Raw genomic sequence first — 88,755 nt, 5'->3', positions numbered from 1 at the left:
TAGTTATAGTGCCCTGCACATTGGTTCGTCTTGTTCAGTTTTCAAAGGTCTTTGTCGCTCTCGCGCGACAACTATATTAGTATATCACGCATCTTTTGGACTGTCAACACTTTTTTGAAATTTTTTTATTTTTTTGAAAGTTCCTTTCATCTTTTCTTATTAAATATACACAAAAAATGGGGATAGGTACATGCTCCTATTTTTATCCTATCCCCCTTTTTATTGTCACAGGTGATGATCTTTAAAATCCTTCAAATGAATTTGTAGTTTTCTTCTTAGTTCCGCTCTGCCTGAAAAACGTTCATTCATTAGTAAGCGTTCATAATTTTCTTTTTCTTGGCTAGTTAAATTTTTTCGAAATTCCTTTAAGGCTTCTCTAAGGACTACTAATTCATCTAGGAACAATTCTTTAGAGCGAAGTTTATGGCTGACTTCTCCAATCTCTGTATAAGGAACCTTGTTCAGTTTTCGCTTGTCGCTTTCCTGCTTTCGTACTTTGTCCTTTATATGATTTCGAAACTTCGTCTTGAAATATTTTAAAAGTTTTTCTTCATTTTCTTCTACCTCTGGGCAGTTTAGTTGTAGTTCATATAGAATCAATCTTCCTTCTTGTTCCCAATCTGCATGTTCCCAAAGATGAATATAAAATTCTTTTTCGCATTTCCACACAATCCATTTAACTTTTTCATACGTTTTTTTAAAGTTCATTGGACCTCCTTTCTATACGTATTATTTTAAAGGAGGGGCTTTCTTTATGTATGGATTGTTTTTATTCGTCGGATTTTACCATCTATTTGGTCTTTTTTTCTTTTTTAATTTCCAAATATATATTTTTTAAAACAAAAAAAAGTTGTTACCTAGTAACAACTTTTTATGATAGTCCGTACGGGATTCGAACCCGTGTTACCGCCGTGAAAAGGCGGTGTCTTAACCCCTTGACCAACGGACCATTTTTACAACGTAATCTATTATATCAGTTCTTTTTAATCTGTCAACACTTTTTAAAAAAAGAGCCAAAAATTTTTGGCTCTTGTTTAAATATTTGGAAGTTTAAAAAGTTAAACCTTATTTTTCTTCCATTTTTGATTTAATTTCATCGTAAGATAATGGTTTAGATTCTTTTTCTAATTCTAAATCAGCATCTTCTGGCATTTTACCTGTTTCATACAAAGACTTGATTTGAACGCTGTCCAAAGTTTCATATTTCAATAAGGCTTCTGCAATTAATTTATGAGTTTCACGATTGCCTTGGATAATTTCTGCTGCTTTATTGCGAGCTTCATTCAAGAGGCTTCGTACTTCTTCATCAATTTCATAAGCAGTTTGTTCCGAAATAAATTTTTGAGTCGTTTGGGCACCGAACATAGCATGGTTTCCCTCATACTGAACAGGTCCAAGCTTTTCACTCATTCCATATTCAGTTACCATTGCACGCGCCATTTGGGTCGCTTGCTCAAAGTCATTGGAAGCGCCTGTTGTTTGGACGTTGAAGATAATTTCTTCAGCAACACGTCCTCCCATCAAACCAGCTAATTGCTCTTTCATATCTTCTTTAGAGAGAAGCATTTGATCTTCTTTAGGAAGGGCAATCATATATCCACCTGCACGTCCTCGTGGAACAATCGTTACCTTGTGGACAACACGAGCATTGGATAAGACTAAACCAACAATGGTATGACCGGCCTCATGGTAAGCAACCAATTCGCGTTCTTTTTGAGAAACTGTCCGGTCTTTCTTAGAAGGACCAGCAATCACACGATCTTCCGCTTCATCAATATCAGCTGCATCAATGACTTTTTTATTGCGACGGGCCGCTACAAGGGCTGCTTCGTTCAAGACATTTTCTAAATCAGCTCCGACAAATCCTGGTGTCTGTTGGGCAACTAATTTCAAATCTACGTCTTTAGCCAATGGTTTATTTTTGGCATGGACGCGCAAAATAGCTTCACGCCCTTTCACATCTGGACGACCAACTAACACTTTCCGGTCAAAACGACCTGGACGGAGAAGGGCTGGATCCAAAACATCTGAACGGTTGGTCGCTGCGATCACGATGATTCCTTCATTTCCTTCAAATCCATCCATCTCAATCAAGAGTTGGTTGAGGGTTTGTTCTCGTTCATCATTTCCCCCACCAAGACCAACACCCCGTTGGCGCCCGACAGCATCGATCTCATCGATAAAGATAATGGCTGGCGCTGCCTTTTTGGCATCTTCAAATAGAGAGCGAACTCGGCTAGCACCAACTCCGACAAACATTTCTACAAAGTCTGAACCGGAAATACTGAAGAAAGGAACACCGGCTTCACCAGCGACTGCCTTGGCAAGTAAGGTTTTACCTGTTCCGGGAGGCCCTTCTAAGAGGACACCAGCTGGAATCCGAGCTCCTAACTTGGTGTAGCGTTTTGGATCTTTCAAGAATTCAACCACTTCGACTAATTCTTGTTTTTCCTCTTCAGCACCCGCTACATCTGAAAAACGAACCTTAATATCTTCTTTATTAGTAGCACGTGCTTTATTCCGACCAAAGTTCATCGCACCACGGGCACCCCCGCCGCCACCTTGGTTCATCATGGAGAAGAAGAAGAACATCACGATTACAAAAGGAACGATAGAGGTCAGAATGGTAATCCACATTCCACTCGAGCTTTCCCGTTTGATAGTAATTTCAGCCTTGTGTTCAGATGCTAATTTTTGTAGTTCATTAACAGTTAAATCTGATGGTAGAATGACACTGGTAAATCGCGTTACCTTACTTGGACTTGGGGTAAAAAATTGAATTCCTGTATCATCCTTAGTTGTTTTTGCCTTATTATAAGTTCCAGCAATTTCAATAACACTGCCATTTGGTTGGTAGCTAATATCCTTGACATTGTCTGCTTTAATTTCCTTGACTAATTCAGTGTAATTGATTTGCTGGCTTTGTCCAATACTATTTCCAGCGAAGAAATACTGGAAACCTGTGACAGCAGCCACAATAATTAATAGGTATAAAAAGGGATTTCGAACAAAACCATTGTTTTTATTATTTTTCATCTAGTTTCCTCTATTTTGAATACACTTCCTCTTTTAAAATTCCGATATAAGGGAGGTTTCGATAATTTTCGTCATAGTCTAATCCATAGCCTACGACGAATTCATTCGGGATGGTGAAACAAGTGTAGTCTGCTTCAATATCTACTAAACGACCTTCTGGTTTATCCAACAAGGTAGCAATTTTAACCGATGAAGGCTGACGACCTTCAAACAATTCTTTCAAACTCTTAAGGGTTTTTCCGGTATCAATAATATCTTCGACAAAGAGAATATCACGCCCCTTAATGTCTTGATCCATATCCTTAATAATATTGATGACACCTGAGCTAGACGTTCCCCCATGATAGCTAGAAACCAACATAAAATCAAGCTCAATATGAGTATCAATATGCTTGATTAATTCTGCCATAAAAGGCACAGAACCTTTTAAAATCCCTACTAAAATGGGATTTTTCCCTTGATAGTCAACTGTCAATTTTTGACCAAGTTCACGGGCTGCAACCACGATTTCATCGTGGGAAATCATAATTTTTTTAATGTCTTGTTCTAACATGTTTCTTACCTATCTTTTTTTTGGATATAAAGTTTACCCTTCATTATATCATTTTTTAAATCCTTACTCAAATCACTGATTGCAATTTCGGGAATAGCAAGAATTTCTTGATCTTGTTCAATAAGAACTGCAGATTTTCTTCGTTTCAAGGGTATTTTCTGGTTAATGAATAACCTGCTTATTTTTCGATGATGCCCGTTAACTAAGATACGATCTCCCGTTTTAGGTGACCTCAAACACACCGGATTGGTCGTTGGAAGATTAACTGACTCTATATAGGGTTCTTTCGGTTCTATTCCAAAAGAAAAACAATAAGAACCAACTATCTTCATAGTACCAAATTGTAACAAATCTTCGAAGGCCTGGTCATCCGCCTTCCGACTGATTTTCCGAATTTCAAAAAACTCATAGTCTTTATAGACTTCATAGCCATTTTTTAAAGCTTGTTGAGTATTCGCTTTCTTTGTTAAAATTGCATGTAATTGCTCAAATTGAGCCCGGTTCAATTGAAGATCTGGAAAGCTAGTTAAGTATTCTTCTAACAAATAGAATTGAACAGAGTTTGTTTGTTCTTGGTATTGAATGACATTTTGAGGGTCCAAATCTTTTGTTAACTCTTTTAAAGCCTGATGCCAATGATCAAGATCTTTTCCTAATCGAATGAGAGCTGTTGAAACTTGTGGATTTTCTTCTTCGAGCAGGGGAAGATAGCGGTGACGGACCCGATTGCGGAAATAAGAAAGAGAATGATTGCTTTCATCTTCATAATGAAAAGTATCTGGAAAATCCTTTTTTTGAAAAGGTAAGAGAGGACGAATCAAACTACCTGGTCCAAATGGCTGAACCAGTGGAATCCCTCTTAAATGACGGGGACGAGCTCCCCGAATCAAGCGCATCAAAACTGTTTCTGCCTGATCGTCCGCATGATGAGCCGTGACGAGAGCGCTACAGTTCTCTTCTTCCATCACTTTTTTGAAAAAGTCATAACGAAATTTTCTAGCCCGACTTTCAGAAAAAGGACCAGAGAAATGAGCCACTCGAAGGGGAATCTTCTTTTCTGTGGCCAATGCTCTAATCCCTGCTTCTTCTTGATCAGACTCTAGGCGTTGGTGATGATTGATGTGGACAAGTACTAGGTTGATGTCCAGCTGATCTCGGTAAGTATACAAGAGATCAACCAATGTCATGGAATCCAATCCTCCGGATAAAGCCAAAAGGACCTTCTGATGGGAATCAAACAGTCCCTGCTCCATACAGAATTGGAGAAATGTATCTTGTATCACTTTAAGACCTCATAAATATCTTTTGCAATTTCTGAGATAGTGTTGTAATCTGAATGATCTGTAAAAATAGACAAAATGAACGGTGAATCCGTATAAACAATAGCTACATCATGGCGGAAATCATAGGCATCCCCAATTTTATGCGCTACTTTAACAGGAATATCCTTGGGAATTCGTTGGTCATCGTAACGAGTTTGGGAGAGAGCTTCAATGATTCCACCGTTTTGTTGGTAAATAGCCTCCATGACATTACCAGCCATCTGAGCAGAAGCATTTTTTTCCTTCACGTCCCAAGTTTTTCCAGCAATGCGATTGCTCACTTTTTGGAAGTCCTGATCTGACTGATGGGCAACATAATAACCTAAGAGGTTATGCCCAACATTGTCAGATTCTTTGGCAACTTTATTGATTAAATCTCCCACAGTGTAATCTTTATCATCCGGAATTTTCGAAATACTGCCACTCCCGTCCGGATCATAAGATCCCGGAAAATTACCAACTTCTTTTGTATATTTTAAGGGGGTCTGTAAATCTATGTGATGGGCATCTATTTCTTTTTGAGCATAATACAAATACAAGAGCTTGGTTACACTCGCCGAGTACATTTCCTGATCTGCATGCACACCAGCTGTTTTACCTGTATCTAATTGCTTCACATAGATTCCAATGCCATCTTTATTATATTTCTGGTTCAAGAGTTCTTGGACTTTTTCCATCCGATTATCTGTTGTGGAAAATTCCTCTTTCGAAATCCATCCTTGGTCAGCAATTTCCAGATACGTTCCTTTTAAAGTTTTTGCAACTTTAGTAACTTCTACCTTACTGTAGGGAGTCAAACTTGTTTTTTTAACTTTTGCTCCATTCATCAGAGGTTTATCATAGACTGTGAAATCTCCAGTTAACCACAAGGTCTTCTTTTCTTCTGAAATTTCTAATACATTATCCTCAAAGATTTGATCCTGGTCAGCTACGACATACTGTTTATTGCCCAGTTTAAAAACAGACTGTCCTTGTTCGTTGACAAAGAGTTGTTCTACAGTAAAAGGAGTATCTGGTTTAATTTCTCCAGCTTTTTGACTCAATTCTGGGTCTGTATAGGTTACAATCGTCTGGTAGACATTTGGGTTAGAGGGAAGAGACACAAAATAATGTACATTTTCTCCATTCTGAACAGGATAGGAAGAATCTGAAACTAAGGGAGTGACAGGCGTTTTTTGATCTGACAAGGGTTTGGTCACCAAAAAACTAGGAAGAAGGAAGAAATAAATTAGTTTATGCATCCTCGCTCCTTTCTTTGCTGTTTTCTTGTAGTTTTAGTGATTGATTTTTTTTAGCTAATTCTTCTAATTTCGCATCAGAATGCTCTAAAAATTGTTGAACAGTTTTAATAATATTTTCCATTATTTTGGTAATAAATTAGGGATTGTATAGACATATTCGCCATCTTTAGAGAAGGAGTACTTGGCGCGTGCATATTTTGCAGCATACTCATCATCCTTTAGCTTGGCAGCAATATCTTTTTGGTACTCTTTTTCCTCAATGGTTTGCTGGTATTTTTCTTGCAATTGAACATATTGTTGTTTGCGTTCTTGCAAGGTCTGGTAACTCTGCGCTAGATTGTAAGTTGGTAAGATGAACAATAAAATAATCAAAATAAGAACCCAGCCCATGAAGCGATTCCGTTTTTTACGTTCTTCATCATGGTACTTGCGACGCTGGTGTTCATCCTGAATGTACTGATTGTTCATTTGAACTATATTTTTAGGCATTTTCTTCTATCCTTGTTTCACGAATGATTTCATACATTTTAGATGCATCTTCTTTTTTAGTGCTATCTAACATTTCCAAAACTTTCACCGTTAATAACTTATTCCCAAAGCGAACTTCAATTTCGTCATTTACCTTCAAGTCGGTTGAACTTTTCGCTAAAACGCCATTAACTTTGATGCGCCCCTTGTCAGCTACTTCTTTAGCTACAGGGCGTCTTTTGATAATGCGGGAAACTTTTAAATATTTATCTAATCTCATCGTATCACCTCTAATGTATTATTGTACCATTTTTTTAGAAAGAGCCTAGTAAAATCTTTCTTCCTAGTCTTGATTTTCCATTTTTTCCTGCTTGATGGCCAGTAATTTTTCCCCAAATTGTCGCAAGCCTGCTAAAATTTCGAAGTCTTTTTTATTTTTCACATCAAAGATTAATTCAATCAATCCTTGGCTTTCTGCAATACGAGCTTTTAATTTAGTTACTGATAAGGCAGCAAAATAATCTTGAGTCAAGAAAAGTTGCTTGGTAATTGGCTCAAATTTCACTGTTAGTTGCTGGTCTTTTCGATCGACTACTTTAACAAAGACCTGGTCCAGATAAGATTTGATAAACCCTATTTCTAGGAGATAAGCTACCACATCTGGGTATTCTCCGAATCGATCAATCAATTCGTCTTGCAAGAGCTCATAATCTTCTTGAACTTGAATTTCTCGAATGCGTTTGTAAATTTCAATTTTTTGACGTTCATCGGAGATATAATAACTTGGAATGTAGGCATCAATTTGGAGATTGAGCTCTGCATTTCCTTTTTGGCGTTTTTTCTCTTTTCCTTGTTTCTTCTCAATCGCAGCTTCGAGTAACTGTGAATACATTTCAAATCCGACAGAATCAATAAAGCCAGACTGAGAAGCTCCTAAAATATTTCCTGCACCTCGAATAGACAAATCTCGCATGGCAATCTTAAAACCAGACCCCAACTCAGTGAAACCTTTGATGGCTTCTAGGCGCTTTTCGGAAACTTCTGTCAAGGTTTTGTCCGGCCGGTACATCAAGTAGGCATAGGCAATGCGATTGCTTCGGCCGACACGACCTCTCAATTGGTAAAGGGTAGACAAGCCCATATGGTCGGCATTCTCAATGAAGAGGGTGTTGGCATTTGGGATATCCACCCCTGTTTCAATAATGGTTGTTGTGACTAAAATATCATACTCACCTTCAATGAAATCCATCAAGGTGTTTTCCAACCGCACTTCACTCATCTGTCCATGGACAAACCCAATAGAAGCTTCTGGAACTAATTCTTGTAGTTCTGAAACCTTTTGTTCAATGGTATCTACCTTGTTGTAAAGATAATAAACCTGACCTCCCCGATCCATCTCCCGACGAATGGCATCTCGGATAATGGTTGGATTGGTTTCTAAGACATAAGTTTGAACAGGATAACGATTAGTCGGCGGGGTTTCAATAACGGACAAATCCCGAATCCCCAACATAGACATGTGGAGGGTACGAGGAATGGGCGTTGCAGTCAAGGTTAAGACATCGACCTTTTTCTTTAATTCCTTGAGGGTTTCCTTGTGTTTGACACCGAACCGTTGCTCCTCATCAATCACGATGAGCCCAAGATCCGAAAATTCCACATCTTTAGACAAGAGACGGTGGGTTCCAATCAAAATATCGACCTGGCCTTTTTTAAGTTTTTCCAAAGTTTCTTTTTGCTCAGCACGACTCCGGAAACGACTCAAGACATCGACTTCTACTGGAAAGGCCTCGAAGCGTTCTTTAAAATTGGCATAGTGCTGTTGAGCTAGGACCGTTGTCGGAACTAATACAGCTACTTGTTTGTGGTCTTTGACAGCTTTAAAGGCTGCTCGCATGGCTACTTCTGTCTTCCCAAAGCCCACGTCACCGACCAAGAGGCGATCCATAGGACTTGAAGACTCCATATCCTTCTTAATTTCTTGGATAGAACGAATCTGATCATCTGTTTCAACATATGGAAAGGCCTGGTCAAAAGCTTCTTGGTCCTCATCGTCTGGAGTAAAGGCAAAGCCTTGTAATTGACTTCGCTCTGCATAGAGTTGAATCAGATCATCTGCAATATCCTCTACTTCTTGACGGACCTTTTGTTTGGCCTTTTGGAAGCGACCATCGTTGAGTTTGTTGATTTTAGGAGGCTTGCCATCACTCGCAACATATTTGGACAGCATCTGGATTTGATCCACAGGAATGGAAATCCGGTCCCCATTTTGATACTGGATGGAGACATAATCTCGGTGAACACCAGAAATTTCAATGGTTTCTAGTCCTAAATACTGACCGATTCCATGAACCTGGTGAACGACGTAGTCTCCCTTTTCCAACTCATTGTAGTTTTTTAACCGCTCCGCGTTGGAAATGGTTTGCCGACGGATCTTTCGTTTAACCTTTTTCTGGAAAATTTCTGTCTCTGTAATGAGGACAATCTTCTCATCCACAAAATGGAATCCACGCGCCAAACTACCGATGATCAACTGGCTCTGTCCTGGATGAAGTTGATCGGGTGCAAGATAATCCAGTTGGATTCCATAGTCTCTCAAGTGTTCTTGTAACTGTTGGAAGCCTTGTTTACTCGTCACCTGAAGGATAACTGTGTAATCTTGTTTACGGAAACGGTCAACCTCATCTTTTAAGAGAGTAAATTGACTGAAGAATTCCTGCATGGGGTATTGGTTAAAAGAATAGAGAGCATCGAATCGCAGATTTCCCAAGCCTTTTTGGAAATTTGAAAAATAAGAAGCTGGTTTATAAGTGCGTAAGAGCGCGCTATTGTCCGCAAAATACTGGGCTTCAGAAAAAGAGCGACTCTTTTGTAGGTCCTCTGTCAAAAGGTTAGCAACTTCTACATCAAACCGCGTTTCCTGATCCATGATTTTATGGTAATCATCCAAAAAAACAGGAGCATGTTTGGGCAGGTAATCAAAGAGAGTGTAGGTTTGCTGATAAAAAAGAGAGAGAAATTTTCGACTATCTGCATGGAGACGTTGGTGATGCACTTCTGTGAGAACCTCAGTCAAATAGGATTTGAACTCTGGATGAGGACTTTTTTGAATCAGATTTTCTAGGTTCTTCTGTCCTCTTAGAAAATCATCTTTAGTTAGTAACATGTCACTAACTGGATGAACCGTTATCGCATCTAGATTTTCTAGTGAACGTTGAGTCTCTGGAGAAAAAGTCCGAATGCCATCAATCTCATCTCCAAAAAATTCTAGGCGATAAGGGAAATCTTGACTGGCTTCAAAAAGATCTACAATATCCCCTCGAAGACTAAACTCTCCCTGTTGGCTTACCTGTGAAACCTTTTGATAGCCCATGGCCAGTAGGGTATCTTTCAATTCTGTCAGATTTCGTTCTGCTCCAACAGAGAAAGATTGAATCATAGAGCTGACAGTCTTTGGATTGGGTAAGAGCAAACGACTACCACTTACATTGGCAATAACGATTCCTTCTTTTTCTGGAGCTAGGAGAAAGTCCAGAGCTTCCAAACGAGAAAAGATCCGTTCCTGGGAAGCAAAGACAAATTCTGCCAAGGGATTGTCATCTCCAAGGAAAAGATAGACCTTTTCTTCGCCTAATAATCCCAATAGATCACTAGCGAGCCGTTCTGCTTCATTTTGAGAGGAGGTCAAGACCAATACCTTGTGTCCGTCTTCGACAACTGTCGCCATGGTAATAGCTTTCGTAGATGAAGACAGTCCTAGTAGTAGAGAGCGACTTCTTTTTTGCTGGTCCTGTTGCCATTTTCTGATATCTTTATTCTGTTGAAATAAATCAACCAGTGTCTTATATTTATCCATTGTATTGTTGCATTGTTTTTTCAAACTGACCTTCTTTTAAATAAAAGCGAAGGGCTTCTTCTGATTTGTCGATAGCAAGGAGGATGGTAGCATAATCATCCTGATCGAATTTCCCTAAGACATGGTGGACTACTGACATGCCATGCTTGGGTCTCCCGATTCCAATCTTGATGCGATTAAAGGTCTGAGTTCCAATATGGTTGATAATTGATTTGATTCCGTTGTGGCCTCCAGCTGATCCTTTGGCCCGAAGACGAATCTTGCCAACTTCCATATCCAAGTCGTCATAAATAACGACCAAATCTTCCACCTCTAAGCCATAATAGGTCAAAAGCGCGTGCACGGCCTTGCCACTCTCATTCATAAAAGTGGTTGGCTTGACCAAAAAGACCTTTTCTCCATCTATAAAGGTGGATGTCACATCTGCTTGAAAAATCTTATCATGTGAAAAGGTGAGGTTGAGAGACTTCGCCAGCTGATCCACTAACATAAACCCTACATTGTGTTTGGTTTCCACATATTTATCTCCCGGATTTCCCAATCCGACGATTAATTTTGTCATTTACTTTCCCTTTCAAAAGCCAAAAGGGCTGGAATTTTTTTCCAACCTTTTGGTTATTTACTTGTTTTCTTTATACATTGAAGCGGAATTCCATGATGTCCCCATCTTGGACAACGTATTCTTTTCCTTCTTCACGCAAGCGTCCAGCTTCTTTTACGGCCTTTTCAGATCCATATTTAATCAAATCATCATAAGACATAGTCACTGCACGAATAAATCCTTTTTCGAAGTCAGAGTGGATGATACCAGCAGCTTGAGGAGCTTTCATACCACGTTTGAAAGTCCACGCACGAACCTCTTTTTCACCAGCTGTGAAGTAGGTTCCAAGTCCGAGTAAATGGTAAGCTGCACGCGTCAACTTGTCCACACCTGATTCTGTCAAACCAATGGCTTCGAGAAACTCTTTTTTATCTTCATCGTCTAACTCAGAAATTTCTTCCTCCGCACGCGCAGAAATCACCACTACCTCTGCATTTTCTGTTTCTGCAAAGTCACGAATTTGCTTCACATATTCGATAGAGTCTGGGTCTCCAACAACATCCTCATCCACATTTGCTACATACAGAACTGGTTTAGTAGTCAAGAGGAAAAGACCTTTGACAACTTTTTGTTCTTCATCTGTAAATTCAATGGTACGTGCTGATTTACCGTCTTCAAGAACTGGTTTAATCTTTTGAAGAACATTAAACTCTGCAACTGATTCCTTGTCTTTTTGTGTACGTGCCATCTTTTCCACACGCGCATAGCGTTTATTAATAGATTCTAAATCAGCAAGAATTAATTCTAGATTAATGGTATCGATATCTGCTAATGGATCCACAAAGGCATCTTCACGCCCTTGTTCCCGCATGACATTTTCATCATCAAAAGCACGTACCACATGAACAATCGCATCTACTTCACGAATATTGGCCAAGAATTTATTACCAAGACCCTCTCCTTTAGAAGCCCCTTTTACAATCCCTGCAATATCTGTAAATTCAAAGGTTGTTGGAACTGTCTTCTTAGGAGTAATCATTTCCGTCAATTTTTGGAGGCGTTCATCTGGAACTTCTACCATCCCAACATTAGGGTCAATGGTCGCAAAGGGATAGTTTGCAGCCTCTGCTCCTGCTTTTGTAATTGCATTAAATAGGGTTGATTTACCAACGTTTGGCAAACCCACGATACCTGCTGTTAAAGCCATTTTTTCTTCTTCTCCGTTCCCATTTCAATCTTATCTATTATATCATAATTAAAAGAACAAAGGGATGAAAAATGGATTCTGAATTATTACTAAACTGTAACGTTTACTAAAGAAAAAATATGGTATAATCAAACCATTAATGATAAAGGAGTTTTTATTATGAAAAAACTAAATTGGAAATCAACTCTTCTGACTCTTCTAGCAGTCTTTTCTCTCTTTCTTCTAGGAGCTTGTGGACAAGCACCGAAGAAAGCATACTACCAAGCTATTAGCCAAGAAAAGAAGACCGATATTCATCTCACCTTAGAATTCAAAGGTGATAAAATGATGAGCAACAAATCTGAAAGCACTATTTATTATAAAGAAGCAGGAATTACTAAGGAACAATTTGAAAAGATTGTCAGCCAATATAAAGAACTCTATAAAGGGATGAAAGGGATCACTTATTCTGTAGATATGAAGGATGACTATGCTGTTGAAACATCTACTACAGACTATACAAAAGCTGACTTAGACGAATTGATTAAAAACAAAATCGTTACGGCACCAGCTAATCAAAAAGTGAGTTATATTAGCTACAAAGAAACTACTAAATTGTTGAAAGAAAATGGCTTCAAAGAAGTAAAAGATGGAAAATTTGAAGAATTAAAATAATACAAAAGGTTCAGTCATTCTCATGACTGAACCTTTTACAATACTTTTTTCATTTTTTGATCAAAGTCATGCCGACTCATCATCACGATATGATCACAGTTACTACAACGAATTTTAATATCTGCCCCCACGCGTTTGATTTCCCAATGATTAGCTTTTTTGCCTGTTGCTTTTATCACACAGGCATGGGGTTTTTTCATCTCAACAAAATCACCAACCTGATACATAAGAACTCCTTTCCTAAGAATAGAAGAGCAAAAGCTAGCCATATTTTATGCTAGCTTTTCCTGCTTAATTGGTCCGAACTGGTGTAATCAATTGAATAAAGCGCTCTGCTTCCTCAGCTGGCACTAAGGTGAATGGGCGAACTGCTGAAATAAAGCGAATCACTACTTTTTCACTCTCAATAGCCTTCAAAGCATCAATCAAATAGGTCGGATTAAAGCTGATGCTCAAATTTTCTCCTGAAACAGCCTCTGTATCAATTTCTTCATTAACACGGCCAACTTCTGGAGAGTTTACGTGAGCTGAAACAACTCCTCCTTCAATTTCCAATTTTACTGTTCCATTTTGTGTCGCATTGGATAAAAGACGGGCCCGTTCCATTGCTTGACGAAGATGAGCAACTTTAAAGGTTACTTCTGAACTGAAGTCTGTTGGAATGAGACGATCCGTATCGGGATAATTTCCTTCAAGCAGGCGTGTATAGAAACTGATATGTTCACTTCTAAATAAAATTTGGTTATTGGCAAAGAACACTTCAACCTGTTCAATATCATCTGAAAATACGGCAGTCAGTTCACGTAGAGAACGGCTTGGAATCACTACATCAAAATTATCTCCATTTTTCTCAAGAGTGATATTTTTTTGGCTCATTCGATGAGAGTCTGTTGCCACTGTTTTTAATTCTTTATGATCAGATAAAACAAAATGAACTCCTGTCAAAATAGGACGACTTTCTTGCGTACTTGCTGCAAAAGCTGTTTCTGAAATGATTTTTTTCAAGGTTTGGATTGGTAAAATCAAAGGATTGCTAGTTGCAATTTCTTGAATCCGAGGATATTGTTCCGCATCTTTTCCTTTTAAGGTAATTTCAGATTTCCCACTGACTAAAACAATTTGTTTTTGTTCAATCTCTTTAAAGTCCACCACAACATCTGGAAGACTAGAAACAACGTTAATAAAGAAAGCTGCTTCTAAGAGGATGGCTCCTGGAGTCGTTACTAGAAGTCCAGCATTTTCTTCTTTTACAGAAATAAAATGTTCAATTGAGATTTGCCCATTAGATCCAATGAGAGTAATTCCTTCTGTTGTGACATCAATTTTAATGGTAGATAAGATTGGAATAGCATTTTTAGAACTAATAGCTCTTTTGGTCGTATTTAAAGCTTGTAAGAAATAAGCTTTGTTAATTGAAAAATTGATCATGAGATCTCCTTTTATTCTTTAAGTATTAATAAGTTAATAGTAATAGTAGAGAGTGTGGATCCTGTGGAAAAGTCTGCTAAAGCTCCTCGAATCCTAGATAGATACTTGTTAAAAATATGTGGAAAAGTTGCCCTAGTTTCTCTGATTTTATCCACATCTTATTTTAATTTTTTTTTGATATTTTGGATTTCTAGTTGAAGATTGTCATCTGATTCAATCATTCCTTTGATTTTTTCATAGGCATGGATGACCGTTGTATGATCTTTTCCACCAAATTCACGTCCGATTCGAGGAAGACTGTTGTCTGTCATCTCTCTTGAGAGATACATAGCCACTTGACGTGCGAGTACAATGTTTTGAACCCTTCGAGATCCCTTCATTTCTTTGACACTAACCCCATAAAAATTCCCAACTTCTGTTTGGATTTTTTCTATTGGAATGACAGTCATTTGGGAAGCTTCATTTTTACGGGCTCGAATGGCTTCTGCAGCAACATCAATTGTGATGTCTTTTAGTTTTTTGACGCGAGCCATGAGGGAAATATCATTTAAAGCCCCTTCTAAATCTCGAACATTAGAGTCAAACTGACCAGCTAGGTATTCAATGGTGTCATCTGGAAAAGTAAAATCTAAATCTTCGATTTTATTTCTTAAAATGGCAATTCGAGTTTCAAAATCGGGAGGTGTGATGTTTTGAGTTAATCCCCACTTAAAGCGCGTGACCAGACGTTCCTCAAGGCTATCCAAATGGTCTGGACTACGATCACTGGTTAAAACAATCTGCTTATTATCATTGTGAAGAGCATTAAAGGTATTGAAAAATTCCTCTTGAGTCGTAACTTTTTTCCCTCCAAGAGACTGAATATCGTCAATTAGAAGGAGGTCTAAATTCCGATACGTTTTCTTAAAGGTGTCCATATCGTTGAGACGTAAGTGCTCTAGAAACTCATTAATAAAGGATTCCGCAGGAATATATTTGACGCGGGCATCTGGAAAATTTTCAATAATCTGATTCCCAATAGCATTGAGTAAGTGGGTTTTCCCAAGACCAGGTCCACCATAAATAAATAAAGGATTGTAGGTCGTAGCTAAATTCTCAGAAACAGCCAAGGCTGCAGCTAGGGCCCATTGATTTCCATCTCCTCGTACAAAATTATCAAAGGTATATTTCTTTTTTAATCCTGTTTGAATTGGAGGAAGAGTGATAATGGGAGAGATTTCATAGTTTCCTCGTGTCTCTGTTAGAGGGATAAAGAGTTTCTCCTCAACTTCCTCTTCTAGTGAAAATTGATAGACGGGTTTTAATTCGATGGCATAGATCTCAAAACCAGCAGTTAGGATGACGTCTGTCATATTTTCTTCCCAGAACATCTTTTTTACTTCGGCATCTAAATAGATTATCGCCTGTTGGTTTTCAACTCTGAGAAGTTTTGAAGCAAGGACAAAATAGTCAAAAATTTGCTCTTTAAATCTTTTCTTACTCAATTCGAGCACACGATTCCAAAATGTTTGTTCTTGTGACACGTATTCTCCTCCCATTAATTTTTCCTCGATATGTTTTTCTTATTTTATCATAAAAAACGGGAGTTTTCCACAAGTTATACTAAGGGGATAAAAACGATTTATCCACAAGTTGTGGATTATTTTCCACAATGTGTGCAAGACTTATCCACAACTTGTGGGAAAAAGAAGGAAAAACAAGCAAATCAAGGAAGTCTAAAGGCTTATCCAGTGGATAAATCTGTAGGTTGTTCTATTAAAAATAACAGCTTCATTTGAAGCTGTTAATAATTCGTTGGTATTCATCAAGATTCTTAAAAGAGATGTGAATAGTCCCTTTTTCTTCATTGATCATACGAAGTTCTACATCTGTTCCTAAGAGTTTTTTGAGTAGCTCTTCTTCTTGTGCTACAAATAGTTCTTTCTCTTTTTTACTAGGCGTCTTCTTTTTTTGACAGACCTTTTGTTCTAAGCTTCTAACACTGAGACCCTCCTTTAGGGTTCGTTCTAGCCAGTAAAGTTGTAGTTCTTCTTTTAAAGGAACTAAAATTCGGGCGTGTCCTTGAGATAGTTTTTCTTCTTTAATAGCCTCTTTTACAGCTGGAGAAAGATGCAATAAGCGCACTAGGTTACTGATATAAGGGCGAGATTTCCCCATAAAATTCGCAATTTCTTCATGGGTTGCACCTCTATCAATGAGATGTTGATAGGATTCTGCTTCTTCAATTGGATTGAGGTCTTCCCTTTGTAAATTTTCAATAATAGCCTGTTTCATCATGTCATCATCCGTTAGGTCCCGAATAATGGCAGGAATTTGTTCAAAACCAGCTAATTTTGCTGCCCGGTAACGCCTTTCTCCTGCAAGAAGTTCATAACCGAAGATTGGAGACTTTCGAACAATGATCGGCTGAATTAAGCCATTTTCTTTTATAGAGGCAGCTAGTTCTTCTAATTTTTCTTGTGAAAAGACTTGACGGGGTTGGAAGGGATTAGTTCGAATCTGATTAAGATGAATAATGTCAATTTTTTCCATGATGTATATAGCATAACACACCTTTACAATTTCGTAAAGGTGTGTTGACAGTTCTGTAAATAAGATTAATTTCCAAGATTCTCAGTAGATTTAGTTAGCTTTAAAGTAGCCGTTTTTTGTTTTCCATCTCTATAGAATGTGATGGTAATTTCATCGCCAATTTGATGAGAATAGAGAACAGACTGTAAATCTGCTGTTGATTCAATGTCCGTATCATCAATCTTTGTGATAATATCTAAACGTTGTAAGTGACCGGATGCTGGCATGCCATCTTGAACTGTCCGAATAAGCACTCCTCCTTTAAGTTTACTTGGTAGATTTAACTGATTGAGGTCGTAAGTAGACAGGTTAGAAAGATCCATCATCTGAATTCCAAGTGCTGGACGAATGACTTTGCCATTTTTTTCTAATTGTTCAATAATATTTTGAACATCATTGACAGGAATAGCGAATCCAATCCCTTCTACAGATGTTTGGCCGTTTGTAGAAATTTTACTTGAAGTGATTCCGATGACTTGTCCTTGAATATTGATTAAAGGACCACCAGAATTCCCCGGATTGATGGCTGCATCTGTCTGTAAAGCTTTGGTCGAGATATTTTGTCCATTTTCTGATTTTAATTTAACATCACGTCCTAGACTAGATACAATTCCTTGGGTTACGGAGTTGGCATATTTTGTTCCTAGGGGACTACCGATTGCAATGGCAGTTTCACCGACTGTTAATTTAGATGAATCACCAAATTCAGCAACTGCTGTGACTTTATCTGCACTTATTCTCACAACTGCTATATCTGAGAAGGTATCTGAGCCAACTACTTCTCCAGGAACCTTGTTTCCATCTGCTAAAAGAATATCAGCTTGTGTTGCGCCCATTAAAACGTGTGCGTTTGTTACTAAGTAAGCGTATTTCTCATCTTTTTTATAGATGACGCCTGAACCTTCACTAGCTACTTGTGGATCAGAATCAGTATCTTCAGTTAGAAATCCTTTTTCAGAGCTTTCAGCATAGGTAATTACTGATACAACAGCATTTTTTACCTTATCTACTGCCTCACTAGTTGAAGTAGTGTTTTTATAAGCACGACTCACAGTCGTCGATTTTACTTCTTGGCTAGAATTTGTCGAGTTTCCTTTATTTACCTGTAGAGCCGTCAGAGTCCCTAAAATTCCTCCAGCAAAGCCAATAACTAAAATGAGGACGAGTTGCACTAATTTTCTAAGAAAATTTGATGGTTGTTTCATATTTTCCTCCTAAAGTTCCAATTATGAAAAAAGTATAGGTCTTCTTCCTTAATTATAACTTAAATCAAACTAGTTATCCACAAATTGTGGATAACTGTGAATAAGTGTGAAAAAACAGGATTAGTCAGCAAAATAGGAAGAGAGAATTGAAGGATAAATTTGTGGATAACTTGTGAATAAAAACATTTGTGATAGAATAGAATTATGAAAATAAAGATTGTAACAGTTGGAAAACTTAAAGAAAAATATCTAAAAGATGGGATAGCTGAATATACCAAACGCTTGGGACGGTTTACTAAGGTAGAAATGATCGAATTACCTGATGAGAAAACGCCAGATCGGGCTAGTGACTTAGAAAATCAGCAAATCCTTGAAAAAGAAGGGAATCGTATTTTATCTAAAATTGGTGATCGTGATTTTGTCATTACCTTAGCGATTGAAGGACAACAATTCCCATCAGAAAGATTTAGTCAAGTTCTTGAAGAGGTTACAGTCAGGGGCTACTCAGATATTACCTTTGTCATTGGTGGTAGTCTTGGTTTGTCTCCTGCTGTCAAAAAACGATCTAATTTACTCATGAGTTTTGGAAAACTAACTCTTCCTCATCAGTTGATGAAGCTGGTTTTAATGGAACAAATTTATCGAGCTTTTATGATTCAACAGGGAAGTCCTTACCACAAATGAATCTTGACGCTCTTTCTATTTTTTGTTAGAATAAAAGAGCATATGGTCTCATAGCTCAGCTGGATAGAGCATTCGCCTTCTAAGCGAACGGTCGCAGGTTCGAATCCTGCTGGGATCAAAAGATGACGTGATTTTTTCATAAAATCACGTTTTTTTTTATTCAAAATATGAATTGATTATAAATGAAAAAAGGAAAGATAGGTTAACAAGTAGAAGATTCACTCCTTATTTTGAACCGAATAGCTGAAAAAATCGACCGAATAGCGGAATTTTCTTAAATAATTTTGATTTTATATTAAAATTTGTGTATATTAAATTTAATAATTTAATAGTCAAATAAATTATAAGGAGTTTTTTTCTATGAAAAACAATCAATCTACTACTTACACGCGCTACCAAATTCTTTCTGAAAAAGAATTGCAACAGATTAGCGGAGGAGATAAACATACGAGAGTTATTATTATTCGTGATATATTTAAAAGAGGTAAGAAGTAATGGCAAGTTACTATTTTCAACTAGTCATTATTGCTATTCCTTTAATTTTATCCTATCCGTTAATTGATATACAACTAAAACATAAGAATTCAAATTTTTACTATGTTTTATTTATTTCAAGTTTACTTTATACAGGATCTGTTATTCTTGGATATTATGAATTAGAGCTGTTATATGCATTATTGACTTTAATATATCCATTATTTTTCTATTTTTACTATTATCATTTTTCTAAGTTTAACAAACTAATTTCCATTTTCTATTCTCTATTTTTATATTTAGCATTTGAAACTACTGATACATTTTTATCAGTTATCTTATCATCCATAATTGGTGATAGTTTAGTTAATCAATTTTCTTTTCTATTTGTTTTAACTGTTTCGGTATTATCTATACTTATCATAATTAAGATAATATCTATTTTTGAAGTTGATCTTCTTTACTTTAAAGAGCGAATTTTTAAGAAATTTGTTCAACAGTTAATTGGGGTTTATCTTATTATAACTCTAACTTTGAATACTTCTCATTGGTTGAGTAATATTGCCCATTTCAATAGTTTTGGGAGTATGATAGCAACCATTTGTTTCTTGATTTTCCTTGGGACCTTGGTTCAAATGAAGACGGTTCGGGACCGGTATGAGAAAAAAATGGAACTGAAGCAGAAAAAATTTGAACAACGTCAGATGGAACAATATATGGATAAGATTCAAGATCTCTATGCAGAATTAAAGGGATTCCGTCACGATTTTGGAAATATCATAACCTCTTTGAATCTAGCGATTGAGGAAAGGGATTTAGAAGATATTAAACGGATAAAAAGAGATGTTCTTGAAGAATGTTATGGAGAACTTCAGAAGGAAGAATATACAGGATTTGACCTTGGTAATATTCGGGATTCTGCCTTACGAAGTATTCTAAGTAGGGGATGGATCTATGCTGAGAAATTAGGCGTTAAATTGACTTTTGAAACCGGAGAGGTTATTGAAAAACTTCCAATGAGATTGCTTGATTTGGTACGAACGGTTGGAATTTTGGTAAATAATGCTATTGAAGCTGCAAACTCTAGTGTAGAGAAGGAAGTCCATATTGCCGTTTTTAATATGCCAAACGGGGTTCATTTGATTGTTCAAAATTCTATTGCTGATCAACCAATTGATTGGAATAAATTATTTGATAAAGGATTTTCAACCAAGGGAGATCGGCGAGGCATGGGACTTGGTATTGTCAAAGATATTGTTGAAGGCTATTCTTCCGTGTTTTTGGAAACAGAATTAATCAATGGAAAATTTACACAAACCTTGGTTGTTGGAGAGAAAGGAAATTAAATGAATATTATATTATTAGAGGATGAAATTTCACAACAGGTTCGAGTTGAAAAACATGTGAAAGCGATAGCTGAGGATGAAGGTTTACGGCTAAATATCATTTCAACGAGTAAAATTTCGGAACTTAAGGAACATTTGACCAAGGGTGATTTTCATCAGCTATTCTTTCTTGATATTGATATTAAAGGAGATGAAAAAGCTGGTATTAAAGCTGCACAAATGATTCGTGAGGTTAATCCTTTTGCAATTATAGCCTTTATCACGACAAAGTCGGAGTTTGCTACGATTACCTATCGTTATAAGGTATCAGCTCTAGAATTTATTGAGAAGACCTTAAATGAGGATTTATTCAAGGAAAAAATTCGAGAATGTATCCTTTATTTAAAGAACAATGTTATTGAAAATAAAAATATTGTTGATTTCTTTGAATACAGCTTTAAAAATAGTGATATTCGAATTCCTTATAGAGATATTTTATACATTGAAACGACTGGAGTTTCTCATAAGTTACGAATCGTTGGAAAGAATTTTCAAAAGGAGTTTTCAGGTACTATAAAAGATATTCTGAAAAAAGATATTGGAAATCATTTCTATAGTCCCAATCAATCTTATCTAGTGAATCGAAAAATGATAGTGAGTTTTAATCGTCGTGAGAGACTCTTGATTTTAGAAGAGGAAACGACTTGTCCAGTTTCTCGAACTCAGGTTAAAAAGGTAGAAGAATTAATAAAAAAATTACAGAAAAAGGGTTGACATTTTTTTAATCGATGGTATAATGGGATATGTTCTGTTAATGAAATGGTCCGTTGGTCAAGGGGTTAAGACACCGCCTTTTCACGGCGGTAACACGGGTTCGAATCCCGTACGGACTATATCTCATTCCGCCATAGCTCAGTTGGTAGTAGCGCATGACTGTTAATCATGATGTCGTAGGTTCGAGTCCTACTGGCGGAGCTAAGTTAGCATCCTAAGGGATGCTTTTTTTGTGCAAAATAAGTAGCCCCTTCAATTGAAGGGGCTTTTATGATGAATCTTTACTATTTTTTTGAGGACTGAAATTTATTTCGAAAAGTATTGTAGCAAGCGAAGGAAAAAATCCCTAGTAAGAAAGCTATCATACCTTCTTTCAAACCATGTGGAATAAACCGTAGAACAACTTGCCCCTTCCCTTTAGGGACATCAACGGTCATAAAACCTTTTTGTGCTCTTCGAATAGGGATAGATTGATGATTCATTGTTGCTGTCCATCCTTTATCATAAGGAAGGGTGAAGAAGAGACTAGCTGCCTGCTCTGCCTGGTAATCAGCAATGACTGTATTTCCTTTGTTTTGGACTTTTACCTTTTGTTTTTTGATGCTATCAAAAGCTTCTTGATAGGATTGGAGATCTAAGGCAAAAAACTCGGGAGCTTGGAAAGTTACAGTAGAGTTTTCAGGGAAAGCAATGCGAATAGTGACAGTCTCTCCTGATTTGAAATTACCAACTGTAAAGAAGGGAAAAACATTGTCAGTTGAATAGCGGTTGACATGATCATTTACCATAATTTCAACCTCTTCGTGGTCTTCATTATCGAATTCGAGTGAAGGAAGATTAACATAGAGTTGAGCGTCTTTTGGAATAGATACTTGATACTCAACACTTGCATAGGATAAAAGACTGTCTGCTTCGATGTGAGCTTTCTGAGGACCTTGAGGACTATCCTGTGAACTCGCTGTTTGAGGATAGATCCGTTGGTAATACTTAAGATTTTTTCCAGTAATCCGATTGAGAAAATCTCTCTGATTGTCTAATGTTAGATTAGAGAATCTAAGATCTTTATAGGGTTCCTTTGTTAAAAATGCTAGAGAGAGGGCGTGATTATTTTGATACAGACTGAGAGTTTCGTCTGATTTGATGACATAAAATCCATATTTTTGAGGATTTTTTTCTGCTAGATTGTATTTGACAGCAAAGAGGCTGTCCATAAGTAAGGTATTATTTTGATAGCGAAGATTTAAGTTTGTTCCATCAGATTTAAAACCAAGTTTATCCAAAGTTGAACTAGTATCTGTATTTCGAACGGATGAAAACTGTGAAATTCCATGTAGGTTGTACTTCATCGTATCATTTCCTGTTTGAGGACGTAGGATTTCTGTTCGGTAAAATTCTTGATTGTCCTGTAAACCAGCTGTCAATTTTTCAATGGCTGGAATATTTCTTTGATAGGAAGATCGAGCCGCAAAGACCCATTCAGTTGCTATTCCATCCATCTGAAAATAACTGTTGATACTCAATTCAAATAGAGTAAAAAAGAGAATAAGTCCTGAAAAAATGGAGAGAGATATTTTACGAATTGTGAAGGCAAGTGCTACAAAGAAAAAAACGATAAAGAATTCTAATGTTAGAATGTAATGGCTAGTCGTTAAGAATTCGTAGTGCTTACGGAATAAAAAGGTTAGAATAAAACCGCTACTAGCAAGGATAAGACCAAGTGATAGGCGCATCCAATTTATTTCTTTCAAACGATTAAGGACTTCAGCCGCCATCAAGAGAATAATAAGAGAAAAAATCCAAGCATAGCGATGGAGAAACATATTTGGAGCGTGCATTCCTTGCCAGAATAGGTCTAAGGCTTGTAAATAAAAACTAGCCACTAGAAAAGTTAGTAGAGCTAGATAAGCTAGTTTCACTGGAATTCGAATCGATTTGACAAAGAAAAATAGAATAGCTAATAAAAACGGAAATAGTCCAACATAGATCATAGGAATTGCCCCATACTTTGTTGTATCGAAACTTCCTATAAAGTTTTTTGCAAAAACATCAAAATACCAACTATTTTCAGTAAAGGTTCTTGTAATCTTAGTAAAGTTTTCCCCATGAGTTCGTAAATCTAAAACAGTGGGGTAAATCATGATTAAGCTCGTAAACCCCGACAAAATTGACACAACTGTAAAATCTAAAAAGGAAGATATTCTTTTTTTAAAGTGCCAAGAAAGCTGTGTACAATACCATAAAGTTAAGAAAATAGCCATCATGAAGCCAAAATAATAATTTTGAATAAAGAGGATGGTCAAGCTTGTAAAGTAGAGAACTCGCTTTTTTTGAGTTATCAAACGGTGTAAACCTAACAGAATAAGAGGAGCTAAAATAAAGACATCGAGCCATGTTTTGATTTCAATCTGGCTGATAGAGAAACTCATTAAAGCGAATGAAGTTGACAGAGAGACGATCAAGAGTTTTTCTAATTGAGGATAGATTCCCTTAATAGAATGATACGTTGACAATCCTATCAAGCCTATTTTTATCAGTGTAAAGAGATAAACAGAATCAACCATAGATAAGCTATCAAAGAAGAAGACAAAGGGAGATAGAAAACTGCCCAAATAATAGCTAGAAAGAGCGTAAAAATTCAATCCGAGTCCACTTGTAAAGGTGTAAAGGAGGCTGTCTGTACCGTGTAAAATATTTCGAAGTGTAACATCGAAAATAACGTATTGATGAAAGCCATCTCCTAATAAAGGGGAGGTTTCACTACCCCAATAAATACCATGACTGAGGTAGACAAAAAATAGAATTGTAAAAGGCAGTAAAAATGCTACTAAGTAAAAGATAGCGGGATGTGATAAATATTTTTTAAATTTCATATGGTCTATTGAAAGACCCTGAAACAAAGGTTTCAGGGTTTTTAATTGTTTGGAGCGGTTTCTTAATCTTTCCAAAGTTCTTTGACTTTTGCTTGAACTTCTTGGTTTTCTAAGAATTCGTCATAGGTTTCATCGATCCGGTCAATGACACCATTTTTTGAAAGAACAATGATATGGTTGGCAAGAGTTTGAATAAACTCATGGTCGTGACTGGCAAAGATGATGGATTCTTTGAAGTTTTTCAATCCATCGTTCAAGCTTGAAATAGATTCCAAATCCAAGTGATTTGTAGGATCGTCAAGTACAAGGACGTTTGACTTCAAAAGCATGAGTTTTGAAAGCATCACGCGCACCTTTTCTCCCCCTGACAAGACGTTGACAGGCTTGTTAACCTCGTCTCCAGAAAAGAGCATTCGTCCGAGGAATCCACGAAGGAAAGTATTGTCGTCTTCTTCTTTACTTGCGAATTGACGGAGCCAGTCAAGAATAGTTTCACCTCCGGCAAAGTCAGCTGAGTTATCTTTTGGTAAGTAAGAGCGACTAGTTGTAACTCCCCACTTGACAGTTCCTTCATATTCGATTTCACCCATAATGGCGCGGATCAAGGCAGTTGTTTGGATGTCGTTTTGTCCGATAAGAGCTGTCTTGTCACCTGGACGCAAGATGAAGCTGATGTTGTCAAGAATAGTTTCACCATCAATCTTTACAGATAAGTTCTCTACTGTCAACAAATCATTCCCGATTTCTCGTTCCGCTTTAAAGCTGATAAATGGGTATTTTCGGCTAGATGGGACAATTTCTTCTAACTGAATCTTGTCAAGCATCTTTTTACGTGAAGTTGCCTGTTTAGATTTTGAAGCATTGGCAGAGAAACGAGCCACAAATTCTTGTAATTGTTTGATTTTTTCTTCTGCTTTGGCATTCCGATCTGCTAACAACTTGGCAGCCAGTTCAGATGATTCTTTCCAGAAATCGTAGTTACCGACATAGAGTTTGATTTTTCCAAAGTCTAGGTCGGCCATGTGAGTACAGACTTTATTCAAGAAATGACGGTCGTGGGATACGACGATAACGGTATTCTCAAAATCAATCAAGAAATCTTCTAACCAGGTAATGGATTGAATATCAAGACCGTTGGTCGGCTCGTCCAAAAGAAGGACGTCTGGTTTACCAAAAAGAGCTTTGGCTAGGAGGACTTTCACTTTATCTCCATTTGCTAGTTCACTCATATTTTGGTAGTGGAGCTCTTCGGGAATATTTAGATTTTGAAGGAGTTGTGAAGCTTCACTTTCTGCTTCCCAACCACCTAGTTCAGCGAATTCTCCTTCAAGCTCTGCTGCGCGGACTCCGTCTTCATCTGAAAAATCTTCCTTCATATAGATAGCATCTTTTTCCTTCATGATGCTATAAAGTTTTTCATTTCCCATGATAACGACGTCAATGGCACGCTCATCTTCGTAGTCAAAGTGATTTTGACGAAGAACAGAAAGACGTTCGTCTGGGCCAAGCGAAATATGCCCAGTTGTTGGTTCAATATCCCCTGCTAAGATTTTTAAAAAGGTTGATTTTCCAGCACCATTGGCCCCAATCAAACCATAGGTATTTCCTTCTGTAAATTTGATGTTGACATCATCAAAAAGTTTACGATCACTAAAACGTAGTGAGACGTCTGTAACTGTTAACACGTATATTTCTCCTCTTTTTCTGTCTATATAAGCCTATTTTACTAGAAAACGCTTGATTTTTCAATGAATACCCTTAAGCATTTGAGGGAGATGATAATGGATGATAAAAGAGGGAAGAACTTGACTTTCCCTTGATGTCATTATATAATGAAAAGCAATCAGAAGAGTAATTTGTATTCGTTTTTTAGAGAGCTTATGGTTGCTGAAAATAAGCAACGAAACAGAATGAAATGGACTGATGTTCAAATAGAATCTTAACCAATAGAGATTCGGCTAGCAGGCCTTATGTGCAGCTCATTTGTGATGAGTCAGAGGGAACAGCACATGTTGTTCTAAGTGAGGTGGCACCGTGTCTCAGACGCCCTCGCATAGTTTTTGCTATGCGTGGGCTTTTATTTTGTACTTCAGGGAGGAAGAAAAATGACCAAGCCGATTATTTTAACTGGAGATCGCCCGACAGGGAAACTCCATATTGGACACTATGTCGGTTCATTGAAGAATCGAGTTCTTATGCAAAACGAAGACAAGTATCAAATGTTTGTCTTTTTGGCTGACCAACAAGCCCTAACGGATCATGCTAAAGACCCACAAACTATTGTGGAATCCATCGGAAACGTTGCTCTAGACTATTTAGCAGCTGGATTAGATCCAAATAAATCAACCATTTTTATTCAGAGTCAAATCCCTGAGCTAGCGGAATTGACCATGTATTACATGAATTTGGTCTCTGTTTCACGTTTGGAACGCAACCCAACTGTTAAGACAGAAATTGCCCAAAAAGGGTTCGGTGAGTCTATTCCATCTGGTTTCTTGGTGTATCCTGTTTCTCAAGCTGCAGATATTACCGCCTTTAAAGCCAATCTGGTACCTGTTGGGACAGACCAAAAGCCCATGATTGAGCAAACACGTGAAATCGTCCGTTCTTTTAACCATGCTTATCATTGTGATGTCTTGGTTGAACCAGAGGGAATTTTCCCAGAAAATGAGGCAGCGGGTCGTTTGCCTGGTCTGGATGGGAATGCCAAAATGTCCAAATCTCTTGGCAATGGTATCTATTTAGCGGATGATATGGACACCTTGAAGAAAAAGGTGATGAGTATGTATACAGATCCTGAGCATATTCGTGTCGAAGATCCAGGAAAAATTGAAGGAAATATGGTTTTCCATTATTTGGATGTTTTTGGCAAAGAAGAAGATCAGGCGACCATTCAAGACATGAAAGACCATTACCAACGGGGTGGTTTAGGGGATGTTAAAACCAAACGCTATCTTTTAGAAATTCTTGAGAGAGAGTTGGGTCCTATTCGCGAACGGCGGATTGAATTTGCTAAAGATATGGGTCAAGTCTATGACATGCTTCAAAAAGGTAGTGAAGTAGCCCGTTCGGTTGCAGCAGAAACGCTTGATCAAGTCAAGTCTGCCATGGGATTAAACTATTTCAAGTAAGTTCTTGATATTGAGATGATTCAATAAAATAAATGATTCAAAAGAGGTACCAACACCTCTTTTTGAAATATTGTACAAATGATTGACAAATTATCTTAGAATGGTATGATATTATCAATCAAAAAAGACGAGCTTGGCTCAAAAAGAAAGAAAAGAGGAAAATGGGAATGTCAAATTGGGACACTAAATTTTTGAAAAAAGGTTATACCTTCGATGATGTATTGCTCATTCCAGCTGAAAGTCATGTATTACCAAACGATGCAGATCTTCGTACAAAATTGGCGGATAACCTTGTGTTGAATATCCCAATCATCACAGCTGCGATGGATACAGTCACTGAAAGCCAAATGGCTATTGCCATTGCCCGTGCTGGAGGACTTGGGGTTATTCACAAAAATATGTCCATTGCCCAACAAGCAGATGAAGTTCGTAAAGTAAAACGCTCTGAAAACGGCGTTATCATTGACCCATTTTTCTTAACACCTGAACATACCATTGCTGAAGCCGATGAACTCATGGGACGGTACCGTATCAGTGGTGTTCCTGTGGTTGAAACCTTGGAAAATCGTAAACTAGTTGGGATTTTGACCAACCGCGATTTACGTTTTATTTCTGATTATGATCAACCAATTTCAAATCATATGACTAGCGAGAATCTAGTAACTGCACCAGTCGGTACTGATTTAGAGACCGCTGAACGGATTCTCCAAGAACACCGCATTGAAAAATTGCCGTTGGTAGATGAGAATGGTCGTTTGTCAGGTTTGATTACCATTAAAGATATCGAAAAAGTTATTGAGTTTCCAAATGCAGCTAAAGACGAATTTGGTCGTCTTTTAGTAGCAGGTGCTGTCGGAGTTACATCTGACACTTTTGAGCGTGCGGAAGCATTATTTGAAGCTGGTGCGGATGCCATTGTCATCGATACAGCCCATGGTCATTCTGCAGGGGTTCTTCGTAAAATTGCTGAAATTCGTGCTCATTTCCCAGATCGCACCTTGATTGCAGGTAATATTGCTACAGCTGAGGGAGCGCGTGCTCTCTATGATGCAGGTGTTGATGTTGTTAAGGTTGGGATTGGGCCAGGTTCTATCTGTACGACTCGTGTGATTGCAGGTGTTGGGGTTCCACAAGTTACTGCGATTTATGATGCAGCTGCTGTTGCGCGTGAATATGGCAAAACCATTATAGCGGATGGTGGTATCAAATATTCAGGTGATATCGTGAAAGCTTTGGCTGCGGGTGGTCATGCAGTTATGCTTGGTTCCATGTTTGCCGGAACAGACGAAGCTCCAGGGGAAACTGAAATTTTCCAAGGTCGTAAATTTAAGACATACCGTGGTATGGGATCTATTGCAGCAATGAAGAAAGGTTCAAGTGACCGCTACTTCCAAGGTTCTGTCAATGAAGCTAACAAATTGGTTCCAGAAGGAATCGAAGGTCGGGTTGCTTATAAAGGATCAGCAGCTGATATCGTTTTCCAAATGATTGGTGGTATTCGTTCTGGTATGGGCTATGTTGGAGCTGCCAACCTTCAAGAATTGCATGAAAATGCGCAATTTGTTGAAATGTCCGGGGCAGGTTTGAAAGAAAGCCATCCACATGATGTTCAAATTACCAACGAAGCACCAAACTACTCCGTTCAATAAAAAAGAAATAGTGTGAAATCCTCTGATTTCACACTATTTTTGTGTCAAAAATATGTAAACTTAATTTTACAACTCTGTCAATTATTCGTCAATTTGACCTGAGTGAATATTAAAGACTTTTAAGTCTTCAGGCAAGTCTTTTAGGTGATCTAAGGTAGTAGTTGTGATAAATGTTTGGATGTCACGAGAGATAACTTCTAGTAAATGTAGTTGACGATTATTGTCAAGTTCACTCATTACATCGTCTAAGAGTAAAATCGGCTTTTCCTTCGTCAAGGATTCAATTAATGAAATCTCTGCAAGTTTTAACGAAAGAACAACACTGCGGTGCTGGCCTTGGCTTCCAAAGGTAGCATTCATTTCATTGATATAAAAATTGATATCATCTCGGTGAGGGCCGACACTGGTTGTTTTTTTGATGAGATCCTTTGTCCGATTTTCTCGAAGTAATTTGATAAAGGTTGGGCGAAGTGTCTGTTCATCTTGAAAAGGAACAGAGGAATTATACCGAATGGTGAGTTTTTCAGTTTGATTGGAAATTTCAAAATGTTTTTCCTGGCCAAAATCCTCTAATTTTTTAAGAAAATCTTTTCGATGGATGCAGACCCGGCTACCATAATCTGCCAATTGCTCATCTAAAACATCCAAAAAGGTGGGATCAACTGTATTCGCTGTTTTCAAGTAACTGTTGCGTTGCTTTAAAACGTGATGATAGGCTGTTAAATCGGATAGATAGACAGGTTTCATCTGTCCTAAATCAATATCGATAAACTTTCTACGAAGAGCGGGTGCACCTTTTACAAGTTGTAAATCCTCTGGTGCAAAGAGAACCACATTCATGTTGCCGACATATGTTGATAACTTACTTTGTTTTAAGTGGTTCACTTTAGTGATTCTTCCTTTTGAAGATAAGGAAATTTCTAAAGGTAGGGAACCAGTCTTTCTTTCTAAAATACCAGAAACGGTAAATTGCTCCTGTTGGAAATGAATTAAATCTTTATCAGAACGGGTACGATGGCTACGGGTCAAGGCTAAAAAGTAGATGGACTCAAGGAGATTGGTTTTGCCTTGAGCATTTTGGCCTAAGAAAATATTCAAACCGGAGTGGAATTGGAGATCTACTTCTTTATAATTTCGAAATTTTTGAATATGTATGGATTTAAGCCACATATTATGTTCCTGGGAAACGAATAGGCTTCCGCTTATTCTCTTCTTTTTTGGTTTTAGAATGTTTTTTTTGTTCTTGGTTTAATTTCTTCACCAATTGAGCAACACGTTCTTTTTCTAGTTTGTCCGCTTGGTGTTCTTTGATTTCTTCAGGACTAGGTTGAAGAATCGTTATAACATCTTCAGTACCAATGACTTTGATTTCATCTCCAACTCGTAATTTACGTCCTCTTCTTGCTTCAGGCTCATCATTTACAACTACTTGATTTTCAAGTAAAAAAGTCTTAATAGCTCCTCCACTATGGATGATTCCAAGTTCTTTAAATAGGGCTTGTAATGTGATAAATTCATCAAATAATTTATAATTCATAGTTCACCTCAATGATAGCTATTATATCATAAAACCCTCAAAAAATGGGATCGATGGGATAGACTGTAAACGTTTTTTAATCAGTCTAGGAAAGATTTTGGGGGGATTTCATGATATAATGAAGAGTAATATTAGTTAGAATGAGGATGATAATGGAATTAGTTACTGGTGTCAACATCCATTTTATTAAATCAGGAAAATTCAAGACCAACCAAATTAAAGTTCGTTTCTCTGCTCCACTGTCTGAGAAAACGATGGCTGGTCGTGTTTTAGCTTCGAGAATGATTGAAACAGCTAATCAACTATACCCCACTTCTCAACAATTTAGAGAACAATTGGCTAACTTATATGGAGCTAATTTTTCAACATCTGTTTCAAAACGGGGACAAATGCATTATATTGACATTCATCTGTCCTATGTTCGGGATGCCTTTTTAAGTAAGAAAAATGTGTTAACAGACCAAATGTTGGAGTTACTTAAGGTATCATTGAATGCCCCTCTTGCTGAAAATGATCGTTTTGACTCAGAGACCTTCTCGGTAGAGAAAAAAAATCTAATCACTGAACTAGAGGCTGAGATTGAAAATCACTTCTATTATGCCCATCAGCAATTGAATCATTTGTTTTATGATCAAGCAGATATGAAATTAAGTAAATATGCGAGTGTTGAGCATATAAAAGATGAGGATGAAGCAACAGCTTATCAAGCTTTACAAGATATGTTAAAGTCAGATCGAATTGATTTTTTCTTTATGGGTGATTTCAACGAACTAGCAGTGATTGAGAAATTAGAGAAACTTCATTTACAACCTCGTCAATTAGATGTCAATTTATTTTATCAACAGCCCTTTTCAAATGTTGTCAGAGAGGGGTTGGAACAAAGAGACATCCACCAATCAATTTTGGAATTAGGCTATCATTTTCCAGTTCGCTATGGAGAGAGGGAACATTTTGCTCTGATTGTTCTCAATGGATTACTTGGTGCTTTCTCTCACTCTAAATTGTTTACTACTATTCGAGAAAAAGAGGGATTGGCTTATACGATTTCGAGTCATTTTGATATTTTTTCAAATTTTTTGCGAATCTATGCGGGCATTGATCGAAAAAATCGAACTCGAACGATGACCTTAATGAGTAGACAAATTAACGATCTCAAAAGAGGTAAGTTTACAACTGAAGAAATAAACTTGACAAAGGAAATGATTATTAATGCTGCTAAGTTGTCCCAAGATCGACCAGGTACCTTACTTGAGAGAGCCTATTTACAAACTGTATTAGGGAAACAATTCTTGTCAATTGAGGACTGGATTCAAGCAATTGAAGAAGTGACAAAGGAAGAGATGACGACGGTTGCGAAATCCCTTAAGTTGCAGTCGGTATACTTTATGGAAGGAAGAGAATGAGTAGTACAAGATTAGAAAAAAAAGAATACCCTGCTGTAGGAGAATCTGTTTATCAAACAACTTTACAAAATGGGTTAAAACTTTATCTAATTCCAAAAGATGATTTCAATGAAACGTATGCAATGATTTCTACGAAATTTGGATCGGTTGACACCTGCTTTACAATCGGTCCTTCGAAAGATAAAAAGGAATACCCAGCTGGAATCGCTCATTTTTTGGAACACAAATTATTTGAGGATAAGGATGGGAAGGATTATTTACAGCACTTTGTTCGTTTAGGTTCGGAAAGTAATGCTTTTACTAGCTTTACACAGACGAGTTATCTATTTTCGACGACCTCGAATGTATCTGAAAATCTCAGATTATTGTTAGAAATGGTTCAAACCCTTCATCTTTCTGAAGGTTCACTTGAAAAGGAACGCTTGATAATTCAGCAAGAAATTGAGATGTACCAAGATAATCCTGATTATCAATTGTTTTTTAGAGCACTTGCTAACTTATACCCCAATACTCCTCTATCACAAGATATTGCTGGATCCGTTCCTTCTCTTTCCAAAATTGAAAAGTCCTCTTTACAGGAAAATTTTGATTTGTTTTACCAACCGTCAAATATGAATTTAGTAGTGGTTGGTAAATTTGATCTTGACGATATTGTCAAGGTTTTTAAAGGTTTTGAGAGTGTCACTTCCTCGAATTCTTTGCCAAATATTTCGCCTGTTATATTACATCCTGTGATTCAGAATGAAACGAGTCGGATGGAGGTTGCTTCTCCAAAATTGGCGATTGGAATTCGAGGTAGAAATTTAGTTCCTTCCCCTTTTCAATATCGTTATAAGATCATTATTAAATTACTCTTTGCTATGATGTTTGGCTGGACCTCTACACGGTTTCAATCTCTTTATGAAGTTGGAAAGATTGACAACTCCTTGACACTGGAAGTAGAAGTTGAATCTTCTTTCCACTTTGTCATGTTAACGATGGATACCATAGAACCAGTTAGTATTTCTCATCAATTTCGAACAGCTATTAAGAATTTCGAAAAGGATCCAGATGTGACACAAGAACATTTAGATACGATTAAAAGTGAAATGTTTGGAGACTTTCTCCATGGATTGAATTCTTTGGAATATATTGCGACCCAATTTAATCCACTTAAATCAGGTGAAAATCTCTTTGATCTACCAAAAATTTTACAGAGTATTTCTTTACAGGATGTTGTCAAAATTGGTAGAGAGTTTGTCAACTCCTGTGATATGACGGACTTCATCATTTTCCCTAAATGATTATATAACAGTTGTTTTGTTATTTTTTCGATTTAAATCAACAAAACTACTTGTCAAGTAGTTGTAACTTATATTGTAAACTAGTAAGGAGACTAGAATGAAAAAAGAAAATATTCCTAATGCTTTAACATTTATTCGTATTGTTTTTATTCCTATTTTTATTCTCATATTAATGTTTGGCAAAAGCTATGCTTGGCATGTGGTAGCAGCCATTGTTTTTGCTGTTGCCAGTATTACAGATTACTTAGATGGTTACCTGGCTCGTAAATGGCAAGTAGTCAGTAACTTTGGTAAATTTGCAGATCCTATGGCCGATAAGCTGTTAGTTATGTCTGCCTTTATCATGATGATTGAGTTAAAAATGGTGTCAGGATGGATTGCAACTGTCATTATTTGTCGTGAATTAGCTGTTACTGGTCTTCGTTTATTATTAGTGGAGACAGGGGGAGTTGTTTTACCAGCAGCTATGCCTGGAAAAATAAAAACTTTTTCTCAAATGTTTGCCATTATCTTCCTTCTCTTGCATTGGAATTTATTGGGACAACTAACACTATATGTAGCACTCATCTTTACAATCTATTCTGGATATGAATACTTCAAAGGTAGTGCCTACCTCTTTAAAGATACCTTTAGATAGATGAATAATATTATTGAAGTTCGAAACCTTTCTTTTAAATACCAAAAATCAGAAGATGTTTATCAGCTAAATGAGGCATCGTTTCACGTGAAACAAGGGGAATGGTTATCTATTATTGGACACAATGGAAGCGGAAAATCAACTGTGGTCCGCTTGATTGATGGTCTGTTAGAGCCAGAAGCTGGTGAAATCTATATATCAGGAGATTTGTTAACGTCTGACAATGTTTGGGATAAACGAAGCGAAATTGGAATGGTGTTTCAGAATCCTGATAACCAGTTTGTTGGGGCTACAGTAGAAGATGATGTAGCCTTTGGGTTGGAGAACCAAGGGATTCCTAGAGATCAAATGGTTCAACGAGTACACGATGCTCTAAAAATGGTCCACATGGAGGAGTTTAAAGATCGTGAACCCGCTAGATTATCCGGTGGACAAAAGCAACGGGTGGCGATTGCAGGAATTATTGCCTTACGACCCAAAATCATTATTTTAGATGAAGCGACTAGTATGTTGGATCCTGAAGGACGTTTGGAACTGATTCGAACGGTTCGAGAAGTCAAAGAACGATACGGATTAACGGTTATTTCTATTACGCATGATTTAGAAGAAGTATCCTTGAGTGACCGGGTTATCTTATTTGAAAAAGGGAAAGCAACCTTGGATGTTACTCCAAGAGAGCTCTTTTCCAGAGATGACTTAGAAAAAATTGGATTAGAAGAACCCTTTGCCAATCAATTACGAAGCATGTTACATCAAAAAGGTTTTCCAGTTGGAGAAACCTATCAGACTGAAGGAGAGCTAGAAAAACGATTATGGGAATTGCTTTAAAACAGCTTAGTTACACCTATCAAGAAGGCACTCCCTTTGAGGGGGCCGCTCTTTTTGATGTGAATATAGAAATACCGAGTGGTTCTTATACAGCTCTAATTGGACATACTGGAAGTGGAAAATCGACTATCCTCCAGTTATTAAATGGTCTTCTTTTACCCAGTCGCGGGGAAGTCCAAATGAATGATTTGTCCATTAGTTCAGAGTCTTCTCAAAAAGAGTTAAAAAATCTTCGAAAAAAGGTGGGCCTTGTTTTTCAATTTCCAGAAAGTCAACTCTTTGCTGAAACCGTGGTAAAAGATGTTGCATTTGGTCCACAAAATTTTGGAGTGGACCAAGAGTCTGCTGAGAGACTTGCTAAGGAGAAATTGCAACTAGTTGGACTCTCTGAAGATTTATTTGAACGGAGCCCTTTTGAATTATCTGGTGGTCAAATGAGACGGGTTGCTATTGCAGGTATTTTGGCGATGGAACCTGAAATTTTGGTACTGGATGAGCCAACGGCTGGATTAGATCCACTTGGGAGAAGGGAACTGATGAAGTTGTTTGCATCGCTTCATCGTGCTGGTATGACCATCATTCTTGTCAGTCATTCTATGGAAGATGTAGCGGAATATGCAAATTTTGTATATGTTTTGGAAAAAGGACGGATTGTGATGTCTGGACATCCAAAGGAAGTATTTCAGGATGTAGAAGGATTAGAACAAATTCAATTGGGTGTACCGAAAGTAACAAAATTTGCTTGGCGCTTGCGCAATAAAGGATTATCCTTTCCAACTTTACCGATTACATTGGAGGAATTTAAGGAGTTAATTGGACATGAATAGTATGATTTTAGGAAGATATGTTCCAGGGAACTCGGTTCTTCATCGTATGGATCCAAGAGCAAAATTATTGGGCCTCTTCTTGTTGATTTATATCCTTTTTTGGGCTAATAATGGTATGACCAATATTCTTTTATTCCTACTCGCATTCAGTTTGATTTTCATTGCTAAAATCCCCCTTCGTTTTTTTATTAATGGCTTTAAATCAATGGTTTTTATCATAGCTTTTACAACCTTTTTTCAGTTGTTTGCAAGCACTGACGGGACCCTCCTATTCCAATTTCATTTCTTTAAGATAACGGACCTAGGATTGGTTAGAGCAGGAGTAATTTTCTGTCGCTTTATTCTTATTGTTGTCTTTTCTACCATCTTAACCCTGACTACTACTCCATTAAGCTTAGCCGATGCGGTGGAAAAGCTCTTAACTCCCTTTAAACTGATAAAAGTTCCAGCTCATGAAATTGGTCTCATGCTTTCGATGAGTCTCCGTTTCGTTCCAACTTTAATGGATGATACGCAAAGAATAATGAATGCTCAGAGGGCTAGAGGAGTAGATTTTGGAGAAGGGAACCTACTACAGAAGATTCGATCCTTCATCCCTATTCTAATTCCACTATTTGCTTCTAGTCTTAAACGTGCGGATGCTCTTGCGATAGCTATGGAGGCAAGAGGGTACAAAGGTGGAGAAGGAAGAAGTCGTTATCGCCAATTAAAATGGAAGCTTGTAGATAGTCTAGCTATTTGTTTCTTGTTTTTAGTAGGATATCTTATTTTTATACTAAAAAGTTAGGATAGCACCACTATATAATGGGTCTTTTTAGTCAAAAATCATAAAAAAACGCTAGTTATAGCGTTTTTTGCATCAAAAATACATTCATTTGTAATCTTTGTAATATAAATTATAACTAACTGTAACAATTAATGTGTAAGATAGTATTATGTTCGAAAGGAGAATGTATTGATGAACACAAAAAAAGTCCAATGGACATTGACTTCTGTCGTATCAGCTCTATCACTTTTTGTTACAAGTTTCGTAGTGAATGCTGAAACATATGAAGTAAAAACTGGTGATACTTTATCACAGATTGCTATTGAAAATAACACAACCGTTCAAAAACTTGTTGAATTGAACCAATTGAGCAATAAAGACTTGATTCATGCTGGTCAAATTATTGAGCTTGGTGAACGTTCAAATTCACTTCTTAATACAGTGAAACCTGCTACTGCTAGTCAAGCACAAGCAACACAGGTGACACAAGCGACAACGGCACAAGTCCAAGCAGGAAATACAACATATAATGCAGCGCCAGCTGTTACTTCTAGTAATGGGATTGTTCTTGCTAATGGGAATACAGCAGGTGAAACAGGAGCATACGCAGCTGCTCGGATGGCAGAATTGACTGGCGTACCAGCCTCAACATGGGAAGCTATTATTGCTCGCGAATCGAACGGTCAAGTAAATGCAGCAAATGCTTCAGGTGCTAGTGGTCTTTTCCAAACTATGCCAGGTTGGGGATCAACAGCTACAGTGGATGATCAAATCCAATCAGCTTACAATGCCTATTCTAACCAAGGACTTTCAGCTTGGGGATATTAAAAACAAAAGAGGGATTCCCCTCTTTTTATTTTGTTTCTTACCTTGACAAGCATGGGAAAGACTTGTAAAGAAAAATAACTGTGTTCGTCAACCTTGCTGAAGCATGGCTACTCTTATCCATGCGTGATTTCATACGTAAAAAAGGTTTACAAATTTGTAAACCTTTTTTATTAACTTAAATGACTGAGTAAATCTAGGGGAGAGTCTATGATGATGTCAGGAGTCTCCTCTTTTAATTGATCTAGAGGTGCAAACCCCCAACTGACTGCGATCGTATGGATACCAATGTTTTTTCCACCAATAATATCAAACTTAGTATCCCCAATAATACAAGCCTCTGCTGGAGGGATCTGATAATCTGTCATGACCCGTTGGATGATATCTGCCTTGTGCATAGATCCTGGGATAGAACCATAAATCCCCTCAAAGTAATCACTAATTCCTAGTGAATGGGCTATTTCGTGACTCACTTCCTGATTCTTAGAGGTGGTAATGAATAAGTGATAACCCAATCCCTTCAATTGATGAAGGAGTTCTTTGATAGATGGGTAGAGATAGGTTTGTTGTTGGCCAGTTTCTTTGTAATAAGTACGATAGAGCTCGACAGCTTTTGACTGTAGCTCCTTTGGGACATGGTTTGCAAAAGTAACTTCCAGGGGTGGACCGATAAAGGTTCGAAGGGTTTCTTTGTCAGGAGCCGGAACTCCTAGTTGTTTAAAAGTATGTAGAAAGGTTGTTTCAATTCCTTCTGCGCTATCGACTAAGGTTCCATCCAAGTCGAAACATAGATACTTCATAGATTACTCTCCAAAAATTTCTTGTTGCAGTCGTTTTCCAGTCGGAGTAGCTGCTAGACCGCCTTCAGCAGTTTCTCTAAAGGCAGTTGGTAGGCTTGATCCGACCTGATACATAGCATCGATGACTTCATCAACAGGGATTTTGGATTCAATTCCTGCCAGAGCCATATCCGCTGCAATATAAGCATAGCTAGCTCCCATAGCATTTCGTTTCACACAAGGAACCTCCACCAGTCCTGCAACGGGATCACAAATCAATCCTAACATGTTTTTGATGACGAAACAAATGGCTTGACTAGCTTGGTAGGGACTTCCTCCCGCTGCTAGAGTTAAAGCTGCTGCGCTCATAGCAGATGCTGACCCAACCTCTGCTTGACAGCCTCCTTCGGCTCCAGAAATAGATGCATTATTGGCAATAACGAGACCAAAGGCCCCTGCGGCCAATAAGAACTCCAATTGTTGGTGTTCATCTAAATGTAGTTTCTCAATCGCTGAAGTAAGAACAGCAGGTAAGCAACCAGCTGATCCAGCAGTGGGAGTAGCACAGACCAAGCCCATTTTTGCATTGTGTTCGTTGACAGCAATAGCATTTTTGGCAGCGGTTAGGACAGTATAGTCAGAGAGGGCTTTTCCAGATCGAATATAGCGATCTAGTTTTGCAGCATCTCCTCCAGTCAAGCCACTTCGAGAAAGTTGGTCATTGAGTCCAAGATGAACGGATTCTTTCATGACTTCGAGGTTTCGAGTCATAAGGGTCAGAACTTCTTCACGCTCGCGACCAGTTAGTTCAAACTCAGTTGCAATCATTAATTCTGCGACATTTCCTTCATAGTGGAGGGTCGCTTGCTCAACTAGTTCGGTAATTGAATAAAACATGGGGTCTCCTTATTGAAAGAAATTCACATTGTGTAAATGAGGAATTTGACGGATTAACTCAATCGCTTCGTCACAATTTCGAGAATCTACTTCAATGATCATAATAGCCTTTTCTCCGGCTTTTTCGCGGGTAACGTTCATTTGAGCGATATTGATATCATAGCGAGAAAGGGCTTCTGTGACATGGGCGATCATCCCAGGAACGTCTTGGTGAACGATAATAATTGTTGGGGTATTCATGTTTAGAGAAATTGCAAAGCCATTTAACTCGGTAACTTGTATGTTTCCCCCACCAATGGAAATTCCTGTGACGGAGATGGTTTTGTGCTCATTTTTCACCGTTATGGTCGTTGTATTTGGATGAGGAGCATTGCTCTCCTTTTGAATGGACCAGACGATTCGAATTCCTCTTTCATGTGCAATTTCAAGACTATTTGGGATTCTTGGATCATCTGTATCCATGCCTAAAATTCCAGCTACAAGGGCCAAGTCTGTCCCGTGACCACGATAGGTTTTGGCAAAGGAATTAAACAACTGAAATTCAACTTCTGTTGGATCCTCTCCAAAAATTGAAGAGACAATTTTTCCAATACGAACAGCTCCAGCAGTATGGCTACTAGAAGGTCCAATCATAACCGGTCCAATAATATCAAATACAGATTGGAATTTAAGCGAATTCATCAGTCAGCTCCTTAGGGTTTCTTTTCTTTCATTATAACAAATCTAGGGCATGTTTTCTTCTATTTAAGAGGGAAATTTTGTTTTAAACTTAAAAGATACTTAAAACTAGTTTATTTGAGGTTTTTTATTCTTACTAACATATTGTTGAAATATTTGACGTGATTTCATAAAATTTCTGAAACATTTCTTCTGTAAGATAAAGAACATACAGAAAAGGAGTGTAAAACTATGAATATAAAAATGTCTGTAAAACGTGTTATCGGACTGAGCTTATTATCAGGAATGTTTATTCCCGTCCTCGCCAGTGCAGAATCTTACACTGTAAAGTCAGGTGATACCTTATCAGCTATTGCTAAAGAGAAGAATACAACGGTTGATGCGATTGCTAAGAAAAATAAGATTAGCAATGTAAATCTCATTACAGTTGGTCAGGTTTTAGAGATTGAAGATGAGAAGGCAACAACTAATACTACAGAGCAAGCTGCGACTAGTAAAGCTAACACTACACAAGCAACAACTACGGTATCTGCTTCAGATGGCTTGAGTTCCGAAGATGCAGCGGCTAAAGAATGGATTGCCCAGAAAGAATCAAGTGGCAGTTACACAGCGCAAAATGGCCAATATTATGGTCGTTATCAGTTATCCCTTTCTTATTTAAACGGTGATTTATCCGAAGCAAATCAGGAAAAAGTAGCCAATCAATATGTTGTCAACCGCTATGGTTCATGGTCGGCAGCTAAAAACTTCTGGCTGGCCAATGGTTGGTATTAAAGTAGATGAAAGAGTTCAGCAATTGGACTCTTTTTGATTTACATATTTGTAAACGTCTAGATACAATAGTCAATAAGTAGAATGGCATGATGCTTGTTTTCTACTATAAAGCGTGTTACAATTGATAATGCTCAAAACGACCTTCAATCGTTGAAGCAAACCACGACCTTCAATCGTGAGAAACGAAAAGATGGGAGAAACCTATGAGTGATAACTCGAAAACACGTGTTGTTGTTGGTATGAGTGGCGGTGTCGATTCATCTGTAACGGCTTTGTTGTTAAAACAACAGGGCTACGATGTCATTGGCATCTTCATGAAAAACTGGGACGACACAGACGAAAATGGCGTCTGTACAGCTACGGAAGATTACAAAGATGTAGCAGCAGTTGCAGACCAAATTGGCGTTCCTTACTATTCTGTCAACTTTGAGAAAGAATACTGGGATCGCGTCTTTGAATACTTCCTTGCAGAATACCGTGCAGGCCGCACACCAAATCCGGATGTCATGTGTAATAAAGAAATCAAATTTAAGGCCTTCTTAGATTATGCCATGACACTTGGTGCCGATTATGTAGCCACAGGACATTATGCACGCGTGGCGCGTGATGAGGATGGCATTGTCCATATGCTACGCGGCGTTGACAATGGAAAGGATCAAACTTATTTCCTAAGCCAGTTGTCACAAGAACAACTTCAAAAAACCATGTTCCCATTGGGACATTTGGAAAAGCCTGAGGTTCGTCGTTTAGCAGAAGAGGCAGGATTAGCAACAGCTAAAAAGAAAGATTCCACTGGAATCTGCTTTATCGGAGAAAAGAATTTCAAAGAGTTTCTAAGTAACTACCTCCCTGCCCAACCAGGTCGAATGATGACCGTAGATGGACGGGATATGGGCGAACATGCCGGTTTAATGTATTACACGATCGGTCAACGGGGTGGTCTTGGAATTGGTGGTCAACAAGGTGGAGACAATGCCCCTTGGTTTGTCGTTGGTAAAGATCTGAGTCAAAATATTTTGTATGTCGGTCAAGGTTTCTATCATGAAGCGCTGATGTCAACAAGTTTACAAGCTAGTCAAGTTCACTTTACACGAGAGATGCCAGAAGAGTTTACACTGGAGTGTACAGCTAAGTTCCGCTATCGCCAGCCAGATTCCAAGGTGACGGTTCATGTCAAGGGTGACAAGGCTGAGGTTATTTTTGCAGAACCTCAACGGGCCATTACGCCAGGTCAGGCTGTTGTCTTTTATGATGGTGAAGAGTGTCTCGGTGGTGGACTAATTGACAATGCTTACCGAGATGGTAAAGTTTGTCAGTATATTTAAATTGACAAATATTCTCAATTTGCTACAATAATAAAAGCAATAGAAGTGATGGTCAAAGCTCATGGATGTTGCAGGCTTTTTTGTCCTGCGCTTCTCAGAGTTTTGACTATTTTTGTGTCGTTTCGAAAGGATGTAAAATGCAAAAACGGGATTTTCGGACCAAGTTGAATCAGACAGTTTTTGGTGTGAGAGCGACTGCTTTGATTGTAAAAGACAATCGCTTGTTAGTCGTAGAAGATGAAGACGGTTTTTATACAATTGGAGGTGCCATTCAAGTGGATGAAGCTACTGAAGATGCCGTAGTTCGAGAAGTAAAAGAAGAACTGGGTGTCGCGTCTAGAGCTGTTCAGTTAGCTTTCATTGTTGAAAATCGCTTTGAACAAGCTGGAATCCACTACCATAACATTGAATTTCATTATTTGGTGGACTTGCTGGAAGATGCACCGTTAACCATGCAAGAAGATGCGAAGTCATTACCTTGTCGGTGGCTTGCTTTAGATGATCTACATACTGTTAATCTGAAGCCAGCATTTTTAAAAACGGCCTTACCAGATTGGGACGGACAATTACGACACATCCATCTTAAAGAATAGGAGAAAAAATGACTTATAATTTTATAGAAGAATACGATATTATTGTAATCGGAGCGGGGCATGCTGGGGTAGAAGCCTCCCTTGCTGCGAGCCGGATGGGTTGTAAAGTTTTACTTGCAACCATCAATATCGAAATGTTGGCATTTTTGCCATGTAATCCTTCGATTGGTGGTTCTGCAAAAGGGATTGTGGTACGTGAGGTAGATGCTCTCGGTGGAGAGATGGCCAAAAATATTGATAAATCCTATATTCAGATGAAGATGTTGAATACAGGAAAGGGACCAGCGGTTCGTGCGCTTCGCGCTCAAGCAGATAAAGAGCTCTACTCTAAGGAAATGCGTAAGACAGTTGAGAACCAAGAAAACTTGACCCTTCGCCAAACCATGATTGATGAAATTTTGGTAGAAGATGGGAAGGTTATTGGTGTTCGAACTGCGACCCACCAAGAATATGGGGCCAAGGCTGTTATTGTCACGACTGGAACAGCTTTACGTGGAGAAATCATCATTGGGGATCTCAAGTATTCATCTGGCCCAAACCATAGCCTTGCTTCTATTAATTTGGCTGACAATCTCAAAAATCTAGGACTTGAAATTGGTCGTTTCAAAACGGGTACGCCACCACGTGTAAAGGCATCGTCAATCAATTATGAAGAAACGGAAATTCAACCTGGTGATGAAAATCCAAATCACTTTTCTTACAATTCGCGTGACGAGGATTATTTAAAGGATCAAATCCCTTGTTGGCTAACCTATACCAATAGTCAAAGTCACGAGATCATCAACAGCAATTTACATCGGGCCCCTATGTTTACAGGTGTTGTAAAGGGTGTTGGCCCTCGTTATTGTCCATCTATTGAAGATAAGATTGTTCGCTTTGCTGACAAGGAACGTCATCAGCTTTTCCTTGAACCAGAAGGACGCAATACAGAAGAAGTCTATGTCCAAGGCTTATCAACCAGTTTACCAGAGGATGTGCAACGAGATCTTGTCCATTCTATTAAGGGATTGGAAAATGCTGAGATGATGCGAACGGGTTATGCGATTGAGTATGATATGGTTCTTCCACATCAATTGCGGGCAACTTTAGAAACCAAGAAAATTTCAGGTCTCTTTACAGCAGGCCAAACCAATGGAACATCTGGCTATGAGGAAGCAGCTGGCCAAGGAATTGTGGCAGGGATTAATGCTGCCCTAAAAATTCAAGGAAAACCAGAGCTCATCTTGAAACGTAGTGATGGTTATATTGGAGTCATGATTGATGACTTGGTAACCAAAGGGACAGTTGAGCCCTATCGTTTGTTAACAAGTCGTGCTGAATATCGTTTGATTCTTCGTCATGATAATGCAGATATGCGTTTGACAGAAATCGGTCGCGAGGTTGGTCTAGTTGACGACGAACGTTGGGCACGTTTTGAAACCAAGAAGTATCAGTTTGAAAATGAAATGAAGCGCCTTGACAGTATCAAGCTAAAACCTGTAAAGGAAACGAACGAGAAGGTTGCAGCGCTAGGCTTTAAACCATTGACAGATGCTGTCACAGCCAAAGAATTCTTGAGGAGACCAGAAGTATCTTATCAAGATGTTGTTAACTTTATCGGACCAGCTACTGAAGAGTTAGATGATAAGATTATCGAGCTGATTGAAACAGAAATTAAGTACGAGGGCTATATCTCAAAAGCTTTAGATCAGGTTGAAAAAATGAAACGAATGGAGGAAAAACGAATTCCTGCCAACATTGACTGGGATGACATTGACTCTATCGCAACCGAAGCTCGTCAAAAGTTTAAATTGATTAATCCAGAAACCATCGGTCAAGCTAGTCGGATTTCGGGTGTCAACCCAGCTGATATTTCTATCTTGATGGTCTATCTTGAAGGGAAGAGCCGGAGTATTTCGAAGAATCAAGAAAAAGAATCTTGATGACACTAGTACTAACAAACAAGTGATAAAAAGTGACACCTCCGTCACTTTTTATTCTATACAGGAGTATTTTTGAGAGAGAATGTTAGACTCTTCTTTATTGTTTACAGTTGTGTCAATATAGTTTACACAGTCGCAGTACAATATCGAGGTATAGTTGCAAAAAACCAGAAGTTTCAAGCGTGGAAGAAGCTTTGTTACCTCGCATTTTCTAGTATTTTGTGGTATAATGGCCCAATAGAGGTTTATAATGAAAAAATTTCGTATGACACCTATTCATTATTGGATGGTAGGTTTGTTAGCTTTTATTATTTTATCCATTACATCGAGACTATTTGGTGGAACACTAGCGAATTTAGTGGTCTTATTTTTAGTGCTTTCAGGGATAATCCTTCTTTTTCTTCATCAATTAGAACAAGTTGAGTTAGATGAGTTAGAGCAGATCCAGTATATCAACCACCAGGCTGAGAATGGACTTGCTTCCTTACTGGATAAAATGCCTGTTGGGGTTATTAAGATTAATAGTGAAACTAGTGAAGTAGAGTGGTTCAATCCATACGCAGAGTTAATCTTTTCGACAGAGGATGGTCAATTTGATGTGGAAGAGTTACAAAAAGTATTAGCAATCCCTTTTGAGAATAAGGGTCACTATGCAACAATTGGAAATAAAAAATACTCCGTCTATCTAGATTCTCAAGCCAGCGTTGTTTACTTTTTTGATGCATCTAGTGAATACGAGGCCAACGTTGGTCTGGTGACGACGAGACCAGTCATTGGAATTATGTCAGTAGATAATTATGATGATCTAGAAGATGTTGTTTCTGATTCAGATATCAGTAGTATTAACGGTTTTATTGCAAATTTTGTTGAAGAGTTTTCTGAAAAGTATCATATGTTTTACCGTAGGGTTGGTATGGATCGTTTCTATCTCTTTACAGATTACACCGTGCTTGAGCAATTGATGGGCTCCAAGTTTTCCTTGATTGATCAGTTTCGTGAAGAAGCTAAGAATCGTGAATTACCTATTACTGTAAGTATGGGCTTCTCCTATGGAGATGGGAATCATGATGAAATTGGGAAAGTTGCCTTGTCGAATTTGAACTTAGCAGAAGTTCGAGGAGGGGACCAGGCAGTCGTCAGAGAAAATGATGAAGGGAAGAATCCAGTTTTCTTTGGTGGAGGGACTGCTTCTGCAATTAAGCGTACTCGTACTCGTACACGTGCAATGATGACAGCTATATCTGAGAAGATTAAAGCAGTTGATCAAGTCTTCGTCGTGGGTCACAAAAAATTGGATATGGATGCCTTAGGCGCATCTGTAGGAATGCAATTGTTTGCAAGTAACATTAATGAACGCTCTTATGCTGTCTATGATGATGGGTCTATGGCACAGGATATTGAGCGAGCTGTTCAACGAATTGAAGCAGATGGATCGACAAAATTGATTACAATTTCGGACGCTTTGAGAATGGTGACGGATCGTTCACTCTTGATCATGGTCGACCATTCGAAAATTGCCTTGACCCTGTCTGAGGAATTCTATTCGAAATTCCACCAAGTAATTGTTATTGACCACCATCGACGGGATGAAGATTTTCCAGAGAACGCTATGATTACTTATATTGAGAGCGGTGCAAGTAGTGCTAGTGAGCTGGTCAGCGAATTAATTCAGTTCCAAAACTCTAAGAAAAATCGTTTAAATAGAATACAGGCCAGTGTTTTAATGGCTGGTATCATGTTAGACACCAAGAATTTTTCAGCTCGCGTTACGAGTCGTACCTTTGATGTAGCAAGTTACTTACGAAGTCGAGGAAGCGATAGTGTTGTCATTCAGGAAATTTCAGCGATCAACTTTGATGAATATCGCGAAGTCAATGAATTGATTTTGAGAGGGGAAGAGGTCTTCCCTCACCTAATCGTAGCAACTGGATCAAATGACGCATCGTACGGAACTGTTATAATTAGTAAAGCTGCAGATAGTATGCTCTCTATGTCTGAAATTGAAGCAAGCTTTGTGATTGCTCACAATCCACAAGGTAGCATCTCCATTTCAGCCCGTAGCCGAAGTAAGATCAATGTTCAAAAAATCATGGAGCAAATGGGAGGTGGAGGTCACTTTAATTCCGCTGCTTCTCAAGTAACAGACATGTCAATTGATCAAGTCCGTAGTCGTTTACTCGATTGTATCCAAGAAGAAGTTCAAAAGATTAAGGAGGAAGAAGAATGAAAGTTATCTTTTTAGCAGATGTTAAAGGAAAAGGAAAAAAAGGGGAAATTAAAGAAGTCCCAACAGGTTATGCTCAAAACTTTTTGATTAAGAAGAATTTAGCCAAAGAAGCAAATGCTCAAGCAATTGGTGAACTTCGAGGAAAACAAAAATCCGAAGAAAAAGCGCATGCAGAAATGGTAGCAGAAGCAAAGATGATCCAAGCTAAATTGGCAGAGGAAGGTACTATCGTGCAATTTACAGAAAAAATTGGCCCGGATGGTCGTACTTTTGGATCAATCACTAATAAGAAAATTGCTGAAGAATTGCAGAAACAATTTGGAATCAAGATTGATAAACGGCATATTCAAGTTGCTTCCCCAATTCGTGCGGTTGGCTTGATTGATGTTCCTGTTAAAATTTATCAAGATATCACTGGTATTATCCAAATTCGGGTAAACGAAGGCTAAGTAAATCGTTAGAAAGGAATGACTATGGCTGAGATCGAAGAATTAAGAGCCCAGCCCCAAGATATCCAAGCAGAGCAGTCTGTTTTAGGAGCCATCTTTATTGATGAGGGGAAACTAGTCTTTGTTCGTGAATTTATTGAGCCAGCAGATTTCTTTAAATATGCCCATCGCTTGATTTTCAAGGCGATGATTGATCTTGCAGACAGGGGAGATGCTATTGATGCAACCACTGTTCGCAACATTTTAGATAATCAGGGTGACTTACAAAACATTGGTGGTCTTTCTTATCTTGCAGAAGTGATTAGCTCAGTTCCTACATCTGCCAATGCAGAATACTATGCAAAAATTGTTTCTGAAAAGGCTGTACTGAGACGCTTGATTTCTCGCCTTACGGATAGCATCAATCTAGCCTATGATGGGTCCAGACCGTCAGATGAGATTATTGCAGGGGCGGAAAAAGCACTGATTGATGTCAGTGAACATGCTAATCGTAGTGGTTTTAAAAATATCAAGGATATTTTAAATATTAACTTCAGTAGTTTAGAAACTAGGTCATTGCAAACATCAGATATCACAGGGATTGCGACTGGCTATCGAGACTTGGATCATATGACGACAGGCCTTCATGAAGAAGAGTTAATTATTCTTGCAGCCCGTCCGGCAGTTGGGAAAACAGCTTTTGCCCTGAATATCGCTCAAAATATTGGAACTAAACTAGATAAAACTGTCGCTATTTTCTCCTTGGAAATGGGGGCAGAAAGTTTGGTTGACCGGATGTTGGCGGCTGAAGGGTTGATTGAGTCTCATTCTATTCGTACCGGTCAGTTAACAGATGATGAGTGGCGTAAGTATGCCATTGCTCAAGGAAACCTTGCCAATGCTAGTATCTATATTGATGATACGCCAGGAATCCGTATCACAGAAATTCGATCTCGATCTAGAAAACTTGCAAAAGAAACGGGCAACTTGGGACTCATCCTTATTGACTACCTGCAATTGATTACAGGAACTGGTCGGGAAAACCGTCAACAAGAGGTCTCAGAAATTTCTCGGCAATTAAAGATTTTGGCCAAAGAATTGAAAGTTCCGGTTATTGCCCTCAGTCAGCTATCTCGGGGTGTTGAGCAACGTCAAGATAAACGTCCTGTTCTGTCGGACATACGGGAATCAGGATCTATCGAGCAAGATGCAGATATCGTTGCCTTTCTATATCGTGATGATTATTATGAGCGGGCGGGTGAAGATGAGGAAGGCTTGCCAAATAACAAGGTTGAAGTCATTATCGAAAAGAACCGTTCGGGAGCGCGTGGTACAGTTGAGTTGATTTTCCAGAAGGAATACAATAAATTCTCAAGCATTTCAAAGAGAGAGGAAGTATAAAGAATGAGTGATGCATTTACAGATGTTGCTAAAATGAAAAAAATCAAAGAAGAAATCAAGGCTCACGAAGGACAAATCGTGGAAATGACATTGGAAAATGGACGCAAACGGCAAAAGAATAAGTTTGGACGTTTAATCGAAGTTTATCCATCCTTGTTTATTATTGAGTACACAAGCGAGAATAGACTGCCAGGTGAACCAGCAACGACCTATGTTGAATCTTACACCTATTCAGATATTTTGACAGAAAAAAATCTGATTCATTATTTGGACTAACCCAATTCTATAAATCAGATGAAGTATTTTGACTTAAGTTTAGACCGTTTCCAAGTTTGGGACGGTTTTTTTGTAGGTTTCTTGTCTAGAGTAGTTATTTCACCTTTCATTCATGTTGTAAAAATACTTTACAAAACTGTCACTAAATTAAGAACGGATGTCAAAAATATAAGATAAACTAGATTTCGAGAAGGACTCATTTTATTTGAATATATTGAGTTTTTGGGGGATATAAAGAGGGAGATGGTGTTTACAAGTTGTCAATTAGATGTAAAGGAAACTGTAAACACCCCTGAATTTGCACCTGAATGATCTTTTTCAACTGTATTTCGGAATAAACTAGAAAGTATAGTATGGTCAATTAGTAGAGGGAGTTTTTTTCTAGCTTAAGAGAGCTTTAAAAAGTAGTCAAAATAAGGAATAGAATATAAAAATAAGAATTCCCCTTTACATAGCCTCGTCCTCATGGTATAATGGACTTTGTGCGAAATGACAGCAGGACAAAATGAAGCTCGTCAACAGGAAGCCAGCTAGAAAAGTAACCTTTGCTGTTTGGGCGAAGGCTTTCTGAACGAATCAGGTTTGTCTAAAACGTTATTTCCTACAAAAAATTATTTTTATAGGAGGACATTTCATATGTCACGTTATACAGGACCATCTTGGAAACAATCTCGCCGTCTTGGCTTGTCACTTACAGGTACAGGTAAAGAATTGGCACGTCGCAACTATGTACCAGGACAACACGGACCAAACAACCGTTCAAAATTGTCAGAATACGGCTTGCAATTAGCTGAGAAACAAAAACTTCGTTTCTCTTACGGACTTGGTGAAAAACAATTCCGTAACTTGTTCGTACAAGCTACTAAAGTTAAAGAAGGAACTGTCGGTTTCAACTTTATGCTTCTTTTGGAACGTCGTTTGGACAACGTTGTTTACCGTCTTGGACTTGCGACTACTCGTCGTCAAGCTCGTCAATTCGTTAACCACGGTCACATCCTTGTTGACGGAAAACGAGTTGATATCCCTTCATACCGTGTAACTCCAGGTCAAGTGATCTCAGTTCGTGAAAAATCAGCTAAAGTTCCAGCAATCCTTGAAGCTGTTGAAGCTACTCTTGGACGTCCAGCATTCGTATCATTTGATGCTGAAAAATTGGAAGGTTCATTGACTCGCTTGCCAGAACGCGATGAAATCAACCCAGAAATCAACGAAGCACTTGTGGTTGAATTCTACAACAAAATGCTTTAATTTTACGATTATGTATACAAAGAGCCCATTTCGATGGGTTCTTTTTTGTTCCCTTTTTCCATAATGAAGCCCTGAAGACTCTTTCTAATGTGATGGCAAGGGCTGTTGGTAAATGAGGGTGCTCTTTGTTGATGTAACTAACTAGTGTGGAATTAGCGGCAAAGAACTTTTTAATAGCTTGATTAACTCGCCAAAATGTACGAATTAGTAACATAATAGAGTCTTTCTTTGAAGCCTCTATTTTCTCTTTCTTTTTACTTAGCCTTTCTAAATGGACATGGAGGAGGCTTTTTTCCTCCTGCTTATTGACCGAATAAGAAGGATAAACGACCGAATAGGCAAATTTCCTTCTCTCCATTTTTATTTTTTGCTATGATTGGTAAAAATAACTAGAAAGGAATTCTATGAGATTTAAGAAAAAACACTATAGGCAGCAAGTTGACATGAGAGACTGCGGTGCTGCAGCTTTAGCTATGGTTTTTGGCTATTATGGATCCTACTACTCTTTAGCTAGTTTACGAGAAAAAGCAAAAACGACTGCAGATGGAACGACAGCCTTGGGTTTGGTTAAGGTGGCAGAAGAGTTAGGTTTTGAAACACGCGCCTTTCGAGCAGACCGCACCCTTTTTGACTTGGAAGGAGTAACCTATCCCTTCATTGCCCATGTGATAAAGGATGGTCGTCTTCCTCACTATTATGTAGTTTATAAGAAAGATAAAAAGCATCTTTACATAGCAGATCCAGATCCAACTGTGAAGATGACCAAGCTGACAATAGAGGAGTTTGAAAAGGAATGGACAGGGATTATCATCGCTTTGGCCCCGACTCCAGCCTATCAACCGAGCAAAGAGAAGAAAAATGGGCTCCTAGATTTTGTCCCTCTTTTGTTTAAACAGCGACAATTGGTTCTGCATATTGTTCTTGCAACGTTATTGGTAACCCTCATCAATATTGTTGGTTCTTACTACCTACAATCGATTATTGATACCTATGTGCCTGATCAGATGAAGCAGACGCTGAGTGTGATTTCACTAGGTTTAATCGTGGTTTACATCTTACAGCAGGTCCTGACCTATGCGCAAGATTACTTGCTTCTTGTTTTAGGTCAACGTTTGTCTATTGATGTCATTCTGTCCTATATTAAGCATGTTTTTCAGTTGCCTATGAGTTTCTTTGCAACTCGACGGACAGGAGAAGTGGTGTCGCGGTTTACAGATGCCAACCGGATTATCGATGCTCTGGCTAGTACGCTACTTTCAATCTTTTTGGATCTGTCCATAGTCCTGATTTTATCAGTAGTCCTGTTTAGCCAAAATGCTCATCTCTTTTTCTTGACCATTCTCTTACTGCCGATTTATGCGGTCATTATTTTTGCCTTTATGAAGCCTTTTGAGCGCTTAAATAATGAAACCATGGAAGCCAATAGTGTCTTGTCTTCTTCTATTATCGAAGATATCAATGGGATTGAAACCATCAAGTCTCTTACCAGTGAACGCAGTCGGTATCAAAAGATTGACTCAGAATTTGTGGATTATCTGAAGAAGTCCTTTGCCATGAGCAAGGCGGAGAGTCTGCAAAAGGGGCTCAAACACTTGGCCCAGTTGATTTTGAATGTCTTGGTCTTGTGGTTGGGAGCTCATTTGGTCATGAAGCAAGAATTGAGCTTGGGCCAACTGATCACCTACAATACTCTCCTTGTTTATTTCACAGGGCCTCTAGAGAACTTGATCAACCTCCAAACTAAACTGCAAGCAGCCCGGGTGGCCAATACCCGTCTGAATGAAGTCTATTTGATAGACTCTGAGTTCGCAGAAGAGAAGCCCATTCAGGAGTTAGAGGCACTCGATGGTGATCTGGTTTTTGAGGGAGTAGACTACAAGTATGGTTTTGGGGCTAACGTTCTTACCGATATCAGTCTCACGATTAAAAAAGGGAGCAAGGTAAGTTTTGTCGGTATTTCAGGTTCTGGAAAAACCACGCTAGCAAAGATGATGGTGAATTTCTACCAACCCAATAAAGGGACGATTCGTCTGGGAGGAACGGACATCCAACAAGTGGACAAAACCTTGCTCCGCCAACAAGTCAATTATTTACCCCAGCAACCCTATGTCTTTAATGGCACAATCTTAGAAAATTTGTTACTGGGAGCGCGGGAAGGTACCAGTCAGGAAGATATTTTGCGCGCTATTGAAATCGCAGGAATTCGAGAAGACATTGAGCGCATGCCCCTCAATTACCAAACGGAATTGACTACGGATGGCATGGGAATTTCTGGTGGTCAACGGCAACGGATTGCTTTGGCGCGTGCCTTATTAACGGATGCTCCGATTTTGATTTTGGATGAAGCGACCAGCAGCCTGGACATCTTGACGGAGAAGAAAATTGTGGACCGCTTGATGGCCTTAGATAAAACCATTATCTTTATTGCCCACCGGTTAACGATTGCAGAGCGTTCTGAAAAAGTCTTCCTCCTGGACCAAGGTTGTCTTAAGGAGGAAGGAAGTCATGAAGAACTACTGAAAAAGAATGGCTATTACAGCCATTTGGTTACTTGTTAAGAGAGGACTAGGAGAAAAAAAGAGAGTATGATGAACGAAAAATATTTTGAAAGTGCAGAATTCTATCAGAAACGTTTCCATAATTTTGCTAGTTTGTGGGTAGTCCCTTGTTTTCTTTTACTACTGTTTATTGTGGGATTCTCTGTCTTTGCCAAGAAGGAAGTGACCTTGTCTAGTCGTGGGACGATTGAAGCTACGCGCGTGGTGGACCAAATCCAGTCAACCAGTAATTCTCCCATTCAAGTCAATCATTTGAAGGAAAATAAAGAAATTAAAAAGGGAGAAATCTTGGTAGAATATCAGCATGGGGGAGAGCAAGTGCAAGGAGATACTTTGGCGCACCAATTACAATTACTGAAGCGACAAGAAGAACAATTAAAGCTCCTAAAATGCAGTATTGAAAGTGGAAAGAGTCAGTTTACAAATGGAGAACACTTCGGTTATGACCAAGTTTTTAAGGATTATCAGGAGCAGAGAGCCACTTTACGATCTCAAATCCAGCAGCAGAATGCTACACTGGCTTCACAAAATGCAAGTGCCAGTATGACACGAGCTGAAATTGGGCAGGCCCTCCAAGAGCAGGCAACTAAATTATCGGATTACCAGAGTTTAAGAAGTGCCTTGGCAGAAGGGGCAAGCTTGGAGTCCAATCATCCCCTTTATTCTCTCTACCAAACCTATGCTCAGAAAGAAGCGGGAGAAGAAGCTTCTCATCCACCACATCAATACCTAAGCCAGATTGATCAGCAAATTGATCAACTGGAATCTACTTTATCTGGATATCGGATTCAATATGCTGGTGCTGGGAGCCAGCAAGCCCTCTCAACTAGTCTAGATAGTCAATTGGCTTCTCTGAAATCTCAACAGTTGAGTAAAATCGGGCAAGAGCTCTTACTTCTCGCACAACAAATTATAGAGTTGGAAGCCAAGGAGAAAGCTCAAATGGCTTTTCTACAAAAGTCTCGTATCAAAGCGACAGAAGATGGACTTCTTCATCTAAATGAAGAAACAAAGGGGAGCAAGATAGTTGCGGAAGGAACACCTCTAGCCCAAGTTTACCCCCTTATCCAGAAAGAAAAAGAGGTGAAAATTGTTACTTATATCGCTTCGAAGGACATCGCCACCATCCGTTTAGGAGATAAGATTCGCTTTAGTACGCAAGGAAGTAAACAGAAAACCATTCAGCTTGAATCACGCATTACCTCGATTGCCTCAAGTGCTACTAGGACGGAGCAAGGGAACTATTTTAAGGTCGAGAGTGTGACGCGGCTGAGGGATCAAGATGCACAGATGATTCGTTATGGTTTAGAAGGGAAATGTGTCATGATTACAGGAGAAAAGTCCTACTTTAGCTTTTTTGTGGATCAGTTTTTAGGAGTAGGTCACTAAATCGCCTTGATACAAAATAAAAAGAGACCAGGGTCTCTTTTTCATTACAGCATTTTTAATAGAAAGTCCGCCATTTGTTGGGGACTTTCTTTTTGTCCACGAGCCACCCACATCTGGCAGACCCCAAAGAAGGCATTAGTGAGGTAGACAGAACTATAATCTCGTTCGATTTCTGTCAAAGATCGATGGCCGTAGAGTTCTTGCAGACTGTCAACAAGCAAGACCTGTAGCTTGTGGCGCAAGAAGGTCTGGATTTCTCTCGTTCCATTTTCGGTCAGAAGGACAGCAAAGAGGGGTTCCCTGGTTAGAAACTCGAAAACTTCAGTAACAGCTTGGTGTTTATCATCTTGTTGTTTGTCAAAAATATATTCTACCTTGTGGAAAAATTCCTGCTGGTAGCGTTCAATCATATCATATTTATCCCGATAGTGGGTGTAGAAACTACTCCGACTAATCCCTGCTTCTTTGGCTAATTGGACAGTTGAGATGTCATCGAAGGATTCTGTTTGGAGGAGGCGGACCATAGCTTCTTGAATGATTCCTTTTGTCTTCAAGCGTTTATTACTTTCAGTAACCATTCTATTTCCTTTCATTTATAAACAAAATTGTACATAGTGTACAAAAAGTTAGTCTTTTGACTTGAACTTTAAAATAAGAACTGTATAATCTATTATATCAAAAATTTAGACAACGTGTATAAAAAGGAGACAAAAAATGTTTAAGGAATGGAAAGCTATTTTTAAAAAGCCTACATTTATCATTGTGATGATAGGTGTTGCCTTGATTCCAGCACTCTATAATGTTATCTTTCTATCCTCCATGTGGGATCCCTATGGGAAGGTTTCAAATCTTCCAGTAGCTGTCGTCAACCAGGACCAAGCAGCTAGCTATCAGGGAGAGGAAATGACAATTGGAAAGGACATGGTGTCCAATTTTGAAAAAAGTGACGCTCTGGATTTTCATATTGTAGAGGAAAAAGAAGCCAAAGAAGGGCTAGAAAAGGGGGATTATTATATGGTCATCACTCTTCCAAAGGACCTTTCGAAAAAGGCGGCTTCTATTTTGACCCATCATCCTGAGCAATTGATGATTGACTATCAGACTTCAAGTGGCCATAGCTTTATTGCCGGAAAGATGAGCGATACAGCTATGACCAAGATCCAGCAAACAGTTGCTGATAATGTAACTCGGACCTATACAAGTGCTCTTTTTGAAAAGATGGGGAGCTTGAAGACCGGAATGGGAACAGCGGTAGAAGGAAGTCAAAAGCTGGCTAATGGGACTCAACAGTTAAAAAATGGTAGTCAAACTTTAACAGATCATTTGACGACCTTGTCTCATTCTAGCTTGACTTTCTCAAATGGCGTTCGGACTCTTAGTTCAGGCCTATTGACCTATACAAATGGAGTTGGCCAAGTAGGAGATGGTCTCCATCAGATGGCAGAAAAAGTTCCGGCTTTAGTATCTGGGGTTAGCCATTTGAATGATGGTTTCACTACTTTTCATAGTGGTTTGACGGCCTATACATCTGGTGTAGTGGAATTAGGATCTGGATTGAATCAGATGGCGAGTCAAACGCCTCAGTTGGCCTCAGGAGTTGGTCAATTAATGGCTGGAATGGGGACACTCAATAACGGGCTTGGAAATTATACTAATGGTGTGGGCCAATTAAACTCAGGTTTGTCAAACTTATCAAGTGGTTTAGTGAGCTATACAAATGGGGTTGCTTCTTTATCAGAAGGAGTAGGTCAATTAAGTAGTCAATCTGAGACTCTTCGAAATGGGGTTTCTCAATTAGAATCCGGTATTCAAACTTTGTCAAGCCAACTACAAGCTTCGACCAGTCAAGCTGCTCAGATTGATCAATTGATGGCTGGTTTGAACCAATTAAATGCAGCGATTCAAAATGCTTCAGTAGACACCAGTCAACTCTCATCTGGCTTGACAAGTATTGCAAGTTCAGCCCAATCAATCCTTACTTCAGCTCAAGCAGATCGGGCCAATACCCTTACAAGTGTACAAGGAACTACAGCTTACCAAGCAATGACAGCTGATCAACAAGCGGAAATCAGTGCAGCAATCTCCTCTAGTCCAAGCTCCAGTGAGACCGCAGCTCAAGCTATCTTGACAACTATTCAAACGATACAAGGGAGTTTGAATACAGGAAATAGCTTGACACAACTGCAAACTGCAGCAAATCAAGTTTTACCAACAGCCTCTAAGGCCTTGACAGACTTGTCAAGTGGATTGTCTAATATGCAATCCGCAGTTACCGGACAACTACTCCCAGCGAGTCAAATCATCAATCAAGGGATTAGTACTTACACAGATGGTGTGGATAAAATCGCAAGTGGGGCCACGCAACTTCAGACCAATAGTAGTTCCTTAACTGTTGGTGCTCATCAGTTAGCGGTTGGAGTTGCCCAACTAGATAGCAAGTCCTCCGAACTGCTCGCAGGCAGTAATCAATTAGCTTCTGGTCTCGGTGAGTTAAATGGCAAAATGCCTGTCTTGACATTGGGTATGAATCAACTTGTTTCAGGCGCAACACAATTAACAGATAAGTCTGGTGAATTAGTTGCTGGGGCTGGGAAATTAGCAGACGGGGTTGGACAATTGAATAGTAAGACTCCTGAGTTGGCAGGTGGTGTCAATCAACTTGTCACAGGTGTCAATCAGCTGACTGAAAAATCAGGTCAATTAGTAGCTGGTGCTGACAAATTGGCAGACGGTGCAAATCAGATCTCAGATGGGTCTAGCAAATTAGCTACAGGGGGACAAACATTGACAACTGCTTTGGGTGAATTAGCAAGAGGAAGCCAAAACTTGAGTCAAGGATTGTCTGACGCTAAGGAACAATTGAAGGTTGCTACAACTGAAAAAGAAAATGCTAAGGTCTTATCAAGCCCTGTCACCTTGACTAAAACAGACCATGATCATGTACCTGTTAATGGAGTGGGCATGGCTCCTTATATGATTTCAGTCGCCCTCTTCGTCGCAGCTCTTTCTACCAATATGATTTTTGCGAAGTTGCCTTCAGGTCGTCATCCAGAAAGTCGTTGGGCCTGGCTAAAAGCTCGTATAGAGGTGAATGGGATTGTCGCTATTTCAGCAGGAATCCTGGTTTATGGAGCGGTTCATATGATTGGTCTATCGGCTAACTATGAAGGTTTGACCCTCTTCCTTTGTGTTCTTGCAAGTGTGACCTTTATGTCCGTGGTTACCGCCTTGACAACTTGGAATAACAAAATTGGAGCCTTCTTCTCACTCATTCTCTTGCTTCTCCAATTGGCTTCTAGTGCGGGGACTTATCCGTTGGCTTTAACCAATAGATTCTTCCAGGTGATTCATCCACTTCTTCCAATGAGCTATACAGTATCCGGTCTTCGGGAAACGATTTCTTTAACAGGTGCGATTGGTGGGCAAGTAGCCTTCCTTCTGACAGTTTTAGCTGCCTGCACTGGACTAGGAATGTTGGCTTATCGTCCACAGAAGTACGAGGATGATTAAGGCTTCCTTTGGTTTGTTTCACGTGAAACAAAATCCCCTTCTTTTGATAGAAGGGGATTTTTTCATAGTTTGAAATAAAGAACATCCGGATCTGGTGTGACATAGATGAGCTGATCTTCTTCAAATACTAGCTGAATTTTACCCTTTTTATAGGTGAAAATTGTATAAGTAGATCCGAAGTTTAGAGCTTGTGAGAGATCGACTGCACTCATGAAAAAGGCTTTGGCTTCTTCCTCGGTAATTTTTCCATCTTGGTAGAGGGCCTTTACATTTTCGAGTTCCCTTTCTTTGAATGTCTCTTGCAGGTATTTTATTGATTGTTGTTTTTGATCGGGTTTTCCAAGAATCTTCTGTACAATTTTCTTTGTATAGCCTTCGAAATAAGGGATTTGGGCAGAGATTGTATCCCCTTCCTTGTAGTAGAAAACGATTGAACCTCTAGTTGCATATATTTTATCCTGAGGGGCCTCACTGGCATGGAGTGGAAGTTTTTCCAGAGGTTTTGTCACTTGGCTAGAGCTAGGGATCGTTTCAGAGTGGCTCTCTTGCTCACTAGAGTGATCACTACTAGAGTTTCTTTTAGATGTTTCGCTTTCGCTAGTTTCTCCCTTGCGAACAGAAGAACTAGAGCTCGGGTGATCTTCTTTAAAGTCGAACTTGACATCTGGTATACAGGCAGTTAGGGACAAAAGGTTGAGTGTCAGTAGGCAGAGGAGGATTTTTTTTCTTTTGATCATGGCATCTTCCTTTCTAAAATATAAGTATCTTTCTTCTATTTTATACTAGAAAGAGTGGGACTGCACGAAAAAAGAGAGTGGGATAGAACGATTTTTATCCAATATTCGTTCATCATCCCACCCTCGTGAGTTTCCAATAATCTGGGAGAGTATTGGAGCTTGTAGCTGGAGGGAGCATCGTTTCCTATTGTAAATTAATGACCTCCGCCTTGAGGTCCACCACCAGGTCCACCGCCTTGAGGTCCGCCACCGCCTGGGGCCCCACCTCCTCCAGGCATGGAGTTGACAATTTCCGTTTGTTTTTCACCATTGATATAGATGTCTCCGCCAGTGTAGGTGGCCGTTCCATCAAAGTCGAAGCCGGATTGCCCCGTCAAATGGATGGTTCCTCCAGCCACAGTGACGTTGCCGTTAGAGTCGATTGGATCGGTATCGCCTTGGCCAACTTCAACGTTGATGGTTCCACCATTCATAGTGAAGAAAATTTCATCTTGGTTGGCATTGGCATTGGCCGCATTGACACCGTCATCGGTTGCGTAGATGGTGATATCCCCTCCGTTGATGGTGATCGATTTTCCTTCAAGCCCTTCGACAGACTCAGTCACCTTGTAGGTACCGCTATCGATGACCAGATCACCAGAAGCATGGATACCATCGTCCCCTGCTGAAATGGTCATGGTATTGTCAGACAGATACATGGTTCCGACAGATGTATCTTCATCGTTATCCACCTTGACCGCATCTTCATCTGCATCGATGGTCATCGTCGTACCGGTGATATTGAGCTCATCATTGACGTTGAAGGCATCTCCTACAGCCGTGATCTTATAGGTTCCACCTGTGATGTGGAGGGTATCATTGGCCTTGATCCCGTTGTTCTTCTTGGCATCAATGTTGAGCGTACCCGAACCATTGATGGTGAGGTCGCCTTTAGAGAAGACCACAGCATCGGCATCTTCATCATTGTTTGAACTTGAATCAGACAAGGTATTGGTCGTGCCATCTGCTAGAGTCAGGTAAACATGCCCTGCTTTCGTAGCAGAGATTGGTGCGTTGGTGTTGGTCATGGTAACCCCTTTTAAGACGATGTGAACATCATCTGAGTCACCTGCTTCGACCTTGATTTGAACCCCATCGGATTCACCAGAGATGACATAGGTTCCGGCCTTAGAGATGGTCACAGTGGATCCAGAAACAGTTACGCCGTCACCCGATACACTTGCAGAAGATCCAGACAGTTTGACAGTAGAGGCGGTACTTTCATCATAAGAAGTGTCCTTGTCCTTATCTGTAAAATAGTTGGAGCTATCGGTTTTACTATTTGAAGTAGAAGTAGCAGTTGTTTGGGAGGTATTGTTTGTTGTAGCTGATTGTGATGACGCTTGGGTACAAGCTGTCAGTAAGGTGAGGGTCGCAGCCCCCGTTAGTAAGAATTTCCATTTGTTTGATTTCATGAGCTTTTCCTCTCGTTCCATTGATATGCTCCTAGTCTAAAGTTGCTAGCTGAAAGTTTCCTGAAGTTTTTCTGAAAGGAATCTTAACTTTAGTTTTCTTTAAGTTTGGCTTAATGAAAGCTTAAGAAAAAGCCACTAAACTAAGGAACCAGTAAAGCGACTTGTGGCTTTGCAACAAAAAACGATAAAGAAAATGCCCAACTTTTTTTATAGAACAAAAGAAGAAAAACATGAAAAAAACGGTAGAAACAAGCTTCAAGCGGATTGAAACCAAATATGTGGTGAATAAAGAAGACTTGGATGACTTATTGAAAGATTTGAAGAAATATGTGGTTGAAGACGATTATCCCATCTCCACGATTTCGAATGTCTATTTTGATACCGAAGACTTCGATGTGATCCAAGATGCCCTTGCTAAACAGAACCGTCGTGAAAAGATCCGGATGCGGACCTATATAGAGCATCCAACAGTAGATAGTCCAGCTTTTCTAGAAGTAAAATCAAAGGATGCAGAAGGAATTGGTCACAAGTTCCGCCTGGTCTCGAACCTCTCCTCTATTACCCGCCTCATGACGGATGGACTAGTGGATCAGACCATTCAGGATCTGGACTTGGTGCAAAAAATCCAAGCTCTGCGTCAGCGCTATGATCACCGACTACAGCCTCAGATGTACATCTATTATGATCGTTTGTCCTTAAAAGAAAAGAAGAGCATCCAAAGCTATCCTTACAATAAGATTCGGGTCACCCTGGATCAAAACTTGGTCTATCGAGATCAGCAGGTCAGTCTCCTTCGTGGGAAAGCTGGAGAGCCTTTATTAGAAGAAAATACCATCATTATGGAAATCAAGGCCCCAGGTGAAGAACCTCAGTGGCTGAAGGACATTCTGGATAAGTACGGACTGGTCAAACAGAAATTTTCGAAATACAGTTGTGCCTACCATAAGTCACAAGGCTTAGATTATGCACCAACGCCAATTCAAGAAAGGACAGGTGCTGCCTATGTCTAATCTATTTAATTCTATTTTTAACAATGCTACGGCAACCGTAGATCCGGTGCGCCTGATGTTGGCCTTACTCGTCAGCCTGGTGCTCGGGATGGCCCTGTCCTGGACTTACAAATACCGTACCCTCTATACGCGTGAATTTATCGTCAGTCTCACCTTGCTTCCCTGCATGATGACCCTGGTGATTTTCCTGGTGAATGGGAGTCTGGGGACTTCGATTGCAGTAGCAGGGACCTTTAGCTTGATTCGATTTCGTTCCGCTACCAGCGGATCGAGAGAATTGATTGCGATTTTCCTAGCCATGATCATTGGTTTGGCGGCGGGATCGGGCTACCTCTTATTGGCAGTTTTGTTTACGGCCTTTCTGTTAGCTATCTGGCTCTTGCTGGAAACCAAGCAAAGTAAGACTGACCACCAACGGCGCCGTCACCTGACGATTCAAGTAGAAAATCAAGAACGGATTGCCGACAAGATCAGCCGTTTGCTGGATCGCAATTGTACAGAAGTCGACTTGATTTCGGTCAATACAAGCCAAAATGGGGAAAAGCTTACCTTGGATTATGAAGTAGATCTGAGACCAGAAGTTGACGATTTTGCCATGACGACCCTCCTAATAGAAGAAATTCATCATTGCGATGTATCCTTGACCAAGAAGGCTAAGAAAAGAAAGAATTTATAGATGAGAGTGGGACAGAAATCGGTAATTCGTTAGAATTCGATTTCGTCGTCCCACCTCCGCACAGTTGAGTAGGGCTGTAAAAGCTGATGAAATCAGCGTAGTAGAGCCCACTCAACCACTGCGTCTTGCTCGACAATCCAAAGACAATTGAGAGGCTAGGACCTTTGTCCCAGCCTCTTTTTAGGCTTTTAAGAACTTTTTAAGGAAAAGTGGTATACTGTTTCTAAAAAATTTAAGGTTATCTCGAAGCGAAATCGTTAAGAGAAAGAAAGAAATTTTCAAATCTGAGGACTGAATCATTTTCTTTATAAAAGATGGAATGGTCCGTCGACTCGACCAGGAATGCAAACAATCCAAGCTCAGCACTCAATCGTCTCTTATGGTAACGTTTTCTAGTATTTTTTCCTTGTGTTTGGATTGCTATGACTGAACAAAAAATGGTAAAATAGTCAGTGAAAATCAAAATGAAGAGTGAAAAAGATGAAACATAAAACACTTTATAAATTTATAGGGCAAACAATCTTGTATTTCGCTATTTTCTTAGCCCTACTTTATTTCTTTAGTTACCTTGGTCAAGGTCAGGGTGGCTTTATCTACAATGAATTCTAAAGGAGATCCCTACCGTGTCAAACCAACCAATTACTGATATGATCGAGGCGATTGAGCGCTTCGCCCAACTGCAACCAGACTATCCTGTCTACAATGTCCTTGGAGAAGAGCATACCTATGGCCAATTGAAGGCGGATTCAGATAGCTTAGCAGCCTATATTGACCAAATGGGACTTCCTGAAAAGTCACCTGTTGTGGTCTTTGGTGGCCAAGAATATGAAATGTTAGCAAGCTTTGTGGCCTTGACCAAATCTGGCCATGCTTATATCCCAATTGATAGCCACTCTGCCTTGGAGCGCGTGTCTGCCATTGTTGAAGTGGCTGAGCCAAGCTTAATCATTGCTATCAACGAGTTTCCTATTGAAAACCCAGCTGCTCCAATCTTGACCTTGGAACAAGTGCGTGGAGTTTACGCGGCTCAGCATGCCTATGATTTGCAACATCCGGTCAAAGGGGATGATAACTACTACATCATCTTTACTTCAGGGACAACTGGAAAACCAAAAGGGGTGCAAATTTCGCATGATAACTTGCTCAGCTTCACCAACTGGATGATTACAGACAAGGAATTTGCGACGCCAGAGCGCCCGCAAATGTTGGCGCAACCACCCTATTCCTTTGACTTATCTGTTATGTACTGGGCACCAACTTTGGCTCTTGGAGGAACGCTTTTTGCCCTTCCATCAGCCATCACTCAAGACTTTAAACAACTCTTTGCGACCATCTTTTCTCTCCCGATTGCTATCTGGACTTCGACACCATCTTTTGCAGATATGGCTATGCTGTCTGAAGATTTCAATGCTGAAAAGATGCCAGGTATTACCCATTTCTACTTTGATGGGGAAGAGTTGACCGTTAAAACGGCTCAAAAACTGCGCGAGCGTTTCCCAAATGCGCGCATCATTAATGCCTATGGGCCAACGGAAGCAACGGTTGCTTTGTCGGCGGTTGCTATCACAGATGAGATGTTGGCAACCCTGAAACGCTTGCCAATTGGTTATACCAAAGAAGATTCTCCAACCTTCATCATTGATGAGGAAGGAAACAAATTGCCAAATGGAGAGCAAGGAGAAATCATCGTGTCTGGACCGGCTGTTTCAAAAGGTTATATGAATAATCCAGAGAAAACAGCAGAAGCTTTCTTCGAATTTGAAGGACTTCCAGCCTACCATACGGGAGATGTCGGAACCATGACAGATGAAGGTCTTCTTCTCTATGGTGGTCGGATGGACTTCCAGATCAAGTTTAACGGCTACCGCATTGAGCTAGAAGATGTTTCTCAAAACTTGAACAAATCTCAGTACATTGACTCGGCTGTTGCAGTACCGCGCTACAACAAAGATCATAAGGTGCAAAATCTCTTGGCCTATGTCATCTTAAAAGATGGGGTCAAGGAACAATTTGAGCGCGAAATTGATATCACGAAAGCCATTAAGGAAGATTTGGAACACATCATGATGTCTTATATGATGCCTTCAAAATTCCTTTACCGTGATAGCTTGCCGCTAACTCCAAATGGGAAAATCGACATCAAAGGGTTGATTAGCGAGGTTAACAATCGATGATCGAGTTCTTGAAACAGCTCCCTCATTTAGAACCCTATGGCACCCCGGTCTACTTTATTTATCTGATTGGGGCCTTATTGCCTATCTTTGTTGGTCTCTTCTTTAAGAAGCGTTTCCCAGTCTATGAGGCCTTGGTTAGTCTAGCCTTTATTGTTTTGATGTTGACAGGGACGGATTTGAAACAAATCTATGCGGTTCTTTTCTACCTCTTTTGGCAAATCCTTTGGGTCTATTCTTATAAAATCTATCGAAGCCAGCGTGATAACAAGTGGGTCTTTTACCTTCACTCTTTCTTGGTCGTTTTGCCCTTGGTTTTTGTGAAGGTGCAACCAGCCATTGATGGGACCCAGTCTTGGATGGGCTTCCTTGGGATCTCCTATCTGACCTTCCGAGCGGTAGGGATGATTATCGAGATGCGAGATGGGACCCTCAAAGAATTTAGTCTCTGGGAATTCTTGCGTTTCTTGCTCTTTATGCCGACTTTTTCAAGTGGGCCGATCGACCGCTTCAAACGCTTCAATGAAGATTACCTAACGATTCCAGATCGGGATGAGCTCCTCGATATGCTGGAACAGAGCGTCAAGTATATCATGCTTGGCTTTCTCTATAAGTTTATTCTAGCTCATATCTTTGGTCATCTCTTGCTAGGTCATGTCAAGACTTATGCCCTTCTTCAAGGGGGCGTCTTTAACCTAGGAACCTTAGGTGTGATGTATGTCTTTGGTTTGGACCTCTTCTTTGACTTTGCAGGCTATTCCATGTTTGCCCTTGCGGCATCTAATTTGATGGGAATTAAGAGCCCAATCAACTTTAACCTTCCTTTCAAATCACGTGATTTGAAGGAATTTTGGAATCGTTGGCACATGAGCTTGTCCTTCTGGTTCCGTGACTTTGTCTTTATGCGTCTGGTCATGGTTTTGATGCGAAACAAGGTCTTTCAGAGTCGGATTACAACGTCAAACGTTGCCTATATCATCAACATGTTGGTCATGGGCTTCTGGCATGGAGTGACCTGGTATTATATAGCCTATGGGCTTTTCCACGGACTTGGTCTTGTGATCAATGATGCCTGGCTTCGGAAGAAAAAAACAATCAATAAAGAACGTAAAGCAAAAGGACTAGAGCCCCTACCAGACAATCGCTGGACACAGGCTCTTGGAATCTTTATTACCTTCAATACCGTTATGCTGTCCTTCCTGATCTTCTCAGGCTTCTTGGATCAGCAATGGTTTCCAAAAATAAAATAAGAAAAGGAAAAATGAAAAATGGATGTAAAATCACAAGTAATTGAAATTATTGACGAATTGTTTATGGAAGATGTCTCAGACATGATGGATGAGGATCTCTTTGATGCTGGTGTCCTTGATAGCATGGGAACCGTTGAGTTGATTGTGGAATTGGAAAACCGCTTCGATATTCGGGTTCCAGTATCTGAATTTGGTCGTGATGACTGGAATACAGCCAACAAAATCGTAGAAGGCGTCATGGAGCTTCAGAATGCTTAAACGATTGTGGCTGATTCTGGGTCCTGTCTTTTGCGCCATGGCTCTTGTCGCTACTCTTCTCTTTTTCTATCCGATTAACCACAAACACAATCTGACAGAAGAGAAGAAAGCAGCGGTCAGCTTGACAGCAGAAGGCTTTAAAAGTCGCGCCCGTAAGGAAGAAGCACTCGGGGATCCCAACTATCGTTTTGTACCCTTCTTTGGTTCCAGCGAATGGCTGCGATTTGACATCGTCCACCCAGCAGTACTAGCAGAGAAGTATGATCGCTCTTATCGTCCGTACTTTTTAGGACAACGAGGGGCGGCGTCCTTGAACCAATATTTTGGGATGCAGCAAATTCTTCCTCAACTAGAAGGGAAAACGGCTGTCTATGTGGTATCTCCCCAGTGGTTTACGAAGGACGGTTATGATTCATCGGCCTTCCAACAATACTTTAACAGCGATCAATTAACTAGTTTTTTGGCTAACCAAGAAGTTGGACCAGCAAGCCAGTATGCAGCAAGCCGTCTCTTGCAACAATATCCAAATGTTGCTATGCAGAGTGCGCTTGAAAAGCTATCAAATGGGAAACCTTTATCGGGTTTTGAAAAAGGGCTTAATCAGACCTTTATGCGGTTTGTTCGTCGAGAGGATGCCTTCTTTAGCACCTTTATGGCTATGAATAATAGCAACTATGAGAAAAAAGTTCTGTCCCGCCTAGATCGCCTACCGGATAGCTTCTCTTATGATGCCCTGAAAGAGATGGCGACAGCAGAAGCTAAGAAAAAAACTAGCAATAACAAGCTGGGAATCAGTAATAGTTTCTATAAAAGTCGAATTGCTAGAAAGTTAAAGAAACTGAAAGGATTTCAAAAGAAAGAATCTTATCTCCAATCGCCTGAATACAATGATTTGCAATTGGTCTTAGATCAGTTTGCTCAATCGCGGACCAATGTTCTTTTTGTCATACCCCCTGTTAACTCCAAATGGATGGCTTATACTGGGCTGAGCAGAGATATGTACCAAAAGACGGTTGAAAAGATTCGCTACCAACTAGAAAGCCAAGGTTTTACCAATATTGCTGACTTTTCTAAAGATGGAGATAAGCCCTACTTTATGCAAGATACCATCCATATCGGATGGAATGGTTGGTTGGCCTTTGATAAGGTTGTTGACCCCTTTGTTTCCAATCCTCAACCTGCTCCTGAATACAAGATTAATGAACGATTCCTGAGTAAGGATTGGGCTGTCTACAAAGGACAACCAGATCAATTTCAGTAAGTAAAAGTAAAGAGGTTGAGCAACTCTAAACTCAGCCTTTTTCCTATGATTTCCCAACTTATTGACAGATGTGGATAAGAAGGAATCTGGATTTTAGACGAAAATCATGGATTTTAAGCATTTTTAGTCTCCTTTTTCCCCATATTATTCAAGTTATCCACAATTCTGTGGACAACTTGAATAAAAATTGTGGATAAGTAAGGATTCTCTTAAATTTTTGTGATATAAAAGAGAGGAGTTTAAATTTTTAGAGATGAAGAAAATTACTTTATACGCCTTGGTTCAAGGACTAGCCATCTTTCTGATTACAGGACTTCTGACCTTGCTGGTTAAAGGGGATTTCTTTTTTCGATTCCTGGCCCCAATCTTTGGGATCTTGGCAGCTATTATGCGCTTTGGCACTGCTTCTTTAATGAAAGTGTTCGTTCCGACACTTTATGAAGGAAGCGCAAATAAGAAAAAGGGTGATGCGAGCAAAGATTCTCATCAGTAAGACCATCTGAAACGGGGAAATTTTATGGAAAAAATCCTGAAAAGTACTTATCTTTAAAGCCTTTATGGTAAAATAGAAGGAAGAATATTAGTTTGGAGAGTAAAAATAGAATGAAACGTTCCATGTATGCTGGACGTGTTCGTGAGGAACACATTGGACAAGAATTGACCCTCAAAGGTTGGGTTAGTCGACGTCGGGATTTAGGAGGATTGATCTTTATTGATTTGCGTGACCGTGAAGGGATTATGCAATTGGTCATCAATCCAGAAACCGTTAGTCAAGAAGTGATGGCAACGGCCGAAAGTCTTCGTAGCGAGTATGTGATCGAAGTGACAGGTCAAGTTGCTGCCAGACAGCAAGCCAATGATAAAATTGCAACAGGTAAGGTTGAAATGCATGTTTCTTCTTTGACTGTCCTTAATACGGCAAAAACCACGCCATTTGAGATCAAGGACGGCATTGAAGCTAACGACGATACCCGTCTACGCTATCGATATTTGGATTTGCGCCGTCCTGAGATGTTGGAAAATTTGAAGTTGCGTGCCAAGGTGACTCATTCCATCCGTAACTATTTGGATGAGTTGGAATTTATCGATGTGGAAACACCATTCCTTTCTAAGTCAACACCAGAAGGGGCGCGTGACTATCTAGTTCCATCTCGTGTCAACAAAGGACACTTTTATGCCTTGCCACAAAGTCCCCAAATTACCAAACAGTTGTTGATGAATGCTGGCTTTGACCGCTATTATCAAATCGTCAAATGTTTCCGTGATGAAGATTTACGTGGGGACCGTCAACCTGAGTTTACACAGGTCGATTTGGAAACGTCCTTCCTGACAGAGCAAGAAATTCAAGATATCACAGAAGGCTTGATTGCCCGTGTCATGAAAGAAACTAAAGGAATTAAAGTGACACTACCTTTCCCACGTATGAAGTACGATGATGCGATGGCTCTTTACGGTTCTGACAAACCAGATACTCGTTTTGACATGCTCTTAATAGACTTGACAGAACTTGTAAAGGGTGTAGACTTCAAGGTCTTCTCGGAAGCACCAGCTGTAAAGGCCATTGTAGTGAAAGGAGCAGCTGACCAATACTCTCGTAAAGATATTGACAAGATGACTGAAGTGGCTAAGCAATATGGAGCTAAGGGCCTTGCTTGGGTCAAGGTAGCTGATGGTGCTTTAAATGGACCAGTTGCCAAGTTCTTGACAGATCTGACAACTGAGTTGACAGATGCTTTACAATTAGAAGAGAAGGACTTGGTTCTCTTTGTAGCAGATACCTTAGAAATTGCCAACGCAACACTTGGCGCTCTTCGCTGCCGGATTGCAAAGGACTTAGACCTCATTGATAACAGTCAATTCAACTTCCTCTGGGTAGTAGATTGGCCGATGTTTGAATGGTCAGAAGAGGAAGACCGTTACATGAGTGCCCACCATCCCTTTACACTCCCGCAAGCAGATACAGCTCATGAATTAGAGGGAGACCTTGCCAAGGTTCGTGCTATTGCCTATGACATCGTCCTCAATGGCTATGAACTCGGAGGAGGAAGTCTCCGGATCAACCAAAAAGCTTTGCAAGAACGCATGTTTACAGCACTCGGTTTTTCAAAAGAGGATGCGACAGAACAATTTGGTTTCTTGCTAGAGGCTATGGATTATGGCTTCCCTCCACATGGTGGATTGGCTCTTGGTTTAGACCGTTTTGTTATGCTCCTTGCTGGGGAGGAAAATATCCGTGAAGTCATTGCCTTCCCTAAAAATAACAAGGCTACAGATCCGATGACACAAGCTCCATCTGCAGTAGCTGATAAACAACTGGAAGAGTTAAGTCTTCAAGTAGAAGTAAAAACTGAGGAATAAGGATAGTAAAAGCGGAAAATCCCCAGAAGTTACTTGTGGGATTTTCCCTTTATTTATGAATTGAGAGATAATCATGAAAAAAACTCACTTAGGCAAAATCTTGCGTTATTATATACGAAGAATGGCCTATAACTTTAAATTACTAAGGGTCTTAAAAAGTATTTCCCGAGAGAAGTATGATGAAAAGATTTCGGCTTCTTTGGTCTATGGCTTCTTGTCTGCGGTTGCCGTGAACTTCTTTTTCCAGCCTGGAAGAGTGTATTCCAGTGGTGCGACAGGATTGGCTCAGATTATATCCGCCCTTAGTGATCGATTTTTAGGCTTTACCATTCCAGTTTCGCTATCCTTTTATGCCATCAACCTCCCTTTGATGATCATCGCTTGGTATCAAATTGGCCATAAGTTTACTATTTTCACCTTTATCACGGTGTCTATGAGTTCCTTCTTTATCCAATTTATGCCAGTGGTTACTCTGACCAATGATCCTATTATGAATGCTCTCTTTGGGGGGGTTGTTATGGGGACAGGGATCGGATTTGCGCTTCGGAACAATATCTCCAGTGGGGGAACCGACATTGTTAGTTTGACCATTCGAAAACGAACGGGTAAGAATGTCGGGAAAATATCTCTCATCGTCAATGGGACCATCATGTTGATTGCCGGGATGACCTTTGGTTGGAAGTACGCTCTCTATTCGATGATTACGATTTTTGTTTCTAGTAGGGTGACAGATGCTGTCTTTACCAAGCAGAAACGGATGCAGGCTATGATTGTCACCAGCCATCCTGAGGAGATTATTGAGAAAATTCATAAACGTTTGCATCGTGGTGCCACCATTATCCACAATGCGGAAGGAACCTACAATCATCAGGAAAAAGCAGTCTTGCTCACCGTTATTACACGAGCAGAGTTTAATGAGTTTAAACTTGTCATGAAAAAGGCTGATCCTCAAGCTTTTATTACCATATCTGAAAACGTTCATATTATTGGACGCTTTGTCGAAGTGGAAGATTAAAAAATTCCTGCAAGAAGTTCTTGCAGGAATTTTTTTATGCTTGTTCTACCAAGATCCAACCATGGGTTGGAATGGTAAATTCTTCTTGAGAAAGTTCTTGCTCTCTCCCATACACATGAGGGTAGGAAATCGCTAATTTTGCAGATTGTTTGAGTCGATAAGTCCATTCTTGATCCCCAAGGTTGACCAGGATAAGAAGCTTACGCCCATCTTTCTCGATGCTGTATGAGAAGGTGTTCACCGAAGTCCAAGTAACTTGACAATAGTCACGAATGGCTTGGGCATTCACAAGGCGGAGGAGCTCTTCCTTTTTACGATAGGCAATCAATTCGCGCAGGAACTGAATGTCTGTCTCGTAAGACATAGAGGAAAGCCAATCTAGCTGGTTTAGGCTATCTGGCAGATTATAGGTGTTTTCTTCTAGTCCTTTACTTCGATAGAATTCTTGGCCAGCATGAAGGAAAGGGACTCCTTGAGCTAAGAGAACCAAATGCAAGCCAAGACGGGCTTTAGTATGACGAAGTTCTGGTGAAATGGTAGGATCTTCCACTTTGAGATAATCATAGAAGGTCGCATTGTCATGGCACTCTACATAGTTAATCGCCTGTTGAGGACGAACAAAGTGAGGGGCTCCTTTACATCCAATATTAGCTGTCAAGACATTAGCAAGATCATTGGCCTGATAAGGACTGTCTACTCGCCCTTCATTTAAGATACTACGTTTAATGGTATCACGGAAATTGTCACTAAAGAAACCATAAGGACGGAGTTGCTCTGCGTTATATTGATGAGCGAGGAGATCTGGCTCCAGTCCAGTATCCATCTTCCAACCCTCCCCATAGAGGTAAATATTGGGATAAATAGCGGTTAATTCTTCTTGAATTTCCATCATGGTTTGATGATCGAGGATTCCCATGAGGTCAAAGCGGAAGCCATCAAAGCCGTAGAGTTGGACCCACTGTTTGACAGATTGTTTGATGTAGTTGCGAACCATAGCTCGTTCACTGGCTACATCGTTGCCACAGAAGGTCCCGTTGGTTCGCTGTCGGTTTTGGTCATAACGGTAGAAATAGCCAGGGACAATCCGCTCAAAGGCAAAGTCATCAGACAAGTAGACATGGTTATAAACCACATCCATGATGAGACTGATATCTGCTTCATGATAGGCATCAATCACTTGTTGCAACTCGATGATCCGTTGATAAGGATCGTTTGGTTGGGTGCAAAAACTTCCTTCAGGGACATTGTATTGCACAGGATCATAACCCCAATTATAGCCGGCAGCGGGATTGGTTTCATCTACGCTACCAAAATCATAGAGGGGCAAGAGCTGAATATGAGTAATGCCCAGGGATTTCAAATAGTCAAAGCCAAAGGTCTGTTCTCCATGCTTAGGAGATTCTAAGAGGGCTGGGAAGGTTCCAGGATGATGGAAACCAGCTTCTTTTTGCATGGAGAAATCACGGACACTCAGTTCATAAATAATGGCCTCAGTCGGATCCAATTGCGTCGCTGCACGCTGAATGGGGCGTTCAATCTTGTGTCGGTCGATGACATAGCTAGCTCCTGAATTGGCTTCAGAAGAAAGAGCATAAGGATCATGAACGATATGGGTTACACCGTTGACTTGATGTTGGTAGTAGTAAGAGGCTTTTTCCCAATCTCCCTCAAGTTCTAGACGCCAAACCCCTTTTTCTGTCCGCTCCATCGGGTAGGTAGTTTGGTTGATCAAGAGCTCAACCTCTTGAGAAATGGGAGCCCAGAAGGCAAAGGTCGTTTTTTCTTTTGAGTAATGAGCTCCTAAATCCTCTCCATCATAAGCATATAGCTGATCAAAGATGGGTTGGCGGACAATATCCCGGTAGTGGAGGAGGCAGGTTTCTCCTTTAGCGTTGGAGAGAGTATAGCTTTGACTCATGTCGATGGGAAGGGGGCTTCGAAGAGTTTTTTCTTCCTCTGTCGGCAAGAGTTCAATCGTTTTCGAACCAGACGTCAATGTAAAAGGAAGAAAGGCCGTTACGTTCTCTCCTCCTTCCATGCGAATCAAGTCTTGGTCATCTAAATAAGCTGCAAAGTGTGTGGTCATAGGTTCTCCTAAAGTTCAATAATCGAGTGTTCAATGAGTTGTCTGTAGCAAACAGTTTTGTTTTCCTTATTGTCTTTAATAATTTGGAGTAAGGTTCTGACAGATTCACGTCCTAGTTCTACCGTATTGATATCAATATAGGCGTCAATAGGAATCCGTGGTTTAATGGAGTCAAAGGAGATGATTGGAAGATCGACCTGTTTGTCACTCAAGTATCTCCGAACCCCTTCAGCAACCAGAATATCTGTTGTCATAAGTGCCTCTAGTTCTTCAAAAGGCAGGGTATCCATGATTTGATAGGAATTCTCCTCTAGCAAGAAACCGAAGGAGAATTTGACCAATTCCTCACGAAGTGGGATTTGGTGACTGGCAAGAGCTTCTTGGTAGCCCTTGTAACGGTCTTGGGATACGGCTAATTCCTTATTTCCTCCAACAAAGGCGATGTGTTGGTATCCCTTATTGATAAAATATTCGGTCGCATCAAAAGCTGCTTTAATATTGTCATTATCAACTAAGGATACGAACGGTGAGGTTGCTTTTCCTAAGATTAGGAAAGGGAATTTATCTTGAATACAGAAGTCAACCAGTGGATCCCCCAACTTAGAATAAAGGAAGATCAGTCCATCCACCCGTTTTCCATAAATCATCTGCTTAAGCTGTTCTAAACGGTGGGTTTCATCCGTTCCTGTGCAGATTTGGATAGCATAGTCATAGTCAGAAGCAACTTGGCTAATTCCCCGGAGAACCGTTGGGAAGAATGGGTTTTGGAAAAACACATCACTTTCATCAGGTAAGACCAGGGCAATCACCTGACTGGACTGGCTCACTAAGCTACGAGCATTAAGATTTGGGTGGTAATCCAGTTCTTTCATGGCAGCGCGAACCCGTTTTTTGGTTTCTTCACTAATAGTAGATTTGTTTTGAATCACTCGTGTAACGGTAGATGGTGCAACGCCAGCATGTTTGGCGACATCTTTGATGGTGACACGCATAAAAGACCTCCTTAAGGTTTATAATCAGGATCCCGGAAATGAGTCTTATAGAAGGCGAGCGCTAGGAATAAGACAAATAGGATATTTTGGATCAAGATGGTTGTTGTAAAGACTTGGTGGAATACTAAACTAACCAAAACACTGGCGAGAATAGGAAAACCTAGACAGTTGATGGTGAAATTGAAGCATTCTTTGAAAGTCTTTAAAGAGAAGAGACGCGACTTTCTTGTTAGATAGAGGAAGAAAGAAGCACCGAATACTAAAATTGCAAAATTCACAGCAGATAAGAAACCTGAAAAGAGGACGAGGAAGAGACTAACTGCCAATCGATTGGCTTGGAACCAATCTTTGGAAATGGCTTGGCTTAAAGCATCTTTGTTTTCAAGACTCTTTTGATTGATTGCCTGATAAGGAATGCTTGCAAGTTCTTTATTTTCTCTGCTGATCACTAGTTGGGTCTTATCGAAATAGAGGGTTAATTTTTCACCTAATGGAGTCCCTTCGTGATGACCAATGATCACATGGCCAGCTTTGTTCTTATGAACTCCAAAATGACTGGTATAGACTAGTTCATGCTGTTCAATACGGACATTTTCTTTCAAGTCTTTCATAACATCCTCTGTTAAGGGATCAAAGACATCGCTAACAAAGGTGGTTAAGGGGTAGGTCTGTAATTCCGCATTTTGAACGGCAACAGGAATCAGGGTCAAGGATAGAAGAAAGAGTGAGGTAAAGATCATTTGGAACCAGTTGAGTTGTTTGCGGTTCGCAAATGCTTTTCTTACCTGAAAAAGGCTGGAAAAATAATTAAATGGATAGGGCATGAAGAGACCTTTCTAATCTCCGGGATGGATTTCCCTTGTATGGAGAGCATAACAAGATTTTATCCTTAACCAAAGATGGGAGGAAGACCGGTAGCAAATCAATCAACTTGCTATCCTTGTCCCACTCCCATCCTTTCCTTAAAGATAAAATTTATGTGACTGGGAGAAAAGCACGAGAGAAAATTTCGTTCTTTTCATCATTGCTGGAAGGTTATAGAAAAGTTCATTTTATCCTTTATCCCCACCAGCTGTCAAGCCTGAAACAAAGTTCTTTTGAAGGAAGAAGAACAGCACACAGATTGGGACTGCAATCAGAATCGCACCTGCCGCAAAGAAGGCAATCTTTTGATTTTTTTGGTCGCTGATAAAGGTCTGAAGACCAACAGCTACCGTGTAATTGATTTCATCGCGAAGCAAGAATTTAGACAAGATGTAGTCTCCAAAAGGTCCCATGAAGGCCCAAAGAGCTTGGACCGCAATCATTGGGCGAACCAATGGAAGGACGATTTGCCAGAAGCGACGGAAGTGTCCAGCACCATCCAATTTTGCAGATTCATCAAGTGAAATTGGGACTGTATCGAAGTAACCCTTCATCAACCATGCGTTCATTGGGATTCCCCCACCGACATAGAGGAAGATCAGGAACCAACTGTGGTTCAAGGCATTCAACATAAGAGCCATAACGAAGAAGGCAGTCAAAGCAGCCATGGTAGGGACCATTTGGATAATCAAGAAGAAGACCAAACTTTGCTTACGAGCCAAGAAGTTATAGCGGCTGTAAGCATACCCTGCCAAGGTAATGATGGATGTTTGAGCAACCATGGTAATAATGGCGATAATCAAGGTGTTGAGATACCAAGTACCATATAGGGTATCCGTAAAGAGTTTTTGGAAGTTATCAAAGCTGAGACTGCCACTGAAATCAAGCGTAAAGGCACTGACGTTACCCGTTTTGAAGGCTGAAAGAACCGTGATCAACAAGGGATAGATGATGATGATGGAAAGGACAACCAAGTAGAGGTAAGTCAAGAAATGATTCAGGCGGCGTTTAAATTGAACTGAATTTTTCATTTTACACATCCTCCATATCAAATGCGTGCAGTTTCTTGAAGGCAATCATCGAGATCGAGATCACAATCAGAGAGATAATCAACGTAACCGCAGCAGCCATTGAGTATTGAGGTGATGAGTTCGTTGTCAATTTATAGATCCAAGAAATCAAGATATCTGTCGAACCAGCATTTCCTCCAACAGATCCAGGACCACCATCGTTAAAGAGGTAGATAATGGAGAAGTTGTTAAAGTTGAAGGTGTATTGGCTGATGAGCGTTGGTGCCGCAACCGCCAAAATCATTGGGAAGGTAATGTTGCGGAATTTTTGCCAAGCGTTGGCCCCATCAATATAGGCTGCTTCGTAAAGATCGTTTGGAATAGATTGCAAGATTCCGAGTGTCAAGACGTAAATGTAAGGGAAGCCGAGCCAACCTTGCATCATAATCAAAGCAATTTTCGTCCAAGTAGGATCTGTTTTCCAAGGAATGAGAACCCCATCCAAGAATGGGAAAATCTTCGCAAAGAGCGGAAGGACTTGCGCATTGATGGCCCCGATACTATCGTTGAACATGTTTGAGAAGGTCAAGATCGTGATGAAGGCAGGAACCGCCCAAGGAAGAAGGAAGATAACACCGAAGATGCGTTTTCCTTTAATGAATGGTTGGTTGGAAATAATGGCTGTCAAGATACCAAGAACGATTTGAAGAGTTGAAGCTGCCAAAGCCCAGATTAAGGTCCAGCCCAATACAGATGTAAAGGCAGAACGGAAGGTACTCAAAGTCCACATGTTGGTGAAGTTTTGAAGTCCGATCCAATCAAGGAGCGTAAAGCGAGCTGTATGCTTAAAGTCGTAGTTGGTAAAGGCAATCATCAAGGTAACCAAAACAGGGAAGATGATTGCAAAGGTCATGGCAATATAAGAAGGGATGATCAAGAGATAGGGGAAGCCATTTTCATAGATAGCATTCACCATCTCTTTGAGTGTCATCGGCACTCGAATACCGTTATTAATCCGCTTAGCTACAGTACCCGCATCTTTGATATTTAGAGCGTAGAACATCAAATAAACGACGGTGATAATTAAGTGGAAGGCACCACGAATCAAGATAAAAAGAGAATTATCTTTTCCACGGACAGTACCGAGAGTAACGAGTTTGGACAATTCCTCCAAACCAATACCGAAAAAGTAAGCGAGAAAGACAAGGGTTACACCAAGGAAGATGTATCCTTTTGCTTTCTGTTTGTTATAGATTTGTCCCAAACCAGGAATGAGGGATAACCACATTGCCTTTTTTGGGTTTTGTTGTGTTTCCATATCGACTCCTTATAAGTGAGCGACCAGAGGCCACATCACAATGAAAGGCTGGGAAACTTTCCCAGCCCCTTGGGAACTGTATTACTTGCCACCGAATTTTTGTTCGATAGTTTCTTTGATTAATTTAACAGCATCGTCAGCGGCATCTTTAGCAGATTTCTTACCACTTACAGCGTCGAAGAGCATAGTTGCAGCTGGATCCCAAACAGTACTCATTTCAGAGATGTTTGGCATTGGTTGTGCATTTTCAAACTGTTTAACAACGGCAGCAGTCAACTCATCGTTTTTACCAACAGCGTATTCACGAGCTTCTGTGTTAGCTGGCACTTCGTTAGTCTTATCGTATAAGGCTTTTTGTTGATCAGTTGTAGTCAAGAAGTCAACGAATTTTTGGGCTGCTTCAGGGTGGTTAGCACCTGCAGGGATAACCCAAGCTTTACCACCACCGAAGGCAGAGTAAGCTTTTCCGTTTGGAAGGGTAGGGATAGTTGCTACACCGTAGTTTACTTTTGCTTCTTTCAATGAAGCTGCTTTCCATGGACCATCGATGATGGCAGCTGTCTTACCTTCTTGGAATTGAGTTTGGATGAAGTTTGCAGCACCTTTAGTGTCTTGCAATCCTTTAGGCCATTTAGCATACCAAGTTTTCGCGTATTCGATACCATCGATAGCACCTTGGTTGTTCAAACCAATGTCTTTTGGATCTGTACCACCTTTACCGAAGACATATCCACCGTTACCTGAAAGGAGTCCGTATGCATAGTAGAAGTTAGTCCAGTCGGCAAGGAAGGCAGTATTTTTACCAGCTTCACCAGAGAAGTCATACTTGCTGTCTTTTGCTAATTCTTCAAGTTCACCAAATGTTTTTGGAGCTTCTTGGATGAGGTCTTTGTTGTAGTAAAGAACCAATGTTTCGATAACTGCTGGTGCACCATATACTTTACCACCGTTTGTTACAAGTGATTCAGTTGTTTTGTCAGTCTTGCTGTCTTTGTTCAATGTCACTTCAGCCAATTGACCGTCGTTACCAAGGCCACCTACGCGGTCGTATGGTGCCATCATAACGTCTGGAGCTTTACCTGATTGGTTGTCAAGAGACAATTTGTCCAATCCACCAAGAGCGTCACCTGTCTTGATAGTTACTTTTGTTCCACTTTCTTTTTCAAAAGCTTTCGCAGCTTCTTCCATGTAAGCTTTGTAACCATTGTCAACGTATACTGTCAACTCGTTTTCAGAAGCAGAAGTGTCGTCTTTTTTGCCTCCACAAGCTACCAAAAGAAGTGATGCGAATCCAACTGTACCAAGTACAGCAGCGCTTCGAAGAATTGTGCGTTTCATGATTTATTCCTCCTAAAGAATAAAAATAAGATTATTAGTTGAAAACGTTTTAGACAAACGTTTTCCTTAACACGAATAGTATATCACAGGGAGAAAACGTTTGCAAGCTCTTTGTGCAAAAATTTTTAAAATTTTTTTATCTTCTATATATATACACACAAATAGTTGACAAGAGAATAAGAAAGGGTTAAACTAGGCATGGGATGAACCTGCAGAAAAAATCATAAAAGTTTAGGAAATCTCTTGCATAAACTGCAGGAATACTTTATAATGGACACGTAACGCAAACGTTTTCCTTGGACGTTGCATAAAGATGACCTAGGGTCATTTATAAATAGGTTAAATTCCGTTCTATGTCTGATGGCTGGGCTTCTTCTATTCTTTCTGAGAGTCGGAGTTGGATCAGAAACAGTGTAGAAGTCTAGTCTATTTTTTCTTTGAAACAAAAAATATTAAACTAAAGGTGGTACCCTCAATGAAAAAACGCCAAAGTGGTGTCTTGATGCACATTTCATCCTTGCCTGGGAAGTATGGAATCGGTTCGTTTGGTCAAGTAGCTTACGATTTTGTGGATTTCCTGGTTCGGACTAAGCAACGGTATTGGCAAATTTTGCCTCTCGGAACAACCAGTTATGGAGATTCTCCATATCAATCCTTCTCAGCTTTTGCAGGGAATACCCACTTTATTGACTTCGATCTCTTGATCGAGCAAGGGCTCTTGGATGTATCTGATGTTGAAGGTGTTGATTTTGGTCAAGATCCAACAGAAGTAGACTATGAGAAGATCTTCGAACAACGTCGTCCCCTTCTAGAAAAAGCAGTTAAAGCTTTTATCGAAAACGGTGATTGGGATGACTTCAGCCGTTTTGTTGAGCAAAATGCAGCTTGGTTGGAATTGTTCGCAGAATACATGGCTATTAAAGAGCACTTTGAATTAAAAGCATGGACAGAGTGGCCAGATGCGGCGATTCGTGCACGTCAACCAGAAGCTCTTGCTTCCTACCGCGCTCAATTGGAAGACAAATTGACTTACCATCGAGTAACACAGTATTTCTTCTTTAAACAATGGTTGAAATTGAAAGCATACGCTAACGACAACCACATTGAAATCGTAGGGGACATGCCAATCTACGTAGCGGAAGATTCAAGTGATATGTGGGCAAATCCACACCTCTTTAAAACGGATGAAAATGGGAAAGCAACCTGCATTGCAGGATGCCCACCAGATGAATTCTCAGCAACTGGTCAGCTTTGGGGGAATCCAATCTATGACTGGGATGCAATGGACAAAGATGGTTATAAATGGTGGATTGAACGCTTGCGTGAAAGCTTCAAGATCTATGACATCGTGCGGATCGACCATTTCCGTGGTTTCGAATCTTATTGGGAAATCCCAGCTGGTTCTGATACAGCAGCACCAGGTAAATGGGTCAAAGGTCCTGGCTACAAACTTTTTGCAGCTGTGAAGGAAGAACTCGGTGACTTGAACATCATCGCAGAAGACCTTGGCTTCATGACTGACGAAGTTATCGAGCTTCGTGAGCGCACAGGCTTCCCTGGCATGAAGATTCTTCAATTTGCCTTCAATCCTGACGATGAAAGTATCGACAGCCCTCATTTAGCGCCAAACAACTCTGTTATGTACACAGGAACGCATGATAACAACACGGTTCTTGGATGGTACCGCAATGAAATCGACGATCCAACTCGTGAGTATCTTGCTCGTTATACCAACCGGAAAGAATACGAATCTGTTCCACATGCGATGCTTCGTACCGTCTTTGCTTCTGTCAGCTTTATGGCCATCGCTACCATGCAAGACTTGCTCGAGTTGGATGGTTCAGCACGGATGAACTTCCCATCTACTCTTGGTGGGAACTGGGCATGGCGGATGACAGCGGATCAATTGACGCCGGCTGTTGAGCAAGAATTGCTTGATTTCACAACCATCTATCGTCGTGAAAATACTGACTTGGTGAAAGAAGAAGCGAAAAAAGCAGAAAAATAATCGTTTTAGAAAGTTTGCTGATTTCAGCAAACTTCCCCCTATTAAATTGTTGAAACAAAGGAGATACCCAACATGGAATCATTACAAAAATATGTGATTGACCATCATCAAAAAACAATTGCAGAATGTTCAAACGAAGAATTGTACATTGCTTTGCTTAATTACACCAAGCAAGCAAGTGCCCAAAAGAAATTAAACACTGGTAAGAAAAAAGTTTACTATATCTCAGCTGAGTTCTTGATTGGTAAACTCTTGTCTAACAACTTGATCAACTTGGGTCTTTACGATGATGTCAAAAAAGAATTGGCTGACGCTGGCAAAGACTTGATCGAAGTCGAAGAAGTAGAATTGGAACCATCGCTTGGTAACGGTGGTTTGGGACGCTTGGCAGCCTGCTTTATCGACTCTATCTCTACTCTTGGATTGAACGGAGACGGGATCGGTTTGAACTACCACTTTGGTTTGTTCCAACAAGTCCTTAAAAACAACCAACAAGAAACCATTCCAAATGCATGGTTGACTGATCAAAGCTGGCTCGTTCGTTCAAGCCGTAGCTACCAAGTGCCATTCGCACATTTCACATTGACTTCAACACTTTATGATATCGATGTACCTGGCTACAAGATCGATACTAAGAACCGTTTGCGCTTGTTTGACTTGGAATCAGTTGATTCTTCCATCATCGAAGAAGGTATTAACTTTGATAAGACAGATATCGATCGCAACTTGACCCTCTTCTTGTACCCAGACGATAGCGACAAACAAGGGGAATTGCTCCGTATCTTCCAACAATACTTCATGGTTTCAAACGGTGCACAATTGATCATCGACGAAGCCATCGAAAAAGGAAGCAACTTGCATGACCTTGCTGACTACGCAGTTGTACAAATCAACGATACTCACCCATCAATGGTCATCCCTGAATTGATCCGTCTCTTGACTGAGCGTGGTATTGAAATGGATGAAGCGATCTCTATCGTACGTAGCATGACAGCTTATACCAACCACACGATTCTTGCGGAAGCCCTTGAAAAATGGCCACTTGAGTTCTTGCAAGAAGTGGTTCCTCACTTGGTTCCGATCATTGAAGAATTGGACCGCCGTGTTCGTGCTGAATACAAAGATCCAGCTGTTCAAATCATTGATGAGAATGATCGCGTACACATGGCCCACATGGATATCCATTATGGATACAGTGTAAACGGGGTTGCTGCTCTCCATACTGAAATCTTGAAAAACTCTGAGTTGAAGGCCTTCTACGACCTTTACCCAGAAAAATTCAACAACAAAACAAACGGGATCACCTTCCGTCGTTGGCTCATGCATGCCAACCCAAGCTTGTCTCACTACTTGGACGAGATCCTTGGACGCGACTGGCACCATGATGCTTCTAAATTGGAAGACCTTCTTTCTTACGAAGACAAGGCTGCTGTCAAAGAAAAATTGGAAAGCATCAAAGCTCACAACAAACGGAAATTGGCTCGTCACTTGAAAGAACACCAAGGTGTGGAAATCAATCCAAACTCTATCTTTGATATCCAAATCAAACGTCTTCACGAGTACAAACGTCAACAAATGAACGCTTTGTATGTCATCCACAAATACTTGGACATCAAGGCTGGTAACATCCCTGCTCGTCCAATCACAGTCTTCTTTGGTGGTAAAGCAGCTCCTGCCTACACCATCGCTCAAGACATCATCCACTTGATCCTTTGCTTGTCCGAAGTGATTGCAAACGATCCAGCAGTAGCACCACACTTGCAAGTAGTAATGGTTGAAAACTACAACGTTACTGCAGCAAGCTTCTTGATCCCAGCATGTGACATCTCTGAACAAATCTCATTGGCTTCTAAAGAAGCTTCAGGTACTGGTAACATGAAATTCATGTTGAACGGAGCTTTGACGCTTGGTACTATGGACGGGGCTAACGTGGAAATCGCTGAATTGGTTGGCGACGAAAATATCTACATCTTCGGTGAAGATTCAGAAACTGTTATTGATCTTTACGCAAAATCAGCTTACAAATCAAGCGAATTCTACGCTCGAGAAGCGATCAAACCATTGGTTGACTTTATCGTGAGCGACGCTGTTCTTGCAGTTGGTAAGAAAGAACGCTTGGAACGTCTTTACAATGAATTGATCAACAAAGACTGGTTCATGACTCTTCTTGACTTGGAAGACTACATCAAAGTCAAAGAGCAAATGTTGGCTGACTACGAAAACCGTGACGCATGGTTGGATAAAGTCATCGTCAACATTGCTAAAGCAGGATTCTTCTCATCTGACCGTACTATCGCTCAGTACAACGAAGACATCTGGCACTTGAACTAATTTGCTTTAGACTTTCTAGAGGAAATACAGTGATAATGAAAAAGCTCCTTTTGAATCATAGTTGGATTCGCTGGGAGCTTTTTTGCTGACAGAGAATCCGTCAGCTATCCCCTTGCACTTCCCATCGGATAAAGATATAATAAATAAGATAGATAGTAGAAATGAGGAATACGATGAAGAAAAAACCGATTTACATGTATGTTTTGCTGGTCCTTTCGTCTATTGGGACCATGTTGACCTTTCAGTCTTTCTTTGGAGAGAGCAAAGTGACGCTAACTGATGAAATGGCTACGGCCTTGAATTTGACAACTGCTTTAGAAAAAAAAGAATATGTATTCTTCCTAGAAAAGCTCATCCCCGACTTACGCGGTCCGGTCGCTTGGCTCCTGCTATCTCTGTTGATTGGAGCTTTAATGGCTGTAGCCTACTTCTTATTGGGTAAGGAAGACCTCATCAAGGCTTCTTATGCCTATTTTGGTCAAATTGGAGCCTTTGTCCTCATCAGTTTGCATACTCTCTTGGCTTATCGATCTAACACGTCAGTTTTTACTTCAGAAAAGTTACGGACCTTGATGCTCGGGTCCAGCATGCTGACCTTCCTTTTAAGTGTTGTGGTAGCCCTTGTTTATGTAGCTATTATCTACTTTAAACTACGAAGCTATCGAGCAAGTAGAGAAGGAAAAGAGTAGGACCTTCCTTGAAGTTTGACCAACATCATTTCTCTGGCCTTGGGGCGGGGGAAAAGCTTGTTTAACTGGAGTATCCAATGAAAGTATGTTTTGTTTATATCAGTTTGAGTGGCAATACCGAAAGTTTTGTCTGTCGTTTAAGTGAGTATTTAGTGGGACAGTATCCAGACCTCATGATTGAAAAAATCCATGTCAAAGAGCTCGTCAAGGAGGGCAAGCCCTTTTTTGAAGTGGACACTCCCTTTATCACCTTTTTACCAACCTATTTAGAGGGTGGAAATGGGGTAGACAACGGGGATGTGGAGATTTTGACGACCGATGTAGCAGACTTTATTGCCTATGGAGACAATGCTACTAAATGCTTGGGAGTTGTAGGATCTGGAAACCGCAACTTCAACAATCAATATTGCTTGACTGCTAAGCAGTATAGTCAGCGCTTTGGCTTTCCAGTCCTTGCGGATTTTGAGATGCGAGGGATGCTAGGAGATATCAAAAAGGTAGCTGGCATTATTGAAGACCTGTATCATTTTTAAACTGAATGAGGCTGGGTCAGTACAGTACTCTGCAAATACAAAAAGGACTCGAGATGTTTAATCTCGAGTCCTTTTAAAGCTTATTTGAGCTGGTCAGTGATTTCTTTAGCAAGTAACAGGCCTAGCCGGTAGGTCTTATTGATATCATCAATGACATCGTTCATATTTTCAGTTGTACGGATTTTTTCTTTGATGGAAGTTTTGAACTCCTCATCTTTTAAGAGTTGTTCCTGTAAGATTCTTTGGAGCTTTTCTCTTTCGTATTTGTTAATCAAAAAGAGAAAGACTAAACTAAGTAAAACAAGAATGTAAACCGTTTGATTCATGGGTTCTCCTGGGGATAAAATATTATGTAAAAGTAAAGAGATGATTCTTCCTGAAAATATAGGTGTGCCCGACATGAGAAAAGGAGTGAGATGGAACTAAATAAGGTTTATTTAGTTCCTCCTCTCACCCCCGAAAGGGATGCTTCTCTGCTTACCAAAAGACTGGTAAGGAATTACATTTTTTCAGGCGCATCGACACCCAATAGACGAAGGGCTTCTTTCAAAACAACTGCTGTTGAGTAGCTAAGAGCAAGACGGCTATCGCGTTCTGGGCTTTCATCCAAGATACGAGTGTGAGCATAGTACTTGTTGAAGGCTTGAGCCAAGTTGATGGCATATTTTGCGATCAAGGATGGATCATAGTTTTCAGCGGCACGTTTCACGACACGAGAGAAGTCTTGGAGAAGTTTGATGATTTCCCAGCTTTCTGGGTCGCTCAAGCTGTAAGTTGCATCTGCTGATGGTGTGAAGTTGGCTTTGCGAAGGATGGATTGGATACGAGCGTATGCGTATTGAACGTAAGGTCCAGTTTCCCCCTCAAAGGATACCATAGCTTCAAGGTCAAAGTCATACCCGTTGCGACGGTCTGTCTTCAAGTCGTAGAATTTAACCGCACCGACACCGACTGCACGTGCCACTTCTTCCTTGTTTTCAAGTTCAGGGTTCTTTTCTTCGATCTGAGCTTTGGCACGAGAGATGGCTTCTTGAAGAGTTGGTTCGAGTAGGATGATATTTCCTTTACGAGTTGACAGTTTTTGGCGGTTCTTTGTAACCAAACCAAAGTCAACGTGGATCATATCGTCGCTCCACTCAAATCCCATTTTCTTCAAAACAGCTTTCAACTGACGGAAGTGGTTGGATTGTTCTTGCCCCACAGCATAAATGTTTTTCACAAAGTTGTAGGTCCGTGCACGGTAGATAGCGGTTGCGATATCACGAGTGATATAAAGAGTGGCACCGTCTGATTTCTTAATCATAGCTGGTGGAAGGTTGACATCATCCAACTCGACGATGCTAGCTCCCTTAGACTCTTTCAACAAGCCTTTTTCTTCAAGGATTTGGACAGCTTCATCCATCTTGTCATTGTAGAAAGCTTCTCCGTTTAAGCTATCAAATTCAACACCGAGTAGTTTGTAGATACGGTTGAATTCTACCAAACTCTCGTCACGGAACCATTGCCACAATTCAGTCGCTTCTGGATCTCCATCTTCCAATTTCTTGAACCAGAGACGTCCTTCCTCATCCAAAGCAGGATCATTTTCAATTTCGGCATTGATGCGGACATAGAGTTTCAACAATTCATCGATTGGATTGGCTTCGACAGCTTCCTTGCTACCCCATTTTTTATAAGCCACCATCAAGAGACCGAACTGTTTGCCCCAGTCTCCCAAGTGGTTAATTTTAATGGTATTGTAGCCCATTTTTTTATAGATGTTTGAAATAGCATCCCCGATAACGGTTGAACGTAAATGACCAACTGAGAAAGGTTTTGCAATATTTGGACTAGAAAGGTCGATGGTCACGTTCGCTCCTTGACCTTCTTCTTGTTGTCCATAGTCGGCACCCGCTTGGATAACAGATTTGATGACTTGGTCAGAGATTTGTGATTTATCTAAGAAGAAGTTTACGTAAGGACCAGTAGCAACGACTTTTTCAAAGTGAGAGGCATCGATTTTTTCCGCAATATCAGCAGCAATCGCTTGAGGAGCTTTGCGTTCGATTTTAGCCAAAGAAAAGGCAGGAAAGGCGATATCTCCGAGGTCTGAAGATTTTGGTTGCTCTAGTAAATTTAAGATAGTTTCTTGGTCTAAGCCTTCAATGACTTTTGCCAATTCACTTGCAATAAGTTCTTTATGATTCATAGTAGCTCCTTTGGTCTTTTGTTACTATTCTATCACAAAATTCGGCCTTTCTTCAAACTTTTTGGTATAATCAAAGTATAATTATTCAAAAGTGGAGCAAAAATGAAAAAAGATGAACGTCAGCTTTTGATTCGAGAGATTATTCAAAATGAGAAGTTATCGACGCAAAAAGACATTCAAGACCGCCTAGATCAGAGAGGGGCGGGAGTAACCCAGACAACCTTATCCAGAGATCTGCGAGAAATTGGTCTGATCAAGGTGAAAGAAAAGGGTGGGCTCTATTATAAATTAGCCGATGAACCGGATCGAACAGATATTTTTAGACTGATTGCTCAATATGCACAAGTAGTTTCGAGAGCAGAGTTCACACTGGTTGTTCGGACGGAGCTTGGAGAGGCGGCCATTTTAGCCAACGCAGTCGATGAGATTTTGGATGATCAAATCCTTGGCACCGTCGCAGGAGCCAATACCCTCTTAATTGTTTGCAAGGACCAAGAAGTAGCACAAACGGTCCAGCAGACTATTCTCCAACATTCTAGTCACTAGTCAAGGGCGAGGGACCAGTCCAGAAAGGGATCGGCCCTCCTTTTATGTCAGTTTAGAGTTGGAGCAAACTCTCAGAATGAATGCAATGATATAGAAAAGGAGCGATATGGTAGCAGAAAAACTATCACCTGGCATGCAGCAATACCTAGATATCAAAAAAGACTATCCGGATGCTTTTTTGCTCTTTCGGATGGGAGATTTTTACGAGCTCTTTTATGAAGATGCCGTCAATGCAGCACAGATTTTAGAGATTTCCTTGACCTCAAGGAATAAAAATGCAGAAAATCCGATTCCCATGGCTGGAGTTCCCTATCATTCGGCCCAGCAGTACATCGATGTCTTGATCGAAAAAGGCTACAAGGTGGCTATTGCAGAGCAGATGGAAGATCCTAAGCAAGCCGTCGGTGTGGTCAAGCGAGAAGTGGTCCAAGTCATTACTCCAGGGACCGTCGTCGATTCGACCAAGCCAGACAGCGCCAACAACTTCCTGGTAGCCTTGTCCCACGATGAGACGGATTATGGCCTTGCCTATATGGATCTAGTGACTGGAGAGTTTCAGGTCACTAGCCTGAATGATTTTGCCATGGTCTGTGGGGAGATTCGTAATCTACGGGCACGGGAGATTGTCCTGACCTACTCCTTGTCAGAAGGGGAAGAAAGAGTCCTTCTTGGCCAAATGAACCTTTTGCTCTCCCCTATCTCAGAAGTGGCGGAGGATGTCCAGCTTTTAGGGGCTGAGTTGACTCATTTGGAGAGAATAGCGGCAGGAGGCCTGCTCCAATATGTACAGGACACCCAGAAGCGAGAACTCCACCATATCAAGCCTGTCCATCACTATGAGGTCCGCGATTTCTTGCAGATGGATTATGCGACCAAGGCAAGTTTGGACTTGACAGAGAATGCTCGGACGGGCAAAAAGCATGGCAGCCTCTATTGGCTCCTAGATGAAAGCAAGACAGCTATGGGAGGGCGTCTCTTGCGGGCTTGGATCCAGAAACCTTTGATGGACCGTCATCGGATCGAGGAGCGCCAAGAGATTATCCAAGTCTTCTTGGACCATTTCTTTGAGCGAAGCGATTTAGCAGATCGTCTTAAGGGTGTCTATGACATCGAGCGCTTGGCCAGTCGGGTTTCCTTTGGTAAGACCACTCCCAAGGACCTCTTGCAGTTGGGTGAAACCTTGCGCCATGTTCCCTTGATCAAATCGCTCTTGGTCGAGATGGGAGAGCCGGTGCTAGACCTCCTCATTGCCCAGTTAGATGAGCTACCAGAGCTTTGCCGTCTCATCGAAGCGGCGATTGATCCGGATGCCCCGATCGTTTTGACAGAAGGCAATATCATCCGTACCGGCTTTGACCCAACTCTGGATCAGTACCGTGTCGTCCTCCGGGAAGGGACCGGCTGGATTGCAGAGATTGAAGCCAAAGAACGTGAAGCCAGTGGCATCACCGGACTTAAAATTGACTACAATAAAAAAGATGGCTACTATTTCCATGTGACCAATTCCCAATTATCCCGTGTGCCAGCTCATTTCTTCCGCAAGGCGACCTTAAAAAACTCTGAGCGCTTTGGAACAGAGGAGCTGGCTCGGATCGAAGGGGAAATGCTAGAAGCTCGGGAACAGTCGACTAGTTTAGAGTATGCGATTTTCCTACGGATCAGAGAGGAAGTCGGCAAGTACATCCAGCGCTTGCAGTCACTAGCTCAAACCCTAGCAACGGTGGACGTCTTGCAAGGCTTTGCCTGTGTGGCTGAAAGGCAACAACTGACCCGGCCAGTCTTCCAAGAGGCGCGTGATATCCGGATTGAAAAAGGGCGTCACCCAGTTGTTGAGAAGGTGATGGGAGCTCAAAGTTATATTCCCAATAGTATTTCCATGGATGAGACTTGCCAGATCCAGTTGATTACGGGGCCCAATATGAGTGGGAAATCCACCTATATGCGTCAGTTGGCCATCATTGTCATTATGGCCCAGATTGGTTCCTTTGTACCGGCTCAAGCTGCGACCCTCCCTCTCTTTGATGCCATTTACACCCGGATTGGGGCAGCAGATGACTTGGTATCCGGTCAGTCAACCTTTATGATCGAGATGATGGAGGCCAACAATGCCATTCGCCAAGCGACTCCAGCCTCACTGATCTTATTTGATGAGTTGGGACGGGGAACAGCGACCTATGATGGAATGGCTCTGGCTCAAGCCATCATCGAATACATCCATGACCGGACAGGGGCCAAGACCCTCTTTGCTACCCACTACCATGAGCTAACCGACTTGGAGCAGACCCTATCTCGATTGCGCAATGTCCACGTCGCCACCTTGGAGAAGGATGGGCAAGTGACCTTCTTGCACCGGATCGAAGAGGGACCAGCGGATAAATCCTATGGGATCCATGTGGCTAAGATTGCAGGCCTGCCAAGCGATCTCTTGCAGCGGGCGGATGCTATCTTGAGCCAACTAGAAGGCCAAAGCCAAGAAGTGCCGATGGCCCACCCAACACAAGAATCCTCTCCACAGGTCGGAGAACAGATGTCCTTGTTTGAAGCAACTTCCTCCCACCCTGTCTTAAAAGAATTGAAGAATCTCGATATCTACAACATGACCCCAATGGAAGTCATGATGACAGTTGCTGAGTTGAAAAAGAAATTATAAAACAAGATCTCCCCGCGATGAGTTTCACGGGGAGATTTTTATATGAGGATTGCTTTTTTAAGCTTTACCTTGCAACTGTTGGTTGATTTCTTCTACTTTTTTCTTGTAGATGTGATAAGAAGCAGCCCAGATGACCAAGTAGACAAGACTAAATTCTATAATGACGGAGATGTAGAAGCTGATTTGGACTGGGAACCAGCCTCCTAGGGTTGCTAAGGGTAGAAAACCAAAGAGCATCAAAAGGTAGTGGCTGAGGGTCGCACGGAGCAGGCTCCAGTCTTTAGCGAAAAGGACAGTTCCAAAACTAAAGAGGAGACCGATAGAGGCCCAGATAAGCATGCAGTAGAGCATCACGAGGGCTCCATGAATTTCGTGGGCTTGCATCCACTGGCCGACAGCCGAGCTAGGGCTGAGTGGCATATAAGTTGAAGGTGAGTTTAAGAAAGAAAAGACGATAGAGAGGATAAGGCCGATGAAGATGCCTTTAGAGGCATTCGATAGATGAGTCTTTAGCATGATAATTTCTCCTTAATAGCTTTTAAATAGCGACGAGACGAATAGGTGATGGTCCCATTTTTTAGATTGATTTGGACCGATCCGCTGGTAGTAAAATGCAGTTGATCGATTTCTTTGGTATTGATAATCTCAGATTGTGAAATCTGTAGAAAGTAGGGTGGTAACTCTTGAGAGAGTTGATAGAGGGGGCCTGTGAGAATAAACTGGTCTGACTCGCTTTCCCCAATCACCTGGCGATTTTCAATATAGAAACGGTGAAACAAGTGAGGTTCTACCAAGAAGGCTTCTCCCTCTTTTCTAGCGCGCAAGCGTTCTTTTTGATCCAATTCTTCGATGAACTGTTGGACTTTCTGGATGCGTTCACTAGGTTGTGGTCCTGTGATAGCTACATCTTCT

The 88,755-nt window shown here is 40.3% G+C and carries 78 protein-coding genes, 4 tRNA genes and 1 other annotated feature (1 of these 83 only partly in view); of the genes, 45 read left to right on the top strand and 37 right to left on the bottom strand.

The genetic code is table 11. The features are described 5' to 3' along the window. Positions 1-225 precede the first annotated feature (225 nt). The 12 genes from E5S68_RS08145 to ychF all read right to left on the bottom strand — a co-directional run bounded on the left by E5S68_RS08145 (position 226) and on the right by ychF (position 12,224). On the bottom strand, positions 226-708 hold the full coding sequence (locus E5S68_RS08145; RefSeq protein WP_135783077.1) for a sigma-70 family RNA polymerase sigma factor: 483 nt from the start codon (positions 706-708) through the stop codon (positions 226-228). Between the two features lie 169 nt (positions 709-877). Beyond that, positions 878-949: transfer RNA gene (locus E5S68_RS08140), tRNA-Glu, on the bottom strand. A gap of 116 nt (positions 950-1,065) precedes the next feature. Beyond that, positions 1,066-3,036, bottom strand: a complete 1,971-nt coding sequence (gene ftsH, locus E5S68_RS08135) for an ATP-dependent zinc metalloprotease FtsH (protein WP_135783076.1) — start codon at positions 3,034-3,036, stop codon at positions 1,066-1,068. Between the two features lie 10 nt (positions 3,037-3,046). Next, positions 3,047-3,589: a hypoxanthine phosphoribosyltransferase gene (hpt, locus tag E5S68_RS08130; RefSeq protein WP_135783075.1), complete on the bottom strand. Its 543-nt coding sequence runs from the start codon at positions 3,587-3,589 to the stop codon at positions 3,047-3,049. Positions 3,590-3,594: 5 nt separating this feature from the next. Then, positions 3,595-4,872 carry a tRNA lysidine(34) synthetase TilS gene (gene tilS / locus E5S68_RS08125; RefSeq protein WP_195563698.1) on the bottom strand — a complete coding sequence of 426 codons (1,278 nt, stop codon included), beginning with the start codon at positions 4,870-4,872 and terminating at the stop codon, positions 3,595-3,597. Further along, complete coding sequence (locus E5S68_RS08120) at positions 4,869-6,152, bottom strand: serine hydrolase (protein ID WP_135783074.1); 1,284 nt, start codon at positions 6,150-6,152, stop codon at positions 4,869-4,871. Before E5S68_RS08120 ends, tilS begins: the two co-directional genes overlap by 4 nt. Continuing rightward, complete coding sequence (locus E5S68_RS10810; protein ID WP_263285400.1) at positions 6,145-6,273, bottom strand: SP_0009 family protein; 129 nt, start codon at positions 6,271-6,273, stop codon at positions 6,145-6,147. The genes E5S68_RS08120 and E5S68_RS10810 overlap by 8 nt, the downstream gene beginning before the upstream one ends. Then, on the bottom strand, positions 6,273-6,641 hold the full coding sequence (locus E5S68_RS08115) for a septum formation initiator family protein (protein WP_135783073.1): 369 nt from the start codon (positions 6,639-6,641) through the stop codon (positions 6,273-6,275). The genes E5S68_RS10810 and E5S68_RS08115 overlap by 1 nt, the downstream gene beginning before the upstream one ends. Then, a complete protein-coding gene (locus E5S68_RS08110; RefSeq protein ID WP_135783072.1) occupies positions 6,634-6,900 on the bottom strand; it encodes an RNA-binding S4 domain-containing protein in 267 nt (88 codons plus the stop codon). The genes E5S68_RS08115 and E5S68_RS08110 overlap by 8 nt, the downstream gene beginning before the upstream one ends. A gap of 63 nt (positions 6,901-6,963) precedes the next feature. Further along, positions 6,964-10,476, bottom strand: coding sequence for a transcription-repair coupling factor (mfd, locus tag E5S68_RS08105; RefSeq protein WP_135783123.1), 3,513 nt, complete (start codon positions 10,474-10,476; stop codon positions 6,964-6,966). Beyond that, positions 10,469-11,038, bottom strand: a complete 570-nt coding sequence (gene pth / locus E5S68_RS08100; protein ID WP_048690437.1) for an aminoacyl-tRNA hydrolase — start codon at positions 11,036-11,038, stop codon at positions 10,469-10,471. The genes mfd and pth overlap by 8 nt, the downstream gene beginning before the upstream one ends. Before the next feature lie 70 nt (positions 11,039-11,108). Then, a complete protein-coding gene (gene ychF, locus E5S68_RS08095; RefSeq protein WP_135783071.1) occupies positions 11,109-12,224 on the bottom strand; it encodes a redox-regulated ATPase YchF in 1,116 nt (371 codons plus the stop codon). Positions 12,225-12,383: 159 nt separating this feature from the next. On the opposite strand from ychF, the gene E5S68_RS08090 reads away from it, so the two are divergent. Next, positions 12,384-12,878 carry a DUF1307 domain-containing protein gene (locus E5S68_RS08090; RefSeq protein ID WP_135783070.1) on the top strand — a complete coding sequence of 165 codons (495 nt, stop codon included), beginning with the start codon at positions 12,384-12,386 and terminating at the stop codon, positions 12,876-12,878. A gap of 35 nt (positions 12,879-12,913) precedes the next feature. On the opposite strand, the gene E5S68_RS08085 is transcribed toward E5S68_RS08090, so the two are convergent. From E5S68_RS08085 to htrA, 5 genes are all read right to left on the bottom strand, one after another. Then, positions 12,914-13,105 carry a DUF951 domain-containing protein gene (locus E5S68_RS08085; protein WP_135783069.1) on the bottom strand — a complete coding sequence of 64 codons (192 nt, stop codon included), beginning with the start codon at positions 13,103-13,105 and terminating at the stop codon, positions 12,914-12,916. A 64-nt stretch (positions 13,106-13,169) separates the two neighbouring features. Further along, complete coding sequence (gene dnaN / locus E5S68_RS08080; protein ID WP_135783068.1) at positions 13,170-14,306, bottom strand: DNA polymerase III subunit beta; 1,137 nt, start codon at positions 14,304-14,306, stop codon at positions 13,170-13,172. A gap of 158 nt (positions 14,307-14,464) precedes the next feature. Further along, positions 14,465-15,829 carry a chromosomal replication initiator protein DnaA gene (gene dnaA / locus E5S68_RS08075; protein WP_135783067.1) on the bottom strand — a complete coding sequence of 455 codons (1,365 nt, stop codon included), beginning with the start codon at positions 15,827-15,829 and terminating at the stop codon, positions 14,465-14,467. 247 nt (positions 15,830-16,076) lie between these two features. After that, positions 16,077-16,838, bottom strand: coding sequence for a ParB/RepB/Spo0J family partition protein (locus E5S68_RS08070; RefSeq protein WP_135783066.1), 762 nt, complete (start codon positions 16,836-16,838; stop codon positions 16,077-16,079). Positions 16,839-16,903: 65 nt separating this feature from the next. Further along, positions 16,904-18,082 (bottom strand): serine protease HtrA, encoded by a 1,179-nt coding sequence (htrA, locus tag E5S68_RS08065; RefSeq protein WP_135783065.1) that lies wholly within the window; start codon positions 18,080-18,082, stop codon positions 16,904-16,906. 204 nt (positions 18,083-18,286) lie between these two features. On the opposite strand from htrA, the gene rlmH reads away from it, so the two are divergent. The 7 genes from rlmH to E5S68_RS08030 all read left to right on the top strand — a co-directional run bounded on the left by rlmH (position 18,287) and on the right by E5S68_RS08030 (position 21,540). Then, positions 18,287-18,766, top strand: a complete 480-nt coding sequence (gene rlmH, locus E5S68_RS08060) for a 23S rRNA (pseudouridine(1915)-N(3))-methyltransferase RlmH (protein WP_135783064.1) — start codon at positions 18,287-18,289, stop codon at positions 18,764-18,766. Positions 18,767-18,810: 44 nt separating this feature from the next. After that, a tRNA-Arg gene (locus E5S68_RS08055) sits at positions 18,811-18,884 on the top strand. Between the two features lie 242 nt (positions 18,885-19,126). Beyond that, positions 19,127-19,261, top strand: a complete 135-nt coding sequence (locus E5S68_RS08050) for a bacteriocin (protein WP_135783063.1) — start codon at positions 19,127-19,129, stop codon at positions 19,259-19,261. Further along, positions 19,261-20,586 (top strand): sensor histidine kinase, encoded by a 1,326-nt coding sequence (locus E5S68_RS08045; protein ID WP_234697683.1) that lies wholly within the window; start codon positions 19,261-19,263, stop codon positions 20,584-20,586. The genes E5S68_RS08050 and E5S68_RS08045 overlap by 1 nt, the downstream gene beginning before the upstream one ends. Further along, positions 20,587-21,339, top strand: a complete 753-nt coding sequence (locus E5S68_RS08040) for a response regulator transcription factor (protein ID WP_135783062.1) — start codon at positions 20,587-20,589, stop codon at positions 21,337-21,339. It abuts the gene before it with no gap. 47 nt (positions 21,340-21,386) lie between these two features. Further along, a tRNA-Glu gene (locus E5S68_RS08035) sits at positions 21,387-21,458 on the top strand. 8 nt (positions 21,459-21,466) lie between these two features. Continuing rightward, positions 21,467-21,540: transfer RNA gene (locus E5S68_RS08030), tRNA-Asn, on the top strand. An 83-nt stretch (positions 21,541-21,623) separates the two neighbouring features. Here E5S68_RS08030 and E5S68_RS08025 read toward each other — a convergent pair. Then, the gene (locus E5S68_RS08025; RefSeq protein ID WP_135783061.1) at positions 21,624-24,209 is read right to left on the bottom strand and encodes a YfhO family protein; all 2,586 of its coding nucleotides are present in this window, start codon (positions 24,207-24,209) and stop codon (positions 21,624-21,626) included. 62 nt (positions 24,210-24,271) lie between these two features. Continuing rightward, complete coding sequence (locus E5S68_RS08020; RefSeq protein WP_135783060.1) at positions 24,272-25,894, bottom strand: ATP-binding cassette domain-containing protein; 1,623 nt, start codon at positions 25,892-25,894, stop codon at positions 24,272-24,274. 143 nt (positions 25,895-26,037) lie between these two features. After that, positions 26,038-26,263, top strand: a binding site (T-box leader). 51 nt (positions 26,264-26,314) lie between these two features. On the opposite strand from E5S68_RS08020, the gene trpS reads away from it, so the two are divergent. Both trpS and guaB read left to right on the top strand, forming a co-directional pair. Then, positions 26,315-27,340, top strand: a complete 1,026-nt coding sequence (trpS, locus tag E5S68_RS08015; protein ID WP_135783059.1) for a tryptophan--tRNA ligase — start codon at positions 26,315-26,317, stop codon at positions 27,338-27,340. A gap of 167 nt (positions 27,341-27,507) precedes the next feature. After that, on the top strand, positions 27,508-28,989 hold the full coding sequence (gene guaB / locus E5S68_RS08010; protein WP_048691005.1) for an IMP dehydrogenase: 1,482 nt from the start codon (positions 27,508-27,510) through the stop codon (positions 28,987-28,989). Positions 28,990-29,070: 81 nt separating this feature from the next. Here guaB and recF read toward each other — a convergent pair whose 3' ends face one another. Together recF and yaaA are read right to left on the bottom strand one after the other, a co-directional pair. Beyond that, entirely contained in the window at positions 29,071-30,159 is a 1,089-nt protein-coding gene (gene recF, locus E5S68_RS08005) for a DNA replication/repair protein RecF (protein ID WP_135783058.1), read from the bottom strand. A gap of 1 nt (position 30,160) precedes the next feature. Then, a complete protein-coding gene (gene yaaA, locus E5S68_RS08000; RefSeq protein WP_135783057.1) occupies positions 30,161-30,526 on the bottom strand; it encodes a S4 domain-containing protein YaaA in 366 nt (121 codons plus the stop codon). 152 nt (positions 30,527-30,678) lie between these two features. Here yaaA and yfmF point away from each other — a divergent pair, with 152 nt between their 5' ends. The 7 genes from yfmF to E5S68_RS07965 all read left to right on the top strand — a co-directional run bounded on the left by yfmF (position 30,679) and on the right by E5S68_RS07965 (position 37,098). Next, a complete protein-coding gene (gene yfmF, locus E5S68_RS07995; protein WP_135783056.1) occupies positions 30,679-31,929 on the top strand; it encodes an EF-P 5-aminopentanol modification-associated protein YfmF in 1,251 nt (416 codons plus the stop codon). Next, the gene (yfmH, locus tag E5S68_RS07990) at positions 31,926-33,212 is read left to right on the top strand and encodes an EF-P 5-aminopentanol modification-associated protein YfmH (protein ID WP_135783055.1); all 1,287 of its coding nucleotides are present in this window, start codon (positions 31,926-31,928) and stop codon (positions 33,210-33,212) included. Before yfmF ends, yfmH begins: the two co-directional genes overlap by 4 nt. A gap of 97 nt (positions 33,213-33,309) precedes the next feature. Beyond that, positions 33,310-33,849: a CDP-diacylglycerol--glycerol-3-phosphate 3-phosphatidyltransferase gene (pgsA, locus tag E5S68_RS07985; RefSeq protein WP_135783054.1), complete on the top strand. Its 540-nt coding sequence runs from the start codon at positions 33,310-33,312 to the stop codon at positions 33,847-33,849. Further along, positions 33,850-34,677, top strand: a complete 828-nt coding sequence (locus tag E5S68_RS07980; RefSeq protein WP_135783053.1) for an energy-coupling factor ABC transporter ATP-binding protein — start codon at positions 33,850-33,852, stop codon at positions 34,675-34,677. It abuts the gene before it with no gap. Further along, complete coding sequence (locus E5S68_RS07975) at positions 34,662-35,504, top strand: energy-coupling factor ABC transporter ATP-binding protein (protein ID WP_135783052.1); 843 nt, start codon at positions 34,662-34,664, stop codon at positions 35,502-35,504. The genes E5S68_RS07980 and E5S68_RS07975 overlap by 16 nt, the downstream gene beginning before the upstream one ends. Beyond that, a complete protein-coding gene (locus E5S68_RS07970) occupies positions 35,497-36,291 on the top strand; it encodes an energy-coupling factor transporter transmembrane component T family protein (RefSeq protein WP_135783051.1) in 795 nt (264 codons plus the stop codon). The genes E5S68_RS07975 and E5S68_RS07970 overlap by 8 nt, the downstream gene beginning before the upstream one ends. 171 nt (positions 36,292-36,462) lie before the next feature. Next, positions 36,463-37,098 carry a LysM peptidoglycan-binding domain-containing protein gene (locus E5S68_RS07965; RefSeq protein WP_135783050.1) on the top strand — a complete coding sequence of 212 codons (636 nt, stop codon included), beginning with the start codon at positions 36,463-36,465 and terminating at the stop codon, positions 37,096-37,098. Between the two features lie 170 nt (positions 37,099-37,268). Here the strand turns inward: E5S68_RS07965 and E5S68_RS07960 are convergent, their stop codons facing one another. From E5S68_RS07960 to sdaAB, 3 genes are read right to left on the bottom strand one after another with little or no spacing between them, the layout of a single operon-like run. Further along, complete coding sequence (locus E5S68_RS07960; protein ID WP_135783049.1) at positions 37,269-37,895, bottom strand: HAD-IA family hydrolase; 627 nt, start codon at positions 37,893-37,895, stop codon at positions 37,269-37,271. A gap of 3 nt (positions 37,896-37,898) precedes the next feature. Continuing rightward, positions 37,899-38,771, bottom strand: coding sequence for an L-serine ammonia-lyase, iron-sulfur-dependent, subunit alpha (sdaAA, locus tag E5S68_RS07955; protein WP_135783048.1), 873 nt, complete (start codon positions 38,769-38,771; stop codon positions 37,899-37,901). A 9-nt stretch (positions 38,772-38,780) separates the two neighbouring features. Next, complete coding sequence (gene sdaAB, locus E5S68_RS07950; RefSeq protein WP_023024775.1) at positions 38,781-39,452, bottom strand: L-serine ammonia-lyase, iron-sulfur-dependent subunit beta; 672 nt, start codon at positions 39,450-39,452, stop codon at positions 38,781-38,783. 228 nt (positions 39,453-39,680) lie between these two features. Here sdaAB and apf point away from each other — a divergent pair, with 228 nt between their 5' ends. From apf to E5S68_RS07895, 11 genes are all read left to right on the top strand, one after another. Next, a complete protein-coding gene (gene apf / locus E5S68_RS07945) occupies positions 39,681-40,223 on the top strand; it encodes an aggregation-promoting factor (protein ID WP_135783047.1) in 543 nt (180 codons plus the stop codon). Between the two features lie 203 nt (positions 40,224-40,426). After that, positions 40,427-41,548, top strand: coding sequence for a tRNA 2-thiouridine(34) synthase MnmA (mnmA, locus tag E5S68_RS07940; RefSeq protein ID WP_009731911.1), 1,122 nt, complete (start codon positions 40,427-40,429; stop codon positions 41,546-41,548). A 137-nt stretch (positions 41,549-41,685) separates the two neighbouring features. Then, on the top strand, positions 41,686-42,141 hold the full coding sequence (locus tag E5S68_RS07935; RefSeq protein WP_135783046.1) for an NUDIX hydrolase: 456 nt from the start codon (positions 41,686-41,688) through the stop codon (positions 42,139-42,141). Between the two features lie 8 nt (positions 42,142-42,149). Beyond that, positions 42,150-44,063: a tRNA uridine-5-carboxymethylaminomethyl(34) synthesis enzyme MnmG gene (gene mnmG, locus E5S68_RS07930; protein ID WP_135783045.1), complete on the top strand. Its 1,914-nt coding sequence runs from the start codon at positions 42,150-42,152 to the stop codon at positions 44,061-44,063. A 250-nt stretch (positions 44,064-44,313) separates the two neighbouring features. Beyond that, positions 44,314-46,290 carry a DHH family phosphoesterase gene (locus E5S68_RS07925; protein WP_167470846.1) on the top strand — a complete coding sequence of 659 codons (1,977 nt, stop codon included), beginning with the start codon at positions 44,314-44,316 and terminating at the stop codon, positions 46,288-46,290. Continuing rightward, positions 46,287-46,739 carry a 50S ribosomal protein L9 gene (gene rplI, locus E5S68_RS07920; protein ID WP_135783043.1) on the top strand — a complete coding sequence of 151 codons (453 nt, stop codon included), beginning with the start codon at positions 46,287-46,289 and terminating at the stop codon, positions 46,737-46,739. The genes E5S68_RS07925 and rplI overlap by 4 nt, the downstream gene beginning before the upstream one ends. 24 nt (positions 46,740-46,763) lie before the next feature. Continuing rightward, positions 46,764-48,119 (top strand): replicative DNA helicase, encoded by a 1,356-nt coding sequence (gene dnaB / locus E5S68_RS07915; RefSeq protein WP_135783042.1) that lies wholly within the window; start codon positions 46,764-46,766, stop codon positions 48,117-48,119. Positions 48,120-48,122: 3 nt separating this feature from the next. Next, positions 48,123-48,395, top strand: a complete 273-nt coding sequence (locus E5S68_RS07910; RefSeq protein ID WP_135783041.1) for a Veg family protein — start codon at positions 48,123-48,125, stop codon at positions 48,393-48,395. Between the two features lie 636 nt (positions 48,396-49,031). Beyond that, on the top strand, positions 49,032-49,643 hold the full coding sequence (gene rpsD, locus E5S68_RS07905) for a 30S ribosomal protein S4 (RefSeq protein ID WP_135783040.1): 612 nt from the start codon (positions 49,032-49,034) through the stop codon (positions 49,641-49,643). A 404-nt stretch (positions 49,644-50,047) separates the two neighbouring features. Next, the gene (gene comA / locus E5S68_RS07900; protein ID WP_135783039.1) at positions 50,048-52,201 is read left to right on the top strand and encodes a peptide cleavage/export ABC transporter ComA; all 2,154 of its coding nucleotides are present in this window, start codon (positions 50,048-50,050) and stop codon (positions 52,199-52,201) included. A gap of 30 nt (positions 52,202-52,231) precedes the next feature. After that, a complete protein-coding gene (locus E5S68_RS07895) occupies positions 52,232-53,590 on the top strand; it encodes a bacteriocin secretion accessory protein (protein ID WP_200773474.1) in 1,359 nt (452 codons plus the stop codon). A 44-nt stretch (positions 53,591-53,634) separates the two neighbouring features. Here E5S68_RS07895 and E5S68_RS07890 read toward each other — a convergent pair whose 3' ends face one another. Further along, entirely contained in the window at positions 53,635-54,168 is a 534-nt protein-coding gene (locus E5S68_RS07890) for a TetR/AcrR family transcriptional regulator (RefSeq protein WP_135783037.1), read from the bottom strand. 136 nt (positions 54,169-54,304) lie between these two features. On the opposite strand from E5S68_RS07890, the gene E5S68_RS07885 reads away from it, so the two are divergent. After that, positions 54,305-57,100, top strand: a complete 2,796-nt coding sequence (locus E5S68_RS07885; RefSeq protein WP_135783036.1) for a YhgE/Pip domain-containing protein — start codon at positions 54,305-54,307, stop codon at positions 57,098-57,100. A 62-nt stretch (positions 57,101-57,162) separates the two neighbouring features. On the opposite strand, the gene E5S68_RS07880 is transcribed toward E5S68_RS07885, so the two are convergent. Then, on the bottom strand, positions 57,163-57,837 hold the full coding sequence (locus E5S68_RS07880) for a DUF4947 domain-containing protein (protein WP_135783035.1): 675 nt from the start codon (positions 57,835-57,837) through the stop codon (positions 57,163-57,165). 194 nt (positions 57,838-58,031) lie between these two features. Beyond that, on the bottom strand, positions 58,032-59,291 hold the full coding sequence (locus E5S68_RS07875) for a carbohydrate-binding domain-containing protein (protein WP_200773476.1): 1,260 nt from the start codon (positions 59,289-59,291) through the stop codon (positions 58,032-58,034). Between the two features lie 230 nt (positions 59,292-59,521). Here E5S68_RS07875 and E5S68_RS07870 point away from each other — a divergent pair, with 230 nt between their 5' ends. The 10 genes from E5S68_RS07870 to E5S68_RS07820 all read left to right on the top strand — a co-directional run bounded on the left by E5S68_RS07870 (position 59,522) and on the right by E5S68_RS07820 (position 69,290). Further along, on the top strand, positions 59,522-60,301 hold the full coding sequence (locus tag E5S68_RS07870; RefSeq protein ID WP_135783033.1) for a polyphosphate polymerase domain-containing protein: 780 nt from the start codon (positions 59,522-59,524) through the stop codon (positions 60,299-60,301). Then, entirely contained in the window at positions 60,294-60,977 is a 684-nt protein-coding gene (locus tag E5S68_RS07865; RefSeq protein ID WP_135783032.1) for a DUF4956 domain-containing protein, read from the top strand. The genes E5S68_RS07870 and E5S68_RS07865 overlap by 8 nt, the downstream gene beginning before the upstream one ends. A 480-nt stretch (positions 60,978-61,457) precedes the next feature. Further along, on the top strand, positions 61,458-61,586 hold the full coding sequence (locus E5S68_RS07855; protein ID WP_006595368.1) for a teichoic acid D-Ala incorporation-associated protein DltX: 129 nt from the start codon (positions 61,458-61,460) through the stop codon (positions 61,584-61,586). Positions 61,587-61,600: 14 nt separating this feature from the next. Next, the gene (dltA, locus tag E5S68_RS07850) at positions 61,601-63,151 is read left to right on the top strand and encodes a D-alanine--poly(phosphoribitol) ligase subunit DltA (RefSeq protein WP_135783031.1); all 1,551 of its coding nucleotides are present in this window, start codon (positions 61,601-61,603) and stop codon (positions 63,149-63,151) included. Further along, on the top strand, positions 63,148-64,398 hold the full coding sequence (gene dltB / locus E5S68_RS07845; RefSeq protein ID WP_135783030.1) for a D-alanyl-lipoteichoic acid biosynthesis protein DltB: 1,251 nt from the start codon (positions 63,148-63,150) through the stop codon (positions 64,396-64,398). Before dltA ends, dltB begins: the two co-directional genes overlap by 4 nt. 18 nt (positions 64,399-64,416) lie before the next feature. Then, positions 64,417-64,656 carry a D-alanine--poly(phosphoribitol) ligase subunit DltC gene (dltC, locus tag E5S68_RS07840; protein ID WP_006595371.1) on the top strand — a complete coding sequence of 80 codons (240 nt, stop codon included), beginning with the start codon at positions 64,417-64,419 and terminating at the stop codon, positions 64,654-64,656. Beyond that, positions 64,649-65,917 (top strand): D-alanyl-lipoteichoic acid biosynthesis protein DltD, encoded by a 1,269-nt coding sequence (gene dltD, locus E5S68_RS07835; RefSeq protein WP_135783029.1) that lies wholly within the window; start codon positions 64,649-64,651, stop codon positions 65,915-65,917. The genes dltC and dltD overlap by 8 nt, the downstream gene beginning before the upstream one ends. Positions 65,918-66,170: 253 nt before the next feature. Continuing rightward, a complete protein-coding gene (locus tag E5S68_RS07830; protein ID WP_135783028.1) occupies positions 66,171-66,410 on the top strand; it encodes a hypothetical protein in 240 nt (79 codons plus the stop codon). A 110-nt stretch (positions 66,411-66,520) separates the two neighbouring features. After that, complete coding sequence (aspS, locus tag E5S68_RS07825) at positions 66,521-68,275, top strand: aspartate--tRNA ligase (protein WP_135783027.1); 1,755 nt, start codon at positions 66,521-66,523, stop codon at positions 68,273-68,275. A 73-nt stretch (positions 68,276-68,348) separates the two neighbouring features. Next, positions 68,349-69,290 (top strand): YitT family protein, encoded by a 942-nt coding sequence (locus E5S68_RS07820; protein WP_135783026.1) that lies wholly within the window; start codon positions 68,349-68,351, stop codon positions 69,288-69,290. Positions 69,291-69,324: 34 nt separating this feature from the next. Here the strand turns inward: E5S68_RS07820 and pulA are convergent, their stop codons facing one another. The 6 genes from pulA to E5S68_RS07790 form a co-directional block, all read right to left on the bottom strand. Continuing rightward, on the bottom strand, positions 69,325-71,376 hold the full coding sequence (pulA, locus tag E5S68_RS07815) for a type I pullulanase (RefSeq protein ID WP_135783025.1): 2,052 nt from the start codon (positions 71,374-71,376) through the stop codon (positions 69,325-69,327). 8 nt (positions 71,377-71,384) lie between these two features. Further along, positions 71,385-72,368: a LacI family DNA-binding transcriptional regulator gene (locus tag E5S68_RS07810; RefSeq protein ID WP_135783024.1), complete on the bottom strand. Its 984-nt coding sequence runs from the start codon at positions 72,366-72,368 to the stop codon at positions 71,385-71,387. A gap of 11 nt (positions 72,369-72,379) precedes the next feature. After that, positions 72,380-73,192: a DUF1189 domain-containing protein gene (locus tag E5S68_RS07805; protein ID WP_135783023.1), complete on the bottom strand. Its 813-nt coding sequence runs from the start codon at positions 73,190-73,192 to the stop codon at positions 72,380-72,382. A 228-nt stretch (positions 73,193-73,420) separates the two neighbouring features. Continuing rightward, positions 73,421-74,263 (bottom strand): sugar ABC transporter permease, encoded by an 843-nt coding sequence (locus E5S68_RS07800; RefSeq protein WP_006596980.1) that lies wholly within the window; start codon positions 74,261-74,263, stop codon positions 73,421-73,423. Position 74,264: 1 nt separating this feature from the next. Continuing rightward, positions 74,265-75,560, bottom strand: coding sequence for a sugar ABC transporter permease (locus tag E5S68_RS07795; protein WP_135783022.1), 1,296 nt, complete (start codon positions 75,558-75,560; stop codon positions 74,265-74,267). A gap of 81 nt (positions 75,561-75,641) precedes the next feature. Continuing rightward, complete coding sequence (locus tag E5S68_RS07790; protein WP_135783021.1) at positions 75,642-76,898, bottom strand: extracellular solute-binding protein; 1,257 nt, start codon at positions 76,896-76,898, stop codon at positions 75,642-75,644. 451 nt (positions 76,899-77,349) lie between these two features. On the opposite strand from E5S68_RS07790, the gene malQ reads away from it, so the two are divergent. From malQ to nrdI, 4 genes are all read left to right on the top strand, one after another. Continuing rightward, complete coding sequence (gene malQ / locus E5S68_RS07785) at positions 77,350-78,906, top strand: 4-alpha-glucanotransferase (RefSeq protein ID WP_279635623.1); 1,557 nt, start codon at positions 77,350-77,352, stop codon at positions 78,904-78,906. 72 nt (positions 78,907-78,978) lie between these two features. Then, positions 78,979-81,237, top strand: a complete 2,259-nt coding sequence (gene glgP / locus E5S68_RS07780) for a glycogen/starch/alpha-glucan family phosphorylase (RefSeq protein ID WP_135783019.1) — start codon at positions 78,979-78,981, stop codon at positions 81,235-81,237. A gap of 173 nt (positions 81,238-81,410) precedes the next feature. Further along, positions 81,411-81,926 (top strand): ABC transporter permease, encoded by a 516-nt coding sequence (locus E5S68_RS07775; RefSeq protein WP_135783018.1) that lies wholly within the window; start codon positions 81,411-81,413, stop codon positions 81,924-81,926. 65 nt (positions 81,927-81,991) lie between these two features. Next, positions 81,992-82,459 carry a class Ib ribonucleoside-diphosphate reductase assembly flavoprotein NrdI gene (gene nrdI, locus E5S68_RS07770; protein WP_135783017.1) on the top strand — a complete coding sequence of 156 codons (468 nt, stop codon included), beginning with the start codon at positions 81,992-81,994 and terminating at the stop codon, positions 82,457-82,459. A gap of 80 nt (positions 82,460-82,539) precedes the next feature. Here the strand turns inward: nrdI and E5S68_RS07765 are convergent, their stop codons facing one another. Both E5S68_RS07765 and argS read right to left on the bottom strand, forming a co-directional pair. After that, the gene (locus E5S68_RS07765; protein ID WP_135783016.1) at positions 82,540-82,785 is read right to left on the bottom strand and encodes a MarR family transcriptional regulator; all 246 of its coding nucleotides are present in this window, start codon (positions 82,783-82,785) and stop codon (positions 82,540-82,542) included. Between the two features lie 173 nt (positions 82,786-82,958). After that, positions 82,959-84,647 (bottom strand): arginine--tRNA ligase, encoded by a 1,689-nt coding sequence (argS, locus tag E5S68_RS07760; RefSeq protein WP_135783015.1) that lies wholly within the window; start codon positions 84,645-84,647, stop codon positions 82,959-82,961. Between the two features lie 102 nt (positions 84,648-84,749). Between argS and argR the strand changes: the two genes are divergently transcribed. Continuing rightward, complete coding sequence (argR, locus tag E5S68_RS07755) at positions 84,750-85,193, top strand: arginine repressor (protein ID WP_006595388.1); 444 nt, start codon at positions 84,750-84,752, stop codon at positions 85,191-85,193. A gap of 106 nt (positions 85,194-85,299) precedes the next feature. Next, the gene (gene mutS, locus E5S68_RS07750) at positions 85,300-87,843 is read left to right on the top strand and encodes a DNA mismatch repair protein MutS (RefSeq protein ID WP_135783014.1); all 2,544 of its coding nucleotides are present in this window, start codon (positions 85,300-85,302) and stop codon (positions 87,841-87,843) included. Between the two features lie 57 nt (positions 87,844-87,900). Here the strand turns inward: mutS and E5S68_RS07745 are convergent, their stop codons facing one another. Both E5S68_RS07745 and E5S68_RS07740 read right to left on the bottom strand, forming a co-directional pair. Continuing rightward, positions 87,901-88,359, bottom strand: a complete 459-nt coding sequence (locus E5S68_RS07745; RefSeq protein WP_135783013.1) for a DUF3021 domain-containing protein — start codon at positions 88,357-88,359, stop codon at positions 87,901-87,903. Beyond that, positions 88,353-88,755: the 3' portion of a LytTR family DNA-binding domain-containing protein gene (locus E5S68_RS07740; protein WP_135783012.1), read on the bottom strand. Its footprint extends 38 nt past the window's final position; only the last 403 of its 441 coding nucleotides appear in the window; its start codon lies off the right edge, out of view; it ends in the stop codon at positions 88,353-88,355. Before E5S68_RS07740 ends, E5S68_RS07745 begins: the two co-directional genes overlap by 7 nt.

Source organism: Streptococcus rubneri, assembly GCF_004785935.1.
GTDB lineage: Bacteria > Bacillota > Bacilli > Lactobacillales > Streptococcaceae > Streptococcus > Streptococcus rubneri.
Note: the sequence above shows the minus strand (reverse complement) of the source record. Positions and strands in the feature narration are given on the sequence as shown.

Coding starts and splice junctions, on each gene's coding strand:
- E5S68_RS08145 (WP_135783077.1), bottom strand. CDS start 708: ATGAACTTTAAAAAAACGTATGAAAAAGTTAAATGGATTGTGTGGAAA.
- ftsH (WP_135783076.1), bottom strand. CDS start 3,036: ATGAAAAATAATAAAAACAATGGTTTTGTTCGAAATCCCTTTTTATAC.
- hpt (WP_135783075.1), bottom strand. CDS start 3,589: ATGTTAGAACAAGACATTAAAAAAATTATGATTTCCCACGATGAAATC.
- E5S68_RS08120 (WP_135783074.1), bottom strand. CDS start 6,152: ATGCATAAACTAATTTATTTCTTCCTTCTTCCTAGTTTTTTGGTGACC.
- E5S68_RS10810 (WP_263285400.1), bottom strand. CDS start 6,273: ATGGAAAATATTATTAAAACTGTTCAACAATTTTTAGAGCATTCTGAT.
- E5S68_RS08115 (WP_135783073.1), bottom strand. CDS start 6,641: ATGCCTAAAAATATAGTTCAAATGAACAATCAGTACATTCAGGATGAA.
- E5S68_RS08110 (WP_135783072.1), bottom strand. CDS start 6,900: ATGAGATTAGATAAATATTTAAAAGTTTCCCGCATTATCAAAAGACGC.
- mfd (WP_135783123.1), bottom strand. CDS start 10,476: ATGGATAAATATAAGACACTGGTTGATTTATTTCAACAGAATAAAGAT.
- pth (WP_048690437.1), bottom strand. CDS start 11,038: ATGACAAAATTAATCGTCGGATTGGGAAATCCGGGAGATAAATATGTG.
- ychF (WP_135783071.1), bottom strand. CDS start 12,224: ATGGCTTTAACAGCAGGTATCGTGGGTTTGCCAAACGTTGGTAAATCA.
- E5S68_RS08090 (WP_135783070.1), top strand. CDS start 12,384: ATGAAAAAACTAAATTGGAAATCAACTCTTCTGACTCTTCTAGCAGTC.
- E5S68_RS08085 (WP_135783069.1), bottom strand. CDS start 13,105: ATGTATCAGGTTGGTGATTTTGTTGAGATGAAAAAACCCCATGCCTGT.
- dnaN (WP_135783068.1), bottom strand. CDS start 14,306: ATGATCAATTTTTCAATTAACAAAGCTTATTTCTTACAAGCTTTAAAT.
- E5S68_RS08070 (WP_135783066.1), bottom strand. CDS start 16,838: ATGGAAAAAATTGACATTATTCATCTTAATCAGATTCGAACTAATCCC.
- htrA (WP_135783065.1), bottom strand. CDS start 18,082: ATGAAACAACCATCAAATTTTCTTAGAAAATTAGTGCAACTCGTCCTC.
- rlmH (WP_135783064.1), top strand. CDS start 18,287: ATGAAAATAAAGATTGTAACAGTTGGAAAACTTAAAGAAAAATATCTA.
- E5S68_RS08050 (WP_135783063.1), top strand. CDS start 19,127: ATGAAAAACAATCAATCTACTACTTACACGCGCTACCAAATTCTTTCT.
- E5S68_RS08045 (WP_234697683.1), top strand. CDS start 19,261: ATGGCAAGTTACTATTTTCAACTAGTCATTATTGCTATTCCTTTAATT.
- E5S68_RS08040 (WP_135783062.1), top strand. CDS start 20,587: ATGAATATTATATTATTAGAGGATGAAATTTCACAACAGGTTCGAGTT.
- E5S68_RS08025 (WP_135783061.1), bottom strand. CDS start 24,209: ATGAAATTTAAAAAATATTTATCACATCCCGCTATCTTTTACTTAGTA.
- trpS (WP_135783059.1), top strand. CDS start 26,315: ATGACCAAGCCGATTATTTTAACTGGAGATCGCCCGACAGGGAAACTC.
- guaB (WP_048691005.1), top strand. CDS start 27,508: ATGTCAAATTGGGACACTAAATTTTTGAAAAAAGGTTATACCTTCGAT.
- recF (WP_135783058.1), bottom strand. CDS start 30,159: ATGTGGCTTAAATCCATACATATTCAAAAATTTCGAAATTATAAAGAA.
- yaaA (WP_135783057.1), bottom strand. CDS start 30,526: ATGAATTATAAATTATTTGATGAATTTATCACATTACAAGCCCTATTT.
- yfmF (WP_135783056.1), top strand. CDS start 30,679: ATGGAATTAGTTACTGGTGTCAACATCCATTTTATTAAATCAGGAAAA.
- yfmH (WP_135783055.1), top strand. CDS start 31,926: ATGAGTAGTACAAGATTAGAAAAAAAAGAATACCCTGCTGTAGGAGAA.
- pgsA (WP_135783054.1), top strand. CDS start 33,310: ATGAAAAAAGAAAATATTCCTAATGCTTTAACATTTATTCGTATTGTT.
- E5S68_RS07980 (WP_135783053.1), top strand. CDS start 33,850: ATGAATAATATTATTGAAGTTCGAAACCTTTCTTTTAAATACCAAAAA.
- E5S68_RS07975 (WP_135783052.1), top strand. CDS start 34,662: ATGGGAATTGCTTTAAAACAGCTTAGTTACACCTATCAAGAAGGCACT.
- E5S68_RS07970 (WP_135783051.1), top strand. CDS start 35,497: ATGAATAGTATGATTTTAGGAAGATATGTTCCAGGGAACTCGGTTCTT.
- E5S68_RS07965 (WP_135783050.1), top strand. CDS start 36,463: ATGAACACAAAAAAAGTCCAATGGACATTGACTTCTGTCGTATCAGCT.
- E5S68_RS07960 (WP_135783049.1), bottom strand. CDS start 37,895: ATGAAGTATCTATGTTTCGACTTGGATGGAACCTTAGTCGATAGCGCA.
- sdaAA (WP_135783048.1), bottom strand. CDS start 38,771: ATGTTTTATTCAATTACCGAACTAGTTGAGCAAGCGACCCTCCACTAT.
- sdaAB (WP_023024775.1), bottom strand. CDS start 39,452: ATGAATTCGCTTAAATTCCAATCTGTATTTGATATTATTGGACCGGTT.
- apf (WP_135783047.1), top strand. CDS start 39,681: ATGAATATAAAAATGTCTGTAAAACGTGTTATCGGACTGAGCTTATTA.
- mnmA (WP_009731911.1), top strand. CDS start 40,427: ATGAGTGATAACTCGAAAACACGTGTTGTTGTTGGTATGAGTGGCGGT.
- E5S68_RS07935 (WP_135783046.1), top strand. CDS start 41,686: ATGCAAAAACGGGATTTTCGGACCAAGTTGAATCAGACAGTTTTTGGT.
- mnmG (WP_135783045.1), top strand. CDS start 42,150: ATGACTTATAATTTTATAGAAGAATACGATATTATTGTAATCGGAGCG.
- E5S68_RS07925 (WP_167470846.1), top strand. CDS start 44,314: ATGAAAAAATTTCGTATGACACCTATTCATTATTGGATGGTAGGTTTG.
- rplI (WP_135783043.1), top strand. CDS start 46,287: ATGAAAGTTATCTTTTTAGCAGATGTTAAAGGAAAAGGAAAAAAAGGG.
- dnaB (WP_135783042.1), top strand. CDS start 46,764: ATGGCTGAGATCGAAGAATTAAGAGCCCAGCCCCAAGATATCCAAGCA.
- E5S68_RS07910 (WP_135783041.1), top strand. CDS start 48,123: ATGAGTGATGCATTTACAGATGTTGCTAAAATGAAAAAAATCAAAGAA.
- rpsD (WP_135783040.1), top strand. CDS start 49,032: ATGTCACGTTATACAGGACCATCTTGGAAACAATCTCGCCGTCTTGGC.
- comA (WP_135783039.1), top strand. CDS start 50,048: ATGAGATTTAAGAAAAAACACTATAGGCAGCAAGTTGACATGAGAGAC.
- E5S68_RS07895 (WP_200773474.1), top strand. CDS start 52,232: ATGAACGAAAAATATTTTGAAAGTGCAGAATTCTATCAGAAACGTTTC.
- E5S68_RS07890 (WP_135783037.1), bottom strand. CDS start 54,168: ATGGTTACTGAAAGTAATAAACGCTTGAAGACAAAAGGAATCATTCAA.
- E5S68_RS07885 (WP_135783036.1), top strand. CDS start 54,305: ATGTTTAAGGAATGGAAAGCTATTTTTAAAAAGCCTACATTTATCATT.
- E5S68_RS07880 (WP_135783035.1), bottom strand. CDS start 57,837: ATGATCAAAAGAAAAAAAATCCTCCTCTGCCTACTGACACTCAACCTT.
- E5S68_RS07875 (WP_200773476.1), bottom strand. CDS start 59,291: ATGAAATCAAACAAATGGAAATTCTTACTAACGGGGGCTGCGACCCTC.
- E5S68_RS07870 (WP_135783033.1), top strand. CDS start 59,522: ATGAAAAAAACGGTAGAAACAAGCTTCAAGCGGATTGAAACCAAATAT.
- E5S68_RS07865 (WP_135783032.1), top strand. CDS start 60,294: ATGTCTAATCTATTTAATTCTATTTTTAACAATGCTACGGCAACCGTA.
- E5S68_RS07855 (WP_006595368.1), top strand. CDS start 61,458: ATGAAACATAAAACACTTTATAAATTTATAGGGCAAACAATCTTGTAT.
- dltB (WP_135783030.1), top strand. CDS start 63,148: ATGATCGAGTTCTTGAAACAGCTCCCTCATTTAGAACCCTATGGCACC.
- dltC (WP_006595371.1), top strand. CDS start 64,417: ATGGATGTAAAATCACAAGTAATTGAAATTATTGACGAATTGTTTATG.
- dltD (WP_135783029.1), top strand. CDS start 64,649: ATGCTTAAACGATTGTGGCTGATTCTGGGTCCTGTCTTTTGCGCCATG.
- E5S68_RS07830 (WP_135783028.1), top strand. CDS start 66,171: ATGAAGAAAATTACTTTATACGCCTTGGTTCAAGGACTAGCCATCTTT.
- aspS (WP_135783027.1), top strand. CDS start 66,521: ATGAAACGTTCCATGTATGCTGGACGTGTTCGTGAGGAACACATTGGA.
- E5S68_RS07820 (WP_135783026.1), top strand. CDS start 68,349: ATGAAAAAAACTCACTTAGGCAAAATCTTGCGTTATTATATACGAAGA.
- pulA (WP_135783025.1), bottom strand. CDS start 71,376: ATGACCACACACTTTGCAGCTTATTTAGATGACCAAGACTTGATTCGC.
- E5S68_RS07810 (WP_135783024.1), bottom strand. CDS start 72,368: ATGCGTGTCACCATCAAAGATGTCGCCAAACATGCTGGCGTTGCACCA.
- E5S68_RS07805 (WP_135783023.1), bottom strand. CDS start 73,192: ATGCCCTATCCATTTAATTATTTTTCCAGCCTTTTTCAGGTAAGAAAA.
- E5S68_RS07800 (WP_006596980.1), bottom strand. CDS start 74,263: ATGAAAAATTCAGTTCAATTTAAACGCCGCCTGAATCATTTCTTGACT.
- E5S68_RS07795 (WP_135783022.1), bottom strand. CDS start 75,560: ATGGAAACACAACAAAACCCAAAAAAGGCAATGTGGTTATCCCTCATT.
- E5S68_RS07790 (WP_135783021.1), bottom strand. CDS start 76,898: ATGAAACGCACAATTCTTCGAAGCGCTGCTGTACTTGGTACAGTTGGA.
- glgP (WP_135783019.1), top strand. CDS start 78,979: ATGGAATCATTACAAAAATATGTGATTGACCATCATCAAAAAACAATT.
- E5S68_RS07775 (WP_135783018.1), top strand. CDS start 81,411: ATGAAGAAAAAACCGATTTACATGTATGTTTTGCTGGTCCTTTCGTCT.
- E5S68_RS07765 (WP_135783016.1), bottom strand. CDS start 82,785: ATGAATCAAACGGTTTACATTCTTGTTTTACTTAGTTTAGTCTTTCTC.
- argS (WP_135783015.1), bottom strand. CDS start 84,647: ATGAATCATAAAGAACTTATTGCAAGTGAATTGGCAAAAGTCATTGAA.
- argR (WP_006595388.1), top strand. CDS start 84,750: ATGAAAAAAGATGAACGTCAGCTTTTGATTCGAGAGATTATTCAAAAT.
- mutS (WP_135783014.1), top strand. CDS start 85,300: ATGGTAGCAGAAAAACTATCACCTGGCATGCAGCAATACCTAGATATC.
- E5S68_RS07745 (WP_135783013.1), bottom strand. CDS start 88,359: ATGCTAAAGACTCATCTATCGAATGCCTCTAAAGGCATCTTCATCGGC.